The sequence below is a fragment of the Micromonospora chokoriensis genome, from assembly GCF_000718555.1.
GTDB classification, from domain to species: Bacteria; Actinomycetota; Actinomycetes; order Mycobacteriales; family Micromonosporaceae; genus Micromonospora; species Micromonospora chokoriensis_B.
Genome location: NZ_JOAN01000017.1, coordinates 1 through 112,755 on the forward strand (window position 1 = coordinate 1; position 112,755 = coordinate 112,755).

Here is a 112,755-nt window from a genome sequence, read left to right on the forward strand (position 1 = left end):
GCTCCCGCCCCCGCCCCTGCCCCCGCCCGGTCGATCTTGGAGTTGTGGTGGGCGTTTCGCTGCAATTCGCGGCGAATGCGGGGCACCACAAGTCCATGATCGACCGGGGCTAGGGGTTTAGGTCGCGGGGGTTAGGAGGGTGTTGACCTCGGAGCGGGTCGGTGGGTCGGCGCCGCGGCGGCCGCAGGTCAACGCGGCAACCGTGGCGGCCTCTCGGAGCACCGCAGCCCACTGCTGCGGGGTCACCGCGGCGAGCCGATCGGCCGGCCGGTCGCCGAGCGCGTCGAGGTCGGCCAGCGCAGCCAGCAGACCACCGGTGAACGAGTCGCCGGCGCCGACGGTGTCGACCACTGTGGTGCGTACCGCCGGCTCCTCGTGCAGCGTGCCGTCGGGCGCGAGCAGCCAGGCGCCCTCACCGCCCCGGGTTACCACCGCGCAGGACACGCCGGCAGCGCGCCACTCGGTCATCACGTCGGCCAGCGAACGGTCCGGGTAGAGCCAAGCCAGGTCCTCGTCGCTGGCCTTGACCAGGTGCGCGAGGCGTACCTGCCGGCGTACCCGCTGCTGCTCGGCCGCCCGGTCGGTGACGATGCTCGGCCGCAGGTTGAGGTCGATGGAGACGGTGAGCCCGTCCCGGTGGTGTTCCCGGGCGAGCAGTCCCTCCAGCACCTCCGCGCCGGGTGCCAGCGCGAGCGCGAGGGACCCGCTGTGCAGCGCGATGGCCGGTGAGCCAGCCAGCTCGGGCAGCTCCTGCGGCGTCCACTGCCAGTCCGCCGCGCCGGCCAGCCGGAACTCGTAGCTGGCCTGTCCGGCGGCGTTCAGCGTGGCCACCGCCACCGAGGTGGGCTCCTCGGCGTGGACGGCCCAGCCCAGGTCCACCCGGTTGGCGCTGAAGTGCTCGACGAGTTGCCGACCGTACTCGTCGCTGGCGAGCCGGGCCAGCAGCCGTGCCGGTTGGTCGAGCCGGGCCAGGGTGACCGCGACGTTCGCCGGGGAGCCGCCCGGCACGGCCCGCTCCCCCTCGGCGGTGACGACCAGGTCGATGAGCGCTTCACCCGCGACGACGATCACGCCGCCACCTCCCCCGGTGCGAGCGGGCCGGGGCCACCGAGCCCGACGGCCGAGCGGGACAGCAGCACCGCCTGGTACGCGTGGTACACATCCGGCCGGCCGTGCCAGACCGTGTCGGCGGGCAGGTTCTGCGCGTCCAACTCGTGCCGCCAGCCGGTGTAATCGATGAGGTTGTGCCGGGCGTACGCCCAGAAGACCCGGTACCAGTCCAGGTAGACCGCGTCGCCGGTGCGGCGGTGCAGGGTGACCGCCGCTCCGATGGCCTCGGCGAGGACCCAGTGCATCCGGGTACGCACGACCGGCCGGTCATCCCAGTCGATGGTGTAGATGAAGCCGTCCGCGCCGTCGACGGCCCAGCCGCGACGAATGGAGGCGGCGAACAGAGCACGGGCGTCGTCGAGCAGCCAGCGGGGCGGCTGCGGCAGCACCGCCTCCAACTCCAGCAGCAGCCGGGCCCACTCCAGCCAGTGCCCGATGGTGGAGCCGTACGGCCGGAACGGGTCGGCGGGCTGGTCCCGGTTGTAGTCGGGCAGCGGCGTCCAGTCGGCCGTGAAGTGCTCGGGCAGCCGCCAGTCGTGCCGGGCGGCTTCGCCGTGCACCAGGTGCTCGGCGATGCGCAGCGCCCGGTCGGCCCAGCTCGCGTCGCCGGTGGCGGCGGCAGCGGCGAGGAACGCCTCGACCATGTGCATGCTGCTGTTGGCGCCACGGTAGTCCTCGGTGACCGTCCAGTCCCGGTTCCACGATTCGCGGACCGCGCCGGCGTCGTCGTCCCAGAACCGGTCCCGCACGACGGTCAGCACGTCGGCGAGCAACTGGTCCGCCCCGGGCCGCCCGGCGCGTGCGGCGCTGGAGGCGGCGAGCAGGACGAACGCGTGGTCGTAGCCGGCCTTGCGATCGTTGACGGGCACTCCCTGCTGGTCCACCGCGCTGAACCAGCCGCCGTACTTGTCGTCGCGCAGCAGTGTGCTGAGCGCGGCGATCCCGTGGTCGACCAGGGCGGCGGCGTCCGGGTCGCCATTGCGATGGGCGAGGGCTGCCACGTGGGTCATCCGGCAGGTGATCCAGGCATAGACCGGCTCGCCGCGATCCGGGGTGCGGTCATCGGTGAGCCACCAGAAGCCGCCCTCGGGCCGCACCGCGCGACGGGCGGTGTCGAGCAGCGTCCGGGTCTGGTCGGCGAGGAAGCCGTCCAGGTCGGGCAGGTCGGGCGACCCGGCCGTGGCAGGGGTCGTATCGGCGTTGAATCGGGGCACGTCGGTCATCTCAGCTGGTCACCGTCGGGTAGGAAAGGGACATACGGCCAGGATCGGCGGACGGGCCGGGTCCGCGCCGGGAAATCGTCAACGGGACACCCGCGCACCGGCTGGCCTACCGGGTGCGGCAAGGAGAGGATCATCTGTGCAATTTCTCCCCTTCTGTCCGTTGACATCGTTGTCACTAGTCAACCCTGTCCGGCAGCCGGGCGGCTGTCAATTCCGGTTGCGTCACACCGTACGGCCTCGGGAACGCACCGATCAGTAGTAGTCGTCGATCGGCTGACGTGCCTCGTCGAAGAGCGCCGGGCCCTCGTAGCGGACCGGAGGCAGCGGCGGGGTCGCCGGCTTGACCTCCTCGAACTGCTCGGTGGACAGGGCGTACACCACCCGTCCGAGGCCGGACCGCTCGATCGCGGTCGCGCACATCGCGCAGGGCTGGCAGCTGGTGAACATGGTGGTGCCGGCGGCCACCTCGGGGGCGAGTTGCCGAGCCGCCCAGCGGGCGAGCTTCAACTCCGGATGGGCGCTGATATCCGAGTCGGAGACCACTGTGTTGTGGTCCTCGATCAGCACGACGCCGTCCGCACCGACCAGCAACGAGCCGAACGGCCGTTCGCCGGACGCCCCGGCCCGGCTGGCAAGCGCCACGGCGCGGCGGAGAAACTCTTCGTCGTCGGGGGTCATCGGTCCTCCTGGGATTTGCGGTACGCGGCCACGGCCGCGAGCGTCCGCCAGGCGCGTTCAGGCTGGCGGATCTCGGTCAGGTCCCCGTTGAACGGATCCAGCACCACCGTCTCCGCGCCGAGCGCACGGAGCTGGTCGAGGTCGGCGCTGATCTGATCGATGGTGCCGACGCCGGCGAGTCGGTCCGGGGCGGTGACCGGTTCGCGAGTCTCCTGAAGTGCGATCCGCGGCATCAGCGCAGGCACCGGGCGACCGAGTTCGTCGGCGATGGCCTTCAGCCGCCCGACCGCGTCCGTAAGGTCGCCGGGAGTGAGACGCAGCGGGTGCCAGGCGTCACCGAGCAGCACCGCGCGACGCATGCCGGCATCGCTGTTGCCGCCGACCCAGAGTGGGATCGCCGCGGTGTCGTAGTCGTCGGTGTTCTGCCAGGCCTCGCGCATGACCCGCAGGTAGTCGTCGGTCAGCGCGCCACGCTGCCGGAACGGCACACCGAGCGCCTCGAACTCCTGCCGAGCCCAGCCGACACCCACGCCCAGGACGAGCCGACCGCCGCTGAGCCGGTTGAGGTTCGCTGCCATCCGGGCGGTGAGCAGCGGATGCCGGTACGGAACGATGAGCACCGTCGTGCCCAGCCGAACCCGGGTGGTCACCCCGGCCAGCCAGGACAGCGTGGTGAACGGCTCGTAGAACGGCGCCGGATACTGCTCGGCCACGTCCGGGGTCACCGCGATGTGGTCGGAGACCATCAGCAGGTCGAAGCCGAGACCCTCGACCGCCTGCGCCCACCGCCGCAGCACGTCGGGGTCAGTCCCCGGAGCAAAGTTCGGTACGTTCACGCCAATCTGCACGGGTCCTACGCTAGCCACTGTGGACCCTCTGCGGGAACGTCGTTACCCACGGCCCAGGATGGCCACATGGATCTGCCCGAGGGACTTGACTGGGTACGCGGCTCACCGGCCGGTCGGGACTGGCTGGCCGCGCTCCCGACGTGGCTGGCCGAGTGCACCGAACGGTGGTCGCTGCGACTCGGGCCGCCCTTCCAATACGCGTACGCCTCACTGGCACTCCCCGCCGACCTGCCTGACGGCACGGCGGCGGTGCTGAAGCTTCAGTACCCCGACGAGGACAGCCGCCACGAGGCAGACGCGTTGGCCCACTGGGACGGCGACGGGGCGATCCGTCTGCTCGCCCATGATCCCGAGCGACGCGCCCTGTTGGTGGAACGCTGCCAACCCGGCACTCCCCTGCACGACCTTCCGCTGGACCGTGCGCTGGAGACGGTGATCGGGTTGCTGCCCCGGCTCTGGCGACCGGCCGGCATGCCGTTCACCCCGTTGGCCGAGGAGGCCGCTGGCTGGATCGACCGGATGCCCCGAGCCTGGGAACGGGCCAACCGGCCGTACGAGCGGCGGCTGCTCGATGCGGCACTCGACCTGCTCCGCGACCTGACGGCGAGCCAGGGTGAGCAGGTGCTGGTCAACCAGGACCTGCACGCCGGCAATGTACTCGCCGCCGGGCGGGGGCCGTGGCTGGCGATCGATCCGAAGCCGCTGACCGGCGAGCGGGAGTTCTCGGTCGTGCCGATGGTGCGCGGCCGCGAGTTGGGCCACTCGCCGGCAGCCGTCCGGTACCGGCTTGGCCGGCTCAGCACCGAGCTGGGGCTGGACCGGGAGCGGGTCCGGGGCTGGACGATCGGGCACACGCTGGCTTGGAGCGTCGCAGACGACATCGTCTTCCCGCATCAGGTCGAGGTGGTCCGCTGGTTGCTCGACGAGGGCTGACCGCGCTCTGCGCCGCCGCTGCCCTGGCAGGTACGGCACCAGTAGAGGTTGCGACCGGCCAGCGCACCGCGGCTGATCTCGGTGCCGCAGACGTGGCAGGGCGCTCCGGGGCGGCGGTAGACGTACACCTCGCCACCGTGCCGGTCCACCCGGGCCGGCCGGCCCATCGTCTCCGGCAGGTGCGCGTCGCGGACCGTGTCGATCCGGCCGTGCTCCACCGCGAGCCGCATCAACCCGACCAGGTCGGCCCAGAGCGCGTCCCAGCCGGCGCGGGTCAGCCCTCGGCCCGGCATCGTCGGCGGCAGCCCCGCCCGGAACAGCGCCTCGGTCACGAAGATCAATCCGGTGCCGGCCACCACCGACTGGTCCAGCAACAGCGCGGCGAGGGGCGTGGAGCTGCGGGAAATCCTGGCGTACGCCCGCTCCGGGTCGGCGTCGGCGCGCAACGGGTCCGGCCCGAGGCGGCCCCGCAGCGCGGCCACCTCGGGTGGGGTGAGCAGCTCACAGGCCGTGGGCCCGCGCAGGTCGAGCCAGTGTCGATCGCTCGCCAGCCGCAGCCGCAGCTGACCGACCGGCTCCGGCGGCTCCCCCGGCCCGTCGGCGAACTTGCCATACAACCCAAGGTGTACGTGCAACGTCAGCTCACCGGCGTAGTGGTGCAGCAGGTGCTTGCCGTACGCCTCGGTGCTCTCCAGGACGGTCCCGGAGAGCCGGGTAGCGCCCTCGGTGAAGCGGCCCTGCGGGCTGGTGGCGTGCAGCTTGTCCCCGGCGAACAGCTCGGCGTGCCGGGCCGCCAGGCGGTGGATCGTATGTCCCTCTGGCACGGGTGCCAAGGATAGCCAGCCCCGCTCGCCGAGGGCCGTACCCAGGCTTGGTGTCAGGAAACGCCCAAGTGGGTACTCGAGAGGCGACACCGCGTGGGTGCCACCCTTTCCGTCGGCCACCACGCATTTATCAGGAGGTGTGTAGTGGTCAGGATTCCTTCGCTGTCCCGCCGGTCCGAGCCGGCACCGACGCGGGACGAGAACCTCGACGGCCGCGTGGACGGCCGCGACACCCAGGTCACCGAGACCGGCCCGACCGACGACAGCGTCACCGAGCGGGACGCCAACCAGACGACGTACGGCAGCGCCGGCGCGACCGGCCGCCAGACCAGCGAGGCCGAACGGCGGGCCAATGAGCGGGCGGCGGTGGCCCGAGCCGCCACCGCGCGAGGGGTCGAAGCCGAGCCTCGCACCAGCACCACTCGCCCGGTCGCACCCGAGCCCCTGAACGGCACGACCCGCCCGGTCGCACCCGAACCCGTCAGCGGCACGACCAGGCCGGTCGCACCGGAGCCCCGCACCGGCACTGCCCGCCCGGTGGCGACCGAGTCTCGGCCCGCCGTCGCCCCGACCACGGCGCGCACCGCCGAGCGCGACGCCGCCCTCGACAGCCCCACCCGGCGACCCGACACGACGGACCCGGTAACGACGGACCGGGTCTCCACCGACCGCCCGGTCGACCCGACCCCGGGCGTGAGCACGCCCGAGCCGCCGGTGACGCGTGGCCCGAAGCCGCGGGCCAGCCTGCTCGCCACTCTCGGCCTGATCGTCTCGGTCGCCGGTGCGTTCTTCGTACTGACCGGGACGCTCGCCGGGTACGGCATCGGGGTCGGCGCGTTCGGCGCGGTGCTCTCGGTGCTCGGCCTGATGGCCACCCGCCGTCGGCACGTCGCCGGCAAGACCGACGCGCTCTTCGGCGTGCTGATCGGGCTGGCCGCGGTGGTGATCGGGGTGCTGGCGATGACCGGCCAGTTCGACTGGCCGACCACCGACGGCGACTGGGTGCAGCGCTTCCGCGAGTGGCTCGACTCACAGTTTGTCGATCGTTTCTAGCGGGCACTGTTCCGCTCGCCGGTGATGCACCGGCGAACAGCCGGCGGTTCGCCGGCAGCCCGACCTCATCCGGTGGTTCACCGGCCGGGCGACACCCTTTCAGGGGCGGCGGTTCGCCGCCCCTGAAGTGTTTCCAGGGCCTGATCGCCTCAGCTTGACCTGATCGACTCGACTTCCCGGAAGTCGGGCTGTCCCGGTCGCCCCGACACCGCGCTTTCCTGGAGCCCGAGTCGATCACCTCCGCGTACCCCGGAGCACGGCCCGCGCACCCCGGAGCACAGCCCGCGCACCCCGACCACGCCCGCGCCCACGGGAGCACAGGCGGTGCACCCGATCACGGCGCGTGCACTCCGACCACGACCCGTACACCGGCGCGGCACGCGCCGGCGCAACGAATCGCTTCCGGTACCCGCCCAGACGCAATGAATATTCGGTCTGCGCAACTCTCAGCGGTGGATCCTGCTGCTGACGCCGCATAACGTTGAGCAACGGCGCCAGCCCGTGGGCCACGGTGGCCGGGCGCGCCCGACCCCTGGGAGCAGGACAATGACGATGGACGCCACGAGCCAGCGCCTGTTGATGTGCCGGCCGACGTACTTCGCCGTCGATTACGCGATCAACCCGTGGATGGACCCGAGCGCGCCGGTCGACGCCGCGCTGGCCGTCCGGCAGTGGGAGCAGCTGCGCCAGACGTACCTTGACCTGGGCCACACCGTCGAGGAGATCACTCCGGTGCCCGGCCTGCCCGACATGGTCTTCGCCGCCAACGGCGGCACCGTGATCGACGGCAAGGCGATGGCCGTCCAGTTCCGTGACCCGCAGCGCGCCGACGAGGCGCCCGCGTATCGGGCCTGGTTCGAGGACGCCGGCTTCGAGATGTACGACCCGAAGCACGTCAACGAGGGAGAGGGCGACGTCCTGCTGGCCGGGGACCACCTGCTGGCCGGCACCGGCTTTCGCACGGCGCACGCCGCGCACGCCCAGTTGCAGGAGGTCTTCGGCTACCCGGTGGTCACCATGCAGCTGGTCGACCCGCGCTTCTACCACCTGGACACCGCGTTGACCGTGCTCGACGAGCGGACCGTGGCGTACCTGCCCGAGGCGTTCTCCCCCGGCAGCCAGTCCGTGCTGCGTCGGCTCTTCCCGGACGCGGTGCACGCCAGCATGGCCGACGCCGAGGTGCTGGGGCTGAACGCGGTCAGCGACGGGCGGCACGTGGTGTTGCCCGCGCAGGCCACCGACCTGGCCGCCAAGCTGCGCGACCGGGGCTACGAGACCATCGGTGTCGACCTGTCCGAGCTGCGTAAGGCCGGCGGCGGACCGAAGTGCTGCACGCTGCGACTCCGTCAGGGAAAGGCAAGCAAGTGATCGTGGATGACATCCTGCGTACGCCGGGAGCGGTCCGGGACGCCGAGCGCTGGACAGCGCACAACTACCACCCGCTGCCGGTGGTGATCTCGTCCGCCGAGGGCGCCTGGCTCACCGACGTGGACGGCCGCCGCTACCTGGACTGCCTGGCCGGCTACTCGGCGCTGAACTTCGGTCACCGGCACCCGCAGCTGATCGCCGCCGCGCACGCCCAACTGGATCGATTGACGCTGACCAGCCGGGCGTTCATCCACGACCAGTTCGCCGACTTCTGCCGGGAGCTGGCCGAGCTGTGCGGCAAGGACCTGGTGCTGCCGATGAACACCGGCGCCGAGGCGGTGGAGACCGGGATCAAGGTGGCCCGCAAGTGGGGCTACCAGGTCAAGGGCGTGCCCGCCGGTCAGGCCAACATCGTGGTCGCCGAGGGCAACTTCCACGGGCGGACCACCACCATCGTGAGCTTCTCCACCGACGAGGACGCCCGCGCCGACTTCGGGCCGTACACCCCGGGGTTCACGGTCGTGCCGTACGGCGACCTGGCGGCCCTGACGGCCGCGATCGACGAGAACACCGTGGCCGTGCTGCTGGAGCCGATCCAGGGTGAGCAGGGCGTGGTGGTGCCGCCGGAGGGTTACCTGCCGGGCGTACGACAGGTCTGCACCGAGCGCAACGTGCTGTTCATCGCCGATGAGATCCAGTCGGGTCTGGGGCGTACCGGCGAGACCTTCGCCTGTGACCACGAGGGCGTCGTGCCGGACATGTACCTGCTCGGCAAGGCGCTCGGCGGCGGCATCGTGCCGGTCTCCGCGGTGGCCGCGAACAGCGACGTGCTCGGCGTGCTCAAGCCGGGCCAGCACGGCTCCACCTTCGGCGGCAACCCGCTCGCCTGCGCGGTAGCCATCGAGGTGGTCCGGCTGCTGGCCACCGGCGAGTTCCAGCGTCGCTCTGCCGAGCTGGGTGAGCGACTGCGGGCCGGCCTGGAAGGACTGCTCGGCAAGGGTCTCGTGGGCGTACGCGTGCGTGGCCTGTGGGCCGGTCTGGACATCGACCCGGCGCTGATGAGCGGGCGGGAGGCGTGCGAGCGGCTCGCCGCTCGCGGCGTGCTCGCCAAGGACACCCACGGCTCCACCATCCGGCTCGCACCGCCGCTGGTGATCACCGAAGAGGAGATCGACCTGGCGGTGACCCAGCTGGCCGAGGTGCTGGCCGGCTGACCTGAACGTGGTGAAAGCGGGCGTCGGGATCCCGACGCCCGCTTTCGCGTCAGGGGCGGGGTATGCGCATGGCCATCGTCGGGGCCTCGGCCATCACCGAGGTGGGGGTGAACGGGGCACCGGCGGGCAGCTCCTCGGCCCTGCCGATCTGCACCCCCGGGTACAGCTCCACCATGTCGTTCTCGCCCAGCACCCGCGACTGCTGTGGCGCCAGCGGGATCCGGTCCGATTCGGCCATCGAGCCGCCCGGGCGGATGCCGGAGCCGTTGGTGCTCATGTCGGTCACGATGACCTCGCCAACCCGCAGCTCGAAGTGGACGTGGCCACGGCTGATCCAGCGCCGGGCCTCGTCGTTGAGCCACTGCCCAAGCATGATCCCGCCGTGCTGCTCCGGAGCCCGGCCCACCACCACCGGCTGCTCCTCGCTGAGCACGAACCGCCGCCGGACCAGGCCACCGACGCGCACTGCGAGCACCTCGGTACGCGGACGCGGGCCGCCGTCACCGAGCCGTGCGCCGTGTCGGGGGCAGGTCGGCACACCGTTGCGCAGCGCGGGAGGCGGCTGCCCAGCGGGGCTGCGTTCGACCACCCGGGCCAGGTCGGCGAAGGCACCGCCCCCACCACCGCTGCCGAACAGCGCACAGCCCGACTCCGGGCAGCGCCACTGGCGGGCCAGCAACTTGGCGCCGGTCGACGAGGGCTTGCCGGCCACCGGTGAATGGCCACCACCGACGTGCGCGATGAACACCGGCCCACCGGCGCCGGGCACCGGCGCGACCACCCGACCGGGCTGCTCCACCAGCCACGGGAACCGACCACGCAACCCGTCGAAGCGAACCCGGCTGAGCACCGGCAGGCCGAGCAGGTCAGCGACCTCCAACATCCGGTCACCCGGGTTGTCGAGCACCTCGACGAGCCCGTCGTCGGCCCAGCGCCGGACGACCATCCGCTCGTTGGAGGTGAGGTCGGCGTCGGAGAGCAACGCCCGGTGTACCACCGCGTAGACCTGGACGCTGTCCTCCTCCAACTCGCGGGAGAGCGCGTCGATGACCATGCCGAGGCGCAGCAGGCTGGCCGGCCGGCCACCGTCGATGTCCTGGTAGCGGATCACCTCGGCCAGGTCGATCACGGCCCGGGCCAGCAACGGGTCGGTGCAGACCCGGCCCTCGATGGCGTCCAGAACCTTGCTGATTTCGAATCTCATGCCGCACTCCGGACGATGTCGTCAATTCGCCGGGCCAGCTCGATGTCCCGGTGGGTGACCCCACCGGCCGAGTGCGTGACACAGCGGAAGGTCAGGGTCCGCCATCGGATGTCGATGTCGGGATGGTGGTCGAGCTCCTCGGCCACCGCCGCCACCCGGTCCACCACCGCGATGGCGGCCGGGAAACTGCTGAGCTGGGCGGTACGACCGATGCCGCTCGGGTCACCCGACCAGTCGGTCAACCCGCTCAGCCCTTCTCGCACCGCCTCTGCGGTGAGCAGGTCTGCCATGTGACCAGACCCTACCGGTGGCGCGCCCGACGAGCCGGACACGCCACCAGGAGACGGCACAGCGGGGCGGGCTGCCCGCGCCAAGATCTTTGAAGGGGCGGATCACCCTTGCGCGGGTCTCAGTTCACTAATCGGTCTGCCTGATCTTTGAGTCGATCCGCATATTCGTCCCAGTCCGGGCCGAACGAGAGGAGGTCGACTGAGGCTTCTCGTAACAGCTCTGGATCGTCCGGACGCTGGAGACAGGCAAGGCGGTATGCCAGATTGCGAGCCCATGGACTTAACGCCATCCAGTCATCCGCCAGGACCTCTCGAAGCATTGCGGTGATTTCATCGGCGGATGCGAACGTCACCTGCTCAATGAACTCGCGCGTCGCCACAGGAATCAGTCGAGTATCAACATCGTCGGTAGCCCGGATCAGATCTCGAGCCGCGCCGATGAGATCGAGCGCCACGCCGCCTCCCCTGCTTCTGTTCCGCCGGATCTTCGTTCCACAAAGACGCGGCGGGGGCCCTGCTCGGCGCAGTAGGCCCGGACGATCGGCTGGGCCCGGCGCAGGTTGGCGCGGGGCATGTTCGGGAACAGGTGGTGCTCGATCTGGTAGTTGAGACCGCCCAGCGTGGTGTCCACCAGCCGGCTGCCCCGCACGTTGCGCGAGGTCAGCACCTGCTTACGCAGGAAGTCCAGCTCGTCCTCGGCGGTCGGCATCGGCATGCCCTTGTGGTTCGGCGCGAACGCGCAGCCCATGTAGAGGCCCCACAGCGCCTGGTGCACGACGGCGAAGAGCAGCGCCTTGACCGGGGACATGACCGCCAACAGCAGCGCCACGTAACCGACGGTGTGCGCGACGAGCAGCACCGCCTCGACCGCCCGGTGCCGCATCGGAACGGTGAACTTGCCGTCCTCTCGACCGACGATCGCCCGGATGCTCGCCACGTGCAGGCTCAGGCCCTCCAGCAGCAGCATCGGGAAGAAGAAGTACGCCTGCCGCTGAGCCATCCAACGGCCGAACCCCCGGGTCTCCAACGCCTGCTCGGGCGTCCATACCAGGGCCCCAGCGCCGACGTCCGGGTCCTCGTCCTCGTGGTTCGGGTTGGCGTGGTGCCGGTTGTGCTTGTCGACCCACCAGCCGTAGCTGATCCCCACCGCCACGTTGCCGGCGAATATCCCCACCAACTCGCTGGCGCCACGCCGACGGAACATCTGGCGGTGCCCGGCGTCGTGACCGAGGAACGCGACCTGGGTGGTGGCCACCGCCATCAACGCCGCGAGCGGAAGCTGCCACCAGGAGTCGCCGAGCAGGAACACGGCCACCCAGCCGGCCACGAAGGCGCCGAGGGTGAGCACGATGCGGGTGACATACCAGCCGGGGCGCCGCTCCAGCAGGCCAGCCTGGCTGATCCGTCGGGACAACTGTGCGTAGTCACTGCCTCGCCGTCGTACCGGCGGTTCTGCCACCGCTCCGAGCGCCATCGATGCTCCCGTTTCGCTTACGTCCGTACCAGGATGGTTCGGGCTTATTGTCAGTCTGCCGGTCGCGGTAGCGGTGAGTAACCCAGACAACCCCCGAATAGGGGGTAGGGCGGGCCCTACCCCTAGTGGTTCGGCTCAGCCCAGCCGGCCCACCGCAGCGCGCAGTCGAGCCAGGTCCCGTCGCCGCCGCTCGTAGCTGGCGGCGAGCCCGACCAGCGCCAGCCCGCCGACTCCCAGGTAGATCCACCGGGGCAGCAGATCCCACCCTCGGGCCAGCTCGTGCAGCGCCAACAGCGTCAGCGCCCCGCCGCCGAGCAGCACCGGCGCCTGCCAGCGGCGGGACGCGCCGACCAGCACCACGCCCAGCGCCGCCGCACCGAGGAGCAGCCGTCGCCACGGCTGCGGGTCCGCCCCGGCCAGCACCGACACGAGGCTGGGCAGCAGCGCCGCGACCAACCCCGGGCCGAGCGCCGGCCAGCTGGTCAGACCGGGCCGGGTGCGCAGCGCCAGCAGACCCGCGCCGAGGGCGAGCGCCGCAGCCGGCAGGGTGTACGCCTCCAGCACGGTCACCCCACCGGCGGCCAGCAGCACCCAGGCCCCGAGCAGTTCGCTGCCGGCGGCGATGCCGGCGAACGCCCAACGTCGACCGGCCGGCTCGCCCCGGCGCAGCAGTCGCAGCCCGACGGCGACACCCCAGAGCACGCAGACGGTGGCGAGGTGCCGGGCCACCTCGACGGCGAGCACCGCCGCCACCAGCACGACGACCTGCGCGGCGGCGTCCAGCACCCGCCTCAGCCGGGCCCGCGCCGGGGTGAGCGCGGCGGCGGCCAGCACCACCGCGGCCACCGCCAGCAGTGGGTACGCGGCAGCCCGCACCGGCAGCCCGCCGGCGAGCGGGGCGGTCACCGCCAACGCGGACGCCGCACCCACGGCGGCGAGAGCACCGGTGACCCGGACCTCGAACCTGCGCCCCCCGACGGCGACGGCGACCGCCACCACCAGCAGCACGCCCTCGGCCGCGAGCGTCCCGGCGCGGGTGGCCAGCAGACCCGCCACACCGGAGGCCACCAGCACCACACCCACCGGTACGGCGATCGGTGCGAGCGCCGGGCGGGCCGTGGCCATCGCGGCGAACAGCAGCGCCGCTGAGCCGACGAGCAGGACGGCGGCGGGCAGCACCGGCCAGGGCACGCCGATCGCGACGAGCAGCACCGGCAGCGCCGCTGCGGCGAACGGCAACGCGGGCAGCACCGGTTGGCCGACTCGCCGACCGGCGAAGGCGGCGGCCACCGCCAGCACGACCAGCGCGAACCCGACCGGGAGCACCGTCGGGTCGGCGACGACCGTGGGCACCCCCGACCACACCCGATCCCCGCCGCCATAGGGCGACACCAGCGCGGTCAGCACCGTCGGCAGGGCCGCCAGCGTTGCGACCGCCGCTAGCGTTGCGACCGCCGCTAGCAACACCACCGACCGGGCCGGTTCGTGCTCGTCGGCCGTCGGCCGGTCCCCGAGGCCGACGAGCGCGACGCCCAGCGCCGCCAGCGCGACGTACAGCGCGAGCGGCTCGTCGCCAACCCCGAACAGCGGCGCGAGAGCGGGCCCGGTCACCGCCACGACGGCGCCGGTCAGCGCGTACCCGACCAGCTCCACCCGGTGGCGACGCGCCGCGAGCACCGCGACCAGCGGCAGCCCGGCGACGGCCAGCGCGAGCCGGGCCTGCCACCAGGGCGGCGCACCCCCGGCGAACAGCGCCGCCGCCGCGATCCCGGGCAGCGCGAGCTGCGCGACCAGCAGACCCGCGCCGGCCACCTCCCGGTACGCCCCGGCCCCCCGTCGTACCGCCAGCGCCAGCCCGGCCACGGCGATGACGCCGAGCGCCACCAGGACGCCGGTCGGATCGGCCAGGGCGACCAGCAACCCGTGCCCGAGCAGGGCGGCACCGCCGAGCGCGCGGGTGAGCAGGACGGCCGGTGGGCTGGTCGGGCGGGCCAGCACGGCCAGTAGCAGCGCGACCCCGCCGACCAGGTCGATGGCGACCACCTGGGGCCAGGAGACCGTCCAGCCGGCGGGCACGGCGAACAGCACCGCCACCGCGCCGGCCGTGGCGAGCACCACCCGCGCGCGCCGAGGCAGCAGGAGCATCGCCGCGCCGAGCGTCAGCGCCACGGCGGGTGCCAACTGCCAGCCCCAGTGCAGGTCCGGGCCCACCTCGGCCCCGCCCCACGGCGGCAGCGACCGGCCGATGGCGGCGACCGCCAGCCCGATGGTGATCAGCACGGTGACCTGCGCGGTGCCCGCCGCGACGAACAGCGCACCGGCGCGGGGGCCAGTCCGCCAACCGACGGCGCCGACCGCCGTCGACCCGACCGCCCCGGCCTCCCCGGGCAGGAGCCGCACGGCAGCGGCCAGCCCGAGGGCCACCGTCGCCGCCGCGAGCAGCAGCAGTGACGGCCGCAGCTCGGCCACCGGGCGCAGCAGGGCGGCAGCGAGCACCGGCACCAGCAGCGCGCCCGCCGCCGCCCGCAACGCCCGCCCCCCGACGAGCCAGGCCGCACCGAGCCCGGTCAGCGCGACAAGCAACAGCGGCACCCCGGCCAGCAGCGGCGAGCCCCCCGCCCGCCCACTGACCAGCGGCACCACCGCGCATCCCGCAGCGCCCACAAGCGCCGCGACATGGCCGATGCCGGCCGACACCCGGCCGACGAGCTGCGCCACCCCGTCCCGGCCGCGCAGCGTGGCCAACACGGCCAGGTTCAGCAACGCCACCCCGAGCAGGACCACCGCCCAGCCGGCCGCCCCCGGCCGGGCCTCGGCGGCGAGCAGCGGCAACACCGGCTGGGCGGCCAGCAGGGCGGCGAACCAGGGCCCCGTCAACCGACTGGACCGGCCGTACGCCACGGCGACCGCCGCGCTGGCCCCCCCGACCAGCGCGGCGTACCGGCTGCCCGGCATGCCGGCCACGCCGACCAGGTCCACCGACCAGGCCGCGACGCCGTCCAGCACCACCAGCAGCAACCCCACCGCAGCGAACGTCTCCGCCGTGCCGCGCAGCCCTCGACGGACCGCCACCAGCGGTACGCCCAGCGCCAGCGCGGTGAACGCCGCCAGGATCAACGCCCGACCACCGACCCCCACCGCCGCCCACGCCACCGCGGTGAACACCACCGCCGCAGTGCCCAGCAGGAGTCCACCGAGGACGAAGAGCAGACCCTGGACCGTCCGGGTCGACGCCTCCGCCGCACCCGGCCTCGGACCCGCCGCGACCCCGGTGCCTGGGCCGATGGACGGCACCGGCCCGACCGGAGACGCCGAGCGCGCCACGGCCGAAGCAGCCAACCCGGCACGGACGACCGACGCCAACTCGGCCCGCCGCCGCGACACGGCCGACAGGCGTCCGGCCAGCTCGGTGTACGCGTGACGGGCCCGCTCCACCTGCGGCTCAAGCTCGGCGACCTCCCGGCCCAGCCGAACCACCTCAGCGGCGATCGGGTCGGGCGCGCGTAGGCAGCCGGTGCAACCGGTGCTCAGGTCTGCCGGTGCACCGCAGGCGGGGCAGGGGTAGCGGGTGTCATCCACCCGGTCATCATCGACAGCCGACCGGGGCCCGACCCAGAGTGCGCGTACTCAGGCTCGGGTGTGCTCGAACACCCAGGTGGCGTAGTCGGGGTTGCCGCTCTCCACCCTGGACACCAGGATCTCCGGCACCTCGTACGGGTGGCTGACCCGGATCTGGTCCACCAACGCGGTGAGCCGATCCGGTGCGGTCTTGAACTGCACCGACCATTCGGTGCTCGTCTCCACTCCGGACCGCCACCAGTAGGTGCTGTCCACCTGACCACCCACCTGGGCGCAGGCGGCGAGCCTGCCTGCGACGGCCGCAGCCGCCAGCACATCGGCGACCGAACGCGCATCCACCACCGTCGTCACCACGCAGATCTCGTCCACGACCGCACCCTACGCGGCAATGTCCCGATTACTAGCGATCCACGCATCTATCTGCGCCCACCAGTCGAAGAGCCAGTCGATGCGCTGCTGCCGTCCGGTCGGCACGTCCTCCGGCGACACCGACCAGAACCGCATCACGATCCGCTTGTCCATCGGCAGCTCCCGCCACACGTCGGCGACGGTGAGCATCCGGTCCAGCCCGGTGTGGGCGACGAAGATGACCCCGGCGTCCGGGGCGGCATCCAGCGCGGCGAGCATCCCGCCGGGCTGCGGGGCGAGCACGTGGCGCATCCGCTCGGCGCGCAGGGCCATCCGTTCCAGGCCGAGGGAACGCAGCCGGGCGATGGCGCGCAGCCGTCGGTTGGGGGTGAAGTTGCCCCCCTCCGGGAAGATCACGAACGCGTCGTTGTCGTCCAGGCCGTTGGCCAGGTGCCCGACCTGGCGCACCGTCTCCTCGCCGCGCTCCGGGGTCGGCGCGATGAACCGGTTGGGCAGCCGGTTGAGCAGCACGTCGATCGCCGGATCCCACTGGAGGCTGTCCTTGAGGACGATCCGGGGCTCCCGGTGGAACCAGTTGACCAACCCGTGGATCAGGATGAACGAGTCGCCCGGCCCGGCGTGCCGGCAGAGCACCAGCTCGGGCCGGCCGGGCAGGGCGGTGTCCGGGTCGGTGCCGACCACGTCGATGCTCAACCGCAGTGTCCAGCGTGCCTGCCAGAACAGCACCCGCAGGAACCAGCCGGCCAGCATGTAGTGCGCGCGCTGAAACGCCGGAGACCGGGCTCGCCAGCCGAAGCCGGAGGCGACCCAGAGCACGAAGAGCGCGAGCAGCGCGGCCGCGTCCCAGACCAGGTAGAAGCAGCCGATCCAGAGCAGCCGCAGCGGGCGTAACCGACCCGGGACCAGCGGGGACGCGGCTGCGGCGAGCAGCGCCCAGACCGGCAACGTGGTGACCACGAGGAAGGCCAGCAGCACGACGGTGGGGGCGATCAACAGCCGGCGCAGCCACCGGGGAGGCAGCGGCATCACTGCTCCAGGTGGGTGGCGAGGTAGCGCCGGGAGGCGGTGTACGCCCGGCTGATCCGCCGTCCCACCGCCGCCATGTCCCGGTACGCCCACGGCGTGTCGTCCCGTGGGTCGAGCCCGCCGGTCGGCAGGACGTGCACCTCCACCCCCTCGGGCAGGGCCGCCATCTCCCGGAAGAAGCGGTGCCGGCGGGAGATCTCAAACGCGACCTGCGCGATCTCCCATGGCCGGCGAGGCGGGGTCAACTCCCGTTCGATCCGACCCACCTGGAGGACGTAGATCCGACGGGCGCCGACGGCCACCGCCTCGCCGATCGGGATGGAGTTGACGATCCCACCGTCCACGTAGTGCGCGCCGTTGATCTCCATTGGCGGCAGCAGACCCGGCACCGACGCCGACGCCATGACCGCCGGCACCACCGGTCCGCTGTCGAACCAGTGCTCGGCGGCCCGCTCGATGTGGGCGGCGCAGCAACGGAACGGCACCCGCAGATCGGCGAAGGTGGTCTCCACCCCCAGCTCGTTCTCCAGCAGGCGGCGCAGCGGCCGGGGTGAGTGCAGGTGGGTGCGGGCCGCGAAGCGGCGTAGCTGCCGGGCGACCGAGTCGCCGTACACCTCGCTCGCCTCCGGCGAGGCCCAGAGCCGGACCAGCCGGTCGGTCACCGCCTCCGACGGGTCGGCGGCGACCAGCGCGCCGTTCACCGCGCCGATCGAGGTGCCGAGCACCATGTCGGGTTGGATGCCGGCGCGGAACAGCGCGCGCAACATGCCGACCTCGACCGCGCCGAGCACTCCCCCGCCGCCGAGCACGAACGCCACCGGTCCCGCCGCCATGTCCTCATCCTGGCACGGGCCCGCCGCCGGTCGGCAGGACGCGGTCGACCGGCGGTCAGCGCACGGCAGGCACCGCCCGCCGCTGGCCGGTGGCGGCGACGTTGACAGGCAGGACACATTCGCGCAACCTGATACCGCTCCCACCCCTGAGGCAGGTGCGATCCGTGAAGGCAGCGCTGCATCCGGGCCGATTGTTGGCCCGCAGATACCGACTTCTGGACCAGATCGGTGCCGGTGGCATGTCGGTCATCTGGCGGGCCCGCGACGAGGTGCTGGACCGGGTCGTCGCGCTCAAGGTGCTCGCCCCGTCGCTGGCCGCCGACGCGCGATTCCGGGGCATGGTGCGCGAGGAGGCACGGGCCGCCGCCCAGTTGGTGCACCCGCACCTGACTTCTGTGCACGACTACGGCGAGACGGTCGACCCGGACGGCTCGATCACCTCGTTCGTGGTGATGGAGTTGCTCAACGGCGAGGAGCTGAAGCTGCGGCTCACCGAGGGTCCGTTGCCGTGGCCCGAGGCGGTCCAGGTAGGCGCGCAGGTCGCGGAGGCGCTGGCCGCCGCGCACCGGCTCGGCATCGTGCACCGGGACATCACCCCGGCCAACGTGATGATGACCGGCACCGGCGTCAAGGTGCTCGACTTCGGCATCGCGACCCGGATCGGCGCGCCCGACGAGGACGAGGACGGCGACACCTTTGGCACCCCGGCGTACGTGGCCCCGGAACGCCTCGACGGTGCGCCGGCCCAGCCATCCACCGACGTGTACTCGCTCGGCGTACTGCTGCACGAGGCGCTCACCGGCCGGGTCCCGTACCCGGCGGACACCTGGGAGCAGCTCAGCGCCGCGCTGGCCAGTGGGCCGCCGCCGACGCTTGCCGACCTACCCGACCTGCCCCCGACGGTGGCCCAGATCTGCCTGCGCAGCCTGGCCCGGAACCCAGCCGACCGGCCGACCGCCCGGCAGGTCGCCACGGCGCTGCGCGACCACTCGCTGCCGGCCAATCCCCCGACCGCGACCATCCGGGTGCCCACCCAGCCACTGCCACCGCAGTCACCCGCCATCGCAACGGCGAGCGTCCCGACGGCGGCCCCGGCGACGGCGGACGGCAGGACGACAGGCGACGCGTTGGCGGCCGGGTCGCTCTGGTCCCGGCGGCGGCTGGCGTTGCTGCTGGTGCTGGTGCTGGCCGTCGGGGTGACGCTGGCCGGGGTGGCCCTGCTGCCCGAACAACAGCCGACACGCCGGGCGCAGCCCTCGGTTGCTCCGGTGACGACCCCGCCGACCGACCCGCCGACCCCCACGCCGACCGACCCGCCGGCCCCCACCTCGGCCGCGCCGACCGCGGCACCGTCGAGGAAGCCGACCACCGCCGTGCCCGGATCGAACGCGGGCACGCTGAGCGAGGCCGCAAACCGGGTCGACGGGCTGATCGGCGCCGGGCTGAGCGCCGGGGAGATCCGTGACGACGTGGCCCTCGACCTGCGCAACGAGCTGCGCAACCTGACCGTGGCGGTCAGCTCCGGCCGCGAAGAGCTGGCGCCACCGGTGGCCCGGCTGCGCAACAAGGTCACCGTCCGCCTCGGTGAGGGCGGCATCAGTCCGGCGTACGCGTCACGGCTCGACGCCGCCATCGCCGAGCTGAACGCGGCCGGGGTCTGAGCCGGCGGCACCCGGACGGGCGGGGTGGGTCAGCGCACCGGCACCCGGGCCGAGGCACGGACGTCGTGCCGGCCGAGAGCGAAGCGCCGATAGACCTCCGCATAGCCGTACGCCATCCGCTCGACCGAGAAGTTCTGGGCGACGTGCGCCACGCAGTCCGCCGGGTCGAGCCGCTCCGCCGCGAACAACGCGGCGGGTATCTCCTCCGGCCGCTCGACGACGAGCCCGGTCAGCCCCGGCCGAACCAACTCCGGCACCGCACCCCGGTTGAGCGCGACCACGGGTGTCCCGGTCGCCATCGCCTCCAGCATCACCATGCCGAAGGGCTCGTCCCACTGGATCGGCATGATCAGGCAACGGGCGTCGACGAGCATCCGCAGCGTCGCCGCGCGGTCCGCGTTGAGGACGACTGTCACATCCTCGTCGATCAGCGGCGCGACCACCTGCTCGTAGTAGCGGCGCTCGGCCGGCTCGTTGCACTTGCCGGCCAGCAGCAGAGGCAAGCCGGCCGCCCGGCACGCCCGGATGGCGGTGTCCGGGCCCTTGTCCGGGCTGAACCGTGCCAGCCACAACACCGGGCCTGCACCAGGCGCGTTCTTGCGCGGGAGGCCACGGATGTCCAGCGCGTTGTGCACAGTGCCGGCCCAGGGCAGGGTCGGGTTCAGTCGACGCTGGGCGTGCGAGATCGCCACCAGGGCGACTCCCGAGTCGATGTCGCTCAGCACATCGCCGTACTCCCCGACGGGGTTTCCATGCACGGTCGCGACCGTCGGCACGGCCCGGCGGCCGGCGACCAGCGGGCCGATCGTGGTGTGGTCGTGGATCACGTCGAAGTCGGCCGCCGTGATCAGCCGATTCACCCGGGCCAGGTGAGCCAGCTCGGGCAGTGACTCACCGAGCCGCTCGTACTGGACCTCGGCGACGGTGGAGACGAAACCGTCGGCCGCCGTGCCGTGGTCACCGCCGGCCCCGAACAGGGTCACCGCGTGCCCCTGGTCGGTGAGCGCGTCCACCAGGGCGGCGACGACCTGCTCAAGGCCGCCGTAGCCGGGTGGCGGTACGGACAACCAGGGCGGAACCACCATCGCGATGCGCAGCGACCGCTCACCCGGGCGGCCCGCAGGCGAGTGGTTCACGGCCACGAGTCCTCCCCGTTGATCCCCGGTGCGGCGGCACCGCCGGTCGAGACGGTCGGCGGCGGTTTCCCAGTGACGTCCCGGGTAAACCGGACAACGCGGACGATCACCCGCCCACCAGGAGTTGGTCGTGCACCACCCGCACCCCCGGCGCGGACCAGGCCACCCGCTCGACCTGGTCGCGTTCCCACCAGGAACGGACCACCCCGGCGAGGACCAGTGTGTCGCCGTCCACCTCGACACTCACCCGCTCGCCGCCGAGGGTGCGCAGCAGCGCCCGCTGGACGTCCCGACGCAGCCGCTCGGCGACCGGTGGCGCCACGGGTCGTACCTCAATCAGGTTGGTGATCCCCCGTACGCCGTCGAGTCGGCGCACCTCGCCCTCGGCGGCCCGCCGTTGCCACCCGAACTCGACCTCACCCCGAAGCATCAGCCAGCCGTTGGCCACTGTCACGTCCAGCCGTTCGGCGGGCACGAAGCTGTCCCACTCCAAGGCGCGGGTGGCGGCGATGGCGATCTCGGCGTCGGTACGCCCCGGAGTGCCGGGCAGCCGCACCTCGATCTCGTCGGCCACCGCCCGTACGCCGCGAACCCGCTGTGCGCACCGCGTCGCGGCCCAGCCACGAGCGGCACCGTCCACGAAGCCGGTCAGGGTGACCACGCCCTGGTCGACGGCCACCCCGATCTCGTTCGGTTGCACCTGGGCGTCCCAGGCCAACTCCGCCAGGACGTCGCGTTGGATCCGCTGGTCGTCGCGGACACCCACCACCTCGGTCATGGCACCTCACCCCCGGTCATAGGCCGCCGAGACTCGTCCACCGAACCTGCCGGGCAGACGGGTGACGGCGGTTCACCCGATTCGGGTGAACCGCCGTCCGGGCGGAAAAGAAGCGGCGGGTGACGGAGCCGACCCCCTCGGCCCCGCCACCCGCCGCCAGAGGGAGGAAGCAGGTTCAGTTGGTGATCAGGACGTCTCGGCGAGCGTCACGGTCGCCGTCTTCTCGACCCCGTTGCGCTTGAACTGCACCTCGACCCGGTCGCCGACCTTGCCGGCCTGCACCGCGCCGACCAGGTCGTCCGAGTCGTTCACCGGCTTGTCGCCGAACCGGGTGACGACGTCGCCGCGCTGCAGACCGGCCTTCTCCGCCGGGCTGCCCGCGACGATCGACGCGACGAACGCACCGCCGCCCTCGGCCTGGTTGACGCCGACGCCGAGCGACGGGTGGCTGACCTTCTCGCCGCGCTGGAGCTTGCCCGCGACGTCCTTGGCCTTGTTGCTGGGGATGGCGAACCCGACGCCGATGTTGCCGGTGCTCTGCCCGGAGGTCGCGATGGCGGTGTTGACGCCGATCACCTCGCCCCGGGTGTTGACCAGCGCGCCACCGGAGTTGCCGGGGTTGATCGGCGCGTCCGTCTGGAGCAGGCCGGAGATCGAGCTGACCGGCTGGCTCTGCTGGGTCGGGTCCTGCTGCTGGCCCTCGCCGCCGGCCCGGATGGTGCGGTCCCGAGCGCTGAGGATGCCCGAGGTAACCGAACCCTGCAGGCCGAGCGGGCTGCCCAGGGCGAGCACCTGGTCACCGACCTGCATGGCGTCGCTGTCGCCGAACTTGGCCGCCTTGAGGTTGCTGACCCCGGTGGCCTGCACAACGGCCAGGTCGGTCTTCGGGTCGGTGCCGATGACCTTCCCGTTGGCCTTCTTGCCATCGGCGAAGATCACCTGCACGGCACCGCCGGTGGCGGACGCGACCACGTGGTTGTTGGTCAGCACGTACCCGTCGGCGCTGAGCACCACGCCGGAGCCCTCGCCGCTGTCGGTGGTGATCGAGACGACGCTGTCCTGCACGGACGCGGCGATCTTCGGCAGGTCCGCGCCGTTGATCACCGGGGCCGCAGTGTAGGTGCGGGTGATACCGCCGCCGTCGCCATCGAGGGCGAGCGCGAGCGCCCCACCGGCCACGCCGGAGCCGAGCATCAGGGCGAACACCGCGACGCCCGCGCCGGCGAACTTGGCAATCCGACCCGGCCGGGGTCCGCTGCCGGGCGGCGCGACCTGCGGGCCCCACGGCGGGACCGGCTGGCCCGGGTGCTGCCCGGGGTGCTGGGCGTGCTGGCCCGGGTGCTGCTGGTGCTGGCCGGGGTGCTGGGCGTGCTGACCTGGGTGCTGCTGGTGCTGGCCGTACGCCATGCCCGGCTGGCCCCCGCCGGCCCAGCCGGACTGCTGGCCCGCGTACCAGGGGGCACCGGGGTAGTGACCGGCGGCCGGCTGTGGGTAGCCGGGCTGGCCGGGCGCCGGGTAGCCGGAGACCGGGTACGGCGGCGCGGAGGGAGTGGCCTGGGTGGCCTCAGTGGCCTGGGTGGCCTCAGTGGCCTGGGTGGCGGCCGGGGGCTCGTAGCCGGTCGGCGGCTCGTACCCGGTCGGCTGGACCGATACGGGAGTGGTCGGGGAGTCGGACTGCACGCGCTCGTCGCGCGGCAGCTCGGCGGTGGGGTGCGACGGCTCGGCGTCGGTGGGGGCCGGCCGGCGCTGCGGGTCGGACTCGAACTCGGTCATGGCACTACCTTCTCCCCCCGCACTGCAACGAAGCTGGAACCGGCCTGGAAGTTGGCTGAAAGTCACTCGCCCGCGTCGACCTGTGGCAGCAGCGGCAGCCGGACCCGGAAGGTGGCCCCACCACCGGGCGTCTCGGCCACCTCGACCGAGCCGTGGTGGGCGGCGACAAGCGCCGCCACGATGGCCAGGCCGAGGCCGGTGCTGGTGTTGCCGGAGGCCCGTCGGGTACGTGCCGCGTCGGCTCGGTAGAACCGCTCGAAGACCCGTTCCGCCTGCTGAGGTGTGAGGCCCGGGCCGGTGTCGGCCACCTCCACGACGGCGAAGCCACCCGGTTCGGCACGCAACCGGACCCGGATCTCGGCCTCCGGTGGGGTGTGGGTCAGGGCGTTGGTGACCAGGTTGCCAATCACCTGACGCAGCCGCGCGTCGTCGGCGGAGACGACGAGCGGGCCCGATTCGGGCTCGATCTCCAGCTCGATCCGCCGCTCCGGTGCCATCGCGCGGGCGGCGTGCACGGCGTCGGAGGCGAGCACCGGCAGCTCCACCGGAGTCAGCGAGAGCGGCCGTTCCATGTCCAGCCGGGCGAGCAGCAGCAGGTCCTCCACCAGCAGGCCCATCCGGGCCGCCTCGTCCTCGATCCGGCGCAGCAGGCCGGCGGTCTGCTCCGGCGCACTGGCGGCACCCTGCCGGTACAGCTCGGCGAAACCACGGATGGTGGTCAGCGGCGTACGCAGCTCGTGCGAGGCATCGGCGACGAACTGCCGCATCCGCTCCTCCGAGCGGATGGCCCGCGCCTCGGACGCCTGAGCGGCGGCGGCGGCATCCCGGGCGGCGCTCTCCGCCCAACGCGCCGAGGTCTCCGAGGCGGCTCGGGCGGTGAACGCCGCCTCGATCTGGGTGAGCATCGCGTTCAGCGCACGCGACAGCCGGCCCAGCTCCGAGGTGGGGTACTCCTGGCCCTCTTCCGGGTCGGGAACACGCCTGGTCAGGTCACCGCCGGCGATGGCGGCGGCGGTGCGTTCGATCTCGACGAGCGGCTTGAGGCTGGTCCGGACGATCCCCGCGCCAACCGAGGCCAGCATGATCAGCACCGACCCACCGACCAGCAGGTCGATCCAGGCCAACCGCTTCACCGCGAGGTCGACGTCGGTCAGGTGCTCGCCGATCGCCGCCATCTGGCCGTCGGGCCGCTCTATGTAGAACATCCGCCAGCGCACCGAACTGTCCCGGGCGCGAATGGTGCGGGGCTTGCCATCCTGGGCCTTCTCCTGGGCTTCGAACCCAGCCGCGTCGCTCGGCCACGGCGGCAGATCGGCCGTCCGGAAGCGGGACGTGTCGTACGCGAAGTCCCTCACCTTGCCGGTGGTCGGGCTGGTCAGCACGACCACGTAGTCGCTGGGCAGCGAGACGCCGTTCGACGACGGCATGATGGACTGGATCCGGTCGGCCGACTCGCGCAGCTCAAGGTCGATCTGGTCGACCAGATAGTTGTGCAGGAAGTACGCGGTCGAGACGCTGATCACCACCAGCGCGACGGAGACCAGCGCGAGCACCGAGGCGACCAGCTTCACCCGCAGTGGAACGCTGCGGACCCGTCCCTTCGCCTGCTGGACCGGGTTCACGCCGCCGGCTTGCGCAGCACGTACCCGACGCCGCGGAGGGTGTGGATCAGCCGGGGTTGGGTGGTGTCGACCTTGCGCCGCAGATACGAGATGTAGGACTCGACGATGTTGTCGTCACCCCTGAAGTCGTAGTTCCAGACGTGGTCGAGGATCTGCGCCTTGGACAGCACCCGGTTGGCGTTGAGCATCAGGTAACGCAGCAGCTTGAACTCGGTCGGCGAGAGCTGCACCCGCTGGCCGGCCCGGTGCACCTCGTGGGTCTCCTCGTCCAACTCCAGGTCGGCGAAGGTGAGCCGGGACGGGGCCTGCTCGCCGGTCGTGGTGCGGCGCAGCACGGCGCGGATCCGGGCGGTCAGCTCCTCCAGGCTGAACGGCTTCGTGACGTAGTCGTCGCCGCCCAGGGTCAGCCCACGGATCTTGTCGTCGGTGGCGTCCCGGGCGGTCAGGAACACCACCGGGGTACGCGTGCCGCCCTCGCGGAGCATCCGGATGACCTCGAAGCCGTCCAGGTCGGGGAGCATCACGTCGAGCACCACCAGGTCGGGCCGGTGGTCCTTGGCGGCGTTGAGCGCCGCGCTCCCACTTGTCGCGGTGGCCACGTCGAAGCCCGCGAACCGCAGGCTCGCGGAGAGCAGTTCGAGGATGTTGGGGTCGTCCTCGACGACGAGAAGTCGCGCCTCGGTCTGGGTAGCGGGCATGGCCCCATCATCGGCGATGTCACTGCGCCCGCGCTGGACGGTTCCTGCAAAAAGGCTGTGAGTCGCCGTCGGTCAGCGCAGCAGGCGGCGCAGCCCGTCGAGCGCGCCGTCGAGCAGCCGGATCGCGGTGCGCAGCTGGACGTCGCTGAACTGTCGGGCGCGCAGCAGCCGACCCACCTCGGCGGTGAACGCGGCCAGCCGCTTGTCGAGGTCGTCGAGCAGCTCGGCCTGCGGCCCGGCGGTGGACGCCGTCCGGAGCGGCGGGGCGGGCGTCTCCCACCGGGCCCGCCGGGTCTGTCGGGTGGCCTCGCTCAGCTCCCGCTTGAGGTCGCGCACTGAGCCGCGCACCTCACTGCGGATGTCGCCGGCCAGGCTGGACAGGTCCGCCACCGAGGCCGCGATGTCCGTCTCCAGGGCGGTCAACTCACCGGCCCGCTGACGCAGCTCGGCACGGCCGGCGTCGGTGATCTCGTACGTCTTGCGGCCACCCGCTGCGGTGTGGCTGACCAGACCCTCGACCTCCAGCCGTTGCAGGCGGGGGTAGATGGTGCCGGCGCTGGGCGCGTAGAGCCCGAGGAACCGGTCTTCCAGCAGGCGGATCAGCTCGTAGCCGTGCTTCGGGCCGTCGTCGAGGAGCTTGAGCAGGTAGAGCCGGAGCCGCCCGTGGCTGAACACGGCGGTCACGGCTGCTCCTCCCCGTCGTGGTCGACCGCTCGGGCGAGCAGGGCGATGCTCCCCGAGGTCGCGGAAGCCCAGAGCTTACCTTCGCCGGCACCGAGCACCCCCTCGCCGCTGGGCAGTGGGAACGTCGAGGTGCGCAGCTGTGGAAAGCCGCTGGTGATCCGGCCGGAGGCGGTGTTCAGCCGGACGGCGAGGTCGCTGTCCTCGCGGACCCGGACGGTGATGCTGCCCGAGATGGTGGTCAACCGGATCTCGCTGCGCCGAGGATTGTCCAGATCGCAGGTGATAGCGCCCGAGACGGTCTGCGCCCGCACCCGGTCGGCGGCGCTGTCAGCGAGGATCACCTCCCCGGAGACCGTCTCCAGGCTGAGATCGCCGCGGACGCCGAGCGCCTCCACCGGGCCGGAGGTGATCTGCGCGGAGGTGTTGCCGCGCAGGCCCATCAGGGTGATCTGGCCGGCGACCACGTGGACGGCCGTCTGCTGGCGCAGGCCGGAGACGACCACCGACCCCGCGGTCAGGCTCAGCTCGGCGAGGACGTCGGCGGGCACGGCGACCGAGACGTCCACCCGCGGATAGCGGTGGATCATCCGGAACCACCGCAGGACGTCCGACCAGCCCCGGCCACGCTCCTGACGGATGCTGAGCCGACCGTCGGTGTGGTCGATCAGGACCGGCCGACGGCCGACCTGGGTCACGTCGACCCGGGTCGGCCCGTCGGTGGCGACCACGTTGAGCCGTCCACTGATCAGGCGCACGTCCAGCCGGACGACCGGCCCGTCCACGGTGAGCCGCTGCGGGCTCTCGACCGTCCATCCGGCCATGGCGTTCCCCTCTCGATGACGCGCAGACACGCGTCGAACACGAGGAGACTGTAACGCGATACATCGCGACACCACAAGACAGGTCGTGACCGGTCGCCGGCTCGGCGTTCGGCGTAGCTCCCCTCAGGCCGCCAGGTCCAGCTCCCGGCCGCTGCCCGGCGTCCGGACCGGAACAGTCGGGGTCGCCGTGGGGACCGCGCGCAGCCGGGCCCGCGTCCCGGCACCCGCCGTCGGCAATAGGTGTACGGCCGACTCGGCGGCCCGAGCCAGCAACCGCCGATCTGCGTCCCGGGCCGGGTGCAGCGCGGCGGCGATCGTCACCGAGACCACCAACTCCCGCGCCGCGACCACCCGTGCCACCGAGCGCAGCAGGGTGTCCGCACCGAGGAAGGCCGCTGCCGTGGTGGTCGACCGGGTGGCCTCACAGCGGTAGGTGAGCCGCAGCGGCACCACCGGGCTACCCGTGTCGATGGCCGCCTGGAACGTCGCCGGCCGGAAACCGCCGCCGGGGCGGCAGTCGGCGGCGCCGTCACCGGCACACCACGTCGTACCCTCCGGAAAGACCGCCACCGACCGCCCGGCGCGCAGCGTGTCGGCGACCCGGTCGACGGTGGTCCGCAGCGCCAGCGGTCGGGTGCGGTCCACGAAGACCGTGCCCGCCGCCGCGGCCAGCAGACCGACCACCGGCCAGGAGCGGATCTCCCGCTTCGCGACCATCCGGGTGGGCGCGACCGCCAGCACCGCGAGGATATCCAGCCAGGAGACGTGGTTGGCGACCAGCAGCGCCCGCCGCCGGGGCAGTCGACCCCGGATCACGAGGCGGACGCCGAAGGCGCGCGCGGTGGCCCGCGCCCAGCCGCTGACCATCGCCTGCCGTTCCCGGGTCGGGAGCACGGGCAGCAGCACCACCACTGCGATCCCGGCCAGCAGCATGCCGAGCGCGGCGACCAACCGGAGCACCCGGCGGGCCACCGGCACCGTCGGCACCTCACCGGCCGCCGGCAGGCAGTCGTCGTCGCAGCCCGAGGAGGGCCGCCACAGGTCGTGCGGCACGGCGGTCACCGCTGCACCTCCTCGCCCAGGAAGTGCCGCAGGTAACGCGGGTTCATCCGGTTCAGGTCGAAGAGCACGTAGAAGTCCGCGCACCCGAAGTCGGGGTCGTACGACGGCTCGCCGCAGATCCACGCGCCGAGCCGGAGGTAGCCCCGCAGCAGCGGCGGCACCGCGACCCGCTCGGCCGGGTCGGCGACCGGGGCGGCAGCGGCAGCCGGGTCGCTGAACCAGGGCCGCAACGGGCGGACCCGCAGCGGTGGCGGCGACAGGTGCCGGGCCTGGGCCTGGGCCCACACCTCGGCGACCGTCCGCCCACCGTCGGCCACCGGCACCGACGCGCAGCCGCCGAGCCAGCGAGAGCCACGCAGGTGCAGGTAGCGGGTGATGCCCGCCCACATCAGGTTGATCACCGCGCCGGTGCGGTGGTCCGGGTGCACACAGGACCGGCCCGCCTCGACCAGGTCATCGCGGAGCGGGTCGAGCGCGGTGAGGTCGAACTCGTCCTCGGCGTACCGCCGATCGATGCGCCCCGGAGGCAACAGCCGGTACGTGCCGACCACGTCGCCGGTGCTGTCCTCGCGGACGATCAGGTGGTCGCAGTACGCGTCGAAGGGGTCCACGTCCAGCCCGGCCTCGCCGGGGAGGAGGGTGGCGCCGAGCTCGTTGGCGAACACCTCGTGACGCAGGCGTTGCGCGGCCGCGACCTGGGTGAGGTCGTCGGCGATCAGCAGGGTGTATCCGCTGGTCGTCAAGGGGGCGCCAGCGACATGCAGAACGGCCATGGGATCTGTGTAGGTGCCCGGGTTGCCATCCACGGGGACCACTGGTGTCGTTCGGATGAACGCCGGCAGGCGAGACCGCTAGCGACGCCCGGCGCCTACCGTGCGACGCTGCCCGAGCAGCCGGCGACGACGCCGCCACGCACCCTCGGAGGTCGACGATGCGCATCGAAACCCGCTACAACGGGCCAGCCGGCTCCGGCAACGGCGGCTGGAGCGCGGGGATCTTCGCCGCCGCGGCGGGTGGCAGCGGGCCGGTCGAGGTGACGCTGCGCCGGCCACCACCATTGGCGACCGAGCTGACCCTGGTCGACGGCGAGGTCCGGGATCCGGCCGGCGAGTTGGTGGCCGAGGTGCGCCCGGCCGGATTGCTCGATGCCGTCGTACCCCCGGTCGACCTGGAGACGGCGGTGGCCGCCGCGACCCGCTACCCCGGCCTGGTCGAGCATCCGTTCCCCAACTGTTACGTCTGCGGCCCGCAGCGGGCCGACGGGCTGCGGATCTTCCCCGGCCGGCTGCCGGATGGGCGGACCGCCGCGCCGTTTCACGCGCCCGAGCAGGTCAGCGAGGCCACGGTCTGGGCGGCGCTGGACTGTCCCGGCGGGTGGGCGGTGCTCGCGCCGGGCCGCCCGTACCTGCTGGGTCGGATCGCCGCCGTGGTCACGGCGCTGCCGGGGCCGGGCGACGAGTGCGTGGTGACCGGCGCACTGATCGGCGTCGACGGCCGCAAGGCGCTCGTGCACACCAGCCTGTACGGCCCGGACGGCGCGCTGCTCGGCGCGGCCCGGGCGACCTGGATCGCCCGCTGAGCCCGGCTGTCGTCCACAAGGATGAGTCGTCTCCACCCTGCGACGGATCGAGATGTACGGACCGCGCCTGATTGACCTTGTTGCCACCGCCCGTCACGCTGTGCCACGGCGTACCTCGACGCCACACACGGGAGGAGAACGATGACTGACGGGCAGCGAAGCCCCACCAGCGACGGTCAGATCGTGGTGTCCGGTCTGACGAAGCAGTACAAGAACGTCCGGGCGGTGAACGACCTGTCCTTCACCGTGGCGCCGGGGCGGGTGACCGGCTTCCTCGGCCCGAACGGCGCCGGCAAGACCACCACGCTGCGCATGCTGCTGAACCTGGTCACGCCGACCTCCGGCACGGCCACCATCAGCGGTCACCGGTACGCCGACCTCAGCGACCCGCTGCGGCACGTCGGCGCGGTGCTGGAAGCCTCCAGCGCCCACAAGGGCCGCACCGGCATCAACCACCTCCGGGTCATCTGCGCGGCAGCCGGGCTGCCCAAGCAGCGGGCCGACGAGGTGCTGGCCCTGGTCGGGCTGTCCCCGGCGGCGAAGCGCAAGTTCAAGGGCTACTCGCTGGGCATGAAGCAGCGGCTCGGAATCGCCGCCGCGATGCTCGGCGACCCCCGCGTGCTGATCCTCGACGAGCCGGCCAACGGGCTCGACCCGGAGGGCATCCGGTGGATGCGCGGGTTCCTCAAGAACCTCGCCCACGAGGGCCGCACGGTGCTGGTCTCCAGCCACCTGCTGTCGGAGATGCAGCTGCTCGCCGACGACGTGGTGATCATCGCGGCCGGGCAGTTGGTCCGGCAGGGGCCGGTCGAGCAGGTGCTCGGATCGATGGCGCAGAGCGCCCGGGTCCGGGTCCGCACCCCGCAGGCCGAGGCGCTGACCGCCGCCCTGAAGGCACAGTCGGCGACCATCGAGACCGACGAGCAGGGCGTACTGCTGGTCGCCGGGGTGGACGCCCCGACGATCGGCCGCGCCGCCCTCGCCGCCGGGGTGGAGCTGCACGAACTGACCACCGAACGGCCCGATCTGGAACGGGTCTTCCTGGAGCTGACGGCCGGAAAGGCGGGCATCCGATGAACCTGGTCCGATCCGAGCTACTCAAGATCCGTACCACCAACACCTGGTGGATCTTCGCGCTGATCAGCCTGCCGCTGTGGGCGCTCACCCTGCTCATCAACTGGTTGCAGGCCGACGCTCTGACCAGCAACAACCTGGGTGACCTGTCGGCCGAAGAGGCCGCCCAGGTCGCGGCGGTAGCCAGCGTGGACGCGCTCTCGTCGAACCTCTTCACCACCGGGCAGTTCTTCGGCCTGCTGATCGTGATGCTGCTCGGCATCATCGTGGTGACAAGTGAGTTCTTCCACCAGACGGTCACCACCACCTTCCTCACCAACCCGCACCGCACCGCGGTGATGAGCGCCAAGCTGGTCGCGGCCGGCGTGCTAGCGCTGCTGTTCTGGCTGGTGACGACCGCGCTCAACCTGGTCGCCGGGTCGGCGGTCCTGAACGCGGTCGGGCTGGACTCGCAACTCGGCAACGACGCCGCCTGGCGGGCGATCGGGCTGAACCTGCTCGCGTACCTGCTCTGGGCGGTGTTCGGCGTCGGCATCGGCGTGCTGATCCGCAGCCAGATCGGCGCCACCGTGACCGGCATCCTGCTCTACCTGGGCGGCTCGATCGGCGCCATCTTCGTGATCGCCATCCTGGCCGAGCGCTGGGGCGACTGGATCAACAACCTGCAACTGCTGGTGCCGTCGCTCGCCTCGTCGTTGATGGTCGCCGGGGCGGACATCCCCGGCAACCCGCCCCGCTGGGCCGGCGCCGCCGTGCTCATCGGGTACGCCGTGGTGACCGGCGTGGTCGGCACCCTGCTGATGCGCCGACGCGACATCTCCTGACGGCCCCGGGGGGTGGCGGCGACGTGGCCGCCACCCCCCGGGAGCCCGTAGCAGCCGTCAACAGAACACGCAGGGGTTGCTGAACTTCTGGCATCTTCTGTGAATCCGGCCACCAGACCGAGGCGGAAATGCCTGCGGGATCCGTACGGCGTAGCCTGGGAGCGTCCTGTCCGTAGTCCTCTAACCGGGCGCGACGGACACCGCGTGACACATAAACCCGCGTGAAAGAGGCGATTACCGGCCGTGTCGACCCAGCAGACTTCGCAGGAGAACCCACTGGCGGGTTTCGGCCCGAATGAGTGGATCGTCGAGGAGATGTACCAGCGCTACCTCGCCGACCCATCGAGCGTCGATTCGGCCTGGCACGACTTCTTCGCCGACTACCGACCAGCGCCCGGTGCGGGCACCCCGCAGGGGGCCAAGTCGGCGGACAAGCCGGCCGCCGCCCCGGAGCCGGACGGCCAGCCCGAGGCGGCCGCCACGGTCGCCCAGCCGAGTGCCCCGGCCAAGCCGGCGACCGCTGCGCCCGCCGCGCAGTCGGCACCGGCCAAGCCCGCCGCCGCTCCGGCCGCGCCGAAGGCCACGCCGGAGAAGGCCGCCCCGGCCAAGCCGGCGGCCAAGGCCGCCGCGCCGAGCGTCGACGGCCCGCAGACCACCCCGTTGCGCGGCGTCGCGGCGAAGATCGTCCAGAACATGGACGCCTCGCTGAGCGTGCCCACCGCGACAAGCGTGCGCGCGGTCCCGGCCAAGCTGCTGGTCGACAACCGCATCGTGATCAACAACCACCTCGCCCGCGGGCGGGGCGGCAAGGTCAGCTTCACCCACCTGGTCGGCTACGCGCTGGTGCGCGCGCTGGTCCAGCACCCCGAGATGAACAACTCCTTCGCCGAGGCCAACGGCAAGCCGGCGATGGTCCGCCCGCCGCACGTCAACCTCGGCATCGCGATCGACCTGGCCAAGCCGGACGGCAGCCGCAACCTGGTGGTCCCCTCCATCAAGGGCTGCGAGCAGATGGACTTCCGGCAGTTCTGGCAGGCATACGAGGACGTGGTCCGACGGGCGCGGCGCAATGAGCTGACCATGGAGGACTACTCCGGCACCACGATCTCGCTGACCAACCCGGGCGGCATCGGCACCGTGCACTCGATGCCGCGGCTCATGCAGGGGCAGAGCGCGATCATTGGCGTCGGCGCGATGGAGTACCCGGCCCCCTACCAGGGCATGTCCGAGGCCACCCTGGCCGAGCTGGCCGTCAGCAAGATCATCACGCTGACCAGCACGTACGACCACCGGATCATCCAGGGTGCGCAGTCCGGCGAGTTCCTCAAGGTGATGCACGAGCTGATCCTGGGTGAGCACGGCTTCTACGACCAGATCTTCACCGCGCTGCGCATCCCGTACGAGCCGGTGCGCTGGATGCGCGACGTGGCGGTCAACTCCGAGGGTCAGATCAACAAGACCGCCCGGGTGCACGAGCTGATCCACGCGTACCGGGTGCGCGGTCACCTGATGGCCGACACCGACCCGCTGGAATTCAAGATCCGCAAGCACCCCGACCTGGACGTCCTCCAGCACGGGCTGACCCTGTGGGACCTGGACCGCGAGTTCCCGGTCAACGGCTTCGCCGGCCGGCAGCGGATGAAGCTGCGCGAGATCCTCGGCGTGCTGCGCGACTCGTACTGCCGCCGGGTCGGCATCGAGTACATGCACATCCAGGACCCGGAGGAGCGGCGCTGGGTCCAGGAACGGATCGAGCGCAAGTACGAGAAGCCGTCCGCCGACGAGCAGAAGCACGTGCTCAACCGGCTCAACGCCGCCGAGGCGTTCGAGACCTTCCTGCAGACGAAGTACGTCGGCCAGAAGCGCTTCTCGCTGGAGGGCGGCGAGTCGCTGATCCCGCTGCTCGGTGAGGTGCTGGAGTCGTCCGCCGAGAACGGGCTGGACGAGGTCGTCATCGGCATGGCCCACCGGGGTCGGCTCAACGTGCTGGCCAACATCGTCGGCAAGCCGTACGAGAAGATCTTCTCGGAGTTCGAGGGCCACCTGGACCCGCGCTCCACGCAGGGCTCCGGCGACGTGAAATACCACCTGGGCCAGAACGGCAAGTTCACCACTCCCGACGGTGAGCACGCGGTCAAGGTGTCGGTGGTGGCCAACCCGTCGCACCTGGAGGCCGTCGACCCGGTACTGGAGGGCATCGTCCGGGCCAAGCAGGACCGGATCGACCTCAAGCTGGAGGGTTACACCGTGCTGCCGCTGGCAGTGCACGGTGACGCCGCGTTCGCCGGGCAGGGTGTGGTCGCCGAAACCCTCAACCTGTCGCAGCTGCGCGGTTACCGCACCGGCGGCACCGTGCACGTGGTGGTCAACAACCAGGTCGGCTTCACCACCGCCCCGGAATACAGCCGGTCCAGCCTCTACAGCACCGACGTGGCCCGGATGATCCAGGCGCCGATCTTCCACGTGAACGGCGACGACCCGGAGGCCGTGGTCCGGGTGGCCCGGCTGGCCTTCGAATACCGGCAGACGTTCAACAAGGACGTCGTGATCGACATGGTCTGCTACCGCCGGCGCGGGCACAACGAGGGTGACGACCCGTCGATGTCCAACCCTCAGATGTACAAGATCATTGACTCGAAGCGCTCGGTCCGCAAGCTCTACACCGAGGAGCTGATCGGTCGCGGCGACATCACCGTGGAGGACGCGGAGGAGCTTCTCCGCGACTACCAGGCGCAGCTGGAGAAGGTCTTCAAGGCCACCCGCGACGCCGCCTCCGCGCCGCGCCAGCTCAACCGGCCGCGCCGCGAGGAGGAGCCGGAGCCGCAGGTCGACACCGCCACCGACGCGTCAGTGGTCAAGGCCATCGGCGAGGCGCACATCAACCTGCCGGACGGCTTCACCCCGCACAAGCGGATCCAGCAACTGCTGGACAAGCGGGCCAAGATGTCCGTCGAGGGCAACATCGACTGGGGCTTCGGCGAGATCATCGCGCTCGGGGCGCTGCTGCACGACGGGGTCACCGTCCGGCTCGCCGGGCAAGACTCGCGTCGTGGCACGTTCGTCCAGCGGCACGCCTCGGTGGTCGACTCCCGCACCGGCGAGGACTACCTGCCGCTGAAGTCACTCACCGGCGACGGCGAGCGCTCCCGGTTCTTCGTGCACGACTCGCTGCTCAGCGAGTACGCGGCGATGGGCTTCGAGTACGGCTACTCGGTGGAGAACATCAACGCCCTCGTCGCCTGGGAGGCCCAGTTCGGCGACTTCGTCAACGGCGCCCAGTCGGTGATCGACGAGTTCATCTCGTCCGGTGAGGTGAAGTGGGGCCAGCGCTCCGCCGTCACCCTGCTGCTGCCGCACGGCCACGAGGGTCAGGGCCCGGACCACACCTCCGGTCGGCCGGAGCGGTTCCTGCAGATGTGCGCCGAGGACAACATGCGGGTGTCCATCCCGACCACCCCGGCGAACTACTTCCACCTGCTGCGTCGCCAGGCCCTGTCGCCCAAGCGCAAGCCGCTTGTGGTGTTCACGCCGAAGTCGCTGCTGCGGCACAAGCTCTGCGTCTCCCCGGTGGAGGACTTCACCACCGGCACCTTCCAGCCGGTGCTGCGCGACACGGCCGCCCCGGCACCGGAGTCGGTGAAGCGGGTGCTGCTCTGCTCCGGCAAGGTCTACTACGACCTGTTCCAGGCCCGGCAGGAGCGCGGCGTCACCGACACCGCGATCCTCCGGATCGAGCAGCTGTACCCGCTGCCGGTGGAGGAGATCCGGGCCGCCCTGGCGCAGTTCCCGAACGCGGACGACTTCGCCTGGGTGCAGGAGGAGCCGGCCAACCAGGGTGCCTGGTCGTTCGTCGCGCTCAACCTGCTGGAGCACCTCACGGACGTTCGGCTGCGGCGGATCTCCCGCCCGGCGGCGGCCGCCCCGGCGGTCGGCTCGGCCAAGACCCACGAGGTCGAGCAGAACGCGCTGATCGAGGCGGCTCTCCCCCGCCCGTGACCTGACCTGAGCACGGAAGCCGGGGCAGGGCCGTTGCACACGGTCCTGCCCCGCTCCGTCGGTCCATCCGCCATCTCATCCGCCCGGCCCGCGCCGGGACGAGCACAAGGACGTACCCCATGTACTTCACCGACCGTGGCATCGAGGAGCTGGTCGAGCGCCGGGGCGAAGAGCAGGTGACCCTGGAGTGGCTCGGCGAGCGCCTGCGCGACTTCGTCGACCTCAACCCCGACTTCGAAACCCCCATCGAACGCCTAGCCACCTACCTAGCCCGCCTCGACGACCCCGACGACGAAGACGCCTGACCCCGCCCTCCGTTCCGCCCGTTCCGCCCCTGGTGATCAAGAGGTTTCGGTCACGATTGGGGCCGGACTTGACGCAAACTTCTTGATCACCGGCAGCAGGGGGGTGGGGTTGTGGCTCGCAGCGTTTATCTGACCAGCGTGGGGTCCGGTGGGGGGAAGTCGACCGTCGCGCTTGGGTTGGCGGAGTTGCTTTCTCGCCAGGTTGGGCGGATTGGGGTTTTTCGGCCGCTGGTCGCCGATGGCGGCGCGGATCCGATTCTCGCCCTGTTGAGCGAGCGTTACCGGGTCGAGGTGCCGCTCGCTGAGCTGGCCGGGGCTAGCTATTGCGAGGCTGCGGCGCTGGTCGCCGACGGCCGGCGGGAGGAGCTGATCTCCGCCATCGTCGAGCGCTACCGGGCGGTGGAGCGGCAGTGCCCGGCGGTGGTCGTGGTGGGCAGCGACTTCGACGACCCGGGCGACCCGGCCCGCCCCCGGGAGCTGGCCTTCAACGCCCGGCTGGCCACCGAGTTCGGCAGCGTGGTGGTGCCGGTGGTGGACGGCTTCGGGCAGGAGCCGGCGGCGGTCGCGTCCGCTGTGCGCGGGGCGTACCACGATCTGGCCGACCTCGGCGCGACAGTGCTCGCGGTGATCGCCAACCGGGTGCCCGGGCCGATGACGCTGCCCGACCTGCCGGTCCCCGCGTACGCCATCCCGGAGGTGCCGAGCGTCTCGGCGCCGACGGTGGCCGAGGTGGCCGCGGCGCTCGGCGCCACCCTGCTGGCCGGGGACGACGCCGCGCTCGGTCGCGACGTGCTGGATTTCGTGGTTGGCGCGGCGCATGTGCCGACCCTGCTGGGCCACCTCACCGAGGGCGCCCTGGTGATCACTCCTGGGGATCGGGCCGACCTGCTCGTCGCCGCGAGCGCCGCGCACGTGGCCGGACAGGTGTCGGTGGCCGGGCTGGTGCTCACCCTCGGCGAGCAGCCCGACCCCCGGGTCATGCGGCTGGTGGAGGGGCTGAACACCGGGCTGGCGGTGCTCTCCGTGCGCAGCGACAGCTACGACACGGTGGCCGCGTCCAGTCGCATCGAGGGCCGGCCCAGCACGGCCAATCCCCGCAAGGTCGAGGCCGCGCTCGGCGCGTTCGAGCGCTGTGTGGACACCGACGACCTGGCCCGCCGACTGCGGGTCAGTCGGTCGACGCGGGTCACCCCGCTGATGTTCGAGAACGAGCTGATCGACCGGGCCCGCTCGAAGCCCCGGCACCTGGTGCTGCCGGAGGGCGCCGACGAGCGGATCCTGCGTGCGGCGGAGATCCTGCTGCGCCGTGGAGTGGCCGAGCTGACGCTGCTCGGTCGGCCCGACGACATCGCGCGGCGCACCCGTGAGCTGGGCATCGATCTCGGCGACGCGAACCTGGTCGACCCGGGCACCAGCGGGTGGCGCGACGACTTCGCCGCCGAGTACGCCCGGCTGCGCGCCCACCGCGGCGTCACCGCCGAGTTGGCGTACGACATCGTGGCGCAGCCCAACTACTTCGGCACGCTCATGGTGGCCAGCGGCCGCGCCGACGGCATGGTCTCCGGCGCGACGCACACCACCGCCGCGACCATCCGGCCGGCGTTCGAGATCATCCGTACCCTGCCGGACGTCTCGGTGGCCTCCAGCGTCTTCTTCATGCTGCTCGCCGACCGGGTGCTGGTCTACGGCGACTGCGCGGTCAACCGCGACCCGGACGCCGCCCAGCTCGCCGACATCGCGATCTCGTCGGCCGACACCGCCGCCCGGTTCGGCATCGAACCCCGGGTGGCCATGCTGTCGTACTCCACCGGCAGCTCGGGCGCCGGCGCGGACGTGGAGAAGGTCGCGGCAGCCACCGCGCTGGTCCGGGAGCGCCGCCCCGACCTGCTGGTCGAGGGGCCGATCCAGTACGACGCGGCGATCGACCCGGCGGTGGCGGCGACGAAGCTGCCGGGCAGCCCGGTCGCCGGCCACGCCACGGTCTTCATCTTCCCGGACCTGAACACCGGCAACAACACGTACAAGGCGGTGCAGCGCTCCGCCGGGGCGGTCGCCGTCGGCCCGGTCATGCAGGGTCTGCGCCGACCGGTGAACGACCTGTCCCGAGGCGCGCTGGTGCCGGACATCGTCAACACGGTGGCGATCACCGCCATCCAGGCGGCCACCGAGGAGGCATCGTGAGTCGCGTGCTGGTGCTCAACTGCGGGTCGTCGTCGGTGAAGTGGCGCCGCTACGACGGTGACCGTGCCCTCGACCACGGCGTCGTCGAGCGGATCGGTGAGCCCGGTGGCGGCCCGGCGGACCACACCGCCGCGGTCCGGCAGATCCTGGACGGGCTGGACCTGACCGGGTTGACGGCGGTCGGGCACCGGGTGGTGCACGGCGGCCGGACGTTCAGCGCGCCGGTGTTTGTCGACGACGCGGTGCTGGCCGCGATCAAGGACCTGGTGCCGCTCGCCCCGCTGCACAACCCGGCCAACCTGGCCGGCATCGAGGTGGCCCGCGCGGCGCTGCCGGGCATCCCGCAGGTGGCCGTCTTCGACACCGCGTTCCACCACACCCTGCCGGAGGCCGCCGCGACGTACGCGATCGACCGGGACACCGCCGAGCGGTACGACATCCGCCGGTACGGCTTCCACGGCACCTCGCACGCGTACGTGTCCCGCCGCACCGCTGAGCTGCTGGGCCGCCCGTACGAGCAGCTCAACACGATCACCCTGCACCTGGGCAACGGGGCCAGCGCCTGCGCGGTGGCGAACGGTCGCAGCGTCGCCACCTCGATGGGCATGTCCCCGTTGGAGGGGCTGGTGATGGGCACCCGAAGCGGCGACGTGGACCCGACCGTCATCTTCCACCTGCGCCGGGAGGGCGGGCTGTCGGTGGACGACATCGACGACCTACTCAACCACCGCAGTGGTCTGCTCGGGCTGACCGGCGCCAACGACATGCGCGAGGTGCTCCAGCGCCGCGCGGCCGGTGACCGGGCCGCAGAGCTGGCCTTCGACGTGTACTGCCGGCGCATCACCGGCTACGTCGGGGCGTACTACGCGCTGCTCGGTCGGGTCGACGCGATCGCCTTCACCGCCGGGGTCGGCGAGCACGCCGCGCCGGTGCGGGCTGCCGCGCTGGCCGGCCTGGGCCGGCTCGGCATCACCGTGGACGATGCCCGCAACGACGGCGGCGACGGCGATCGGGTGATCTCGCCCGATGGTGCCGAGGTGAGCGTCTGCGTCATCCGCACCGACGAGGAGCGGGAGATCGCCCGGCAGACCCGGGACGTGGTCGAGAGCGTTCGAGGAACGGGCCGGTAGAGCCCTGGCTCAGAGCGCCAGCCAGGCGACAACGGCGATCAGGAGCACGACGACCACCGCCCCACCGATGATCAACGGCAGTCGGGACGGTGTCTCCACCGGCGCGACCCTCTCTGGAGCATGAATGAAGGCGCGGAACGCCTCGGTGTTGCCACTGGGGTCGGTGTAGTTCTCAGACATGCCGGAGACCCTAGCGAAGCCGGTTGCGCGGCACCTGCCCCGGCCCATGTCTTCCCAGGTTGGACCCGGCCGGCGGAGGTGACCCGACCGGGTGGCGGCCGCACCCGAGCCGGACGGCGGGGCCGCTACGCCCACCCGGGCACCTACCGTAGAACGATGGGGGCAGGCCGGCTGCTGGCCGTACTGATGACAGCGTTGCTGGCCGGCTGTGCGCCGGCCACGGCCGTGGCCGGCGAGGCCGCGGGGTCGGTGTCGGCACGTCGGGCGCCTGAGGGGTCGTACGCCGTCGGCGTGCGTACGTTCACCCTCGATCCGCACTCGGCCCGCCCCCTGCCAGTGACGATCTGGCACCCGGCGTCGGCCGATCAGGTGGCGGCCGGGCGGTTCCCGGTGGTGATCTACAGCCACGGGCTGGGCAGCCGGCCCGAGCTGCACGCCGGGCTGACCACCCGCTGGGCGGCGGCCGGGTTCGTGGTGGCGGCACCCGCTTACCCGCACACCCGACAGGGTGCCGCGCACTTCACCCGGGCCGACGTACGCCACCAGCCGGCCGACGCATGGCGGCTGATCCGGCACCTGAGCGCCCTCGACCGGACCCGCGCCGATCCCCTCGCCGGGCACCTCGACCTGACCTCGATCGCCGCCGCCGGGCACTCGGCGGGCGGCTTCACCACCTCCGGCATGTTCAGCGAGGGCCACCCCGCCCGGTTACGCGCCGGGATCGTGATCGCTGGCGGCGGGCTGCCGGGCAGCTTCGCCGGGCCGGCCGCGCCGGTGCTCTTCGTGCACGGCACCGCCGACCCGGTGGTGCCGGTGACGGTCGGCCGGGCCGCGTACGCGCGTACCCCCGGGCCGGCCGCGTTCCTCAGCCTGCTGGGCCAGGACCACGGCGCGTACCTGACGCCGGGCCACCCGGGTTTCGCCCCGGTCCTCGCCACCACCACCGACTTCCTGCGCTGGACCCTCTACGGCGACCAGGCCGCCGGGGCCCGCCTCCCCACCGACGCCCACTCCCCCGCCCTGACCCGTTACGAGTCCCGCCCGGCCCACTGACCCGGCCGCGCGTCGGTACGGTGGCCCGGTGGACGAGATCACGCGCCGGCAGTTGGCGAGCATCGCCGAGGTGGTCGCGGTGGCCGGGGCGGGCGGCATGCCGGTGTGGCTGCGCGGCGGCTGGGCGATGGACTTCCAGCTCGGCGCGGTGACCCGCCCGCACGTCGACGTCGACTGGTACTGCTGGCGCGACGACGCGGGCCGGCTCGCCGACCTGCTGCTGGCCCGGGGCTGGCGTCCCGACCCACGGATGCCGGTGGAGTTGCAGCTCGACCTGTTCGTCGGAGACGTGGAGGTCAGCCTCGCGTACCTCGGTCGGGACGCTGCCGGCCAACCGACCGTGGGCTCCGGATCGTGGGCCGGCACCCCGCTGCCGGCCGGAATGCTGGACGCCCCGCCCGGCCGGATCGGCCCGCTCACCGTGCCGACGATCTCGGTGGCGGCCCAGATCGAGTTCAAGCAGATGTACCCGGTCTGGATGCCGGAGCGTCCCCGCCGCCCGAAGGACGCCGACGACCTGGCCCGACTGCGCGAGGTCGGCCCGGCCGGGCAGCGCTGAGTGAGCGGGCGGGCACACCGCGTCGAAGTCCACCGGGCAGGTCTGCCGGGCAAGGCACAATCGGATTCATGCCGCGTCGAGTCACCCCCGCACTGGTCGCCAGCGCCGTGCTCATGGCCGGTCTGGTCGGCTGCTCAGCGGACGCCCGGAAGACCGAGGGCCAGCAGTCGCCCGTCGAACCACCCCCCGCTGCCACGCCGACACCGCAGGTCCCAGCCGGGAAGGCCCCGCAGCGCGCCTTCGCGGTCGGCGTACGCCAGCTGAAGTTGGACCGGGACGGCCGTGCGCTGCCGACGACGCTCTGGTACCCGGCGGCCGGGCAGTCCGGCGGCGCGGCCAAGCGGTCGGCGGCGGCCGCGGCGGGCCGGTTCCCGGTGGTGATGTTCAGTCACGGCCTGGGCGGGCGGCCGGACGACTATGCCACGCTGCTGACCCGGTGGGCGGCGGCGGGTTTCGTGGTGGCCGCGCCGACGTTCCCGCGCACCTCCCGGGGTAGCGACAACAACGTCCTCGACGTGCTCAACCAGCCGGCCGACGTGTCGTACGCGTTGGATCAGGTGTTGGCGTTGGACGGCAAGGCCGGTGACTCGCTGCGCGGTCGGTTGGACAGCGAGCGGGTGGCCGCGGCCGGGCACTCGGCGGGCGGGGTGACCACCATCGGCCTCTTCACCGCCTCTCGGGACGAGCGGCTGGACGCGGGCGTGGTGTTCGCGGGCACGGCGCTCGGCGTGGGCACCGCGTTCGCCGGGGCGGCAGCGCCGCAGTTGTTCGTGCACGGTGAGCTGGACAAGGTGGTCGAGTACGCGGCGGGCAAGGCGGCGTACGACAAGGTGCCCTGGCCCAAGGCGATGCTGAGCCTGCCGAAGGGCGACCACGGGCGGGCGCTGCTCAGCGATGGCGCGACGCTGCGGGTCGTCTCGGACACGTCGGTCGAGTTTCTCCGCTGGTCGCTCTACGGCGACGCCGACGCCAAGAAGCGCATCTCCACCGACGCGACGCGCGGCGACATCGCCACCTTCGACGACCACCTCTGAGCCACCCGCGCCGGCCCGCCGCGCGGCGCGCGTCAGGCCTCGTGGTCGATGACGATCTTGCCGAAGGCATCGCCGGAGTGCAGGCGGGCGAAGGCGTCCTCGACCCGACTGAACGGGATGACGCTGTCCACCACCGGGCGCACCTCGTTGTCGGCACAGAACGCCAACAGCTCGTACAGCTCACCGGGCGTGCCCATCGAGGTGCCCAGGATCTCCAACTGCATCGCGAAGACCCGGCGCAGGTTGACCGTCGGCTCGTGCCCGGCGGTCGCGCCGGAGACCACGATCCGGGCCATCGGCGCGGCCGACTTCAGCGAGTGGTCGAAGGTGGCCGCACCGACCGTCTCGATCACCACGTCGACGCGTTCCGGCAGCCGGGCACCGGGTTCCAGCGCGGTGGCGCCGAGGGCCGAGATGCGGTCGCGCTTGCCGGCGTCGCGGCTGGTCGCGTACACCCGCTTGCCCATCGCCACGGCGAGCGCGACGGCCGCGGTGGCCACGCCGCCGCCCGCGCCTTGCACCAGCACGCTGTCGGCGTCCGCGACGCGGCCCTTGGTGGTCAGCATCCGCCACGCCGTCAGCCAGGCCGTGGGCAGGCACGCCGCGTCGGTCGCCGCCATGCCGTCGGGCAGCGGGATCAGGTTCGATCGGGGTACGGCCACCCGCTCGGCGAGCGTTCCGGGGAAGTACTCGGAGAGGATGGAGACCCCGCGCGGGTCACCCGGGGTGACGACCACCGGGTACACGACCACCGGGCGCCCCTCCGGGTCCAGCCCGACCGCGTCGCAGCCGAGGATCATCGGCAGTTGGGCCTCGGTGAGACCCACCCCGCGCAGAGACCAGAGGTCGTGGTGGTTGAGCGAGGTGGCCCGCAACTGCACGGTCACCCAGTCGTCGGCCGGAGGGGTTGGCTCGGGCCGCTCGCCGACGGTGAGCGCGGCGAGCGGATCGGCGTCGTCGAAGTGGGAGGCAAAGGCAGCACGCATGATCGGCACGGTAACAAGCTGAGCGCTCGTTAAGAAGGCTCCTCCGTCTACCGGCGGGCGACGCCGTCGCGGCGGGCGGCTTCGGCGACCGCCTCGGCCACGGCCGGCGCGACGCGCGGGTCGAGCGGTGACGGAACGATCGCGTCGGCGGTCAGCGACTCGGCCACCACACCGGCGATGGCGTCCGCGGCGGCGACCTTCATCGCCTCGGTGATCCGGGTGGCGCCGGCATCCAGCGCACCACGGAACACCCCGGGGAAGGCCAGCACGTTGTTGATCTGGTTGGGGTAGTCGCTACGCCCGGTGGCGACCACCGCGACGTGCCGGGCGGCCACCTCGGGGTGCACCTCGGGGGTCGGGTTCGCCAACGCGAACACGATCCCGCCGGGCGCCATCCGAGCCACCGCCGCCTCGGGGATCTGCCCGCCGGAGACACCGATCAGCACGTCCGCGTCGCGCAGCGCCTCGGTGATGTCGCCGTGGCGGCCGTCGGCGTTGGTGCTCGCCGCCAGCTCGGCCTTGGTGCCGGTCAGCTCGGTGCGGTGTCGGCCGATGATCCCCTTGGAGTCACAGACCACCACCTGGTCCGGGTTGACGCCCCCGGCGATCAGCATCTTCGTCACGGCGACGCCGGCCGCGCCCGCGCCGCTCACCGCCACCCGCAGGTCACCGAGCTTGCGATCGAGCAGCGCCGCGGCGTTGCGCAGCGCGGCGAGCACCACGATGGCGGTGCCGTGCTGGTCGTCGTGGAAGACCGGAATGTCCAGCGCCTCGTCGAGTCGGCGCTCGATCTCGAAGCAGCGCGGCGCGCTGATGTCCTCCAGGTTGATCCCACCGAACGAGGGGGCCAGCGCCCGCACCACCGCGACGATCTCGTCCACGTCCTGGGTGTCCAGGCACACCGGCACCGCGTCCACCCCGGCGAACTGCTTGAACAGCACCGCCTTGCCCTCCATCACCGGCAGGGCGGCGCGGGGGCCGATGTTGCCCAGCCCGAGCACCGCCGAGCCGTCGGTGACCACCGCGACCGTGTGCGACACCCAGGTGTAGTCATCTACCAGGGCGGGGTCGGCGGCGATCGCCTCACACACCCGGGCCACCCCCGGGGTGTACGCCAGGGAGAGGTCCTCCCGGCTGGTGAGCGGCACGGTCGAGGTGACGGCCATCTTGCCGCCCCGGTGCAGCGCGAAGACGGGATCAGCGGGGTCCACGGTGGACGAAGACATGGTGGTGACTCCAGGATCTGTCGAGCAGATGTGGGCGGCCGGGCCTCGCCGCGAGTGGGCGGCGAGCGGTGGCGCGCGGTGCGGGGGTCACCCGGGCACGTTCCGAGCATAGTGTCGACACCACCCCTCGGATGTGAGCAGGGTCATAACCGGCGACGAGGCACCCGTCCGGGGCGTGGCCAGTAGCGGGCCACCACCCGTGCGCGCACATCGGCCACCCCGTACGCCCGGGAGTCATCGGTGATCAGGTCGTTGTCTCCCCGCAGCCACCAGCCGCCGTCCTGCGGCCGGACCGCACGCTTCACCACCAGCAGATCGGGCCGGGTCCGGAAGACCGCGACCACCACGTCGCCGGCCCGGATCGGACGGCCACCGGGGCGGACCAGCACCGCGTCGCCGTGCCGCAACGTCGGCGCCATGGATGGGCCGGTCACCAGGACGGCGGTCAGTGGCCCGCGCAACCGGGGGGCCTCAGCAGGGTGATCGGCGGCCACTGGTTTCACCTCCACCCGGTTCGGGGAGCACTCCCAGGAGTAATGTCGCCTTTGATCATCGCAAACTTCCCATGGAGGATCCCGATGCGACTTCCGCGCATCCTTGCGCCCCGCGTCACCGCGAGCGCTCACTGCGACCTGCCGTGCGGTGTCTACGACCCGGCTCAGGCCCGGATCGAGGCCGAATCGGTCAAAATGATCTGCGAGAAGTACCAGTCGAACACCGACCCGGAGTTCCGCACCCGCGCCGTCATCATCAAGGAGCAGCGCGCCGAGCTGGTCAAGCACCACCTCTGGGTGCTCTGGACCGACTACTTCAAGCCGCCGCACTTCGAGAAGTACCCGAACCTGCACAGCCTGTTCAACGAGGCCACCAAGCTCGCCGGCGCCGGTGGCGTCAAGGGCAGCCTCGACCCGGCCACCGCCGACAAGCTGCTCGCGAAGATCGATGAGATCTCGAAGATCTTCTGGGAGACCAAGAAGGCGTGACCTCCCCGGTCATTCCAACGATTCGGCCGGCACGTCCCGAGGACGTGCCGGCCGTCGTCGCCATGGTGCACGAGCTGGCCGAGTACGAACGGGCCCCGGAGCAGTGCCACCTCACCACCGAGCAGTTGACCTCAGCTCTCTTCACGACTGCTCCGGCGCTCTTCGGTCACGTCGCGGTGGACGAGCACGACGAGCCGGTCGGCTTCGCGCTGTGGTTCCTCAACTTCTCCACCTGGGCCGGTGTGCACGGCATCTATTTGGAGGACCTCTACGTCCGGCCGGCCGCCCGGGGCACCGGCGCCGGCCGACTGCTGCTCGCCACGCTGGCCGACATCTGCGTACGACGCGGCTACCAGCGGCTGGAGTGGTGGATGATCGACTGGAACCCGGCCGCCGGCTTCTACGCCTCGATCGGCGCGGAGCAGATGAGCGAGTGGGTTCCCTACCGGCTCAGCGGCGACGCGCTCGGCGAGCTGGCCGAGCACGCCACCGCCGGCACGCGTACGGACGACTGACCGGGTAGAGTCCCCGACCGGGGGGATGAGCGTGACTCAACTGACTGGCCAGCCAGCGACCGACGATGACGTGGTGCACCTCACGGTGCCTGCCGACGGCGGTTACCTCGGCGTGCTTCGCACCGCCACCGCCGGTCTCGCGGCCCGGTTGCAGTTCGCGCTCGACGAGATCGAGGATCTGCGGATCGCTGTCGACGAGGCGTGCGCCATGCTGCTCGCCATCGCCACCCGCGACGCCGAGTTGGAGTGCCGCTTCGCGGTCACCGAGGACGCGTTGACCGTCGAGGTGACCGTGCCGACCGTGCGCGGTGCCACCCTGCCCGCCGAGTCGTCCTTCGCCTGGAAGGTGCTGACCGCGCTGACCACCTCGGCGTCCGCCACGTCTGCCGACGGTCGGGCCACGATCGCGCTGCTCACCCGCCGCTCCGGCGGCTACTGACCGGCCCGGCGCACGCCGGCGGTCACTCGAAGCCGAGTGCGCGGGTAGTCGGCGGGCTGACCAGCAGCCAAGCCACGCCCAGGCCGAGCGCCATCAACGGCACGCCCAGCCACGCCATCCCAGCCTGGATCATGAACCACCCGATCGGCAGCAGCATCAGCTGAAGCACGATCGCGGGTGCGCGTGCACCCGCCTGACGGCGCAGCAGCGCACGGCCCAGCGCCCAGAGCGCGACCGCCGCCCCGATGGCGAACACGGTCACCAGCGCCGCCGCCAGCAGATCGGTGCGGGTGGCAGTGAGGTCGGCCCAGACCAGCCAGACGGCGATCAGCCCGACGGCGGCCGCCTCTGCCCACAGCAGCCGGACCGCCCAGCGGAGCGTGACGGGAAACGGCGCCGAGTCGATGGTCACGCGCGCCACGATACCCGGGCTGCCGAGAGGTACAGTGCCGCCCATGCGGGCCGTCCTGGTGGTCAATCCGAAGGCCACCACCACCAGCGAACGCAGCCGGGACGTGCTCGTCCGGGCGCTGCGCAGCGAAGTTGACCTCAGCGTGCGCTACACCCGTCGGCGCGGGCACGCCGTGGCGCTGGCCCGGGAGGCAGCCGCGGAAGGCGTCGACCTGGTCGTCACCCTGGGTGGCGACGGCACGGTGAACGAGGTGGTGAACGGCCTGATGACGGCCGAGCCGCCGACCCGCGCCGACGACGCCCCGCTGGCGCAGCGACTGCCCGCCCTGGCGACCGTGCCCGGTGGCTCGACAAACGTGTTCGCCCGCGCGGTGGGTCTGCCTCGGGAGTGGCCGGAGGCGACCAGCATGATCCTGGAAGGGCTGCGGCTGGGCCGGAGCCGGACGGTGGGGCTGGGCCGCGCCGACGACCGCTACTTCACCTTCTGCGCCGGGTTCGGCCTGGACGCCGCGGTGATCCACCGGGTGGAGCAGGCCCGGCGGAAGGGCCGGGTGTCCACGCCGTCGCTCTATCTGCGTTCGATCATGAACCAGTACTTCCTCGCCTCGGACCGGCGGCACCCGGCGATCGTCCTGGAGCGTCCGGGTGAGCCGGCGGAGGCCGAGCTGGCCACCGTCATCATCCAGAACACGGCGCCCTGGACGTACCTGGGCGACCGGGAGGTCAACCCGAACCCGGCGGCGTCGTTCGACCTGGGGCTGGATGTGCTGGCGTTGCGTCAGCTCCGGGTGGCTAGCACAACACGGACAGTGACGCAGTTCCTGTCCCGGCAAGCGAATCCGCGCGGCCGACAGGTGTTACGACTGCATGACACAGCGGAGTTCACGCTGCTCTCCAGCCGTCCGCAGGCGTTCCAGCTGGACGGGGACTATCTCGGCGAGCGGGAGAAAGTCAGATTCACCTCCGTTCCCGCCGCACTGAGAGTAATCTGCTAGGTCTCGGGTACTGCCCTAGGTCGACACGGTGGCCACAGCCGATCGACTTGGTCACCGCCACACCGAGGGGCAGGTGCCGGAAATGTCAGCAATGTCACGCGGACTGTACTATATTGATCCTCGACTGTGGCACGGCGGGTAACCAGGAAAACACTGGAACCCGGACAAATGGGTTGTGGGCTTGCTCACCGCCCGGAGTTTTTCCGAGCGTCACCCTTGACATCACGACTGATCGTGAAAGTATTCACAAGCGAACTTGAGTTACCGGGACATTGCCTGGATATGCTCGTCAGGTTGAGCTGTTCCAGCAGGTCCCCGGCGCTGGCCGCCTGCTCACGCACTGCCGAATAGACGAACGCTAACGGTCACCTCGGCACTGCGGATGCATATAGGAAAAGCACGACAAGCAATTGTTGCCACCCATCCAGAATGAGGAGTGTTGCCGCCATGGACTGGCGTCACCATGCTGTCTGCCGCGACGAGGACCCGGAGCTGTTCTTCCCGATTGGGACGTCCGGACCGGCTCTCCTGCAAGTCGAGCAGGCCAAGGCCGTCTGCAGGCGCTGCTCCGTGACCGACCAGTGCCTGCAGTGGGCACTCGAGTCTGGTCAGGACGCCGGCGTCTGGGGCGGAATGAGCGAAGAGGAGCGGCGCGCTGTCAAGCGGCGCGGCGGTCTCCGGGTGCTGCGCGCTCACTCCGCCTGATCACCAACGACACAGCTGTACGCCCCGGCGGGTTCGCCCGCCGGGGCGTTCCGCTGTCCGGCGCCGGATCAGATCAGCCCGCAGTCGCCACCGAATGCCCGTCGGGCCGGTCGTCGACCCGGCGCAGCACCAACTCGACCAACTCCGGCGCGTCGGTCAACGGCGCGGCGACCGCCACCGCGCCGGCCGCCCGAGCCGCCTCGGCCACCGCGTCATGGAACAACCCCGGTGCCAGGAAGTACGCGGACACCGCGACCCGACGCGCGCCGGATGCCCGGAGGCGGGACACCGCCACACCGGCCGCCGGTGGAGCCGCCGAGGCGTACGCCACCCGACAGGGCACCCCGAGCTGCCCGCCGAGCGCGTCGGCGACCCGGCCAACCGAGCGGCGTGCCCGCGCGTCCCGGGTGCCCGCCGCAGCCAGCACCACCGCGTCGAAGCGGCCCGGTTGCGTCTCACCCAGCCGACGGCGCAGCCCGGCCAGCAGCCCAGGATCAGGTGTGTCGTCCGTCGGGCCGAGCACATCGGTCACCCGTACCGTCAGCGGCGGCCCGTCCTGCGTCGCTGCGGCGACCGCCGCCGGAATGTCCACCCGATGGTGGTACGCGGCGGTCAGCAGCAGCGGCACCAGCACCGCCCGCCGGTGACCGGCCACGGCCAGGTCGCGCAGCACCTTGGTCGGCCCCGGCTCGGTGTGGTCCAGCCAACTCGCCCACACCGGTGTGCCCGGTCGAGCCGCCGACACCGCCCGGGCCAGTGCCCGGGTGGCCTCGGCCGCTCGTGGATCACGGCTGCCGTGCGCGACAAGCACCACCGGGGCCGCCCCGCCGGCCGCGTCGGGGCCGGTCAGGGTGGTCGCCGGGGAGGTCAGACGTGCAGCCCGCACTCGGTCTTCTCGAACATGGCCCACCGGCCGGCCCGCGCGTCCTCACCGGCCTTCGTGCGGCGGGTGCACGGCCAGCAGCCGATCGAACCGTAGCCCTGCTTGAACAGCTCGTTGACCGGCACGTTGAAGCGGGCGATGTAGGCGTCCACATCCTGCTGCGACCACGCCGCGATCGGGTTGACCTTGACCTTGCCGCGGCGCGCGTCGAAGGTCACCACCGGCGTGTTGGCCCGGCTCGGCGACTCGTCCCGCCGCAGACCGGCAGCCCAGGCGTCGTACCCGGTCAGCGCCCGCTCCAGCGGCTCCACCTTGCGTAGCTGGCAGCAGTCGTCCGGCGACTTGTTGAACAGCCGAGGACCGTACTGGCCGTCCTGCTGGCCGACGGTGAGTCGGGGCCGGATCGACCGGACGTTCACCGGCAGCGTCCGGGCGACCTCGTCGCGCACCCGTAGCGTCTCGGGGAAGTGCAGGCCGGTGTCGAGGAAGACCACGTCCACCCCCGGGGCCACCCGGGACACCAGGTGTGCCAGCACGGCGTCGGCCATCGAGCTGGTGACGCAGAACCGGTCGCCGAAGGTCTGCGCCGCCCACCGGGCGATCTCCAGCGCCGGGGCGCCCTCCAGATCCCGAGCGGCCTGCTCGGCCAGCGCCCGCAGCTCGTCCGGGCCGCGCCGGGCCGGGTCGGCCGCCGTCGGGCCGGCCGGGCCCACCAGGCGCAGGCTCGCGGCTGAGAGGAGACTCATGACGTCACCGTCCGACTGAGCAGCCCGGTGAACTTCACCGAGAAGACCCGGGTGCAGGCATGGCACTCCCAGGCGCCGTGCCCCGCCTCGTGCGGCCGCAGGTCTTCCTCGCCGCAGTACGGGCAGTACAGAGGTGCCGCTCGGTTCTCGCTGCTCACCGCAGTGCCTCCTCGTCGACTCTGATCACCCAGTTGGCGAACGTCTCGCCCTCGCTCCGACCGGCCAGGTAACGACGGGCCAGCCGTTCCACGTACTCCGGAAGCTCTTCGGCGGTGGTCTTCAGGCCGCGTAGCTTGCGGCCGAAACCGGCGGTCTGCCCCTGGGCCATGCCCAGCCCGCCGCCCAGGTGCACCTGGAAGCCCTCGACCTGCCGGCCGTCCGGGCCGACCACCAGTTGACCCTTGAGGCCGATGTCGGCCACCTGGGTACGCGCGCAGGCGTTCGGGCAGCCGTTGATGTGGATCGAGATGTCCGCATCGAAGTCGCGCAGTCGCTGCTCCAGCCGGGCCACCAACTCCTCGCCACGCGCCTTGGTCTCGACGATGGCGAGCTTGCAGTACTCGATGCCGGTGCACGCCATCGTGCCGCGCCGCCAGGCCGACGGCCGGGCCTCCAGGCCGATCCCGCGCAGCGCGTCGACAAGCGACTCCGTCCGCTCCGACGGCACGTCGAGCACCAGCAGCTTCTGGTACGGGGTGAGCCGCACCCGGTCGCTGCCGTGCGCCTCGACCACGTCGGCCAACTGGCTGAGCTGCGCGCCGGAGACCCGCCCGACCACCGGGGCGGCGCCCACGTAGTGCCGCCCGTCGGCCTGCTCGTGCACGCCCACGTGGTCGACCGGCTTCGACGGCAGGGTCGGCGCCGGGCCGTCGAGCAGCGTACGACCGAGGTAGTCCTTCTCCAGGACCTCGCGGAAGCGCTCCACGCCCCAGTCGGCCACCAGGAACTTCAACCGGGCCCGGTTGCGCAGTCGGCGGTAGCCGTAGTCGCGGAAGATCCCGACCACGCCGGCCCACACGTCCGGCACCTCGGTCAGCGGCACCCAGACGCCGAGCCGCTTGGCGAGCATCGGGTTGGTAGAGAGACCCCCACCGACCCAGACGTCGAAGCCGGGCCCGTGCTCGGGGTGGTCGACGCCGAGGAAGGCGATGTCGTTCGACTCGTACGGGGTGTCCACCAGCCAGGAGATCGACGTCTTGAACTTGCGGGGCAGGTTGGAGAACTGCTTGTCCCCGACGTAGCGGGAGACGATCTCGTCGACCGCCGGGGTCGGGTCGAGCAGCTCGTCGCGGGCCACCCCGGCGACCGGGCTGCCCAGCACGATCCGTGGGCAGTCGCCACACGCCTCGGTGGTCTGCAGGCCGACCGCCTCCAGCCGGCGCCAGATCTCCGGCATGTCCTCGACCCGGATCCAGTGGTACTGGATGTTCTGCCGGTCGGTGATGTCGGCGGTGTCCCGGGCGAACTCCCGGGAGATGTCCGCGATCACCCGCAGCTGGGCCAGGCTGAGCTGACCGCCGTCGATGCGGACCCGGAGCATGAAGAACTCGTCCTCCAGCTCGTGCGGCTCCAGCACGGCGGTGCGCCCGCCGTCGATGCCCGCCTTGCGCTGGGTGTAGAGGCCCCACCAGCGGAACCGGCCACGCAGGTCCTGCGGGTCGATCGAGGCGAAGCCGCGGTGCGCGTAGATGTTCTCGATCCGGGCCCGGACGTTGAGCGGGTCGTCGTCCTTCTTGATCCGCTCGTTGGGGTTGAGCGGCTCGCGGTGGCCGAGCGCCCACTGCCCCTCACCCCGCGGTCGGCGCGGCGTTCGGGCCGGGCGAGCCGTCGGGTCCTCGGAACGGGCCGGGATGCTGCTGACCGCCATCGCGGCGTCCTCCGTTGTCTGCTGTGCCTCTGGGTACGCGGGCGCGGCGGCCGGCCCGGCGAAGCGGGCGGGACAACGGTGTCTGAGACAGCCGGCGCGGAGCGCGCCCGAGACAGAATGGTCGGGCGTCGTCAGTTGGCCGGACAGATCGCGCTGCGCACGCGGCCGTAATCAACGTGGCGACGTGCCACGAAGCGGCGGACGACTGCGGCGGTCATGAGGCCCATGCTGCCACACCCCATGGGGACCGGCCAATGTCCGCGTGCCAGATCCCACATCACGGGCCAGGGAGCGTGGCAGGCTCGCACTGTGGGGCAATTGTCCGAGAGGTCGGCCGGGGCGGCGTGGGAGCGCCTGCGCCGCCTGCCGGTCTGGCTCCCCCCGGCGCTGTTGACCCTGGCGGTGACAGTGACCGGGCTGGGCTCAGCCCAGCTCTGGCGCGACGAGCTGGCGACGTGGAGCGCGGCCACCCGGTCGCCCGGCGACCTGGCCCGACTGGCCGGCACCATCGACGCCGCGACCGGCCCGTACTACCTGCTGATGCACGTCTGGACCAGCGTCTTCGGCGACTCCACTATCGCCCTGCGCGTACCGGCGGTGTTGGCGATGACAGTGGCCGCCGGGCTGCTCGCCGTGCTCGGCGCGCGGCTCGTCGACCGGCGCGGCGGCCTCTTCGCCGGGCTGTTGTTCGCGGTGCTCCCCGGCACCTCCCGCTACGGGCAGGAGGCTCGCCCGTACGCGCTGGCCACCATGCTCGCCGTGCTCGCCACGCTGCTGCTGGTGATCGCGCTACGTCGACCGAGTTGGGCCCGGTGGGCCGGTTACGCGGTCGCCGTCGCCGCGCTCGGGCTCATCCACCTGATCGCGCTCACTCTGCTCGCCGCGCACGCGCTTGTCGTCCTCATCGCCTGGTGGCGCGGCCCGGCCGAGGCCGGCGTCGCCAGCCGGGACCAGCACGGCGCTGCGCGGGACCGGCGGGTGTGGCGGTGGTTGGTGGCCGTGGTGCCGGTCGCGTTGTTGGCCGGCCCGCTGCTGGTCAAGGCCCGGACCCAGCAGTCCCGGCAGTTGAACTGGGTCCACCTGGCCCGGCTGGACGACCTCACCGCACTGCCCGGCGGCGTCACCCAGAGCAGCGTGGTGGGTGGCCTGCTGGTCGGGGTCGCCGCGCTGGGTGCGGCCCGACTCGGACGGCGTTCGGTGCTGCCGGTGAGCGCGGTGCTGCTGCCCGTCCTGCTGCTCTTCGCCGCCGGCACGGTCGTGCCGCTCTGGGTGCCCCGGTACCTGGTCTTCGTGGTGCCCTTCGCGTGCCTGCTGGCGGGCACCGCGCTGGCCGCCGTGGCCGCGCCGGCCGCGCTCGTCGTGGTGGTCCTGGCCGGGCTGCTCGGCCTACCCGACCAGGCCGCGCTGCGACGGACCCACGAGTGGCCGCGCAGCGCGCCGGTGGACTACGCGGGGGCGGCCCGGGTGATCGGCGACGGTCAGCGGCCGGGGGACGCGGTGGTCTACTCGCCCCGGCACAGCTGGCTCTTCCTCGACCTCGGCATCGAGTACCACCTCGACGACCCGCCCCGCGACGTGCTGGTCACCGAGGACGAGGTCCGCCGGGGCGACCTGTGGGCCGCCGAGTGCCCCCAACCGGCGCAATGCCTGGCCGGCACGACACGGGTGTGGCTGGTCGTCTCCGGCCGGCACGCCGAGCCGCTGGCCGCCGTGCCCGGCGCCAAGGGCGAGGCGCTCCGCGCGGACTTCACCGTCGCCCAGGTCTGGCAGCGCCCCGGCTTGACCGTCGCCCTGCTGACCAGCCGGCCGGACCGCTGACCCACTCACCCAACCCGCCCACCACGATGAGCATGATGACGGTAGGTCATCGTGATGACTCACCGTCATCACACTCGTTCCGATGTCCGTTCCCCGGGCGGATCGGGGCGGCGGTCAGGGTTGTGAGCGGCCGTCGTTGGCGTTGCGCGCCAGCGGGACGACAAGCACGGCCTCGGTGCCGCCGTTGGCACCGGCCCGCAGCTCGATGGTGCCGCGCAGCTCCCCGGTGACCAGGGCTCGGACGATCTGGAGACCGAGCCGGCTGCCGCGTTCGGCGTCGAAGTCCGGTGGCAGGCCGCGGCCGTTGTCGGTCACCGAGACGTGCAGCATCTTGCGGAACCGGTGCGCCGAGACCACCACCTCGGGGCGCAGCGACGGGTCGACCTCGGGGGCGGCGACCGGCACCATGCCCGAGGCGGCGGGGGTGGGGGGCTCGTCGGCCTCGTCGGCCGGCGGGAAGCCGTGCTCGACGGCGTTGAGCAGCAACTCGTTGAGGACCATCACCAGCGAGGTGGCGATCTCCGCTGGCAACACACCGAAGCTGCCCCGCCGCCGCATGCCGACGCTCACCTCGGTTGCCGCGACCTCGGTCGCCGCGCTGGCCACCCGGTCGACGATGCCGTCGAACTCGACCGCCTCGTCGCTGGACATGGAGAGCGTCTCGTGCACCAGGGCGATCGAGGCGACCCGGCGAACCGACTCCTCCAGGGCGACCCGCGCCTCCGGCATCGACACCCGGCGGGCCTGCAACCTCAGCAGCGCGGCAACGGTCTGGAGGTTGTTCTTCACCCGGTGGTGGATCTCCCGGATCGTGGCGTCCTTGGTGATCAGGGCTCGGTCCCGGCGACGGACCTCGGTGATGTCCCGGACCAGCACCAGCGCGCCGATCGGCACGCCGGCCGGCATCAGCGGCAGCGCCCGGGTGAGCATCGTGGCACCGCGGGCGTCGATCTCCCGGCGGGGCGGCGCCTCACCGCGCAGCGCGGCCAGGATGCCGTTCGATGCCTCGGTGCCGTCCAGCGGGTCACCGGCCAGCCGGCGGTGCAGCGCGGCCAGGTCCTCCCCCACCAGGTGGGAGGCGTAACCCAACCGGCGGTACGCGGACTGCGCGTTCGGGCTGGCGTAGGTGACCTTGCCGCCGGCATCGAGCCGGACCAGGCCGTCGCCGACCCGGGGCGCCGAGGTGGTCTCGCCCGGATGCCGGGGCGGCGGGAAGGTGCCGTCCGCGATCATCTGCGCCAGGTCGTCGGCAGTGGTCAGGTAGTTGAGCTCCAGCTGGCTGGGCGTACGCGCGGTGGAGAGGTTGGTGTCCCGCCCCACCACGGCGATCACCTCACCGGCCTCCCCTTCGGCGGTACGCAGCCGGACCGGGATCGCCTCGTGCCGGGCCGGCACGTCGCCGTACCAGACCGGGTCGCCCTCGCGCCAGATCCGGCCCTGGGAGTACGCCACCTGAAGGTGTGCCACCTCCGGCCCGCCGACGATCCGACCCACCTGGTCGTCCTGGTAGGCGGTCGGTGCGGTGGTCGGGCGGACCTGGGCGACGCAGAGGAACGTGCCGTCGGCGTCGACCGGCACCCAGAGCAGCAGGTCAGCGAAGGAAAGATCGGAGAGCAACTGCCAGTCGCCGGCGATCCGGTGCAGGTGGTCGATGTCGGCCGGACGGAGATGGGTGTGCTCCTCGGCGAGGTCGCGCAGCGTGGACACGGTGACCAGGGTGCCACGCCGCGCCTCACATCGTCGCGGTGACCTTCTTCAACCCGCGCGGCGCGTCCGGATCCTCACCTCGGGTGAGCGCCAGGGCCAGCGCCAACCGCTGCATCGGCAGGATGTCCAGCAGCGGGGCGTACCGCTCGTCGACCTCGGGAACGGCCAGCCGGGTGGCGCCCGGCACATCGGCGGAGCCGACCACCACGACGTCGGCGCGGCGTTCGCCGAGGCGGGGCAGCACCTCGCCCATCGACCGGCCGCCGGGGCCGGAGCCAACCACGGCGAGCACCGGCACCTCCGGGTCGGTCATCGCGAGCGGGCCGTGCAGCAGGTCGGCGCCGGAGAAGGCGAGCGCTGGCAGGTAGGAGGTCTCCATCAGCTTCAGCGCGGCCTCCCGGGCCGTCGGGTAGGCGTACCCCCGGCCGGTGGTGACGAGCTGACGGGCGAACCGGTAGCGCGGGGCGAGCTGAGCCGGGGTGTCGTCGGCCAGGGTGCGGTCGGCCAGCTCGGGCAGCGCGTCGAGCGCCTCCCGTTCGGCCGCCGGGAGCACGCCGTCACCGGCCCGGATCCCCTCCACAAGCATCAGCAGGGCGAGCAGCTCGGCGGTGTACGTCTTGGTGGCGGCCACCGCCCGCTCGTGCCCGGCGGCGATGTCGACGCTCAGCTCGGCCACGTCGACAAGCGGCGAATCGGGGGCGTTGGTCACCGCGAGGGTCAGCGCCCCGGAGGCTCGGGCGGCACGCAGCACCTCGGCGAGGTCGGGCGAGCCGCCGCTCTGGCTGACCCCGACGACAAGCGCGTCGGAGAGGTCGGGTCGGGCCCCGTACAGGGTGACGACGCTGGGCGAGGCGAGCCCGGCGGGCAGGCCGAGGCGGATCTCGGTCAGGTAGGCCCCGTAGAGCGCCGCGTGATCCGAGGTGCCCCGTGCGGTGAAGACCACGTGCCGCGGCCGACGTTCGGCGATGACCGCCGCCACTCGGGCGATCTCCGCAGCGTTGGCAGCGGAGAGCAGGCGCGCGTAGCCGGCCGGCTGCTCCTTGATGTCGGCGGCCATTCCAGCCCCTGCACGAGTCACGGTCACTCCCCTCTTGCGCGGTTGCCGCGCGATTCTTGCTCAGTCTTGCACTTTTGAGCGCGCTCAAGCAACCGAACGAGCAAGAGTGCGCAGATGATCACCGAATGATCTCAATATCAACTAAGCTTTCCCCGACGTACCCGGTCTACCCGCGCGACGAGAGGACGACGTGCCCGAGGGAACGGACGACCCCGCGCTCTCCGTGACGGAGGAGCTGGCGCTGGCCCGGCTGGCACTCGACGAGGGCGACCTGCACCACGCCGCCGGCCACCTGGCCGGCGCGTTGGCCCGGGCGCCCACCCTCCCGGAGGTGCACGAGACGCTGGCCCGGCTCGCCGCGACGAACGGCGGCGGCCTCGACCTCTTCCCGATCAACCACCACACCTTCGTCGGTGCGGTCGTCGCCCGTGCCCACCTCCTCGCCACCGCCGGCCGCCCCGCCGAAGGGCTGGAGCTGCTGGCCGCGGCGACCGCCTACGCACCCGGCACGGAGTGGGCCGGCGTGCCCTGGGTCACCGCTCCCGAGCTGGCCGAACGGCTGGACCCGGAGCACGTCGCCCGGGTCCTCATGCAGGTCTGCGCCGCACTGCCCGACCCGGTGCCCCGGGTCGGCCGGGCCCCGCTGACGCCGTACCTCACGCTCGCCCGCAACGCGGCCACCGTCCACCCCGAACACGGCCTGCTGCTCGGCGCGGCGTCCGCGCTGGCCCGGCGGCTCGGTGAGGTCGAGCTGGCGGTCCGCTGGGCCACCCGAGGAGTACGCGCACAACCGTCCAAGATGGGCGAGGTGTGGCTCGGGTACGCGTACCGCAGCTCGGGCCGGACCCGCGACGGCCTCGCGGCCCTCGGTCGGGCCGTCGAGCTGGACCCCGACGACCTGGCGATCTACGCGGACATCGCCGGAACCCTGGCGGAGATCGGCCGGCTGGACGAGGCGCTGGAGTGGACCGAGCGGGCACTGGCGCGCGATCCGTCGTTCGACTGCGCGGTGCACACCGCCCACCGCCTGCGGCACCTGCGCGACGGTGACCTCGCCCACCTGGTCGCGCTCGCCGATTTCGTGCGGGACCACCCGGACGACAGCCACGAGCACGGCGACCTGGCCCAGTGCTGCCGAGGTCGGCCCTGGCTCGGCCAACTCACGCCGGCCGGCGGGCCACTTGTCGACGCAATGCGTCAGGCGGTGGCCGACGACGACAACGGCCTCGGCAGCGCCGTACGGCTACCCGCCGCCGCTCCGCCGAGCGCGGTCGGGACGGCGATCTCCACCGCCCCGGGGCTGCGGATCGAGGTCGTGGGCACACCGGAGCCCGACCCGCGCGAGCCCCGACGGGCGACCGCTGCGCGGTTGTGGCACTACGCGGACGCCGTCCCCCAGCCCGCGCTCCCCGCGCCCTCGGCGACGGCGGTCGAGCGGATCGCGCAGATCGCCCACCCGGCGTGGGCGCACCCACCGGCGGCGTACGACGCGGCGGTGGGTCTGGCCGGCCTCGACCTGGACGATCTGCTCGGCCTGCTGGTGCACCCGCCGGCGGCGCCGGCCAACGCGGTGGGTCGCCTGCTGGCCGCCCACGACCCGTCGGTCTGGGTCCGTGGGGTGCAGGTGTGGGCCTGCCTGGGGCTGCTGCACCACCGCACCGACGAGCCGTGGGAGGGTTCCACCCGACGCCGGGTGCTGCTCGATCTGATCTGGGGCGTCGAGGACTGGGTCACCGAGGCGGCGCTGTTCGCCCTGGTCACCGCCGCCTGGGTCGACCCCTCGGTGCGCTCGGACGTGGCGCGGGTGGTGGCGGAGCGGCTGGCCGACGCGGTTGCCGTGGCACGAACCCGGCCGGTGCCGATCGCTGCTTCGCTGGCTCACCTGGCACTCGCCGCCCCGCAGTTGGACCCGGCGACCGCGGCCCTGGCCACCGAGTTGCTGGGCACACGCCCCACCCGACTCCCCCGCCCCCGCAACCCGCTGCGCCGTCTCTGGCAGCGCCTGAACAGGGGTGCGCCGCGCCGACCGTGACGGTCGACGCGGCGCGTTCGGGGTTGGTCAGGCGACCGGGGCCTTGCCGAGGGCGACCTCGGCGTCCTCCTCCGGGGTGGCCTGCGGGGGTGCCTCGTTCGCGGTGCGCAGCGGGATCTCCTTGATGAACCAGGCGAGCACCGGGATCGCGATGGTGAACAGCACGGCCCAGAGGAAGACGTGCGAGATCGAGTCGGCGAGACCGCCGAGCACCGCCTCGCGGACCGCGGGGGGCAGCGCCTTGAGTTTCGCCAGGTCCATCTCGCCGCCGGACTTGCCGCCGAAGGCGTCACCGGCGGCGGAGCTGGCCAACCGGTTGGCGAAGATCGCACCGAAGAGCGAGATGCCGAACGAGCCGCCGATCGACCGGAAGAAGGTCGCCGCGCCACTGGCCGCGCCGAGGTCCTTCTGCTCCACGCTGTTCTGCGCGATCAGCATCGACGTCTGCATGAGGAAGCCCATACCGACGCCGAGCACGATCATGTAGAGCGAGGACATCAGCTTGCTGGTGTCGGTGTCGAGCATGGACAGCAGCGCCATGCCCCCGGTCATCACCACGCCACCGATGATCGGGTACGCCCGGTACCGGCCGTTGCGGGTGATCGCCCGGCCGATGACCAGCGAGACGACAAGCATGCCGAACATCAGCGGCAGCAGCAGCAGACCGCTGTTGGTGGCCGACGCACCCTGCACGGTCTGCTGGTAGAGCGGCAGGAAGTTCATCGCGCCGAACATCGCGAAGCCGAGCAGGAAGCCGATCACGGAGATCAGCGCGAAGTTACGGTTGGCGAAGAGCGCCAACGGGAGGATCGGCTCCTGGACGCGGCGCTCCACCAGCCCGAACGCCACCAACGCGACGATGCCCAACACGGCCAGGCCGAAGATCGGCAGTGACACCCAGTCGTACTCGTTGCCGCCCCAGGTGGTGATGAGCACGATCGCGGTGATGCCGACCGAGAGCAGCCCGGCGCCGAGCCAGTCGATCCGGTGCTCGGTCCGGTACTTCGGCAGGTGCATCGTGGTGATCAGCACGAGCAGCGCGACGCCACCCAGCGGCAGGTTCACGTAGAACGCCCACCGCCAGGAGAGGTGGTCGGTGATGAAGCCGCCGGCCAGCGGGCCGGCCACCATGGCGATGGCCATGATGCCGGCGATCATGCCCTGGTAGCGCCCGCGCTCGCGGGGCGGGACCAGGTCACCGATGATCGCCATCACACCGACCATGAGGCCGCCGGCGCCGAGGCCCTGCACGGCACGGAAGGCGATGAGCTGGACCATTCCGTCCTGCGGGCCACCGAGCATGTCGGAGCCGGCCATGCCACAGAGGGCGGAGCCGACCAGGAAGACGACGACCGAGGTCAGGAAGACCGACTTGCGGCCGTAGAGGTCACCGAGCTTGCCCCAGATCGGGGTCGAGACGGTGGTGCCCAGGACGTACGCGGTGACCACCCAGGTGAAGTGGTTGAGGCCGCCAAACTCGCCCACGATCCGCGGTAACGCGGTGCTGACGATCATGTTGTCGAGCATCGCGAGCATCATCGCGATCATCAGCCCGAACAGCACGACCCTGATGTTGTTGGGTCTCGCGCCGGTCTGCGTTGCCTGAGTCATGGGTAAGCTCCCCCCGAGGATTGCCGCACTTACTTGCCGCCCGGCTAGTCACCTTACTAGCCGCACGGTAAGTTGGGTACCAAGCAACGGTCAAGCCAATTGGGGGGCGCGCGTGAGGGAGAGCACAGGCGGGACACGGGAGCGGATCAAGGCCGTCGCGCTCGAGCTCTTCACCGAGCAGGGGTACGAGAAGACCTCGCTCCGGGAGATCGCCGAGCGGCTCAACGTCACCAAGGCCGCGCTCTACTACCACTTCAAGAGCAAGGACGACATCGTCGCCAGCTTCGTCGAGGACCGGCTGGAACAGATGGACGCGCTGACCGCGTGGGCCGAGTCGCAGCCCGCGACCCTGGCCACCCGGCGCGAGCTCATCTCCCGCTACGCCGACACGATGTTCGGCGGCGAGATGCCGTCGGTGATGCGCTTCTTCGAACAGAACCAGACCGTGCTGAAGAGCCTCGCCTCCGGCCAGCAGATGCGCGGCCGGATGATGAATCTCGCCGAGGCGCTGTGCCGTGGTGACGACTCCCCCGTCGCCCAACTGCGCGCCACGCTCTCCCTGTTCGCGGTGCACGGCAGCTGGTTCGCGCTCCGAGCCCCGCACATGACCGACGACGACCGCCGCAAGATCGCCCTAGAGGTGGCCGACGAGTTGCTGGCCGTCATCGGCACGGACCCGGACCAAGGCGCGGCTACTGCCGAGATGCGCTGATCGGGTGGCGGCTCAGCCGCGCGTCAACTCCAGCCGCAGGCCGAGCAGGTCCACGCCCGGCACCGGCGTCCAGTCCTTCTCCGGCGAGCGGACGAACCCACGCCGCGCGTAGAGCCGGTGCGCCGGATCGGCCATCCCGGCCCGGACGCAGATCACCACCGCCGTGCAACCCAACTCGGTCGCCCGGTCGACACACGCCTCGACCAGCGCGGCACCGACACCCCGCCCCTGCGCGCCGGGGTCGACCGCGAGCATCCGGAACTCCGCCTCGCCCGGCCCGGACAGCTCGGCGAACGGGGTGCCCGGCAGCACGAACGTGACCGAACCGAGCACCGCCTCGGTCACCTCGTCGACCGCGACCAGCACCTCGCCGCTGGCGGCTCGGGTCGACACGTCGGCCAGCACCTCGCCGTAACCGTGCTCGCCCTTGAGCTGGCCATCCGCCTCGTACGCGGCCACGGTCAGCCGGGCCACCGCGGGGAAGTCGGCCGACTCGGCCGAACGGACCCGCAACCCGGTCAAGCGATCACCGCGATCAGGTCACCGTCCTGCACGACATCGCCCTCGTGGACGGCGAGCTGCTGGAGCACACCATCGGACTCGGCGATGACCGGGATCTCCATCTTCATCGACTCGAGGATCACCAGGGTGTCGCCCTCGGCCACCGTGTCACCAGCCGTCGCGACGACCTTCCAGACGTTGGCCACCATCTCGGCGCGGATCTCCTCGGCCATGTCCAGGCCCTCCCTCTTCGCGATGTGCCTGCCGATGTATCCAATCATGCGTCGACCGGCGGTGGGCGCGCAGCGGCACGGCGGGGATAGCAGGCCCGCCCTGGGGAAGGTGGCGGGTGTCGACCGCACTACCATCAGCGGGTCGGACCCGACGCCGGACCGCCGGTGGGTGCATCGGCGCCGAGGTCGTGCGCAGGACGGATCCGACCCATCACGAGGAGGTCAGCTATGGCGAAGAAGTCCCGTAAGAAGAAGGCCCGTAAGAAGAGCGCCGCCAACCACGGCAAGCGTCCCAACTCCTGAACGGATCGACGGGCCGGCGGCCCGTCGCCGATCAGCCCGACCCGGCCGAGGCCGGGCACACCGGTGGCCCGGGTCGACATCGACCCGGGCCACCGGTCTTGCTAGCGGTGCCGACGCTCAGTCGGCCAGCTCACGGGAGTCGCTGGTCTCGAAGACCACCAACTCGGTGAGCTTGACGCGCAGCCGCTCGCGCAGCTGGTCCGGCGCGGTCTCGTTGCCGCAGCAGCGAGCCACCAGCGCTCGTACCTCCTGCTCGAGGCCGTACTCGCGCAGGCAGGGCCCGCACTCGTCCAGGTGGTGCCGGATCAGCGAGCGGCGCTCGTCGGCGCACTCCAGATCCAGGTAGAGATACACCTCCGCGAGCACTTCGCGGCAGTCCGTCTCGTGCGGCTCCCCACAGCTCACGTCACACCTCCCGGCTGGCAGCGGCGGCGGTCGAGCCCTTCGAGGTGCGGGCCGCACTGAAGCCCCGCTCACCCGCGTAGCGCTCAAGCAGCTTGCGCAGATTACGACGGCCGCGGTGCAAACGCGACATCACGGTGCCGATCGGCGTGCCCATGATGTCCGCGACCTCCTTGTAGGAGAAGCCCTCGACATCGGTGAGGTAGACAGCCAGGCGGAACTCCTCCGGCAACTGCTGGAGGGCTTCCTTGACGTCGCTGTCCGGCAGCCGGTCCAGTGCCTCCGTCTCGGCGGAGCGCAACCCGCTGGAGGTGTGCGACTCGGCCTCGGCGAGCTGCCAGTCGGTGATCTCCTCGGTGGGCGCCTGGATCGGCTGGCGCTGCCGCTTGCGGTAGGAGTTGATGTAGGTGTTGGTCAGGATCCGGTAGAGCCAGGCCTTCAGGTTCGTGCCCTGCTCGAACTGGTGGAAGGCCGCGTAGGCCTTCAGGTAGGTCTCCTGGACCAGGTCCTCGGCATCCGCCGGGTTACGCGTCATCCGCAGCCCAGCAGCGTAGAGCTGATCGACGAATGGCATCGCGTCCCGCTCGAATCGGGCCCTGCGCTCGTCCGTCTTCTCGGTGGTCAACCGCACATCCCCTCGCGTCGGATGCTTTCCCGCCGAGGATACGCGCACGGACCTGCCCGTAGATTCACTTCCGGCTGGTGTGCCCGTGCTCACCGCACCCAACCCGCCCGAACCCGCCGTCACGGGCCACTCCGGGCCATCCAGTAGCCGCTTCAGCTGCCGGGCGTCACGTTCGTCCTGTTCCAGGCTTTGTGTCTCGGTTGGCACCGGTCACCCCCCTCGCAGAAAAGTCGTCCGGGGGTAGTAACGCGAGATGACCACTGGGGCATTCCGGCCGGCCCTCCCGTTCCTGGTCCCGGCCCCGACGGCGGCCGGCGCTGGGACCAGGAAGGGCCTGGGAGGACTGGCGTCACCGGACCGAATCGGGCCGGCGGCACCATCGGATGCAACGACCCGCGCCCAGCACCGGAAACGGTCGACCGGGCGAGCCGGCCGCGACGGATCAGTCGGCCGCCCAGCCCTGGGCGGAGAGCCAGTCCCGCACGGCGGCCGCTGTCCCGGCCGGATCCCGGCGTAGATCGTGCGTCTCACCCGGACGGCTCACCACCTGCACGGCCGGCCCCGGCTCCGGCGTCCCGAACGGGTCCCGGTCGCCGTTGACGACAAGTGTCGGCAGGCCAGTGGCCAGTTCGGCGGCCCGCGAGCGTTCCGGACGCCCGGGCGGGTGCAGCGGGAAGGCCAACGCGAGCACGCCGACCGCACCCACCGCACGGGCCGTCCGGCAGGCCACCCGGGCGCCACTGGAACGCCCGCCGACCACCACCGCCGGCACGTCGGCGTGCCGGTCACGCAGCACGGCGAGCACCGCTGCCCAGGCTTCGTCGAGGTGACCTGCCGGTGCCGGCGCGCGTCGACCGGCGACCCGGTAGGGCTGGGTCACCCGGACCACCACCAGGCCGGCCGCGACCGACGCGTCCCGGACCGCGAGCAGGTCGGGCGCGTCGACGCTGCCGCCCGCACCGTGCCCGAGGACGAGCAGGGCGACGGCCGGGCCAACCGGCAGGTCAGTGTCGATCCGCGCCGGACCGCGCGGGGTGTCGATCTCGTTGCAGGACGGCACCGACCCATTCTGCGCCGCCGGACCGGGCACGGGTGCGAACCGGGCCGCCGATCAGCTCAGCGGGACCAGGGCGAGCAGGCGATCTCGCACCGGCGGGCCGGCGTCGTCGATGGCGTCCGGGTCGGGCTCGACCTCGCCCCGCCAGGCGACCAGCATCGCCCGTCGTTCGCGCGGTGTGGTGCCGCCCCACACGCCATGGCAGTCACCGACGTCGAGAGCCCAGGCCAGGCAGGACCCCTGCACGTCACAACTGCGGCACAGCGCGACGGCGGCGTCCGCCGGCTCGTTCGGTGCTGGAAAGAATGTCTCCGGATCGACGCTCTGGCAGGTGCCTCTGGTGCGCCACGCGTCGTCCTGTCGCCGGTCCCGCACCGCCTTGAGCAGTCGCGGATCTCGCTGCGCCGCAGCCACCTCGTGCGGACGCGGCATACGTGCCCGTGTCATCCACCCACCTCCCCCGTGGGACCGGCAAAATCGGTGGACGTCGTCCGCCCCGTGCGAATCGACAGCCACTACCGGCGCTGTGTTCTATCGCACTTCACGACACGGGGACAAGGGTCTGCCGGGAACATGACTGAACAGCTAGGCGACGAATCGCGCGGAACCCTGGCAAATCGGTGCCCGACGATGCGCCGGGCTCAGAACAGGGTCAACTTCTGCGTTGTCGGCGTCGACGCCACCCGCGCGGTCAAATGCGGCCCGTCGTTGCGCACGTCGCCCACCGCCGCACCCACCGGGCGGATTTCCAACCCCGCCAACTGCTCCGCCGACGCCGGGGTGAGCAGCCGCCCCGGCTCGTCGGTCGACGCCAGCCACGACGACCACCGCTCGGGTGGCAGCAGCACCGGCATCCGGTCGTGCACCTCGGCCAGTTCGCCGAGCGCCGCGGTGGTCAGCACGCTGAAGGTGAGCCGGGCGTCGGCACCGGACTCCCAGAGCGACCAGATGCCGGCCAGCGCGAGCACCGAGCCGTCCCGGGGAGTCATGAAGTACGCCTGTCGCCCGCCGTCGGGCCGACGGACCCACTCGTACCAGCCGTCGGCCGGGACCAGGCAGCGGCGACGGGAGAAGGACCCGGCGTACGCCCGGCTGGTGGCCACCGTCTCCGCCCGCGCGTTGATCATGCGGGCGGCCCCGGAGGCGGACCGGGACCAGTGCGGCAGCAGCCCCCAGCGACCGACACAGAGGCTGCGGTGCCCCTCCGGGCTGACCCGGACCAGCGGCACCGGGTCGGTCGGCGCGACGTTGTGATCAGCGCGGACCGAGCCGTCGGAGTCGTCGGACGACTCGAACAGCGCGCTCAGCTCGCCGGAGCTCCGGGTCGTCGCGTACCTGCCGCACATGGGGCACACGCTAACGCGTCGGAGGCCCGGTCGGCTGTCCCGCCAACCGGGAGTACGAACGCCGGGCACCACCGCCCACCGGCTGACACGGCAGAATGTAACCGTGGGGAACCTGACCGCGACCCGGCCGCCACAGCCGTGGACCGCACCGACCGCATCCGACCCGGTGGCGGCGACGCTGCGCCTACCCGGTTCCAAATCGATGACCGCCCGCGCCCTGGTGCTCAGCGCGCTGGCCGCCGGCCCGTCGACACTGGCCGGGCCGTTACGCGCCCGCGACACCGAGTTGATGGCCGCCGGCCTGCGGGCGATGGGTGCGCACGTCTCGATCAGCGACGACGAGCGCTGGCTGGTCCGACCGCACCCACTTGTCGGCCCCGCGCACGTCGACGTGGGCCTGGCCGGCACCGTGATGCGGTTCGCGCCGCCGGTGGCGGGCCTGGCCGACGGGCAGGTCACCTTCGACGGTGACCCGCACGCCCGCACCCGGCCGCTCGGCCCGCTGATCGGCGCGCTGCGCTCGCTGGGCGTCCGGATCGACGTCACCGGCACCGGCAGCCTGCCGCTGACCGTGCTCGGCACCGGGCGGGTCACCGGCGGCGAGGTGGTGATCGACGCGTCCGCCTCCAGTCAGCTCGTCTCCGGGTTGCTGCTGGCCGCCCCACGCTTCGACCGGGGTGTCGTGGTGCGCCACGTCGGCCCGCCGGTGCCCTCCGCGCCGCACCTCCGGATGACGGTGCAGATGCTGCGCGCCGCTGGCGCGGCCGTCGACGACACCACCCCCGACGTGTGGACCGTCGAGCCAGGCCCGCTCACCGGCCGCGGCTGGGAGATCGAGCCGGACCTCTCCGGCGCGGTGCCGTTCTTCGCCGCCGCCCTGGTCACCGGCGGCGAGGTGACCCTGCAAGGCTGGCCGCACAGCAGCGCGCAGCCGGTCGAGCAACTCCGCTCGCTGCTGCAACAGATGGGCGGCGAGGTCACCCTCTCCACCAACGGGCTGACCGTCCGGGGCACCGGCGTGGTGCACGGTCTGACCGCCGACCTCTCCGACGTCAGTGAGTTGACCCCAGCGCTGACCGCACTGGCCATGCTGGCCGACTCACCGTCGGTCTTCACCGGCATCGGGCACATCCGTGGCCACGAGACCGACCGGCTTACCGCGCTGACGCGCGAGTTCACCGCGCTCGGGGCGGACGTCACCGAAGCACCGGACGGGCTGGAGATCCGGCCCCGACCGCTGCGCGGCGGGGTCTTCCGCACCTACCACGACCACCGGATGGCACACGCCGCAGCGGTGACGGGGCTCGCCGTGCCCGGCATCGAGGTGGACGACGTGGGGTGTACCTCCAAGACCATGCCCGAGTTCCCGGCACTATGGTCAGCGATGGTGACCGGCAAGAGCTGACGCGAGAAGAGGACAGGTCCTGGCGACCAAACGGCGGGAGTACGACGAGGACGACGTTCGGGTCCGACCCGGAAAGTCGTCGCGCCCGCGTACGCGCACCCGCCCGCAGCACGCCGACGCGGTCGACGGGTTCGTCATCGCCGTCGACCGGGGGCGCTACCAGTGCGTGCTGTCCGGGGCCGAGCGCGGCGTGGTCGGTGCCGAGCTGCCCACGGTCACCGCCATGCGGGCCCGCGAGCTGGGCCGCAAGTCGGTGGTGGTCGGCGACCGGGTCAGCCTGGTCGGTGACACGTCCGGCGCGGAGGGCGCCCTCGCCCGCATCGTCCGGATCGCCGAGCGCCGCTCGGTGCTGCGACGCACCGCCGACGACGACGAGACCACCGCCGAGGGTCGGCTGGAACGGGTGGTGGTGGCCAACGCAGACCAGTTGGTGATCGTCAGCGCGTTGTCCGACCCGCCGCCGCGCACCGGGTTCATCGACCGCTGCCTGGTGGCCGCGTACGACGCGGACGTCGAGCCACTGCTCTGCCTCACCAAGGCCGACCTGGCGGGGCCGGAGGAGGTGCTGGGCTACTACACCGAGCTGGAGCTGCCGTACGTGCTCAACCGCCCCGACTCCGACCTGGACGCGCTCCGTGCGCTGCTCAGCGGCAAGGTGTCAGTGCTGGTCGGGCACTCCGGGGTGGGCAAGTCGACGCTTGTCAACCGCCTCGTTCCGGACGCGCTGCGCGCGGTCGGCGTGGTCAGCGCGATCGGCCGGGGCCGGCACACGTCCACCAGCGCGGTGGCGCTGCGGCTGCCACCGGTGCCCGGGGTCGACACCGACCCGGGCTGGATCATCGACACCCCCGGGATCCGCAGCTTCGGGTTGGCGCACGTCTCGGCCGACAGCCTGCTGCACGGCTTCCCGGACCTGGTCGAGGGCACGGTCGACTGCCCGCCGAACTGCCCGCACACGACCGACGAGGCCGACTGCGGGCTGGACGCCTGGGTGGCCGCCGGCAAGGCCGACCCGCGCCGGCTGGCGTCGTACCGCCGGTTGCTCGCCTCCCGTGCCGGCGAGGGTGACTCGCGCGGCGACAGCGACCAGCGCGGGCCTGGCGAGGGTGACCGGCGCGGGCCCGACGAGTGAGCCGACGTGCGTGGGCTAGGTTGCCGGCATGACCGGGTACGCCGACGACCTCGCTCTCGCCCACCTGCTCGCCGACCGGGCCGACGCCATCGCCACGGCCCGGTTCCGCGCGCTCGACCTGCGCGTCGAGGCGAAGCCCGACCTGACGCCGGTCTCCGACGCGGACACCGCCGTCGAGCGGGAGATCCGCGCCGTGCTGGCCGAGCACCGACCGGCCGACGGGCTGCTCGGCGAGGAGTACGGCGCGACGCCGTCCACCGACCCGAACGGCCGCCGGTGGATCATCGACCCGATCGACGGCACCAAGAACTTCGTCCGTGGCGTGCCGATCTGGGCCACCCTGATCGCGCTCTACGACGGCGACCGGCCAGCGGTCGGCGTGGTGTCCGCACCGGCGCTCGGCCGGCGTTGGTGGGCCAGCGCGGGCGCGGGCGCGTACGCCGGGCCGGGCCCTGCGGCCGGCGAGCGGATCGGCGTGTCCGCGGTGCGTGGGATCGCGGATGCCAGCTTCTGCTACTCGTCGCTGAACGGGTGGGAGAGCGCCGGGCGGCTCGACGCGGTGCTCGACCTGATGCGGGGCAGCTGGCGCACCCGGGCGTACGGGGACTTCTACGGCTACATGCTGTTGGCCGAGGGGGCACTCGACGTGATGGCTGAGCCGGAGCTGTCCCTGTGGGACGTGGCGGCGCTGGTGCCGATCATCACGGAGGCGGGTGGCACGGTCACGGATCTGTCCGGTCGACCGGCGCCCTCCGGGTCCCCGGGCACCGACAGCAGCGTGGTGGCCACCAACGGTGTGCTGCACGCCGACATCCTCGCCCGGCTGGATCGACCAGCCGAGCGCTGACCCCCGGCAACCTCTATCCTCGCCAAGTGGTCTCCTCTGGTTGGTGCTTCCTCGCGGCGATGATCGTCGCGTATGGCTTCGCCAACCTTCTCCAGTCGGTGGCGGCGGCCCGCACCACGGTCCACCACACCTTCGACCCGGGTCTGCTGCTGCGCCTCGCCGGGCACCGGACGTACCTGGTCGGCCTCGGCTGCCAGATCGGCGGCTTCGTGCTCGCGTTCCTGGCCCGGCGGGACCTGCCGCTGTTCCTCGTGCAGGCCAGCGTGGCAGCCGGGCTCGGGGTGACCGCCATCCTCGGCGTCCTGGTGTTGAAGTGGCGGCTACCGGCGGCCGAGGTGGTGCTGCTGGGCCTGCTCTTCGGGGGGATCACCGCGCTGGTGCTCTCCGCCCGGCCGGCACCGTCGAAGCAGCTCGGCACCGCCGGCTCGATCGCCCTGCTGGTGGCGCTCGGCGTCATCGCGGTGCTCGGTTTCTTCGCCGTTCGGCTGCACGGGGCACCAGGTTCGGTGGCCCTCGGCTCACTTGCCGGGCTGGCGTTCAGCTCGGCCGCGGTCGCCGCTCGGCCGCTGGCGTCCGCACCGTCCGCCGAGGCGTTCCTCGCCGACCCGCTGTTCTACCTGCTGATCGCCCACTCGGTCGTCGGTCAGCTGCTGCTCGGGCTGGCCATGCAGCGCGGCTCGACCACCGCCGCGGTCGCCGCGATGGACGCCGCCGGTGCGGTGCCGGCCGCGATCGTCGGCCTGCTGCTGCTCAACGACAAGATCTGGCCGGGGCGGGAGTGGCTGGCCGCAGCCGGCTTCCTGGTCACCCTGGCCGCAGTGATCGGCCTGACCCGCTACGCCGAGCCGCAGCAGCAACGCTCGGTGGCACGCCGTCGAGACCGCGCCATGGTCGGCGCCGGCCGGCCCGGCTGACGAACCGCGCCGCCCGACACCTCCCTCAGGCCTCGACCGGCTTGCGGCGGCTCACCACCCGCTCGTAGAGGCGCTCCAACGCGCCAGCGGTGCGCTCCCACGTGTAGCTGCTGCGCACCCGGTCCACCGCAGCGTGCCCGTACGCGAACCGGCCGGCGTTGTCGCCGAGCAGCCGACGCAGCGAGACTCCGAGTGCCCGCACGTCACCGGGGGGCACCAGGCGGCCGGTGACCTCGTCGACGACGGCGTCCGCCAGGCCGCCCATCGCGTAGCCGATCACCGGCACTCCGCAGGCCATCGCCTCCAGCGAGACCCGCCCGGCCGAGGAGTAGTGCGGCGTGCAGGCGACCACGTCCGCCGACCGGTACCAGGTGGCCATCTGGTCGTGCGGCACCGCACCGACGAGCCGTACCTGGTCGATGACGCCGACCTGCTCGGCAAGCTCACGCAGCCGTCGCGCCTCGGCGTGGTTGACCAGTTGGTCGGCCGGCGGCCCACCGGCGATCACCAGCTCGGCGTCACCGACCAGCCGCATCGCCCGGATCAGGTCCTCCTGGCCGTGCCCTGCGGCGAGCGAGCCCACCGACAGGATGCGGGGCCGCTGTTCGCGTGGCGCGGCCTCGCCGTCGGGATGGAACTGCTCGATGTCGACCCCGGCCGGCACCAACGCGACCGAGCTGCGTTGCAGACCCATCCGGGTCAGCTCGTCGACCTCGTCGTTGGACTGGGCCACGGCGATGTCGACCGCCCGGGTCAGCGCGCGCTCCAGCGTGATCCGCTGCCCCGGCCCGTCGTAGTGGCCGCCCAGATGACGCAGCTGCTCGACCCCGAGCGAGTGGAACGTCTGCACCACCGGAATGTCGGTCTCCCGAACGGCGTGCGCGGCGGCCAGGCCACCGACCCAGTAGTGCCCGTGCACCACCTCGGGCCGCCAGGCACCCGACCACTCGTCAGCCAACCAGCGGCCGACCTCCGTGACGTACGGGATCAGCTCGGCGGTCGGTAGTGGGGTGGGCGGGCCGGCGGGCACCTGATGCACCTGGTAGCCGTCGACCTCCATCGTCGCCGGCAGCGCCGGGTCGTCCCGGCGGTCGTAGAGCCGCACGTCGTGGCCTCGACCGGCCAGCTCGGCGGCGACCCGCGCGATGTGCTGTCGGGTGCCGACCGGTGGGCCGTCGGCGTGGCGATAGGAACTGGCGTGCGCGCAGACGAGGCCGACGCGCATGGGTCACCTCCCTGCGATCTTTCCTCGGCGGTGGTCCTCCCGGTCAGAGCGTCCCATTAACCCCGCGACGCTGAGCCGAAACCTGGCAGATCAGGAAGAGTCCCCGCGAGTGCCACCGAAACTTGCGGCACAGCAAGCACAGGGGGCACACCAACCAGCGGTTCGACGATGATCGACATCCGCGCGCTGGTATGACCAGGCCCGGGCGGGGGTACCGCTGAGGAATGCCGCTGACCCGCAGTCTCGACGATTCGACCGTGGTGATCACCGGCGCGTCCAGCGGGATCGGCACGGCCACCGCGTACGCGTTGGCCCGCCGGGGTGCCGCCGTCGTGCTGGCCGCCCGCAGCGAGCCCGCCCTGCGACAGGTCGCCCAGCGCTGCCGAGAGTTGGGCGGACGGGCGCTTGTCGTACCCACCGATGTGACAGATCTGGAGTCGGTGCGGCGGCTCGCCGATCAGGCGGCGGTCGAGTTCGGCCGGATCGACGCCTGGGTCAACAACGCCGCGGTGAGCGCGGTGGGTCTGTTCGACGAGATCCCGGTCGCCGAGTTCCGCCGGGTGCTGGAGGTCAACCTGCTCGGGGCGGTGCACGGCATCAAGGCGGCCCTGCCCTACCTGGGCGCCGCCGGCGGCGGTGTACTGATCAACAACGCCTCGGTGCTGGCCGAGGTGGCCATGCCGTACCAGTCGGCGTACAACGCCACCAAGCACGGCATCCGCGGGCTGGCCGACACGGTCCGCCAGGAGCTGCGCGTCACCGGCCGTGGTCAGATCTCCGTCTGCACCGTGCTGCCGGCCACGATCGACACCCCGTTCTTCCGGCACGCGGGCAACTACAGCGGCCGGGAGTTGGTGCCGCCGCCCCCGATCTACCCGCCGGAGGTGGTCGCCGAGACCATCGTCCGGCTGCTGCGCCGGCCCCGCCGCGAGGCGTACGCCGGTGGCGCGGCCCGGCTGCTGGGCCTGCAGTGGCGGCTGGCGCCCGCGCTGGTGGAGCGCACGCTCGGCTGGTACGCCCACCGCACCCAGTTCGGGCCGGGCGCCCGGCTGGACAGCAGCGGCAACGTGTTCCACCCCGACGCCCAGGCCCGCCGGGACGGGGGCTGGCACGGTCGCCGGCGACAGTTGGTGCGGATGACCGCCGCGTTCGGTCTGGCCGCCGCCGGAACCGCTGTCGGCACCCTGGCTGCCATCAACCGCCGTTCCCGGTCGGACCGCTGATGGCCGACATCAAGCGCCCGAATGCGCTGACCGCCACCGACGCGCACAATGGGTCGATCATGTCGAGCTGCCTGGTGGAAATCGACGATTCGACGGCGGTGGTCCGGCTGACCGGCGTGCTCGACGCCACCGCGGCCGAATCGGTCCGCGGCGCGCTGCTCGCCCGCCTCTGCGACCGGCCCGGCCCGGTGGTCGCCGACGTGACCGGTCTGCGGGTCGCCGGCTCGGCCGGGCGGGATGTCTTCGCCGAGGTTCGTCGGGAGGTCGCCGACTGGCCCGCCGCGGATCTGCTGCTGTGTGACCCCACGGTCGACGGGCCCGCCCACCCGAACGCCGCATTCGCTGGCGTGCCGGCCTGGCCGACGCTCGACGGCGCGCTGGCCGCGGTCGCGGCGGCACCGCTGGCGGCGGTGCTCACCGTCGAACTGGCCCCGGCGGTGGGAGCCGCCCGGCAGGCGCGCGAGCTGGTCACCACCGGTTGCGAGCGCTGGGGCATGGCCACGCTCGCCGACCCGGCCTGCATCGCCGTCACCGAGATGGTCAACAACGTGGTGGCGCACGCCCGGACCCCGATGACGGTGCGGCTGGCTCCCCAGGAGAACACCCTGCACCTGTCGGTTCGCGACCACTCCCCGCGTCAGCCGACGTTCGCCGGGATATCCCCGCCGACCCAGGCCGGCGGCCGGGGCCTGCTGCTGATCGACACGGTGACCCGTCGTTGGGGCAGCAGCGCCGTGCCGGACGGCAAGGTCGTCTGGTGCGTGCTGCACCCGGACGACGAGGCCGCCTGACGGCGCTTTCGCCGCCGGTGCCCGGTTCCGCGCCGTACCGCCGAGCGCCGACCGGTTATGGCGGGAGGGCAGCGGGTAGTGATCAGACATGCGCGACAACGAGTACCCGACCCCCCTGTCCGACACCGAGGCGCAGGGGCTGCCCGACACCGCCGATGACGACTCGACCGCCAACGACGACGTCCTCACCGGGCGTGAGGCGGACGGCCCGGACCCGGCCCAACTGCCCGGCGACCGGACGCCGGTGGCGGTGGACCGGTTCGGGACGACCGCCGAGGAGCAACTCGACGGTGAGTCGTTGGACTACAAGCTCGACCGGGAGGTCTACGAGCGCCCGGCGGACGACCCGCTGGCCGGCACCATCGACCCGAAGATCGCCTTCGAGGCGGACAACCTGGAAGCCGCTGCGGAGGCGCAGTTGGACGCCGACGTGATGGATCCCGGGCCGACCTCGGACCCGAACTCACCCGTCTCCCTCTACGACCACGGTCAGCTCGGCACCTCGGCCGACGCCACGGTGGGCCGGCTGGTGCAACCGGACGAGGGGGCGCACACCGATCAGGAGACCGACTCGGTGGCGTACGACGCGGGGTCGGCCGGGGGCGGCGCGAGCGCCGAGGAGCTGGCCATCCACGAGACGGAGCCGCCGCGCTCGGTCTGACTCCGCTCAGTCGTCCAGGCCGCGTTCGATGGCGTACCGGGTCAGCTCGACCCGGTTGTGCAGTTGCAGCTTGCCCAGGGTGTTCTGCACGTGGTTCTGCACCGTGCGGTGCGACAGCCCGAGCCGCTGGGCGATCTGCTTGTACGACATCCCCTTCGCCACCAGCCGCAACACCTCCGTCTCCCGGTCGGTGAGCTGGGGCGTCGCCGGTTCCGCGTCGCCGGCCGGGCCGGTCCCCCGCCCCGGCCCGGCGGCCAGCCGGCGGTACTCGCCGAGAACCAGCCCAGCCAAACCGGGGGTGAAGACCGCGTCGCCGGCCGCCGTGCGGTGGACCGCGTCCAGGAACTCGGCGGGCGCTGTCGACTTGACCAGGTAACCGGTGGCACCGGCCTTGACCGCGTCCAGCACGCTCTGCTGTTCGCCGCTGGCGCTGAGCATCAGCACCCGTACGGCGGGCAGCGCCGCGCGCAGCCCCAGGATCACCTCGACGCCGGAGATGTCCGGCAGTTGCAGGTCGAGGACGACGACGTCGGGCCGGGCGGCGGCAGCCACCCGGATGGCCTGTCGCCCCTCGCCGCTGGTCGCCACCACCAGGAAACCGGCCTCGGTCAGGTCGCGGGCCACGCCCTCCCGCCACATCGGATGGTCGTCGACCACCATCACACGCGTCGGGTTCACCGCGGCGACCTCGGCACGGTCAGCTCGATCTCGGTGCCCGCCTCGGGGACGGACACGATCCGGACCGTCCCGCCCACGTCGGTCACCCGGCCCTGGATCGACTGGGTCACGCCCAGCCGGCCCTGGGCGGCCGCCTCGGCCAGCCGACCGTCCGGGATGCCCGGCCCCTCGTCGCGGATCGACACGGTCACCGTCGCCCCCTCGTCCTCGATCAGCACCCAGGCCCGCCCGCCGGCGTGCCGTCCCACGTTGTCCAGGGCCGCGCCGGTCGCGGCGGCCAACTCGCCGGCCACCCGCCGGGGCAGCGGCACCGGGGTGGCCGGGGCGGAGAGCGCCACCGCCGCCGAGGCGTACCGGCCGAGCAGGGTCCGCAGGTCCACCGCCTCCGGGCCGTCGCCAAGGCTGTCGGCGGCCGGGCTGGCACCGGCGATCAGCGCCCGCAGCGCGGCCTCCTGCTCGCCGGCCAGCCGGGCCAGCTCGCCGGCCTCGCCGGGCAGGTCAGCGCCGCGCCGCTGGACCAGCGCCAGCACCTGGAGCACCGAGTCGTGAATGTCCCGGGCCAGCCGCTCCCGCTCCCGGGTGGCGGCCTCCAACTCCACCGCTTGTTGCAGCCGCTCCTCGGCGCTCGCCGCGAGCCGGGCCACGTGCCCGACCACCACTCCGGCGAGCAGCATCAGGATCACCCCGGTGAACGAGGACTGGCCGATCCGCTCCCGGGTGGCCAGGTCCGCACCGGCGACCAGCAGCGCGGCGACCGTGCCCCGCCGCCGGCCACCGGAGACGGCCCAGGCCAGCACCGGGCCGGCCATCCAGGCCACACCCAGGGTGGGTACGCCGTGGCTGAGCGCCGCCCGTCCGACCACCCACGGGGTGGACAGCACGATGGCCATCACCACCCCGAGATCGGCCAGCAGCAGCGGCCAGCGCCGCCAGGCCGACCGGGCGTAGCCGATCGCGGTCACCCCGGTCCAGGCCATCATCAGCACGATCAGGGCGCCAACGGCGTACGGGTGGGCGTACCGGTCGGCGTCGCGCACCGCGAGCGCGCAGACGTACGCCAGCGAGGCCAGCCGGAAGACGGTGAGCGCACGCCACAGCGGCACCTCGTATCCACCCGGCGGCGACGGCATGGCGGTCAGGATGCCACAACCAGCCCGCCGCGCGGCGAGCAGCGAGTGCGGTTCGGGAAACCCTGACGTACGGTGGAAATGCCGCGAATGACTCCGAGATGCGCCGCCGGGACGGGCCCATGACGAACGCAGATCCGCACGCACCGCGTACGGTTGTGCCCATCGAACCTGCCCTCCTGATCGCCGAAGCCTTCGACCAGGCCCAGGTGACCGAGATTCGACACTCGGTCACCTCCTGTGCGCATGCCTCCGGGCTCAGTGGCCAACGGCTGGACGACTTCGTGCTCGCGATCAACGAATTGATCACCAACGCGGTGCGGCACGGCGGTGGGCGTGGCTGGCTGCGGCTCTGGCAGGAGTCGGGCCTGCTGATCTACGAGGTCGCCGACCACGGGCACGGGATCAGCCCGCAGCGGCTGGGCGACCGCACTCGGCCGACCCCGGACACCGCCGGAGGCTGGGGCCTCTGGCTGGCCCGCGAGCTGACCGACGCGATGGAGGTCGTCACCGGCACCGCCGGCACCACCGTCCGCGTCACCACCGGCCTGAACGACCGCGACCACACCCCACGCTGACCCCGTCTGCGCGCCGACCGCGCGGGTGAGCGGTCAGGCGAACAGGGCGGAGACGGATTCTCCGTTGTGGATTCGGCGCATCGCCTCGGCCAGGGCGGGGGCCACCGACAAGACCTGCAACTTGGGGACCCGCTTGGCGTCCGGAATCGGCACCGTGTTGGTGCAGACGATCTCCAGGACGCCGTCCTGGTCGCTGAGCCGCTGCAACGCGTCGCCGGAGAAGAGGCCGTGTGTGCAGGCGAGCCGGATCGACCGGACCTTCAGACCGCGTAGATGCTCCATCAGCTCGACCACCGTGCTGCCCTTGGCGATCTCGTCGTCCAGCACGATGACGTCCCGGTCGGCCACGTCGCCGATCACCGCGCTGATCTTGACCAGGTCGTCGCTGAACCGCTGCTTCGCCCCCGCCGCGACCGGCGTGCCGAGCAACCGGGCGAAGGCCGCGGCCTCCTTGGCGTTGCCCAGGTCAGGTGAGACGACAACGGTGTTGCTGAGGTCGTAGCGCCGGAAGTGGGTGGCCAACTCCCGCAGCGCGTGCAGGTGATCCACCGGGACGCTGAAGAAACCGTGCACCTGCGGCGAGTGCAGGGTCATCGCGAGCACCCGGTCCGCCCCGGCCGAGGTGAGCAGGTCAGCGACGAGCCGGGCGCCGATCGAGATCCGCGGCGCGTCCTTCTTGTCCGAACGGGCGTACGCGTAGTGCGGCAGCACCACGGTGATCCGGCCGGCGGAGGCACCCCGGGCGGCGTCGATCATCAGCAGCAGCTCGACCAGGTTCTCCTGCACCGGCGGCACCAGCGGCTGGATCAGGAAGACGTCCCGCTCTCGGCAGTTGGCCTGCAACTGGACTTCCAGGCAGTCGTTCGCGAACCGGGAGACCCGCACCGGATGCAGCGGCACCCCCAGGTGAGCGCAGATCTCGGCAGCCAGGTCGGGATGGGCGGTTCCACTGAAAACTGCGATGTCGCGCACGTTCGCACATCGTAGGCGAAGTGGATGGCCGTCGACGGCGGCGGGCCGGAACCCCACCCTGACGTGACGTCTGTCGCACCACGCCGCCCATCCGGGTACGGTGCTGCGGTGACCCCCCAGTACGTCGCCGCCATCGACCAGGGCACCACCTCCTCGCGGTGCATCGTCTTCGACCGGGCCGGGGAGATCGTCGCCGTGGCCCAGCGCGAGCACCGGCAGATCTTCCCTCGACCGGGTTGGGTGGAGCACGACGCCGAGGAGATCTGGGACAACGTCCAGCAGGTGGTCGCCGACGCGCTGCGGGCCGCGGGCACCGACGCGTCCGGGCTCGCCGCCGTCGGCATCACCAACCAGCGGGAGACCACCGTCGTCTGGGACCGGGCCACCGGCCGCCCGGTGGCGAACGCCATCGTCTGGCAGGACACCCGCACCGGGCCGCTGCTGCGCGAGCTGGCTTCGGCGTACGGCGAGGAGCCGTTGCGGGCCCGCACGGGCCTGCCGCTGGCCACCTACTTCGCCGGGCCGAAGCTGCGCTGGCTGCTCGACGAGGTCGACGGCCTGCGCGAGCGCGCCGAGCGCGGCGAGGTGCTCTTCGGCACCATGGACAGCTGGCTGATCTGGAAACTGACCGGCGAGCACGTCACCGACGTGACAAACGCCAGCCGCACCATGCTGATGGACCTCACGACCCTCGACTGGGCGCCGGAGCTGCTGGACGCGATGGGTGTGCCGGCGGCGATGCTGCCGGAGATCCGCTGCTCCGCCGAGGTCTACGGGACGGCCACCGGGGTGCTCGCCGGGGTGCCGGTGGCCAGTGCGCTCGGCGACCAGCAGGCCGCCCTGTTCGGGCAGACCTGCTTCCAGCCGGGCGAGGCGAAGTGCACCTACGGCACCGGCAGCTTCCTGCTGCTCAACACCGGCGCCAGCCCGGTCCCGTCGACGCACGGCCTGCTCACCACGGTCGCCTACCGAATCAAGGACCAACCACCGGCGTACGCCCTCGAAGGCGCGATCGCCGTCACCGGCGCACTGGTGCAGTGGCTGCGCGACAACCTCGGCTTGATCTCCACGGCCGCCGAGGTGGAGGAGTTGGCCCGCACCGTGGACGACAACGGCGGCTGTTACGTGGTGCCGGCGTTCTCGGGGCTGTTCGCCCCGCACTGGCGCAGCGACGCTCGCGGTGTGATCGCCGGCCTGACCGGCTACATCACCAAGGGGCACCTGGCACGTGCGGTGCTGGAGGCGTCGGCGTGGCAGACCCGCGAGGTGGTCGACGCGATGAACGCGGACTCGGATGTGGCGCTGCGCCGACTCCGGGTGGACGGCGGCATGACCGCCAACGGCCTGCTCATGCAGTTCCTCGCGGATGTGCTCGACGTGCCGGTGGTCCGTTCCCGGATCACCGAGACCACCTGCCTGGGCGCCGCCTACGCCGCCGGCCTGGCGGTGGGGTTCTGGCCCGACCTGGCCACCCTGCGCGCACAGTGGCGCTCCGATGCGCAGTGGGAATCCACCATGGCTGCCGAGCTGCGCGAGAGGGAGCTGCGTCAGTGGCGCAAGGCCGTGCAGCGCACGCTCGACTGGGAGGAGTGAGTCATGCCGCAGGTGGTCCTGACGATCCTGGCGGGCCTTGGCCTGGCCGGAATCGCGTACGCCCTCGTCCGGTTCCGGCGCGACCTCGGTCTGCTGCATCGGGGCGTACGGACGCCGGGTGAGGTGGTGGAGCTGCGTCCGGTCACCCGGGGTAACGGTCCCCGCACCTACTACCCCGTGGTGCGGTACCGACTGGCCGACGGTGCCGAGGTGACGGCGACCCCGGGGCGCTTCCGCCAGACCCCGCTCTCGGCCGCGCCCGGGCCGGTCACCGTGGTGTACGAACCCGAGCGGCCGAACCGGATCCTCGTCGAGTCGCCGAGCATCGTGGGAAGGTCCTCGGTGCTGGTCCCGTTCGTCTCGCTGCTCACCGTCAGCCTGACCGTGCTGGTGGTCGGCGTCGGGATCTACGTGAGCCGGAGCTGATCCGCGCTCCACAGTGGTCCCGGCTCCCGGTGGCGGGCCGCGGTGGGTACCGTCGGCCGGTCAGACCGACGACAGCGGGAGGGGCACGATGAGCGGGCCGATCGGCGGCACACCAACTCCGGACGTGATGGCGCAGTTGGCCGCGCGGATGCGGGAGCAGTTGGGCCGCGGCGAGGAACTGCGCGGCCGGTTGACCGGGTTGACCGGTCACGCGGAGAGCGAGAACGGGTTGGTCCGAGTCACCTGCACCGCCGACGACCCGGCCCGGGAACTCCACATCGACCCACGGGCCCTGCGCCTGCCCGCCGCTGAGTTGTCGGAGATCGTCGCGGGGCTCCTGCGTGCGGCGCGGGCCGACCTGGCACGGGCTACCGCCGAGGTGATGCGTGAGTTGGGTGGTCCGGCTGGCCCCGCGGCGGTGCTCCACGACCCGGCGGCGGCGCAGGCGAAGCTGGCGCAGCTAAACGACATGGTCAGCGGGCCGCTCCGGGAGAGCACGGAGATGCTGGAACGGCTGCGGCGCCAGCTGGGGGTCTGACGGGCGCCGGAGCGGGTCAGCGGCCGCGCCGCACCCGCTGCACACCCGCCCGCAGGAAGACGACGGCGAGCCCCACCATGGCGGCCAGCAGGGCCGAGCCCACCAGCAACGGGGCGATGAGCCAGGCCATCAGGCTGATGGTGGCCTGGTCGTCGTTGGCCCAGCCGTCGACCCGGTCCCCGGCGTGCGGGACGCCGCCGCCCACCGGGCCGCTGACCACCCTTCCGTCGGACATGTTCCAGGTGCCCCGGCACCGCTGGGTCCCCTTGGGACCCCCGTTGTCACAGGACTCGACCTGGATGCTCACCCGCTCGGCGCCGATCACATTGCGGCCGAGGCCGACGGGCAGCACCAGGACGACCAGGAGCAGCAGGATCGGCACCAGGACCCGTTGCCAGCGCGGCCGGCGGGCCATCCGGGACGCGTAGCTGTCGGGGGGCGTCGACGCGGAACGTCCGGCTGACATGGGTCGCAGGCTACCAGCGACGGGCACCCCCGCCCATCCATGATCCTGTTAGGCTGTCCGCGCTCCGGCACCATGAACATCGATCGCGTACACGGGGAGAATCGATGATCGAGGTTGACCCGCCGGCGATCCGTGCGCTCGGCGACACGATCGAACGCGAGGTCGGGCCGGCCCTCGACGCCTGCGCCGAGCTGCTGACTGCCGCCCGCGCCATCGAACACAGCAACTTCACCTCGGTGGTGCCGCAGCTCGCGGTCGCCTACGTCGGCGCGATCGAGTTCGTCGAGGAGCAACTGCGCACCAAGCGCGAGCATCTCACCGAGGTCCGGTCCCGGTTGGTTCGCACGGCGGACAACTGGGAGGCCGCGGAGACCGCCAGCACCATCGTCCCCCGCTGACGACGCCGGAGACCGCCATGGCAAACCCTACCTACCCCGCGGCCGCAGCGAAGATCGCAATGGCGGAGATCAGCGTGGCCGCCTCGGTCATCCCCGCCGCCTGGCCGATCGCCCAGATCGTCTACTTCAACCAGTGCGACCCCGAGACGATCATGCGCAAGGGCGGCGACTGGTTGGCCATGTACGACCAGCTCGGCGCCGCCCACGGCAACCTCGACGACGCCATCGCGACCCTGAGCCCAGCCCAGTGGAGCGGCAAGGACCGCGACGCGTTCGGGGCGCACATCAACGCCTACGGCGTCCAGGTCATCGGCACCCAGGTGCTAGCGGCCACCGTGGGCGTCACCATGCTCTGCGTTGGCGGGGTCCTGCTCGCCCTCGTCGTGGCGTACACGGTGGTATCCACGATCCTGTTCGCCTTCGCCACCTTCATCGTGGCGGCCTCGGCGACCGTCGTCGGAGCGCCCGCAGCGGCGTCGCTCGAGGCCTCGGCAGCCTCGTTCGCCGCGTCGGCGCTCAGCTTCCTGAAGGCGATCGAGAAGATGGCCGAGGCGGTCGCCACCGGCGGTGCGGCGGCCATCGCCGGCGCCGCCACGTTCGACGTCAGCACCCACCTGGGCACGGGCGACACCGACGTGCTCAAGGACCTGGTCCAGGCCACCGTCGACGGGCTCGACAACGTGGCCGTCGGGTTCCTGTCCAAGTGGGAGCGCGACTTCGTCGGCTACGGCATCCACAGCGGCGCCCGGCACGCGGTCGGCTCGCCGACCGGACCCGGCTACCTGGTCTACGGAGGCGGCACCCAGGTCGCGCCAGCCGGCACGGACGGCGACGGGGACACCGTCTATGGCACCTCGGGCGTGGTCGACAACCTGTGGTCGCGGTTGTTCGGGAACGACGCCTGGAACCACTGAGGGCCCCAGGCCGGCGCGGTCACTCCCAGCGGTTGCCGGTGAGCTTCTCGTAGACGTCGACGTAGCGAGCCCGGGTCGCCTCGACCACCTCGGCCGGCATGTCCGGGGCCGGGCCCTGCTTGTCCCAGCCGCTGCCGGTGGCCCAGTCCCGCACGTACTGCTTGTCGTAGGAGAACTGCACCCGGCCCGGCTGGTACGACTCGGCCGGCCAGAACCGCGACGAGTCGGAGGTGAGCAGCTCGTCGGCGAGAACCAGCGTGCCGTCTGGTGCCCAGCCCAGCTCGAGCTTGGTGTCGGCGACCAGGATGCCCCGGTCCGCGGCCAGCTCGGCGCCGCGCCGGTAGACGTCGAGGGTGATCTGCCGCAGTCGCTCGGCGGTCGCCGCCCCCACCTTGTCCACCACGTCGTCGTAGGTGATCGGCTCGTCGTGCTCGCCCATCGGGGCCTTGCTCGACGGCGTGAAGATCGGCTCGGGCAGGATCGACGCCTCGCCGAGCCCTCGGGGCAGCGCAATGCCGGAGACCGCCCCGGTCTGCTCGTACTCCCGCAGGCCGCCGCCGGTCAGGTAACCGCGAGCGACGCACTCGACCGGGATCATGTCCAGCCGCTGGCAGCGGATGGCCCGCCCGGCGAACTCGGCCGGCACGTCGGTGGCCGAGATGACGTGGTTCGGCACCAGGTCGGCGAGCTGCTCGAACCACCACAGCGAGAGCGCGGTGAGCAGGCGGCCCTTGTCCGGGATCGGCGTCGGCAGCGCCACGTCGTAGATCGAGATCCGGTCTGAGGCGACCAGGATCAGGTCGTCGCCATCGGCGTAGACGTCCCGGACCTTGCCCGAGTGCAGAAGTTCCACGCGCCCTAGTACACCACGTGACGTCGGACGGCCCGATTCGACCACCCACGCCGTGGGGTGACCGGACGGACGTTGACACCTTCGTGCGCTGCCTGCGTGAATGGTCCGACCGTCGCCCCTGTAGGTCCAGGAGACCCCCGTGCCCGTTGTTCGACCCCCGCTCGACCGCCTCGGCGCCGACCCGGGCCGACGCCGACTGCTCACCGCGCTGCTCGGCGCACCTCTGCTCGCGTCCGGCGGGCTGACGGGGTGCAGCGACGGTGCTGCCACCTCGACCCAGGACGGGCCGGTGGAGCTGTCAGTCTTCTGGTGGGGCGACACCAATCGGGCCGCGCTCACCGAGAAGGCGCTGCGGCTCTACTCGGATCGCAACCCCCGGGTCACCTTCCGGGTCACCTGGCAGGGCGCCGACGGCTACTACGACCGGCTGGCCACCCAGGCGGCTGGCGGCAACGTGCCAGACCTGATCCAGATCGACGACGCCATGCTGACCGAGTACACCCGCCGTCAGGTCATCCTCGACCTCACCGACCGCGTCGCCGACCACCACCTGGATCTTCGGGGCCTGCCCGAGGGTCTGATCCGCTACGGCACGGTGGAGGGCCGGACGATGGCGGTGGCCGCCGGCCAGACCCACGCCGGCGTGGTCTTCAACCGGGACCTGCTGCGGGAGCTGCAGATGCCGGAGCCACGCGCCGGGATGACCTGGCCCGACTACATCTCCTGGGCCGGGCAGGTCACCGAGGCCAGCGACCGCCGGGTGGCCGGCACCATGGACGGGTCCGGCGACTATCGGGCGCTCTGGCTCTGGCTGCGGTCGCAGGGCGGTGAGTTCTACCGGGGCCATGAGCTCGGTTTCGGCGCGGACGAGCTGATCGCGTGGTTCGAGCTGTGGCAGCGGGCCCGCAAGGGACGGGCCACACCGAGCGCGGCCCTGGTCGAGCCGGCAGACAACGGTGATCCGGCCCGGCAACTGGTGGTGACCGGGTCGACCGCCGCGTCCTTCGCCTGGTCGCACCAGCTGCCGGAGCTGCAACGACTCACCGATTCCGAGTTGGGCATCGTCGGCTTCCCCGGCCCGCCGGGGGCTCAGTGGGCGCGGGCGTCGATGTACTGGGCGGCGTTCCGGGGCACCCGTCACCCAGACGCAGTCACCGACGTGATCAACTTCTTGACCACCAATGGTGAGGTCGGCACCGTTCTCGGCCACGAGCGTGGGCTGAACGCTAGTTCCGCCGTCCGCCGCTACACCGAGGGCAGCATCACCGACCCGGCCCAGCGGCGTGCCGCCGCGTTCGGCGCCAGCATCGCCGACCTACTCGGGCCGGCGCCAGCGCCGCCGCCCCAGGGGCACGCGAAGGTACGCACCCTGCTGGTCACCGCCGCCGAGCGCATCCGCGTCAAGCGGGACGGCACCCGCGAGGCCACCGCGCGATTCCTGTCCCAGGCCATCGCGGCCCTCGCGCTCTGAGCACCGGCGGCCGGCCCGGGGCCGGCCGCTGGTGCTGTGTCGCCGCCTTCGGCCTGGTCAGCGCGGCGGGCCGTTCCGACGATTACGCATGAGGCGCAGCACCAGGAACACGACGATCGCGATCACCACCAGGCAGCAGAGCAGCGGGAGAACGCCGAAGCCGCTGCGACCTCGCCGCTTGGCGGCCTCCACCACAAGCTCGCCGGTACCCGTGGACGCCCAGGCCGCGACAGGCACGAAGACCGCCAGTACGACCGCACCGAAGACCGCGCTCAGGCGGCCCCACCACTTACCGAATGAAGACATGTGCCCATCCTCGCCGAAGGGCGCAACCTCGGCACGTCGGTCCACGCCGAATCACGGGACCGAGATCGTCCGGAAGTGCTCCGTCCAGCGCGCAATGCGTTCGCAACATCCCCGCAAACAAGATGATCTTTACATGAACTTCCTGAGGTGGTCGGATTCACTTCATGGTCAACTCTGTAGACAGCGCGTGGATCTCTCGCACCCGAAGATCTGCGGCGGCAGCGGTCGGCGTCACCCTCGTCGCCGCTCTCCTCACCCCCGCGGCAGCTCACGGGGCTCCACCGCCCCCGCCGCCTCCGAAGACACCCGCCGGGACCGGTGACGCGGACCGCACGCCCGTCACGGTCACGCTGATCACCGGCGACAAGGTGACGGTGACCCCGGGCGGCCGGGGCGCCACCCCCACGGTGGACGTCACGCGCGCGCCGGGCGCCACCGGCTCGGTGCGGATCTCCACCCAGGGCGGGGACACCTATGTGTACCCGGACGAGGCGATGCCCTACCTCGCCACCGGCCGACTCGACAAGCAGTTGTTCGACGTCACCCAGCTCATCGCGCAGGGCTACGACGACGCGCGAACGCCGGAACTCCCCCTGATCGTCACCCGTACGGCGGGTTCGGCGAAGCTCAGGACCGGCGCGGCGCTACCCGGCGCGCAGACCACGCTGGAGCTCTCGTCCGTCGATGGTGAGGCGCTCCGCACCCGCCGGTCACAGGCCACCGACTTCTGGTCGGCCCTCACCGACGGTGGACAGTCGTCAACCGGCCGCAGCGCGGCCACCCCGGCACCATCCTTCGCGGCCGGCATCGACAAGGTGTGGCTCGACGCCAAGGCGAAGGCCACCCTCGCCGACACCACCGCGCAGATCGGCGCCCCCGCAGCCTGGGCTTCGGGCGGCACCGGCAAGGGCGTCCGGGTCGCCGTTCTGGACGGAGGGGTGGACACCGAACACCCCGACTTCGCAAACCAGATCGTGGCGTCGCGGAGCTTCATCCCCGGCCAGGACGTCGTCGACCACAACGGGCACGGCACCCACACCGCCTCCACCGTCGCCGGGACAGGCGCCGCCTCCGGCGGCAAGGAGCGGGGCGTCGCCCCCGAGGCCGATCTGGTGATCGGCAAGGTCCTCGACAAGGACGGCAACGGGTCGATCTCGGGAATCGTCGCGGGCATGGAGTGGGCGGCCCGGACCGAACGCGCCAAGGTGATCAACATGAGCCTGGGTGTCAGCGCGTGGCACACCCAGAACGACCCGCTGAGCCAGGCCGTGAACAAGCTGACCGCTGAGACGGGCGCGCTCTTCGTCGTCGCCTCCGGCAACAACGGAAACGACCCGTCCACCCTTGGCGCACCGGGCACCGCGGACGCCGCGCTCACCGTCGGCGCGGTGGACGCCGACGATCACCTGGCCATCTTCTCCAGCGGCGGGCCGCGGCTGAACGACGAGGGCCTCAAGCCCGACCTGACCGCTCCTGGCGTCAACGTGTTGGCGGCCCGCTCCCAGTACGACCCCTTTGCCGAGGGTTACTACGTCGAGAACAGTGGCACCTCGATGGCGGCGCCGCACGTCGCTGGCGCGGCCGCCCTGCTGGTGCAGAAGCACCCGACCTGGACCCCGCAGCAGATCAAAGACGCGCTGATGAGCACCAGCGTCCGTACCCCCGACTACAACGCCTACCAGGCCGGCACCGGTCGGCTGGATGTAGCCGCCGCGTACCACCAGGATCAGGTCATCGCGACTGGGTCGGTCGACGCCGGGCTCGTCAAGTGGGCGTCGGGCACGACTCCCCAGCCGATCAAGCGGAAGATCACCTACACCAACACCACCGCCAAGCCGATCACCCTGGAGCTCTCGGTCGACCGCGGCGCCTACCCCGCACAGACGTTCACAGCGGGCGCCAACCGCGTCACCGTGCCCGCGCGCGGAACCTCGACGGTCGACGTCGTGGTGGACCCGAAGGGCCTTACCCAGGGCCAGCACTCCGCACAGGTCAAGGCACGCTCAGCGGCCGGTGAGGTGCACACCGCCGTCGGGGTCTCCGTCGAGCCCAAGAAGTACGGACTCTCCCTCCGTCTGAAGGACCGTGCCGGCCGACCCGCGAACGGCGAGGTCGAGATCCTCAGCGCCGATGGTGGCTTCCAGTACATGTGGACTCTGAACGGCGAGCTCAACGCCCGGCTGGTTCCCGGCACGTACAGCCTGGTCACCACGGTGGACGTGGAGGGGCGCAACGGTCCGCGCTCGCTCGGCATGGCGATGCTGAGCGCTCCCGAGGTGGAGTTGACGGCCGACCGGGTCGTCACCCTCGACGCGTCGAAGGCCCGCGAGGTGAAGGTGGCTACCGCCCAGCCAACCACGATCGCCAACAGCAGGATCGACGTCCACCGCTCCTTCACCTCGACCGAGCCGTCGCCCAGCGACTCGACCGCCCTGCTCAGCAGGACCTTCCCCAGCGCCGCCTACGACAGCCTCTGGGCGCTGCCCACCGAGAAGGTGAAGAAGGGCAGCTTCATCTTCGCTACCCGGATCCGGGCCAAGCAGACCCCGCTGGAGATCAGCTACGACGGCCGCCGCCTCAGTGAACCACTGCCCCAGCCGGGAACCTCGGCCCTGCCGGACGGCACCACGCGGCTGGACGCCGTCTTCGCCGGCGACGGCGCGAAGGGTGACTACGCCAAGCTGTCCGCACGGGGCAAGGCCGTGGTCGTCCGCAGCAACGACTCGGTGGCCCCCACGGATCAGGCTGCCGCGGCACACGCCGCCGGTGCGGCGATGCTCCTCGTGGTCAGTGCGGAGAACGGCCGCGAGAACGACTGGTACGGCAACCCTGACGTGGTGACGACCGGCCCGATCCCGGTCGCCAGCCTCCTCTCGGACGAGGGCGAGCGGCTGATTCAGAAGATCGCCGCTGCCGGTCGCAAGTCGGTACGGCTGGACGTGGAGGCCCACCCCGCGCCGCGGTACCTCTACGACCTCCTCGACCAGCACCGGGGCCGGGTGCCCAGCGACCCCTCCGCCAAGACCGACCCCCGCGACCTCGCCCGAATCGACCTGACCTTCTCCCCGCCTGCGGGGCACAAGGCAGAGGAGAAGCGGCTGGACTTCCCGCCGTACGCCTACGCGGCCGCACCCGCATTCCCGGCCGAGTTGGTCTCCCCGGGGCCACGGACCGACTGGGTAACCGCCAACAGCGACATCAAGTGGCAGCAGCGGGCCGACATCGAACTCTTGGTGGCCTCGTACACCGAGGTGATGACCTACCAGCCGGGCAGCGTCCAGAGGGATCGCTGGTTCGGGCCCGTGATGCGCCCCCGCATGCTCAAGAACGACAGCCTGGTCCGGGGTGACGTCTGGATGAGCGCCAACATCGGGGGGTACAGCGATGGGGGTGCCGCGCACGGCGGCGCGACCTCGCGGCCGGCGCAGAGCGTCCTCTACCAGGGCAACAAGGAGATCGGCCGGAACGGTGGATTCTTCCCCTGGCTAGATGCGAGCGGTCTGGCAGCGGAGACGCTGCCGTACCGACTGGTCGTCGACACGTCGGGCGTTCCGGAGCTCGGCCCGTACTCGACCGCCACGCGCACCGAGTGGAACTTCACCTCCAAGGCTGCTACTGAGATTCAGACCCTTCCGCTGGTCCAGCTGGACTACGAGACGGAGGTGGACCTCGCCGGTCAGGCGAAGCGCCACAGCGAGTTCTCCATCATGCCCATGGTGGCGGGCAGCGCCGCCGCTCGGGACGCGGTGTCCTCAGTCAAGCTGGAGGTCTCCTACGACGACGGAGCGACCTGGCAGCGGCAGGACGTGAAGGAGAAGAAGGGCGTCTGGCAGGCGTCTCTGAACGCGCCGCACCGGGCGGACTTCGCGTCCATCCGGGTCACCGCCACGCAGCGCAACGGCGGCGGCGTCACCCAGACCATCACCCGGGCCTTCGGCCTCAAGTAGCACAAGCGAGGGGGCCGGTGCCCACGCGGCACCGGCCCCCTCGTGCTCCATTGACCGGGACGGCAGCAAAAAGTCCGGCCCCCACATCGTGGGGGCCGGACTTTTTGTAACTTCAGTTGTAGCGGGGACAGGATTTGAACCTGCGACCTCTGGGTTATGAGCCCAGCGAGCTACCGAGCTGCTCCACCCCGCGTCGCCTGGTAAAGACTAACTCACCCGTTCTGGGCGATGATCACCGGGGTCAGCAACCGCTACGGGCGCCCGCACCCGGCATTGCCAGTGGGTCGAAGAATGCCGAAAGCCCGCCCCCGGAAATCCGGAGACGGGCTTTCTCTCGTAGCGGGGACAGGATTTGAACCTGCGACCTCTGGGTTATGAGCCCAGCGAGCTACCGAGCTGCTCCACCCCGCGTCGACTGGTTAACCGTAGCGTACCGACGCGGGTGACCGCAAAGCGACTCCGATACCGCTGTCGCCAACACCTCTGACCTGGGCCGTTGTCAGTCGAGCCAGTTTTCGATCGCCGCCACCGCCCGGCGACTGTCGGCGTCGACCTGAACGCGATCGGCTGCCGTGTGCTCCCAACCCTGCTCCCAGAGCACCGTCACCACGTCGCCGATCCGGACCGCCCGGACCAGCCGGACCTCGTCCGTGCCCGGTTCACCCATCCCGTCCGGGACCGGGGCTCGCATCTCGAACAGCACCGACTCGTCCCCGTACTCCCCCGAGGCCAGCAGCCGCTGCCGCCACGTCCTGCTGTCGTCGGGCAGCTTCTGGTCGGGACAGTCGCGTACGGCCGTGCGCAGCTCCCGCAACGCGTCGTCGGCTCGGCCCGCCCGGTAGATGGTGATGGTGTGCCGGTAGCTACCGTCCGGCACGTTGCCCTTCGGCGTCTCCGGCAACTTGTAGGCCAGATACCGGCCCCGGCGCTGAACCATTGCCGAGTCGCTGGCAAGACGCGTTCCGCAGAGCGTCGGCAGCGCCGGGCCCGCCCCCTGTGACTCCATCCCGGTCCGGTTCGAGGCGGCCAGCACGAAGAAGGCGCGGTCCGGGATCGAGGTGGGCGGTTGGGGTGCTGCCGGCGTACCGCTCGGGGTGGAACGCGACGGTGTCGCCGCCGGGGGTGTCGATGCCGGGGGTGTCGACGCCGGGGTCGGCGTGGGCGACGGCCGGGCAGTCGCCCCGGTCGGCGCCGGGTCGGGCGAGTCGGCGGGCGGCGGCAGCGGTGCGGAGCCGTCCGCCGGGTACGCCAGCCGGCCACCGACGGCCACCCCGCCCACGAGCAGCGCCACCGCGAGCGTCGAGCCGACGACCCGGGCTCGGGCCCGCCGGTCGGCGAACCGGCGAAGCGACTCGGGCTGCGTCAGCTCATGGCCGTCCGCGACAGTACTGAGCGACCGGTACAGGTCGGAGAGTTCAGCTGACATCGTTCGCCTCCAATTCCGCGGTGTAGAGGTCGGGCAGCAGCGCAGCCAGCCGGGACCGGCCTCGGGACAGCCAGGACTTCACGGTGCCGACCGGGACGTCGGTCTCCCGGGCGATCTCCTCGACCGACATGTCGAAGAGGTAGTGCAGGGCCAGCGCCTGCCGGTGGGCGGCGGGCAACTGCCGGAGCGCGCCGACCAGGAGCACCCCGTCCTCGCTCGGCGCAGGTGCGACCGCCGGTGGTCCGGAACGGCTCAGCACCGTCCGCCAACGGTGCAGACGCCGCCAGCGGTCGGTCGCCAGCCGGGCCACCACGAGCCGCAGCCACGCCTCCGGCGCGGGATGCGACGACAGCCGCCCCCACTGCCGCCAAGCCCGGGTGTACGCCTCCTGCACCAGGTCCTGCGCCTCCCCGTGGTCGCCAGCGACCGCGTAGCCGTACCGCACCATCCGCCGCGCGGTGCTGCGGTAGAAGTCATCGAAGCTCTGCGCGTCCCGCACGGCTGACCCCCCTCGTTCCCACCCCGTCGCAATGAGGACGGTGGAGCAGCGCCGGAGGTTGCGGAGGTAGGCGGTGCTGTCGGTGACGTGACAGATACGCACAGATCAGGACACGGCAAAGCCCCCGCCGTTCGGACCTGGTGTGGTCCGACGACGGGGGCTCGGCGAGGAACTGCCGTGCGGTGGCGGGTCAGCCGCCGGGGCTCGGGCTGACACTCGGCGCACCGGCGGCCTGCTGCGCCTGCTGGAACGCGGTGAGCGCCTCGTCCAACGCCTTCAGCGCGCGGCCGTACCGCTCGAAGTCGCCGGACGTCTGCGCGGCCCGGACCTCGGTGATCGCGGTCTGTACCCGGTCCGCGGCGGCCGCCAGGTCACCGGTCGGCGGTGGGGTGCCAGCGCTCGGGGTCGGCGTCGGCGTCGCCGTCCCCGAAGGCGTGGGCGTGGGCGTCGGCGTCGGCGTCGTCGGGTTGCCCCCGGTGGTCGGCGGCGGCGACGTGCCCTGCCCGGCCTTCTGGCCCTGCTCGACGAGCTGCTTGATGCCGTCGTTGATGTTGTCGGCGAGCGCCACGAAGGAGCCACCGTCACCGTAGGAGAGCAACACCTTCTGCAACAGCGGGTACGCGTCCTGCTGGTTGCTCTTCACGTAGACCGGCTCGACGTAGAGCATCCCGTCGGCGAAGGGCAGCGAGAGCAGGTTGCCGTACTGCACCTGCGCCTGGTTGCTGGAGAGCAGGTTGAGCTGCTGGCGGATGTTGGCGTTGTTGGTCATCTGCTGGTGCACCTGCACCGGGCCGGAGATCCGGGTCTGATCCGGCAACTCCAGCACCTCCAGCCGGGGCTTGCCGTCAACGTACGACCCGGAGATCAGCGCGGCGAGGTTCTGCCGGCCGTTCGGGGTGACCGCCGAGGTGAGCTGGAACCGGGGGCTTTCCTGCCCCGGGAACTGGGTGAACAAGTAGTACGGAGGCTGCTTCTGGCCGCTGTCCGGAGCGTCCGGCACGTTTGGCACCTGCCAGAAGTCCTGAGCGGAGTAGAAGTCGCCCGGGTTGGTCACGTGGAACTTGGTGAGCAGGTTGCGCTGTACCTTGAACATGTCCGCCGGGTAGCGCAGGTGCTCGGTCAGCTCGACCGGGATCTCCGCCTTCGGCAGCACCAGGTCACCACCGAACGCCTTGTTCCACGCCTTGAGCACCGGGTCGGTGTCGTCGTACTCGTACAGCTTCACGGTGCCGTCGTACGCGTCGACGGTGGCCTTCACCGAGTTGCGCATGTAGTTGACGTTCTCCCGGGCCAGCTGGAACGTGCCCCGGTTGGTCAACTCGTCGGTGGTCTCGGTCTGCAGGTTGACCCGCTCGGCGTACGGGTAGCTGGCCGCCGTGGTGTAACCGTCGACGATCCACTGCACCCGACCGTCGACCACCGCCGGGTACGGGTCGCCGTCCAGGGTGAGGAACGGCGCGACCTTCTCCACCCGGTCGCGCGGGTTACGCACGTAGAGCAGCTTGGAGTCCTTGTTGACCGCCTCGGAGAGCAGGAAGTTCGACTCCTGCTCCTTGATGGCGTACAGCAGCCGCCGGGTGAAGGAGCCGATCTCCACGCCGCCCTCACCGGTGTAGGTGTAGGACTCGCCGCCACCCTCACCGACCGGCCGGTCGAACTCGGCCTTCTTGTTCGGGTCGGCCTGACCGACGATGGCGTAGTCGTCGGCGGCCATCCGCTCGCCGTAGTAGATGCGCGGCTGCTTGGCCGGGATCTGCTCGGTCTGCGAGGAGCACGCCTCCTGGGTCTTCTCGCCGAGGAAGCCCGAGACGAAGAACGGCTGCCCGCCACAGACCACCTGGTTGGCCGGGGCGGCCACCAGCCCGTACCCGTGGGTGTAGACGGTGTGCCGGTTGATCCAGGTGTTCTGCTGATCGGTCAGCTCGCCGTAGTTGATCTCCCGGACGCCGACCACGTAGTCGGAGACCTTGCCGTTCACCCCGTAGCGGTCGATGTCCAGCTTGGGGCCGAAGTCGTAGAAGCCACGCACCTGCTGAAGCTGGGTGTACGTCTCGCTTACCAACTGCGGGTCGAGCAGCCGCACGTTCGACACCACCGACGTGTCGGTGGCCAGGTTCCCCGGTGGGGTGAGGTTGTTCGCCGCGTACGGGGTCGTCTCGGTGGCCCCCAACCCGAACGCCGCTCGCGTCGCGTCGATGCTGCGCTGGATGTACGGCGCTTCCTTGTCCTTGGCGCTCGGCTTTACCTCGAAGGTCTGCACCGCCCAGGGGTAGATGCCGCCGATGGCCACCGCGGACACGCCGAGCAGCGCCAGCGAGATCCCCGGCCAGACCAGGTTCCGCATCCAGGCGTTGGAGAACACGATGATCGCGATCGCCACCACGATCGAGATGTACGCCAGGATCTCCTTCGCCGGAAGCAACGCGTTGACGTCGGCGTAGCCGGCGCCGTACAGCTTGGCGCCCTCGTTGTACTCCAGCAGCATGGCCCGCCGGTCCAGCACGTACGCGATCGCCTTCAACAGGACGAAGACAGCGACCAGGCTGCTCAGGTGCGCACGGGCCGCGTTGCTCATCCGGTCCCCGACGCCCTGGAGGCGGACCCCGCCGAAGAGGTAGTGCACCGCCAACGCGCCGATCACGGCCAGCACCACAGCGGTGAAGGCGACCCCGAGCAGGTAACGCCAGAACGGCAGCTGGAAGACGTAGAAGCCGATGTCCACCCCGAACTCCGGGTCCTTGATCCCGAAGTCACCGCCGTTGCGGAAGAGCAGCCACTGGTTCCACCGGTTCTGGGCGGAGAGGCCGGCGAAGAGCCCGACCACCGCGGCGGTCAACGAGATCCAGGTGCCGAGACGCGGGCTGAGCACCATCCGGTAGCGCTCCAGCGTCGCCTGCTCCACCGAGTGTGGACGCAGCCGCGGGCGCAACCGGTAGGCCAGCCACAGGTTGCCGCCGACGATCAGCGCCATGCCGAGACCGATGGCAAGGAAGAGCACCAGCCGGGTGAGCAGGACACCGGTGAAGACCTCGGTGTAGCGGACCTCGTCGAACCAGAGCCAGTCGGTCCACGCCTGGACACCCCACCCGAGCAGGGTGAAGAGCACGAACACCCCGACCAGGACAGCGATGGTGACGCGCCCGCGCCGGCTCATCCTCGGAAGGGGGCTGCTGCTACGCATGACCACTGTTGGCTCCGCACGCTCGATATGATCGGCTCCGACCAGGCACCCAGAGTACGGGGTATTCCTGAGCGTGTCGGGGCACGGTCACACCGGTCAGCAACGCGTCGGCTGACCACCCGCGCGCAGCGTCTCCAGAGCAGTCATCGCCTCGTCCAACGAGCCCACCCGCAGCAACGGCAGATCGGGCTGCGGATTACGGACCGCCTCGGCGCAGTTGTCCGCCGGCACCAGGAAGACCTTGGCCCCGGCGCGCTTGGCGCCGACCAACTTCTGGGCGATCCCGCCGATCGGGCCAACGGCGCCCTCGTCGTCGATGGTGCCCGTGCCGGCGATGATCCGGCCGCCGGTGAGGTCGGCCGGGGTCAACTTGTCCACGATCCCCAGGGCGAACATCAGACCGGCGCTCGGCCCGCCGATGTCACCCAGGTCGATGCCGAGCGTGAACGGGTGCGGCTGCTGCTGGTCGATCTCGACACCGATGCGCGGTCGGCCGTCCTGCTCGCGACTGGTCACCGTCGCGGTGGCCGGCGCGCCGTCCCGGGTGTAGCCGATGGTCAACGCCGTGCCCGCCGGCTTCGCCCGGATCAGCTCGGTGACCCTGGCGGCCACCGGCACCGGCTGGCCGTCGACCGAGGTGATCAGATCGCCGGCCTTCAGTGCCCCGGCCGCCGGACCGTCCCCGGCCACTGTCTTGATCACCACCTGCACCGGAAAGCCCAGCTCCCGCAGCGCGGCGGTCTCCGCGCTGGTCTGCGACGCCTTGAAGTCCTCGGCGTTGCGCTGCTCGACCTGCTCCGTCGACTCACCCGGCGGGTAGACCAGCTCGCGCGGCACCACCGCCTCGTCGTCGGAGAACCAGCCCGCGATCGCCCCACGCAACCGCACCGTGGGCTGCACCCCCACCGTGGTCAACCGCAACTGCCCGGCCGAGGTCGAGGTCTCCCGTCCGGAGACCTGGATGACCTCCTTGCCGTCCTCCGTACCGAGGGTGTTGACCGTCGGGCCCGGGCCCAGCACCACGTACGGGATCGGCACCCGGAGCACCCCGATGCTCAGCAGGGCGGTGAACAGGGCACCGAGCAGGACCGTCAGGCCGCGACGTCTCATGCCGCAGAGCGTACCGACCGGGCCCGGGCCACTCGCCGGATGCGCCACGCGACTTCGCCCTCAGCGCAACGCCAGCAGCGGCGACCTGGGGCGCGGCCCGCGTACCGTAGATGTCGTGCCTGATATTCCGTTCGGTTTCGCGCTCCCGGGTGGGCAGCCACCAGACCCCAACGATCCCGCGCAGATGCAGCAGTTCATGTCGCAGTTGCAGCACCTGCTCTCCGCGCCGGGCAGCGGGCCGGTCAACTGGGACCTGGCCCGGCAGGTAGCAGCCAGCCAGCTCGCGGCCGCCGGTGACCCGGCGGTGTCGATGTACGAGCGCCACGCGGTCGAGGAGGCGCTGCGCCTGGCCGATCTGTGGCTGGAACCCGCCTCGGCGTGGCCCACCGGCATCCAGTCCCCCGTCGCGTGGAACCGCAACGAGTGGATCTTCAAGACGTTGGACGTGTGGCGCAAGCTGTGCGACCCGGTCGCCAGCCGGATGGTCGGCGCGATGGGCGACCTGGTGCCACCGGAGGCGCGCGCCCAGCTCGGGCCGATGCAGTCGATGGTGGCGTCCCTCGGTGGCGCGCTCTTCGGCGGTCAGCTGGGCCAGGCCCTCGGCTCTCTCGCCGCCGAGGTGCTCTCCGCCGGCGACATCGGGCTCCCGCTCGGCCCGGCCGGCACGGCCGCGCTGATCCCCGCCAACATCCGGGCGTACGGCGAGGGCCTGGAGCTGCCCGAGGATGAGGTACGCCTCTACGTGGCGCTGCGCGAGGCCGCCCACCAGCGGCTGTTCCAGCACGTCCCGTGGCTGCGCGGGCACGTGCTCAGCGCGGTCGAGATGTACGCCTCAGGCATCCGGGTCAACCGGGACGCGATCGAGGAGGCGATGGGCCGGGTCGACCCGACCGACCCGGAGTCGATGCAGGCGATCGCCCTGGAGGGCATCTTCACCCCGGAGGACACCCCGGCGCAGAAGGCCTCGCTGGCCCGCCTGGAGACCGCACTCGCCCTGGTCGAGGGCTGGGTGTGCCACGTCGTGGACAACGCCGCCAGCGACCGGCTGCCCAACGTCGTCCGGCTGGGCGAGGCGTTCCGCCGCCGCCGGGCCGCCGGTGGCCCCGCCGAGCAGACCTTCGCCGCGCTTGTCGGTCTGGAACTGCGTCCCCGCCGGCTGCGCGAGGCCGCGGCGCTCTGGGCCGCGCTGACTCAGCACCGTGGCATCGAGGGCCGCGACGCCGTCTGGGGCCACCCGGACCTGCTTCCGTCGGACGACGACTTCGCCGACCCGGTCGCCTTCGCGATGAACGACATGGACCTCAGCGAGCTGGACAGCTTCGACTTCTCTGCCCCCGGTGGGGTGGAGGAGAAGGCCCCCGGCCAGCCCGACGAGACCGACGGTGAGGGCGACGCCAAGTCCTGACGTCTGAGCCTGGGCGGCCTGCGCCCCCGGGTTGTCCGCATGATCGACGGCGGGCGACCCGGGCGGGCGTGCGGCAGGGCTGGCGGTTCAGGCGGGTCGGCCCGAGCCCGAGAGCAGGGCGCGGGTCGCTTCCCAGCCCTCGAAGGCCGGGTCCAGCGTGGCCAGGTCAGCCGGGCCGCGCAGTCGCCGCCAGCCGGCGGTGACCGCCACGTCACCCGGTTGCGGGGCGTTGGCGCGCGCCTGCGCCGGCGTCGCCGTGTCCAGCTCCAGCGTCGGTAGCCAGCCCGGCGCGGGCAGTCGCACCGCGACCCCGAGCAGACCTGGGCCACCACCCTCGACCGGCGCCACCGCGACCGGTCGGGTGGTGAGTGGACGCAGCAGCTTGCCGACGGTCAGCGCGGGCAGGTCAGGCACGTCACCGACCAGCACCGCCGCCTGGTCGTAGCCCTCCAAGGCGGCGAACACGGCGTTCGGCGTCGGCTCGGCCACCTCGTACACCGCTGTGCCGGGCCAGACCAGCGCGTCGGCCAGCGCCCGGTCGGCCGGGGTCACCGCGACCGCGACCTCCACCTCGTTGAGCGTGGCGAGCAGGTCGATGACATCTTCTGCGAGAGCCGCTCGCCACTGCGCCAGGTCCACGCCGGGCGGCGACCAGTGAACCGGCCCGAGCAACGCCACCACTACCCGTCGTGCCATCCCCCGACCCTAGCGCCCCACCCTGTACGGCCCGCCCCACCCCGACCCGGCCCTCACCCAGCCCCACCCGGCTCGGCTCGGCTCGGCCCGACCCAGCCCTACCCGGCCCGGCTCGGCGCGACCCGGCCCGACCCGGCGCGGCTCGGCTCGGCTCGGCCCGACCCAGCCCTACCCGGCGCGGCTCGGCGCGACCCGGCCCTACCCGGCGCGGCTCGGCTCGGCTCGGCTCGACCCGCCGCGACGCGACGCGACGCGACGGCATGATCGACTCGGCTTCCTTGAATTCGCGGTGTCCCCTAGGCCCGGATAGCGCGGTTTTCAGGAAGGCGAGTGGATCTAGGCCGATCACGCGCCTCAGCCGGCCGCCAACACTCGGCGCGGCGCTCGAAGAGGGCGGCGCGGCACCAGAAGAACCCCCACCGCACTGCGCTCGACGGCTCGGGAGGGGGTGTGGGTCAGGTGGGGAGCGGTGCGCAGGAGGCCGCGGCGACCCCTTCGAGGTAGCCGCGGGCGCGTTCCGCCTTGGGGTAGCGACCGACCAGCGCCCAGAACCTGGCGTTGTGGCTCGGCACGATGAGGTGCGTCAACTCGTGCAGCAACACGTAGTCGATCACCCATTCGGGCATCTCTTGAACGCGGTGCGAGATCCGGATGCTGCGGTCAGCCGGCGTGCAGGAGCCCCACCGGCCGTTCTGGTTGGTGACCCACCGGACGCTGGCCGGGACCGCCTTGGTGGCGTACCCGGCGAGGTAGAGCTCGATGAGCCGGTTGGCGCGGGCCAGCAGCTCGGCGTCGGAGCGGGCGAGGCGCCCCTCCCGGGCAGCGAGGCGGGCGAGCATCCGGTCGACCCACTCGCTCTCCTCGGCGCGGGAGAACTGGTCGGGGATGAGGACGACGACTCGCTCACCGTCGCGGTACGCGGACACCGTGCGTCGTCGGCGCTGGCTGCGCCGCACCTCGACGACCGGCTTGCGCGTCCCCGCCATCACTGGCCCGCGCAGCCTCGACTACGTGTCACGAAGGAAAGCTAATGCGTACTGACCAGGGGTCCGCAAGAGTCAACCGCGCGACACGCGCCCAGAAAATGGTGATTGGTCGCTAGGCGTCCCGAAAATTTCTTGACCGCATCGCCATCGCGCCATCTCGTCACCCTTCGTGAAGGCCGATGGCGCCGGCACGCGGCACGTCCCCACCGTAGGTGATCACCGTCCCGAATGCCCCCGCGGGGGCACTCGCACGGGTGGCTGTCAGGGTTTGGTCGGCGTGTCCCCGCCAAACTGACTTATCCGACCTATTTCGCCATGCACACTCTCGACGTCGACTTGCTCACAGTGTCGATGCACAGCTGACATGGAACTGCCCAGACCTGGGTAGGGTCCGCGAACCAGCGGTCACGAAGGTGGCCGTGGAGTGAGACCCAGCGCCGGCGCCCCGTGTGGCCCGCCGCCGGGCACCCCGTCGGGACGGCATTGACCGGCGGACGAGACGAGGAGGGCACCGTGGCCGACCAGGCCCAGACGACCTACAACGGTTACTGCGTCAAGTGCAAGGAGAAGCGGGACTTCGAGGGGCACGTCGAGGTCTCGAAGACCGGAATGAACATGGCCAAGGGCAAGTGTCCGGTATGCGGCACAACAGTGAACCGCATCCTGGGCAAGGCCAAGGTCTGACCCATACGGGTGGACGGGGGCGGGGTGGCCGGTGGCTGCCCCGCCCCCGTTCCCGTTCCCGTTCGGGGAAGGTCGGCGCCACCGCCGCCGGTGGCCTGTCTGTCGGGTGACTGACACCCAGGGCGGCTGGCTGTGGAAAACCCGTCGAATCCTGTGGATAGCGCTGGACAGCGGCCCGGCCGCCTGTGGACAACGATCGACCGAACGCGAAGACGTGGTCACGATTCGTGACTATGAGCCGCACCGTAATGCCCCGCCCCACACTGCTACCCGGCCTCAGTCGGCTCTGGCGGGACCGGCACACCCTCCAACTCGGCGTCGGCCCCGGGCCGGCCGTCCTGCTGGAACTGGCCAACCCTCGCGCCGCCCACCTGCTCGACCTGCTCGACGGCACCCGCAGCGAGCGCGCTGTGCTGGCCGGGGCGGCAACCGCCCGACTCAGCGCCGACGACGCGCGTACCCTGCTCGACACCCTGCGGGCGGCCGGCCTGTTGGTGCCCGCGCACAGCCTGCTCCCCCGCGACCTGGCCGGCCCGGTCCGCGCCCGGCTCGTGGCGGAGGCCGGCGCGCTGGCCCTCGCCGCCGCTCGACTGCCCGGCACCCCCGCACAGGTCCTGCGTCGGCGGCGAGCAGCCCGAGTCCTGCTCACCGGCACCGGGGCGCTCGGCGGGCCGCTGGCGGTGGCGTTGGCCCAGTCCGGCATCGGGCAGGTGATCCCCCAGCTCACCGGCCCGGTACGCCCCGTCGATCTGGTCGGCACGGGCATCCCCGCCACCGACCTGGGCCGCCCGCTGGCAGCGGCGGTGCGGGCCGCGGTCGACCGTGTCGCACCGGGCACCGGCACCCACCCGCACCGCTCCGGGCGGTTGGACCTGGTGATCCAGCTGGGCACGGATCGGCCACCCGCGCTACTCGCCGCCGGTTTCGCCCAGCGCCGGCAGCCACATCTGCTGGTCACGCTGCGCGAGGGCGTACCGGTGGTCGGGCCGCTGGTCCGCCCACCCGCCGGGCCGTGCCTGCACTGCGTCGAGCTGCACCGGGCCGATCGCGATCCGGACTGGCCCCGGCTCGCCGCCCAACTCGCCGCCGCCCACCCGGTGGCCGCCGGTGCGACCGGCACACTGCTCGCCGCCTGCGGGTACGCGCTGGCCGAGGCGCTGACCCAGCTCGACGGGGGCCAGCCGGAGACGCTGGGTGGGGCCATGGAGATCGCCGGTGCCGGCCGTTTCCGTCGTCGGGGCTGGCCGCCACACCCGGCGTGTGGCTGTTCGCGAGGCCGAGTGTCCGCACCAGCCCGGCCGCAGAGCAGCAGCGGGGCCCTTCGGTCGGTAACAATGACCGGGTGACCGACATCCCGCGCCGCGCCGTGTCCCGCACCGCCAAGCTCGCCGCCCTGCCGCTCGGCTTCGCCGGCCGGACCGTTCTCGGGATGGGAAAGCGCGTCACCGGGCTCGCCTCCGACGTGATCTCCGCGGAGATTCAGCAACGCACCGCCGAGCAGCTGTTCAGCGTGCTGGGCCAGCTCAAGGGCGGGGCGATGAAGTTCGGCCAGGCGCTGTCGGTCTTCGAGGCGGCGTTGCCGGAGGAGATCGCCGCGCCCTACCGGCAGGCGCTCACGAAGCTTCAGGAGGCGGCGCCGCCGCTGCCGGTCGCCAGCGTGCACAAGGTGCTGGCCGAGCAGCTCGGCCCCGACTGGCGGGACCTGTTCGTCGAGTTCAACGACGTCCCGGCGGCCGCCGCGAGCATCGGCCAGGTGCACCGGGCACGATGGCGCGAACCGGGGATCGACGAGTCGGGCGCGCCAAACAGCCGCGACGTGGCCGTCAAGATCCAGTATCCGGGGGCCGGCGACGCGCTGCTCGCCGACCTCAAGCAGCTCTCCCGACTGGGCGGGATGTTCCGGGCCATCCAACCCGGCCTGGACGTCAAACCACTCCTGGTCGAGTTGCGCGAACGGATCACCGAGGAATTGGACTACGAGTTGGAGGCCGAGTCGCAGCGCGCCTTCGCGACCGCGTACGCCGACGACCCGGAGATCTACATCCCGGAGGTGATCAACGCCTCGCCCCGGGTGCTGGTCACCGAGTGGGTGACGGGCACCCCGCTGGCCGACATCATCCGCGAGGGCACCGAAGAGGATCGGGACGAGGCGGGCCGGTTGATGGCCACCCTGCACCTCTCCGCGCCGCAGCGGGCTGGGTTGCTGCACGCCGACCCGCACCCGGGAAACTTCCGGCTGCTGCCCGACGGCCGGCTCGGGGTGATCGACTTCGGTGCGGTGGCGCGGATGCCCGAGGGCACACCGGAGCCGATCGGTCGCATCGCGGCGATGGCTCTGCGCGGCGATGCCGACGAGGTCGTGGCGGGGCTGCGGTCGGAGGGTTTCATCGGCTCGGCCGAGGAGATCGACGCCGAGGGGGTGCTCGACTTCATCCGACCCATGCTGGAGCCCATCGCGGCGGACGGCTTCCGATTCACCCGGGCCTGGCTGCGGGGCGAGGCGGGCCGACTGGCCAGCCCCCGCTCTCCCACCTACCAGCTGAGCAGGCAGCTCAACCTGCCACCGTCCTACCTGCTGATCCACCGGGTGACGCTCGGGTCGATCGGGGTGCTCTGCCAGTTGGAGGCGAAGGCCCCGTACCGGAGCATCCTGGAGCGCTGGCTGCCCGGCTTCGCCCCGGTCGCCTGAGGGGCGTCAAGAGACGACATGGGGAAGGGCGGGTGCCGGTCGGCACCCGCCCTTCTGCGTGGGTGGTACTAGAGAACGCCCAGGTCGCGGGCCGCCTGGTTGCGGCCGGTCAGAGCGACGGTACGGGCGGATCGGGTTGCCTCAGTGCTCGTGGTGGTACGACCGGCCTGAGGCCGACGCATTCGAGCCCGGGACAACGCTTGGTGGAGTAGTTGCAGTTCGAAAGCTCCGGACGGGACGTTCAACATCGTCTTCTCACTCACTGCCGGTGTGACACCGGCGTAGTTGGTACGGGTCGGGAACATGTCAGGCTGCCAGCCGGACCGCGCCGCGCACCTCGGACAGCCCACTGGCCGCCAAGCGCGCCTCGGCCTCGACCCGAAGCTCGGCGTCACGGGCGACGTCTTCCTTACGCGGACGGCCACGGGGCCGCTTACGCGGGACGACCGCGCCACGCTCGAAGATCTCGCCGCCCCAGACGCCCCACGGCTCCGCTCGCTCAACGGCTCCGGCCAGGCATTCGACGCGCAGCGGGCAGTCCCCGCAGAGCGACTTGGCCAGCTCGAGCTCGGTGGGCGAGTCGGAGAACCACAGGTCGGGGTCGAACTTCCGGCAGGGCAGGTTCGCCTCCATCTCGACGCTCATGTCGAGGGGGGCTAACGCCAGACTCATCTCCCGGTCACCTCTCTCTCACTTCGATCTCGTGGATCGCATTCCGACGTACTTACGGCGGGCAAAAAACTGAGGCCGCGGATCCCGGTAAGCGGGTTCCGCGGCCTCGAGGTGAGCCGGTGTCTGATGGTCAGACCGGTCTACCTCGAGGTGGAACGCCGCGGACATCCATGCGCTTCTTGGCGACCCGGATGCCATTGCCCGTGAGGCCACTGGTCCCCTCGACTCCGGTTGGCGCGACGGTCAGGATCAGCTCGGCCTGAACCTGGTGCACCTGCGGAACCGACGGTCGTGCAGCCGCGAGGGCCACCCGGACAGCCGACAGCGGAGCGTGGACAGACGGCATCGCCGCCAGACGCTCATAGGTGAAGATCTTCACGGTGCCACCTCCCTCACGTTCCTCGAATCGACTGGACCAACCCCCGTGAGCAGCCGGAATGGCGCCGCTCGCGTGGTGTGTTCTGAGGCTATTCCTCGCCCCGGGGCGAGGGCAAACGAATTTACGACTGGATTTCGAAACTTTTCTCCGGGCAGACATCGTCCACCCCGGCACCAGCCACGAGGGCCAGCACCGAATCCCCGTAGAGGCCCAACTTGCGGGGGCCGATACCGGCGATCGCGATCAACTCCTCCGACCGGCCCGGTCGCCGCTCGGCCAGCGCGATCAGCGTCGCGTCGGTGAAGACCACGTACGCCGGGACCTTCTGCGCACCGGCCACCCGCTGCCGCCACTCGCGCAGCCGTTCGTGCAGCTCATCGTCGATGTCGGACGGGCAGGTGGGGCAGCGGCCGAGCTTGCGGTCCGGGCCGGCGAGCAGGGTGGCGCCGCAGATCCGGCAGGAGACGATCTGCGTTCGCCGCCGCTCGGGACTGCGGGCCGGGCCGGTGCCGCCGGTCGCCCGTTCGGTGCCGCCGGAGCGGTCCAGCTGGGGCAGGAACCGCGACGGCCGCCGGGCCCGTCCGCCCGACGAGCGCGCGGTGGCGTACGACAGCCAGAGCCACTCCCGGGCCCGGGTGATCCCGACGTAGAGCAGCCGGCGCTCCTCCTCGACCTGCTCGACGGTCTTGGCGTACGTGGTGGGCAGGGTGCCCTCGGCCAGGCCGACCAGGAAGACCGCGTCCCATTCCAGCCCCTTGGCCGAGTGCAGCGAGGCGAGGGTCACCCCGTCCACCGTCGGCACGTGCTGCTGGGCGGCCCGGCGCGCCAACTCCTCGGTGAAGTCGGTGAGGGTGACCGGGCGTTCCACCGAGGCGGCCTCGCCGATCGGCACCACCTCGGGGGTGGCCGCGTACTCCTCGGAGAGCTGGACCAGCGCGGACAGCGCCTCCCACCGCTCGCGGGCGGCACCACCGGCCGGCGGCGCGTCCGGGGCCCAGCCGACAGCGGTGAGCGCCTCGACGACGGCGGCCGGCAGCGGCGTCTCCCCGGGGATGGACCGGGTGGCGGCACGCAGCGCGACCATCGCCTGGCGCACCTCGGTCCGCTCGAAGAACCGTTCAGCGCCCTGCACGACGTACGGCACCTCGGCCTCGGTGAGCGCCTTCTCGTACGCCTCGGACTGCGCGTTGACCCGGAACAGCACGGCGATCTCCTTCGCCGGCGTGCCCGCGTCGATTAGCGACCGGCAGCGCGCGGCCACGGCGTTCGCCTCGGCCGGCTCATCGGTGAAGATCCGCAGGTCCGGCTCGGGGCCGGGCGGGCGCTGCCCGCTCAGCTCCAGCCGCAACCGCGCCTCGGTGCCCCGGGCCTGGGAGATCACCGCGTTGGCCAGCCCGACCACCTGCGGGGTGGAGCGGTAGTCACGGACCAGCCGGACCACCGTGGCGTTCCGGTGCCGGCGGGGGAAGTCGACCAGGTACGCCGAGGTCGCGCCGGTGAATGAGTAGATCGTCTGGCTGGCGTCGCCGACCACGGTCAGGTCGTTGCGGCCGGCCAACCAGGCGTCGAGCAACCGCTGCTGGAGCGGGTTGACGTCCTGGTACTCGTCGACCACGAAGTGCCGGTACTGGCTGCGGATCTGCTCGCCGACGTCCGAGTGCTCCTCGATGCCCCACACCGCGGCACGCAGCATGTCCTCGAAGTCGATCACGCCGTTCGAGCGTTTGAGCTGCTCGTACGCGGTGAACACCTCGGCCACCTTCGCCGGCTCGTGCGGCGTGTCGCGCAGTGCCCGTGCCGCGGACACCACGTAGTCCGCCGGCTCGACCAGCGACGATTTGGCCCACTCGATCTCGCCGGCCAGGTCGCGCGCGGCGGCCCGGTCGGTACGCAGGCCGACCCGTGCGGCGGCGAGGGTCACCAGTCGTACCTTGCTGTCCAGCAGCTCGGGCATGGCACGGCCGGCCAGCAGCCGAGGCGCGAAGTACCGCACCTGGCGCAGCGCGGCGGCGTGGAACGTCCGCGCCTGCACGCCGCCCACCCCGAGGACGGTGAGCCGACTCCGCATCTCGGCGGCGGCGCGGGCGGTGAAGGTGACCGCGAGCACGTGCCGGGGGGAGATCTCCCCGGAGAGCGCCCGATGGGCGATTCGGGAGGTGATCGCCCGGGTCTTGCCGGTGCCGGCGCCAGCCAGGATGCAGACCGGGCCGGCGGGTGCGGTCACGGCGGAGCGTTGCTCGGGGTCCAGCCCGGCGAGCACCTGTTCCGACGCTGAGTGAACCGCCACAACCAGGAATCATCTCAGCTCCCCCTAACGTTGCAGCGAACAGCCTCGGCTTGATCCGCAAGCCGCGGCCGGAGGAGTTGGAGGATCCGACCATGCTGACGATGTATTCCACCCCCTGGTGCGGCTACTGCCACCGGCTGAAGTCGCAGCTCGACCGGGAGGGCATCGGGTACGAGGTGGTCGACATCGAGCAGGACCCGAAGGCCGCGGAGTTCGTGATGGGCGTCAACGGCGGCAACCAGACGGTGCCGACGCTGCGCTTCGCCGACGGCAGCGCACTGACGAACCCCTCGATCACCCAGGTCAAGCAGCACCTGGCGACCCTCGACGCCTGATCTGCCGGTTCAGTCTCGACGAGCGGCCGTCCCACCCGGGGCGGCCGCTCGCCGTGTCCGGGGACGGTCACCGTCGCGCCGGTCGGCGTCCTCGACCGGTCGCCGGGGCGCCGGGAGCGTCGGACGGGTGGGCGGCGTCGGCGGGCGGGCCGCCGACGGCGCGCTCAGGTGCCGACCCCGCCACAGGTAGCTGCCGGCGGCCAGGGTGGCCACTCCGACCAGCGCGAACAGCACCCGGTAGTGCAGGAACCCGACCAGCAGGGCACCCGTCCCGATGGAGAACGCCTGCGGCGCGCTGACCACCGCCTGGGTGGCCGCGGCGACCCGGCCGACCAGCGGGGGCGGAGTCCGGCGCTGGATCAGCGTGTGCAACCCCACCGTGGTCAGCGAGAGCGAGACGCCGGCCAGCAACACCGCCACGAAACCGAGCCACAGATCGGGGTACGCGAACGCGAGCGCGGCCGGAGAGAAGAAGGCGACCCCGGCGGCCAGCGTGCCGACCTCGCCGAGCCGGCCGACCAGCATCGGTGAGCAGATCCCGCCGAGCAGCCCTCCCACGCCCTGCACGGTGACCAGCACGCCCACGAACGCGGCATCCCGGTTCAGCCCCTGGTCGACGTAGGCGAAGATGAGCGACTCGCTGAAGCCCATCACCAGTGATCCCAGCCCGTAGCCGACCAGGGCCCGCCGCAGGGCCGGCTCGCCGGCCAGGTGCCGCAGACCGGCGCCCAGCTCGGCCGGCCACCGCAGCCGCGCGGCCGGCGGCGCCTGTTGCGGGGTGGGCAGCGCGGTTACCACCGCCGCAGCGGTCAGAAATCCGACCATGCCGATTCCGGCCAGCGCCCACCCACCGAGCGCCGCGTACAGCGCCGCGCCCACCAGCGGGCCGATCAGTCGCCTCCCTTGGCGTACGGTCTGGAGCATGCCGTTGGCCTCGGCGAGCAGCTCGACCGGCACCAACTCGCGGATGAGCCCACTGAGCGCCGCGCCGAGCGTGATGGACGACAGCCCGTACAGCGCGGCCACCAGATAGACGACCCAGACGTCGCCCGCGTCGCGGACGGTGAACAACGGGGCGAGCAGGGCTGCGGTCACCACGTTCGCGGCCACGAAGAATGGCCGGCGCGGGTAGCGGTCGACGACCCAGCCGACCAGCGGTGCCAGCGTCATCGGCGCGATGACCGCGAAGATCGTGGCACCGGCCAACCCGTTCGAGCCGGTCAGATCCTTGACCCAGATGGCGAGTGCGAGCAGCAGGATCGACTCGGCGGTCATGCTGGCCAGCAGGCCACCGAAGAGCAGGCGGAAGTCGGGTCGGCGCAGGATCGTGCGCATGGGGTCCCTCCGGCGGGATGGCGCGCCCAGGTGGGCGAGGACGACGGACCGCGACCGCGGGTCCGTCGTCATCCGGCATTCCCGTGGTCCGATTTTCGCAAGACACGCCCCCGCCGGAACCTCCGACACCGGTCGCGCCGTCCATACTGACCGTGGGGGGCGAATTTCATACAGTTACCGTCGCGTCTGCGGCGGTCGACGGGAAAGAGGACACTGTGCCTCCTGCCGCACCCAGCCCGATCCTGCGTCGTCGCCGGTTGGGCATCGAGCTGCGCCGCCTGCGTGAGGCCGCGGGCCTCACCGGCGACCAGGTCATCGAGCGCATCGGTTGGGCCTCCGCGTCCAAACTGTCCCGCCTGGAGAACGGCCGCAGCCGACCGGACCCGCAGGACGTCGGCGACCTGCTCGACCTCTACGGCGCCGACCAGGCGCTGCACGACGAGCTGCTCGGCATCACCAACGAGGCCGGCGACATGCGCGGCTGGTTGAAGAACTTCCCGGTGATGACGCAGCAGCAGCGCAGCTGGGCCGAGCTGGAGGCCGGCTGCGCGGAGATCTCCGAGTACAACCCGGTGCTGGTGCCGGGCCTGCTGCAGACCCCCGGGTACGCCCAGCTCCGGATCGTGTCGGCCGGTCAGGTGAGCGAGGGCGCGGGCGAGTCCGAGCCGGGCGACGAGCCGGGGACCGAGGTGCAGGCGCGACTGGCCCGCCAGTCGTTGCTGACTCGGGAGCCACACGCGCCCAGCTACACCGCGGTGCTGGAGGAGGCGGCCCTCGGCCGCCGGGCCGGGCCACCCGAGGTGCTGCACGAGCAACTGCTCCAACTCTGCGAGCTGGCCCTGCTGCCCAATGTGAACCTGCACGTGCTACTCCGGGACACCCAGATCGGCAATTGGTACCTTCCGCCGACCGCGTTCTCGGTCTATCGGTTCGCCGATCCCCTCGATCCGGAGACATTGGCCATCGAAGGTGGCTTCACCGACGTCATGTCGACCGAGTCAATCACGCTAAATCGCTATAAAGTGGTGTTCGAGTGGCTATGCACGGCGGCACTTGATACTTCGGACACCCTCTCTTGGCTGATCGAGGCAACGGGACGGCTGACCGAGGCGGCGCCCCCATCCACAGTGGCGTTCGGGCCGGCAACGGCGCCGACCCAGCGCCGCCGGGACTCGGGGCGGCTGACGGACCGGTGATCCACGGGGGACCTTCCGTCGGGACGTGCGGCACCACTCGTCCCATCGGATCGCGTCACATCAGGAGCAGAACCATGAACGACATCCGCAACACGCCGTCCGTCTCCGCCCACTCGTTGGCGGACGCCCCGTGGCGTACCAGCACTCGCAGCCAGACCTCCAACTGCGTGGAGGTCGCCCCGCTCGCCACCGGCCCGTCGGCGGTCGCCCTGCGCGACAGCAAGGACCGGGGCGGCCCGGTGCTGCTGTTCAACCGCGCAGGGTGGCTCGGTTTCATCTCCGGAGCAAAGAAGGGCCAGTTCGATCTGAACTGATTCGGTGACTGGCACGGGGCCGTCGGCACACTGCCGGCGGCCCCGTCGCGTTGCGCCCGGGGTAACACCACCGCAATTGCCACCCGCGACCCTGCTGAACAGCGATCCGCCGATCGGACGAGGCTCGAAAACAATAGGCGCGTTTCAGTTGCTGGGACGAACACGGGGCGTAACATGGCCCACGAGTACGTGGAACTTCCACACTGGCTCATCCGTCGCGGTTCATCCGGAGACCCTCATGCGGTTCCTGATCGTTCGCACCGACATCCGCGCCGTCGCTGACGGGGACATCGCCGCCGCCTGGGCGGACGGCCACCGACTGCGCGACGAGACGACCACGCCCGAGCCACGACGGCAGACCGTGCACGCCGAGGACCGGGACGCCGCGTTACTGCTGGCCCGCGCCCTGGCCACGGTCGGCGCGGTCCGCGCCGGCAAACAACGGGTCAAGGTCGTGCCGCTGATCGAGCCGCGGCCCGCCTTCCGACACAGACCGGGCCGCACCGGCACCTGATTCCACAGGTCGTCCGTCGTGGTCGGACCGGCTCCCCCGCCGCGTTTCTCGCACCCACCGACCACGACGGCCCGTGTTCCCGGCCCGTGACCGTCGCGGCAACGGCGGCCACGGGTCGGGACCGTGCTTACCGGTCGCCGTTCACCCAGCCGTCCAGCCAACGGTGGATGAGAAACAGCGCAATCGACGACGGTGGCGGCAGGATCAGCCGGGCCCCATCGCCCACGTCCACCGTCTGCCCGGCCAACGCCGCCCCGATCTCCCGGCGGGAGAACCACCGGGCGTACGCGATCTCGGCCGGGTCGACCCGCACCGGCTCGGTCGGGTTCGCGGTGGCCAGGAAGCCCAGCATCAGTGAGCCGGGGAACGGCCACGCCTGGCTGCCCACGTACCCGATGCGCTCGACCCCGATGCCCACCTCCTCGCGGACCTCGCGCAGCACGGCCGCCTCCGCCGACTCGCCCGGCTCCACATAGCCGGCCAGGCAGGAGTAGCGCCGACCACCCGGGGTGCCCGGCCAGCCGGCGTTGTTGCCGAGCAGGCAGCGGCCGTCCGGGCCGTCCACGCCGTCATGGACGAGCACGATCATCGCCGGGTCGGTACGCGGCCAGATCCGCCCACCGTTGCGGTCCACCCGGGACCAACCGGCCTCATCCATCGCGGTCGGCGCGCCGGTGCTCGTCGAGTAACCGTGTCGGGTGTGCCAGTTGACAAGCGCCAGCGCAGTGGTGAAGATGCCGGCCTCCCGGTCGGCGAGCAGGTGGCCCACCTCGCGGAGGTTGACCGCCCGGCTCCCCGGGATCGCCGGCAGCGGCGCGTCGACCGCGAAGACCGGCACCCCGTCCGGCTCGACACCCAGGAACATCGCCGTCGACTCGGACCCGGCGGGCACATCGGCTGCCCCGAACAGCACCAACGCCGGAGGCGACGAATCGGTGCGGGCCAGTGTCCGACCGTCGTCGGTCGAATCGAGCAGCAGCACTCGGGCTCGCAACCACGCCTCGGTCAACCACTGCGAGTCACCCCGTCGGTGCGCGGCCCGATCCAGCGTGGACCGCGCCAACGGCGGCGCCGCCTCCCCGCTCACACCAGCGCTCCGCTACGCTCCGCGCCGCCGTGAGACGGCCCGCTGCTGAACCCCATGGCTCGCTCGCTCCGCTCGCTCACACCAGCGCTCCGCTACGCTCCGCGCCGCCGTGAGACGGCCCGCTGCTGAACCCCATGGCTCGCTCGCTCACGCTCTTGGCTCGGTGTGGACCGTGGTCAGCGCGGCCAGCCCCGGGGTGACCCGCTCCGCGTCGCCGAGCACCACGATCGCCGCCCGAGCCGGGGCCAGGTACCGGGCCGCCGCCTGGGCGACCTCGTCGATGCTCGCCTTCGCCAACCTCGCCGCGTACTCGGCGAGGAAGTCCAGGCGCAGACCGTTGCCCGCGTACGCGCTGGTCAACGCCGCCAACCCGGCCTGGGTGGACATGCCGAGCTGGAGGGTGCCCAGGGCGTACTGGCGGGCCTGCTCCAGCTCCTCGGGCTTCGGCGGCAGCGACGCCAACCGACCCAGCTCGTACGTCGTCTCCAACAGTGCCGGCCCAGTGACCTCGGTGGCCACGTCGGCGGCGGCGACCAGCACCGACCCGGCGACGGAGTGCTCGATCCCCGAGTGCGGGCCGTACGTGTAGCCCTTGTCCTCACGGATGTTCTCCACCCACCGGGAGGAGAAGTAGCCGCCGAAGATCAGGTTGGCCAGTTGCAGCGGGGCGTGGTCGGGGTCGGTGCGCGACACCGCCGGCAGCGCGATCCGCAGCGACGACTGCACCGAGCCGGGCCGGTCGACAAGCAGCAGCGGCCCCGGCTCCAGCGGCGGGGTCGCCGGCAACTCGGCCAGCCGCCCGGCCCCCAACCAGCCGCTGAGCGCCCGCTCGGCCGCGTCCAGTGCCTTCTCCGGCTGCACGTCGCCGACCAGCACCAACTGCGCGCCGGTCGGATGGACCCGCTCCGCGTGCAGGGTGCGCAGCGCCGCCGGTCGGACGGCGCGGATCTGGCCGGGCTCCGGCGTCTGCGTCGCGTACGGGTGTCGGCCGTAGATCCGCTTGAGCAGCGCCTCCCGGGCCAGGTGCGCTGGCTGGCTCTGCGCCACCTGGATCCGGTCGACCAGCCGGTCCCGTTCGGTGGCCACCTCGTCGCTCGGGTAGCTCGCGCCGGTCAACACCTCGGCCAGCAGCTCCAGCATCCGGTCCAGGCCGGTGACCAGGCCCGCGCCGGAGAGCATCAGCCGGTCCGGGTCGACGCCCGCGGAGAGCCCACCGCCCACCTTCTGCAACTCGGCGGCGATCTGCACGCTTGTCATCGACTCGGTGCCGGAGAGCATGGTCTGCGAGAGCATCGCGCCGCGGGCCAGGTGCACCCGCCCGAACGGCATCCAGAGCCGCAGCTCGACCAGGGGCACGGCAGGCCGGCGTACGGCGATCACGGTGAGACCGTTGCGCAAGGTGCGCTCGGCCTGCTTGGGCACCTTGAGCTTGCGGTTCGGACCGAGCGGCGGCAGCGTACGCGGGCCCGCAGGAGCGGTGGTGACACTCATCGGGAGCCTCCGGGAATGACCTCGATCGCGGCCCGACGCTCCGGGCGCAGGGTGGACGCGGCAGCCCGGACCTGCTCCTCGGTGACCTCGCCAACCAGCCGGGGCAAGTCGTTGAGCAGACCCGGTTCGCCGCGTTGCTGCTCCAGCACGGCCATCCGCAACGCCCGACCGAGCACCGCGTCGGTGTCGCGCAGCAGGTGGGTCGCCATCCGGGCCTGGGTGCGGGCCAGCTCACCGTCGGTCAACCCGTCGGTGGCCAGCCGGTCCAGCTCCTCGTCGATGGTGCGCAGCACCTTGTCCACATCGCCCCCGGGCGGCAGGTGCGCCTGCAACAGCAGCGCGGTGGGATCGCGTACGTCGAACGGGTCGCCCATGAAACCGAGGTATCCGCCGAGGCTGGTCACCGTGCGGTCCCGCTGCACCAGGCGCTCGACCAGCCGCGACGCGTCGCCGTCGGTGAGCACCTCGGCCAGCACCACGTACGGCAGGTAGCCGGCGAAATCGGTGACCGGGTCGGGCACGCGCCAGGCGCCGGCCACCGCCGGCAGCGGTGCCAGGGCATCGGTGTACGAGGTGCGCCGCTCGGCGCTCAGGTCGGGCTCGGTGAAGTCGGGCCGTTTCGGCGCCGGACGGGCCGGCACGTCGCCGAAGTGCCGGGTGACCAGTTCGGTCGCTTCGGCCACGTCGATGTCGCCGCTGACGGCCAGCACGGCGTTGCCGCTGGCGTAGTAGCGGCGGAAGAAGTCCGCGGCGTCGGCGACGGTCGCCGACTCCAGGTCGTCGAAGGAGCCGTAGCCGTCGTGGGCGTTCGGGAAGGTGTCGAACATGACCGGTGGCAGGGTCAGCCAGGGGAAGCCGCCGTACGGCCGGTTGAGGACGTTGACCCGGATCTCCTCCTTGACCACGTCGACCTGGTTACGCAGGTTCTCCTCGGTCAGCCGGGGGCCGCGCATCCGGTCCGCCTCCAGGAACAGCGCGCGTTCCAGCGCGTTGCTCGGCAGCGTCTCGAAGTAGTCGGTGTAGTCCAGGTGGGTGGAACCGTTGAAGGTGCCACCCGCGCCCTGCACATGCCGGAAGTGGGCCAGCTTCTCCAAGTTTTCCGAGCCCTGGAACATCAGGTGCTCGAAGAGGTGGGCGAAGCCGGTACGCCCCTCCGGCTCCGAGCGGATGCCGACGTCGTAGACCACCGCCACCCCGATCACCGGGGCACTGCGATCGGGGGTGAGCACCACCCGCAGGCCGTTGTCGAGGGTGAACCGCTCGACCGGATACTTCGTCGCTGGAATTCTGGATCTCCGCGCCGCCACGGAGTCGACCCTAGCGCGTCGACACCTCCGCCACCCGCGACCTTCCCGGAGCCGCCGCCACCGGGGCTGTCACCAGGGGCAGCACCTCGGCCCCGACCCGTTCGGCCTCCTCCCGGTGCGGCCAGCCGGAGAGGATGAACTCGTCGACGCCGAGCGCCGCGTACTCGTCGATTCGGGCCGCGACCTCGGCGTAGCTGCCGACCAGCGCGGTGCCGGCGCCCTCGCGGACCAGGCCGACGCCGGCCCAGAGGTTCGGTGCGACGGTGAGCCCGTCGGTGCGGCCGGCGTTCAGCGCGGCCATCCGGGCCTGACCCACCGAGTCCATCCGGCGGAACCGGGCCTGGGCGGCGGCGATCCGTTCCGGGCTCATCCCGGCCAGCAGCCGGTCGGCCTCCGCCCACGCCTCGGCACCTGTCGGCCGGGCGATGACGTGCAGCCGGAGGCCGGTGCGCAGGGTGCGGCCCTGCTCGGCGGCGAGCGCCCGGACCCGGGCGACCCGGGCCCCGATCGACGCTGGCGGCTCACCCCACATCAGGTACACGTCGGCCTGCCGGGCGGCCACCGTCTCGGCAGCCGGGGACGCGCCGCCGAAGTAGACCGGCGGCGGCTCGGCGAGCGGGCTGGCGAGGCCGCCGCCGTCGACCCGGTAGTGCTCACCGGCGTAGTCGAACGGCCCGCCGGCCCAGGCGCGACGAAGCACCTCGACGAACTCTCCGGTACGCGCGTAGCGGTCGTCGTGCCCGAGGAAGTCGCCGTACGCGCGCTGCTCGGCCGGGTCGCCCCCGGTCACGATGTTGAGTGACAGCCGGCCACCCGAGATGGCCTGGAAGGCCTCGGCCTGCTGGGCGATCAGGGTGGGCAGCGCGAAGCCGGCCCGGACGGCGACCAGCATGCCGAGCCGCTCGGTGTGCTGGGCGACCGCCGCGCAGACGATCCACGGGTCGGGGCAGCCGGCGCCCACCGGCGTGAGAACGGCGGTGAATCCGTTCGTCTCGGCGGCCCGGCCAACCTCGGCCAGGTAGGCCACGGTCGCGGCCCGGTCGTGCCTCGCGGCCCCCGCGGTGACGGTGGCGGCACCGACCTGGTCGCCATCGCCGGAGGTGGGCAGGAACCAGTGGAAGGTCATCGCGAAGTCGCCTCTCTGCCGGTCACCGAATGCCGATTACCCTAGCAAGCTGGTAGGAAATACCGACATGGATGAGACGCGCCATCCCGCCATGTGGATGGGTCTTGACGCTGACCGCAGCCTGGCCCACTCTTCCTACCAACTAAGTAGGAATACTGCGGATTGGATGGACGATGAGACGGCTCCCCTTGCGCCGGTTGGTCACCCTGGCCACTCTCGCCGCCCTCGGCGCGGC

General features: G+C 71.9%; 110 protein-coding genes and 2 tRNA genes (1 of these 112 only partly in view). 48 read left to right on the forward strand and 64 right to left on the reverse strand.

Annotation, left to right across the window (positions count from 1 at the left end):
* Positions 1 to 117 precede the first annotated feature (117 nt).
* The 4 genes from IF46_RS0122490 to IF46_RS0122505 all read right to left on the reverse strand — a co-directional run bounded on the left by IF46_RS0122490 (position 118) and on the right by IF46_RS0122505 (position 3,859).
* A complete protein-coding gene (locus tag IF46_RS0122490; protein WP_030490345.1) occupies positions 118 to 1,071 on the reverse strand; it encodes a carbohydrate kinase family protein in 954 nt (317 codons plus the stop codon).
* Entirely contained in the window at positions 1,068 to 2,333 is a 1,266-nt protein-coding gene (locus IF46_RS0122495) for an AGE family epimerase/isomerase (protein WP_030490346.1), read from the reverse strand. Before IF46_RS0122495 ends, IF46_RS0122490 begins: the two co-directional genes overlap by 4 nt.
* A 252-nt stretch (positions 2,334 to 2,585) precedes the next feature.
* Positions 2,586 to 3,011: a nucleoside deaminase gene (locus IF46_RS0122500; protein WP_030490347.1), complete on the reverse strand. Its 426-nt coding sequence runs from the start codon at positions 3,009 to 3,011 to the stop codon at positions 2,586 to 2,588.
* Positions 3,008 to 3,859 (reverse strand): LLM class flavin-dependent oxidoreductase, encoded by an 852-nt coding sequence (locus tag IF46_RS0122505; protein ID WP_030490348.1) that lies wholly within the window; start codon positions 3,857 to 3,859, stop codon positions 3,008 to 3,010. The genes IF46_RS0122500 and IF46_RS0122505 overlap by 4 nt, the downstream gene beginning before the upstream one ends.
* A gap of 66 nt (positions 3,860 to 3,925) precedes the next feature.
* On the opposite strand from IF46_RS0122505, the gene IF46_RS0122510 reads away from it, so the two are divergent.
* The gene (locus IF46_RS0122510; protein ID WP_030490349.1) at positions 3,926 to 4,792 is read left to right on the forward strand and encodes an aminoglycoside phosphotransferase family protein; all 867 of its coding nucleotides are present in this window, start codon (positions 3,926 to 3,928) and stop codon (positions 4,790 to 4,792) included.
* Here IF46_RS0122510 and IF46_RS0122515 read toward each other — a convergent pair.
* Complete coding sequence (locus IF46_RS0122515) at positions 4,753 to 5,616, reverse strand: Fpg/Nei family DNA glycosylase (protein WP_030490350.1); 864 nt, start codon at positions 5,614 to 5,616, stop codon at positions 4,753 to 4,755. The two genes, IF46_RS0122510 and IF46_RS0122515, sit on opposite strands and share 40 nt — an antisense overlap.
* A 144-nt stretch (positions 5,617 to 5,760) precedes the next feature.
* On the opposite strand from IF46_RS0122515, the gene IF46_RS0122520 reads away from it, so the two are divergent.
* The 3 genes from IF46_RS0122520 (at position 5,761) to rocD (ending at position 9,251) form a co-directional block, all read left to right on the forward strand.
* On the forward strand, positions 5,761 to 6,669 hold the full coding sequence (locus IF46_RS0122520) for a sulfite exporter TauE/SafE family protein (RefSeq protein WP_232234123.1): 909 nt from the start codon (positions 5,761 to 5,763) through the stop codon (positions 6,667 to 6,669).
* A gap of 552 nt (positions 6,670 to 7,221) precedes the next feature.
* Positions 7,222 to 8,037: a dimethylargininase gene (ddaH, locus tag IF46_RS0122525; RefSeq protein WP_030490352.1), complete on the forward strand. Its 816-nt coding sequence runs from the start codon at positions 7,222 to 7,224 to the stop codon at positions 8,035 to 8,037.
* Positions 8,037 to 9,251: an ornithine--oxo-acid transaminase gene (gene rocD / locus IF46_RS0122530; RefSeq protein ID WP_030490353.1), complete on the forward strand. Its 1,215-nt coding sequence runs from the start codon at positions 8,037 to 8,039 to the stop codon at positions 9,249 to 9,251. Before ddaH ends, rocD begins: the two co-directional genes overlap by 1 nt.
* 49 nt (positions 9,252 to 9,300) lie before the next feature.
* Here rocD and IF46_RS0122535 read toward each other — a convergent pair whose 3' ends face one another.
* The 8 genes from IF46_RS0122535 to IF46_RS0122565 form a co-directional block, all read right to left on the reverse strand.
* Complete coding sequence (locus IF46_RS0122535) at positions 9,301 to 10,455, reverse strand: FHA domain-containing protein (RefSeq protein WP_030490354.1); 1,155 nt, start codon at positions 10,453 to 10,455, stop codon at positions 9,301 to 9,303.
* Positions 10,452 to 10,745: a 4a-hydroxytetrahydrobiopterin dehydratase gene (locus IF46_RS34860; protein WP_030490355.1), complete on the reverse strand. Its 294-nt coding sequence runs from the start codon at positions 10,743 to 10,745 to the stop codon at positions 10,452 to 10,454. The genes IF46_RS0122535 and IF46_RS34860 overlap by 4 nt, the downstream gene beginning before the upstream one ends.
* Positions 10,746 to 10,864: 119 nt before the next feature.
* Complete coding sequence (locus IF46_RS33930) at positions 10,865 to 11,200, reverse strand: hypothetical protein (RefSeq protein WP_198041507.1); 336 nt, start codon at positions 11,198 to 11,200, stop codon at positions 10,865 to 10,867.
* Positions 11,164 to 12,219, reverse strand: a complete 1,056-nt coding sequence (locus IF46_RS0122545) for a fatty acid desaturase family protein (protein ID WP_084598002.1) — start codon at positions 12,217 to 12,219, stop codon at positions 11,164 to 11,166. Before IF46_RS0122545 ends, IF46_RS33930 begins: the two co-directional genes overlap by 37 nt.
* Before the next feature lie 135 nt (positions 12,220 to 12,354).
* The gene (locus tag IF46_RS0122550) at positions 12,355 to 15,798 is read right to left on the reverse strand and encodes an SCO7613 C-terminal domain-containing membrane protein (protein ID WP_030490357.1); all 3,444 of its coding nucleotides are present in this window, start codon (positions 15,796 to 15,798) and stop codon (positions 12,355 to 12,357) included.
* Positions 15,799 to 15,846: 48 nt separating this feature from the next.
* Entirely contained in the window at positions 15,847 to 16,167 is a 321-nt protein-coding gene (gene cutA, locus IF46_RS0122555) for a divalent-cation tolerance protein CutA (RefSeq protein ID WP_030490358.1), read from the reverse strand.
* Between the two features lie 9 nt (positions 16,168 to 16,176).
* Positions 16,177 to 17,193 carry a 1-acyl-sn-glycerol-3-phosphate acyltransferase gene (locus IF46_RS0122560; RefSeq protein WP_030490359.1) on the reverse strand — a complete coding sequence of 339 codons (1,017 nt, stop codon included), beginning with the start codon at positions 17,191 to 17,193 and terminating at the stop codon, positions 16,177 to 16,179.
* The gene (locus IF46_RS0122565) at positions 17,193 to 18,026 is read right to left on the reverse strand and encodes a patatin-like phospholipase family protein (RefSeq protein WP_030490360.1); all 834 of its coding nucleotides are present in this window, start codon (positions 18,024 to 18,026) and stop codon (positions 17,193 to 17,195) included. Before IF46_RS0122565 ends, IF46_RS0122560 begins: the two co-directional genes overlap by 1 nt.
* A gap of 164 nt (positions 18,027 to 18,190) precedes the next feature.
* Between IF46_RS0122565 and IF46_RS0122570 the strand changes: the two genes are divergently transcribed.
* A complete protein-coding gene (locus IF46_RS0122570; RefSeq protein ID WP_051724087.1) occupies positions 18,191 to 19,687 on the forward strand; it encodes a serine/threonine-protein kinase in 1,497 nt (498 codons plus the stop codon).
* Between the two features lie 29 nt (positions 19,688 to 19,716).
* Here IF46_RS0122570 and IF46_RS0122575 read toward each other — a convergent pair whose 3' ends face one another.
* From IF46_RS0122575 to IF46_RS0122615, 9 genes are all read right to left on the reverse strand, one after another.
* Positions 19,717 to 20,829: a glycosyltransferase family 4 protein gene (locus IF46_RS0122575; protein ID WP_030490362.1), complete on the reverse strand. Its 1,113-nt coding sequence runs from the start codon at positions 20,827 to 20,829 to the stop codon at positions 19,717 to 19,719.
* 100 nt (positions 20,830 to 20,929) lie between these two features.
* Positions 20,930 to 21,601 (reverse strand): BON domain-containing protein, encoded by a 672-nt coding sequence (locus IF46_RS0122580; RefSeq protein ID WP_030490363.1) that lies wholly within the window; start codon positions 21,599 to 21,601, stop codon positions 20,930 to 20,932.
* A 186-nt stretch (positions 21,602 to 21,787) separates the two neighbouring features.
* Positions 21,788 to 23,374 carry a S1C family serine protease gene (locus IF46_RS0122585; RefSeq protein WP_030490364.1) on the reverse strand — a complete coding sequence of 529 codons (1,587 nt, stop codon included), beginning with the start codon at positions 23,372 to 23,374 and terminating at the stop codon, positions 21,788 to 21,790.
* Between the two features lie 62 nt (positions 23,375 to 23,436).
* The gene (locus IF46_RS0122590) at positions 23,437 to 24,996 is read right to left on the reverse strand and encodes a sensor histidine kinase (RefSeq protein ID WP_030490365.1); all 1,560 of its coding nucleotides are present in this window, start codon (positions 24,994 to 24,996) and stop codon (positions 23,437 to 23,439) included.
* On the reverse strand, positions 24,993 to 25,694 hold the full coding sequence (locus IF46_RS0122595) for a response regulator transcription factor (protein ID WP_030336721.1): 702 nt from the start codon (positions 25,692 to 25,694) through the stop codon (positions 24,993 to 24,995). Before IF46_RS0122595 ends, IF46_RS0122590 begins: the two co-directional genes overlap by 4 nt.
* A 72-nt stretch (positions 25,695 to 25,766) precedes the next feature.
* Complete coding sequence (locus IF46_RS0122600) at positions 25,767 to 26,378, reverse strand: PadR family transcriptional regulator (protein ID WP_030490366.1); 612 nt, start codon at positions 26,376 to 26,378, stop codon at positions 25,767 to 25,769.
* Positions 26,375 to 27,199: a DUF4097 family beta strand repeat-containing protein gene (locus IF46_RS0122605; protein WP_030490367.1), complete on the reverse strand. Its 825-nt coding sequence runs from the start codon at positions 27,197 to 27,199 to the stop codon at positions 26,375 to 26,377. The genes IF46_RS0122600 and IF46_RS0122605 overlap by 4 nt, the downstream gene beginning before the upstream one ends.
* A 123-nt stretch (positions 27,200 to 27,322) precedes the next feature.
* Positions 27,323 to 28,261 carry a lysophospholipid acyltransferase family protein gene (locus IF46_RS0122610; protein WP_030490368.1) on the reverse strand — a complete coding sequence of 313 codons (939 nt, stop codon included), beginning with the start codon at positions 28,259 to 28,261 and terminating at the stop codon, positions 27,323 to 27,325.
* On the reverse strand, positions 28,258 to 29,034 hold the full coding sequence (locus tag IF46_RS0122615; RefSeq protein WP_030490369.1) for a GNAT family N-acetyltransferase: 777 nt from the start codon (positions 29,032 to 29,034) through the stop codon (positions 28,258 to 28,260). The genes IF46_RS0122610 and IF46_RS0122615 overlap by 4 nt, the downstream gene beginning before the upstream one ends.
* Positions 29,035 to 29,192: 158 nt before the next feature.
* Between IF46_RS0122615 and IF46_RS0122620 the strand changes: the two genes are divergently transcribed.
* The 7 genes from IF46_RS0122620 (at position 29,193) to IF46_RS0122650 (ending at position 39,350) form a co-directional block, all read left to right on the forward strand.
* Positions 29,193 to 29,840 carry a hypothetical protein gene (locus IF46_RS0122620; RefSeq protein ID WP_030490370.1) on the forward strand — a complete coding sequence of 216 codons (648 nt, stop codon included), beginning with the start codon at positions 29,193 to 29,195 and terminating at the stop codon, positions 29,838 to 29,840.
* A 141-nt stretch (positions 29,841 to 29,981) separates the two neighbouring features.
* Positions 29,982 to 30,917 carry an ABC transporter ATP-binding protein gene (locus IF46_RS0122625; RefSeq protein ID WP_030490371.1) on the forward strand — a complete coding sequence of 312 codons (936 nt, stop codon included), beginning with the start codon at positions 29,982 to 29,984 and terminating at the stop codon, positions 30,915 to 30,917.
* Entirely contained in the window at positions 30,914 to 31,738 is an 825-nt protein-coding gene (locus IF46_RS0122630) for an ABC transporter permease (RefSeq protein ID WP_030490372.1), read from the forward strand. Before IF46_RS0122625 ends, IF46_RS0122630 begins: the two co-directional genes overlap by 4 nt.
* Positions 31,739 to 31,981: 243 nt before the next feature.
* Entirely contained in the window at positions 31,982 to 35,734 is a 3,753-nt protein-coding gene (locus IF46_RS0122635; protein WP_030490373.1) for a multifunctional oxoglutarate decarboxylase/oxoglutarate dehydrogenase thiamine pyrophosphate-binding subunit/dihydrolipoyllysine-residue succinyltransferase subunit, read from the forward strand.
* A gap of 119 nt (positions 35,735 to 35,853) precedes the next feature.
* Positions 35,854 to 36,039, forward strand: coding sequence for a DUF6104 family protein (locus tag IF46_RS0122640; protein WP_030490374.1), 186 nt, complete (start codon positions 35,854 to 35,856; stop codon positions 36,037 to 36,039).
* A 111-nt stretch (positions 36,040 to 36,150) separates the two neighbouring features.
* Positions 36,151 to 38,220 carry a phosphate acetyltransferase gene (gene pta / locus IF46_RS0122645; RefSeq protein ID WP_030490375.1) on the forward strand — a complete coding sequence of 690 codons (2,070 nt, stop codon included), beginning with the start codon at positions 36,151 to 36,153 and terminating at the stop codon, positions 38,218 to 38,220.
* Positions 38,217 to 39,350 carry an acetate/propionate family kinase gene (locus IF46_RS0122650; RefSeq protein ID WP_030490376.1) on the forward strand — a complete coding sequence of 378 codons (1,134 nt, stop codon included), beginning with the start codon at positions 38,217 to 38,219 and terminating at the stop codon, positions 39,348 to 39,350. The genes pta and IF46_RS0122650 overlap by 4 nt, the downstream gene beginning before the upstream one ends.
* Positions 39,351 to 39,359: 9 nt before the next feature.
* On the opposite strand, the gene IF46_RS34865 is transcribed toward IF46_RS0122650, so the two are convergent.
* A complete protein-coding gene (locus IF46_RS34865; protein ID WP_198041508.1) occupies positions 39,360 to 39,530 on the reverse strand; it encodes a hypothetical protein in 171 nt (56 codons plus the stop codon).
* Between the two features lie 156 nt (positions 39,531 to 39,686).
* Between IF46_RS34865 and IF46_RS32740 the strand changes: the two genes are divergently transcribed.
* The 3 genes from IF46_RS32740 to IF46_RS0122670 all read left to right on the forward strand — a co-directional run bounded on the left by IF46_RS32740 (position 39,687) and on the right by IF46_RS0122670 (position 42,176).
* A complete protein-coding gene (locus IF46_RS32740; protein WP_036392978.1) occupies positions 39,687 to 40,583 on the forward strand; it encodes an alpha/beta hydrolase family protein in 897 nt (298 codons plus the stop codon).
* Positions 40,584 to 40,611: 28 nt separating this feature from the next.
* Positions 40,612 to 41,142, forward strand: a complete 531-nt coding sequence (locus tag IF46_RS0122665; protein ID WP_030490378.1) for a nucleotidyltransferase domain-containing protein — start codon at positions 40,612 to 40,614, stop codon at positions 41,140 to 41,142.
* A gap of 68 nt (positions 41,143 to 41,210) precedes the next feature.
* A complete protein-coding gene (locus IF46_RS0122670) occupies positions 41,211 to 42,176 on the forward strand; it encodes an alpha/beta hydrolase family protein (RefSeq protein ID WP_030490379.1) in 966 nt (321 codons plus the stop codon).
* 32 nt (positions 42,177 to 42,208) lie between these two features.
* Here the strand turns inward: IF46_RS0122670 and IF46_RS0122675 are convergent, their stop codons facing one another.
* From IF46_RS0122675 to IF46_RS0122685, 3 genes are all read right to left on the reverse strand, one after another.
* Positions 42,209 to 43,171, reverse strand: coding sequence for a zinc-binding dehydrogenase (locus tag IF46_RS0122675; protein WP_030490380.1), 963 nt, complete (start codon positions 43,169 to 43,171; stop codon positions 42,209 to 42,211).
* Positions 43,172 to 43,209: 38 nt separating this feature from the next.
* The gene (locus IF46_RS0122680) at positions 43,210 to 44,388 is read right to left on the reverse strand and encodes an NAD(P)-dependent malic enzyme (protein WP_030490381.1); all 1,179 of its coding nucleotides are present in this window, start codon (positions 44,386 to 44,388) and stop codon (positions 43,210 to 43,212) included.
* 143 nt (positions 44,389 to 44,531) lie between these two features.
* Positions 44,532 to 44,882, reverse strand: a complete 351-nt coding sequence (locus tag IF46_RS0122685; RefSeq protein WP_030490382.1) for a S24/S26 family peptidase — start codon at positions 44,880 to 44,882, stop codon at positions 44,532 to 44,534.
* Positions 44,883 to 44,966: 84 nt separating this feature from the next.
* Here IF46_RS0122685 and sodN point away from each other — a divergent pair, with 84 nt between their 5' ends.
* Genes sodN through IF46_RS0122700 form a run of 3 tightly spaced genes read left to right on the forward strand, consistent with a single transcriptional unit; the run spans position 44,967 to position 46,325 of the window.
* The gene (gene sodN, locus IF46_RS0122690; RefSeq protein ID WP_030490383.1) at positions 44,967 to 45,371 is read left to right on the forward strand and encodes a superoxide dismutase, Ni; all 405 of its coding nucleotides are present in this window, start codon (positions 44,967 to 44,969) and stop codon (positions 45,369 to 45,371) included.
* The gene (locus IF46_RS0122695; protein WP_030490384.1) at positions 45,368 to 45,886 is read left to right on the forward strand and encodes a GNAT family N-acetyltransferase; all 519 of its coding nucleotides are present in this window, start codon (positions 45,368 to 45,370) and stop codon (positions 45,884 to 45,886) included. The genes sodN and IF46_RS0122695 overlap by 4 nt, the downstream gene beginning before the upstream one ends.
* 31 nt (positions 45,887 to 45,917) lie before the next feature.
* Positions 45,918 to 46,325 carry an ATP-binding protein gene (locus tag IF46_RS0122700; RefSeq protein ID WP_030336681.1) on the forward strand — a complete coding sequence of 136 codons (408 nt, stop codon included), beginning with the start codon at positions 45,918 to 45,920 and terminating at the stop codon, positions 46,323 to 46,325.
* Between the two features lie 22 nt (positions 46,326 to 46,347).
* On the opposite strand, the gene IF46_RS0122705 is transcribed toward IF46_RS0122700, so the two are convergent.
* Complete coding sequence (locus IF46_RS0122705; protein WP_030490385.1) at positions 46,348 to 46,737, reverse strand: hypothetical protein; 390 nt, start codon at positions 46,735 to 46,737, stop codon at positions 46,348 to 46,350.
* A 43-nt stretch (positions 46,738 to 46,780) separates the two neighbouring features.
* On the opposite strand from IF46_RS0122705, the gene IF46_RS0122710 reads away from it, so the two are divergent.
* Together IF46_RS0122710 and IF46_RS0122715 are read left to right on the forward strand one after the other, a co-directional pair.
* Positions 46,781 to 47,731, forward strand: coding sequence for a diacylglycerol/lipid kinase family protein (locus IF46_RS0122710; RefSeq protein WP_030490386.1), 951 nt, complete (start codon positions 46,781 to 46,783; stop codon positions 47,729 to 47,731).
* 447 nt (positions 47,732 to 48,178) lie between these two features.
* Positions 48,179 to 48,436, forward strand: a complete 258-nt coding sequence (locus IF46_RS0122715) for a WhiB family transcriptional regulator (RefSeq protein WP_007072794.1) — start codon at positions 48,179 to 48,181, stop codon at positions 48,434 to 48,436.
* 73 nt (positions 48,437 to 48,509) lie between these two features.
* On the opposite strand, the gene IF46_RS0122720 is transcribed toward IF46_RS0122715, so the two are convergent.
* From IF46_RS0122720 to IF46_RS0122735, 4 genes are read right to left on the reverse strand one after another with little or no spacing between them, the layout of a single operon-like run.
* Positions 48,510 to 49,322 carry a sirohydrochlorin chelatase gene (locus IF46_RS0122720; protein ID WP_420063585.1) on the reverse strand — a complete coding sequence of 271 codons (813 nt, stop codon included), beginning with the start codon at positions 49,320 to 49,322 and terminating at the stop codon, positions 48,510 to 48,512.
* Positions 49,304 to 50,065: a phosphoadenylyl-sulfate reductase gene (locus IF46_RS0122725; RefSeq protein ID WP_030490388.1), complete on the reverse strand. Its 762-nt coding sequence runs from the start codon at positions 50,063 to 50,065 to the stop codon at positions 49,304 to 49,306. The genes IF46_RS0122720 and IF46_RS0122725 overlap by 19 nt, the downstream gene beginning before the upstream one ends.
* The gene (locus tag IF46_RS34870; RefSeq protein WP_124776219.1) at positions 50,062 to 50,223 is read right to left on the reverse strand and encodes an IS1 family transposase; all 162 of its coding nucleotides are present in this window, start codon (positions 50,221 to 50,223) and stop codon (positions 50,062 to 50,064) included. The genes IF46_RS0122725 and IF46_RS34870 overlap by 4 nt, the downstream gene beginning before the upstream one ends.
* A complete protein-coding gene (locus IF46_RS0122735) occupies positions 50,220 to 51,932 on the reverse strand; it encodes a nitrite/sulfite reductase (protein ID WP_030490389.1) in 1,713 nt (570 codons plus the stop codon). Before IF46_RS0122735 ends, IF46_RS34870 begins: the two co-directional genes overlap by 4 nt.
* Before the next feature lie 309 nt (positions 51,933 to 52,241).
* On the opposite strand from IF46_RS0122735, the gene IF46_RS0122740 reads away from it, so the two are divergent.
* The gene (locus IF46_RS0122740) at positions 52,242 to 53,750 is read left to right on the forward strand and encodes a glycosyltransferase family 39 protein (protein ID WP_084598003.1); all 1,509 of its coding nucleotides are present in this window, start codon (positions 52,242 to 52,244) and stop codon (positions 53,748 to 53,750) included.
* A 114-nt stretch (positions 53,751 to 53,864) separates the two neighbouring features.
* On the opposite strand, the gene IF46_RS0122745 is transcribed toward IF46_RS0122740, so the two are convergent.
* Both IF46_RS0122745 and IF46_RS0122750 read right to left on the reverse strand, forming a co-directional pair.
* Entirely contained in the window at positions 53,865 to 55,457 is a 1,593-nt protein-coding gene (locus IF46_RS0122745; protein ID WP_030490391.1) for a PAS domain-containing sensor histidine kinase, read from the reverse strand.
* 25 nt (positions 55,458 to 55,482) lie between these two features.
* The gene (locus tag IF46_RS0122750; RefSeq protein ID WP_030490392.1) at positions 55,483 to 56,514 is read right to left on the reverse strand and encodes an SIS domain-containing protein; all 1,032 of its coding nucleotides are present in this window, start codon (positions 56,512 to 56,514) and stop codon (positions 55,483 to 55,485) included.
* A 190-nt stretch (positions 56,515 to 56,704) separates the two neighbouring features.
* Here IF46_RS0122750 and IF46_RS0122755 point away from each other — a divergent pair, with 190 nt between their 5' ends.
* Entirely contained in the window at positions 56,705 to 58,546 is a 1,842-nt protein-coding gene (locus tag IF46_RS0122755; protein WP_051724088.1) for a tetratricopeptide repeat protein, read from the forward strand.
* Positions 58,547 to 58,573: 27 nt separating this feature from the next.
* Here the strand turns inward: IF46_RS0122755 and IF46_RS0122760 are convergent, their stop codons facing one another.
* Positions 58,574 to 60,157, reverse strand: coding sequence for an MDR family MFS transporter (locus IF46_RS0122760; RefSeq protein ID WP_030490394.1), 1,584 nt, complete (start codon positions 60,155 to 60,157; stop codon positions 58,574 to 58,576).
* A 112-nt stretch (positions 60,158 to 60,269) separates the two neighbouring features.
* Here IF46_RS0122760 and IF46_RS0122765 point away from each other — a divergent pair, with 112 nt between their 5' ends.
* Positions 60,270 to 60,869: a TetR/AcrR family transcriptional regulator gene (locus tag IF46_RS0122765; RefSeq protein ID WP_030490395.1), complete on the forward strand. Its 600-nt coding sequence runs from the start codon at positions 60,270 to 60,272 to the stop codon at positions 60,867 to 60,869.
* A 12-nt stretch (positions 60,870 to 60,881) separates the two neighbouring features.
* Here IF46_RS0122765 and IF46_RS0122770 read toward each other — a convergent pair whose 3' ends face one another.
* Both IF46_RS0122770 and IF46_RS0122775 read right to left on the reverse strand, forming a co-directional pair.
* Positions 60,882 to 61,391, reverse strand: a complete 510-nt coding sequence (locus tag IF46_RS0122770) for a GNAT family N-acetyltransferase (RefSeq protein WP_030490396.1) — start codon at positions 61,389 to 61,391, stop codon at positions 60,882 to 60,884.
* Positions 61,388 to 61,609, reverse strand: a complete 222-nt coding sequence (locus tag IF46_RS0122775; RefSeq protein WP_030490397.1) for a biotin/lipoyl-binding carrier protein — start codon at positions 61,607 to 61,609, stop codon at positions 61,388 to 61,390. The genes IF46_RS0122770 and IF46_RS0122775 overlap by 4 nt, the downstream gene beginning before the upstream one ends.
* Positions 61,610 to 61,831: 222 nt before the next feature.
* Here IF46_RS0122775 and IF46_RS35775 point away from each other — a divergent pair, with 222 nt between their 5' ends.
* Positions 61,832 to 61,906 carry a 50S ribosomal protein bL37 gene (locus tag IF46_RS35775; protein ID WP_369814844.1) on the forward strand — a complete coding sequence of 25 codons (75 nt, stop codon included), beginning with the start codon at positions 61,832 to 61,834 and terminating at the stop codon, positions 61,904 to 61,906.
* Positions 61,907 to 62,023: 117 nt separating this feature from the next.
* Here IF46_RS35775 and rsrA read toward each other — a convergent pair whose 3' ends face one another.
* The 5 genes from rsrA to IF46_RS0122805 form a co-directional block, all read right to left on the reverse strand.
* Positions 62,024 to 62,311 (reverse strand): mycothiol system anti-sigma-R factor, encoded by a 288-nt coding sequence (rsrA, locus tag IF46_RS0122785; RefSeq protein ID WP_030490399.1) that lies wholly within the window; start codon positions 62,309 to 62,311, stop codon positions 62,024 to 62,026.
* A 1-nt stretch (position 62,312) separates the two neighbouring features.
* Positions 62,313 to 63,140, reverse strand: coding sequence for a sigma-70 family RNA polymerase sigma factor (locus IF46_RS0122790; RefSeq protein WP_030490400.1), 828 nt, complete (start codon positions 63,138 to 63,140; stop codon positions 62,313 to 62,315).
* 235 nt (positions 63,141 to 63,375) lie between these two features.
* The gene (locus IF46_RS0122795) at positions 63,376 to 63,993 is read right to left on the reverse strand and encodes an alpha/beta family hydrolase (RefSeq protein WP_030490401.1); all 618 of its coding nucleotides are present in this window, start codon (positions 63,991 to 63,993) and stop codon (positions 63,376 to 63,378) included.
* A 51-nt stretch (positions 63,994 to 64,044) separates the two neighbouring features.
* Positions 64,045 to 64,437, reverse strand: a complete 393-nt coding sequence (locus IF46_RS0122800; RefSeq protein WP_030490402.1) for a WhiB family transcriptional regulator — start codon at positions 64,435 to 64,437, stop codon at positions 64,045 to 64,047.
* Positions 64,438 to 64,631: 194 nt separating this feature from the next.
* The gene (locus IF46_RS0122805) at positions 64,632 to 65,336 is read right to left on the reverse strand and encodes an SOS response-associated peptidase (protein WP_030490403.1); all 705 of its coding nucleotides are present in this window, start codon (positions 65,334 to 65,336) and stop codon (positions 64,632 to 64,634) included.
* A gap of 103 nt (positions 65,337 to 65,439) precedes the next feature.
* Between IF46_RS0122805 and aroA the strand changes: the two genes are divergently transcribed.
* The 4 genes from aroA to IF46_RS32745 all read left to right on the forward strand — a co-directional run bounded on the left by aroA (position 65,440) and on the right by IF46_RS32745 (position 69,634).
* Positions 65,440 to 66,741, forward strand: coding sequence for a 3-phosphoshikimate 1-carboxyvinyltransferase (gene aroA, locus IF46_RS0122810; RefSeq protein WP_030490404.1), 1,302 nt, complete (start codon positions 65,440 to 65,442; stop codon positions 66,739 to 66,741).
* A gap of 223 nt (positions 66,742 to 66,964) precedes the next feature.
* Complete coding sequence (gene rsgA / locus IF46_RS0122815) at positions 66,965 to 67,873, forward strand: ribosome small subunit-dependent GTPase A (RefSeq protein ID WP_420063586.1); 909 nt, start codon at positions 66,965 to 66,967, stop codon at positions 67,871 to 67,873.
* Positions 67,874 to 67,901: 28 nt separating this feature from the next.
* Positions 67,902 to 68,720 (forward strand): histidinol-phosphatase, encoded by an 819-nt coding sequence (hisN, locus tag IF46_RS0122820; protein WP_030490406.1) that lies wholly within the window; start codon positions 67,902 to 67,904, stop codon positions 68,718 to 68,720.
* 59 nt (positions 68,721 to 68,779) lie between these two features.
* A complete protein-coding gene (locus IF46_RS32745; protein ID WP_232234131.1) occupies positions 68,780 to 69,634 on the forward strand; it encodes a hypothetical protein in 855 nt (284 codons plus the stop codon).
* A 25-nt stretch (positions 69,635 to 69,659) separates the two neighbouring features.
* On the opposite strand, the gene IF46_RS0122830 is transcribed toward IF46_RS32745, so the two are convergent.
* A complete protein-coding gene (locus tag IF46_RS0122830) occupies positions 69,660 to 70,859 on the reverse strand; it encodes a glycosyltransferase (protein WP_030490407.1) in 1,200 nt (399 codons plus the stop codon).
* A gap of 224 nt (positions 70,860 to 71,083) precedes the next feature.
* On the opposite strand from IF46_RS0122830, the gene IF46_RS0122835 reads away from it, so the two are divergent.
* From IF46_RS0122835 to IF46_RS0122845, 3 genes are all read left to right on the forward strand, one after another.
* Positions 71,084 to 72,082 carry an SDR family oxidoreductase gene (locus IF46_RS0122835; RefSeq protein WP_030490408.1) on the forward strand — a complete coding sequence of 333 codons (999 nt, stop codon included), beginning with the start codon at positions 71,084 to 71,086 and terminating at the stop codon, positions 72,080 to 72,082.
* On the forward strand, positions 72,082 to 72,873 hold the full coding sequence (locus tag IF46_RS0122840; RefSeq protein WP_030490409.1) for an ATP-binding protein: 792 nt from the start codon (positions 72,082 to 72,084) through the stop codon (positions 72,871 to 72,873). Before IF46_RS0122835 ends, IF46_RS0122840 begins: the two co-directional genes overlap by 1 nt.
* A gap of 88 nt (positions 72,874 to 72,961) precedes the next feature.
* Positions 72,962 to 73,534, forward strand: a complete 573-nt coding sequence (locus IF46_RS0122845; RefSeq protein WP_030490410.1) for a DUF5709 domain-containing protein — start codon at positions 72,962 to 72,964, stop codon at positions 73,532 to 73,534.
* Between the two features lie 6 nt (positions 73,535 to 73,540).
* Here the strand turns inward: IF46_RS0122845 and IF46_RS0122850 are convergent, their stop codons facing one another.
* Together IF46_RS0122850 and macS are read right to left on the reverse strand one after the other, a co-directional pair.
* The gene (locus IF46_RS0122850; protein WP_030490411.1) at positions 73,541 to 74,194 is read right to left on the reverse strand and encodes a response regulator; all 654 of its coding nucleotides are present in this window, start codon (positions 74,192 to 74,194) and stop codon (positions 73,541 to 73,543) included.
* Between the two features lie 14 nt (positions 74,195 to 74,208).
* Positions 74,209 to 75,342: a MacS family sensor histidine kinase gene (gene macS, locus IF46_RS0122855; protein ID WP_030490412.1), complete on the reverse strand. Its 1,134-nt coding sequence runs from the start codon at positions 75,340 to 75,342 to the stop codon at positions 74,209 to 74,211.
* A 119-nt stretch (positions 75,343 to 75,461) separates the two neighbouring features.
* Between macS and IF46_RS0122860 the strand changes: the two genes are divergently transcribed.
* Positions 75,462 to 75,917, forward strand: a complete 456-nt coding sequence (locus IF46_RS0122860) for an ATP-binding protein (protein WP_030490413.1) — start codon at positions 75,462 to 75,464, stop codon at positions 75,915 to 75,917.
* A gap of 33 nt (positions 75,918 to 75,950) precedes the next feature.
* Here the strand turns inward: IF46_RS0122860 and IF46_RS0122865 are convergent, their stop codons facing one another.
* Positions 75,951 to 76,889 (reverse strand): ribose-phosphate diphosphokinase, encoded by a 939-nt coding sequence (locus IF46_RS0122865; protein WP_030490414.1) that lies wholly within the window; start codon positions 76,887 to 76,889, stop codon positions 75,951 to 75,953.
* 108 nt (positions 76,890 to 76,997) lie between these two features.
* On the opposite strand from IF46_RS0122865, the gene glpK reads away from it, so the two are divergent.
* The 3 genes from glpK to IF46_RS33375 all read left to right on the forward strand — a co-directional run bounded on the left by glpK (position 76,998) and on the right by IF46_RS33375 (position 79,446).
* Positions 76,998 to 78,482 (forward strand): glycerol kinase GlpK, encoded by a 1,485-nt coding sequence (gene glpK / locus IF46_RS0122870; RefSeq protein WP_030490415.1) that lies wholly within the window; start codon positions 76,998 to 77,000, stop codon positions 78,480 to 78,482.
* 3 nt (positions 78,483 to 78,485) lie between these two features.
* Positions 78,486 to 78,908 carry a DUF3592 domain-containing protein gene (locus IF46_RS0122875; RefSeq protein WP_030490416.1) on the forward strand — a complete coding sequence of 141 codons (423 nt, stop codon included), beginning with the start codon at positions 78,486 to 78,488 and terminating at the stop codon, positions 78,906 to 78,908.
* Positions 78,909 to 78,996: 88 nt separating this feature from the next.
* On the forward strand, positions 78,997 to 79,446 hold the full coding sequence (locus tag IF46_RS33375) for a YbaB/EbfC family nucleoid-associated protein (protein ID WP_084598005.1): 450 nt from the start codon (positions 78,997 to 78,999) through the stop codon (positions 79,444 to 79,446).
* 16 nt (positions 79,447 to 79,462) lie between these two features.
* Here the strand turns inward: IF46_RS33375 and IF46_RS0122885 are convergent, their stop codons facing one another.
* Positions 79,463 to 79,912, reverse strand: a complete 450-nt coding sequence (locus IF46_RS0122885; protein WP_157563360.1) for a hypothetical protein — start codon at positions 79,910 to 79,912, stop codon at positions 79,463 to 79,465.
* Between the two features lie 104 nt (positions 79,913 to 80,016).
* Here IF46_RS0122885 and IF46_RS0122890 point away from each other — a divergent pair, with 104 nt between their 5' ends.
* Both IF46_RS0122890 and IF46_RS0122895 read left to right on the forward strand, forming a co-directional pair.
* On the forward strand, positions 80,017 to 80,310 hold the full coding sequence (locus tag IF46_RS0122890; protein WP_030490419.1) for a hypothetical protein: 294 nt from the start codon (positions 80,017 to 80,019) through the stop codon (positions 80,308 to 80,310).
* 17 nt (positions 80,311 to 80,327) lie between these two features.
* Positions 80,328 to 81,224 carry a hypothetical protein gene (locus IF46_RS0122895; RefSeq protein WP_157563363.1) on the forward strand — a complete coding sequence of 299 codons (897 nt, stop codon included), beginning with the start codon at positions 80,328 to 80,330 and terminating at the stop codon, positions 81,222 to 81,224.
* 19 nt (positions 81,225 to 81,243) lie between these two features.
* Here the strand turns inward: IF46_RS0122895 and IF46_RS0122900 are convergent, their stop codons facing one another.
* The gene (locus tag IF46_RS0122900) at positions 81,244 to 82,077 is read right to left on the reverse strand and encodes a phosphoribosylaminoimidazolesuccinocarboxamide synthase (RefSeq protein ID WP_030490421.1); all 834 of its coding nucleotides are present in this window, start codon (positions 82,075 to 82,077) and stop codon (positions 81,244 to 81,246) included.
* Positions 82,078 to 82,216: 139 nt separating this feature from the next.
* Between IF46_RS0122900 and IF46_RS0122905 the strand changes: the two genes are divergently transcribed.
* Positions 82,217 to 83,548: an ABC transporter substrate-binding protein gene (locus IF46_RS0122905; RefSeq protein ID WP_030490422.1), complete on the forward strand. Its 1,332-nt coding sequence runs from the start codon at positions 82,217 to 82,219 to the stop codon at positions 83,546 to 83,548.
* A gap of 57 nt (positions 83,549 to 83,605) precedes the next feature.
* Here IF46_RS0122905 and IF46_RS0122910 read toward each other — a convergent pair whose 3' ends face one another.
* A complete protein-coding gene (locus tag IF46_RS0122910) occupies positions 83,606 to 83,854 on the reverse strand; it encodes a hypothetical protein (protein WP_030490423.1) in 249 nt (82 codons plus the stop codon).
* A gap of 164 nt (positions 83,855 to 84,018) precedes the next feature.
* On the opposite strand from IF46_RS0122910, the gene IF46_RS0122915 reads away from it, so the two are divergent.
* Positions 84,019 to 87,801, forward strand: coding sequence for a S8 family serine peptidase (locus tag IF46_RS0122915; RefSeq protein WP_084598006.1), 3,783 nt, complete (start codon positions 84,019 to 84,021; stop codon positions 87,799 to 87,801).
* 119 nt (positions 87,802 to 87,920) lie between these two features.
* Here the strand turns inward: IF46_RS0122915 and IF46_RS0122920 are convergent.
* The 6 genes from IF46_RS0122920 to IF46_RS0122945 form a co-directional block, all read right to left on the reverse strand.
* Positions 87,921 to 87,994, reverse strand: a tRNA-Met gene (locus IF46_RS0122920).
* A gap of 144 nt (positions 87,995 to 88,138) precedes the next feature.
* Positions 88,139 to 88,212: transfer RNA gene (locus IF46_RS0122925), tRNA-Met, on the reverse strand.
* Positions 88,213 to 88,300: 88 nt separating this feature from the next.
* Positions 88,301 to 89,227 (reverse strand): hypothetical protein, encoded by a 927-nt coding sequence (locus IF46_RS0122930; protein WP_030490425.1) that lies wholly within the window; start codon positions 89,225 to 89,227, stop codon positions 88,301 to 88,303.
* Entirely contained in the window at positions 89,217 to 89,726 is a 510-nt protein-coding gene (locus IF46_RS0122935; protein WP_030490426.1) for a SigE family RNA polymerase sigma factor, read from the reverse strand. Before IF46_RS0122935 ends, IF46_RS0122930 begins: the two co-directional genes overlap by 11 nt.
* A 190-nt stretch (positions 89,727 to 89,916) precedes the next feature.
* Positions 89,917 to 92,907, reverse strand: a complete 2,991-nt coding sequence (locus IF46_RS0122940; protein WP_084598013.1) for a UPF0182 family protein — start codon at positions 92,905 to 92,907, stop codon at positions 89,917 to 89,919.
* 96 nt (positions 92,908 to 93,003) lie between these two features.
* A complete protein-coding gene (locus IF46_RS0122945; RefSeq protein ID WP_030490428.1) occupies positions 93,004 to 94,017 on the reverse strand; it encodes a PDZ domain-containing protein in 1,014 nt (337 codons plus the stop codon).
* 184 nt (positions 94,018 to 94,201) lie between these two features.
* Between IF46_RS0122945 and IF46_RS0122950 the strand changes: the two genes are divergently transcribed.
* On the forward strand, positions 94,202 to 95,422 hold the full coding sequence (locus IF46_RS0122950) for a zinc-dependent metalloprotease (RefSeq protein WP_051724091.1): 1,221 nt from the start codon (positions 94,202 to 94,204) through the stop codon (positions 95,420 to 95,422).
* 87 nt (positions 95,423 to 95,509) lie between these two features.
* Here IF46_RS0122950 and IF46_RS0122955 read toward each other — a convergent pair whose 3' ends face one another.
* Entirely contained in the window at positions 95,510 to 96,118 is a 609-nt protein-coding gene (locus IF46_RS0122955; RefSeq protein WP_030490430.1) for a hypothetical protein, read from the reverse strand.
* Positions 96,119 to 96,573: 455 nt separating this feature from the next.
* Positions 96,574 to 97,104, reverse strand: coding sequence for a M48 family metallopeptidase (locus IF46_RS0122960; RefSeq protein ID WP_030490431.1), 531 nt, complete (start codon positions 97,102 to 97,104; stop codon positions 96,574 to 96,576).
* A 513-nt stretch (positions 97,105 to 97,617) separates the two neighbouring features.
* Between IF46_RS0122960 and IF46_RS32750 the strand changes: the two genes are divergently transcribed.
* From IF46_RS32750 to IF46_RS0122975, 3 genes are all read left to right on the forward strand, one after another.
* Positions 97,618 to 97,788, forward strand: a complete 171-nt coding sequence (locus tag IF46_RS32750) for a DUF5679 domain-containing protein (protein WP_167457767.1) — start codon at positions 97,618 to 97,620, stop codon at positions 97,786 to 97,788.
* 233 nt (positions 97,789 to 98,021) lie between these two features.
* On the forward strand, positions 98,022 to 99,134 hold the full coding sequence (locus tag IF46_RS0122970) for a TOMM precursor leader peptide-binding protein (protein ID WP_030490432.1): 1,113 nt from the start codon (positions 98,022 to 98,024) through the stop codon (positions 99,132 to 99,134).
* Complete coding sequence (locus IF46_RS0122975; RefSeq protein WP_030490433.1) at positions 99,131 to 100,477, forward strand: ABC1 kinase family protein; 1,347 nt, start codon at positions 99,131 to 99,133, stop codon at positions 100,475 to 100,477. The genes IF46_RS0122970 and IF46_RS0122975 overlap by 4 nt, the downstream gene beginning before the upstream one ends.
* A gap of 306 nt (positions 100,478 to 100,783) precedes the next feature.
* Here IF46_RS0122975 and IF46_RS0122980 read toward each other — a convergent pair whose 3' ends face one another.
* The 3 genes from IF46_RS0122980 to IF46_RS0122990 form a co-directional block, all read right to left on the reverse strand.
* A complete protein-coding gene (locus IF46_RS0122980) occupies positions 100,784 to 101,149 on the reverse strand; it encodes a WhiB family transcriptional regulator (protein WP_030490434.1) in 366 nt (121 codons plus the stop codon).
* A gap of 130 nt (positions 101,150 to 101,279) precedes the next feature.
* Entirely contained in the window at positions 101,280 to 101,495 is a 216-nt protein-coding gene (locus IF46_RS0122985) for a hypothetical protein (RefSeq protein ID WP_420063587.1), read from the reverse strand.
* Positions 101,496 to 101,649: 154 nt separating this feature from the next.
* Positions 101,650 to 103,815 (reverse strand): ATP-dependent DNA helicase UvrD2, encoded by a 2,166-nt coding sequence (locus IF46_RS0122990; protein ID WP_030490436.1) that lies wholly within the window; start codon positions 103,813 to 103,815, stop codon positions 101,650 to 101,652.
* Positions 103,816 to 103,907: 92 nt separating this feature from the next.
* Between IF46_RS0122990 and IF46_RS0122995 the strand changes: the two genes are divergently transcribed.
* The gene (locus IF46_RS0122995; protein WP_030490437.1) at positions 103,908 to 104,150 is read left to right on the forward strand and encodes a mycoredoxin; all 243 of its coding nucleotides are present in this window, start codon (positions 103,908 to 103,910) and stop codon (positions 104,148 to 104,150) included.
* 9 nt (positions 104,151 to 104,159) lie between these two features.
* Here the strand turns inward: IF46_RS0122995 and IF46_RS0123000 are convergent, their stop codons facing one another.
* The gene (locus tag IF46_RS0123000) at positions 104,160 to 105,485 is read right to left on the reverse strand and encodes an MFS transporter (protein WP_051724092.1); all 1,326 of its coding nucleotides are present in this window, start codon (positions 105,483 to 105,485) and stop codon (positions 104,160 to 104,162) included.
* A 215-nt stretch (positions 105,486 to 105,700) separates the two neighbouring features.
* Between IF46_RS0123000 and IF46_RS0123005 the strand changes: the two genes are divergently transcribed.
* From IF46_RS0123005 to IF46_RS0123015, 3 genes are all read left to right on the forward strand, one after another.
* Positions 105,701 to 106,681, forward strand: a complete 981-nt coding sequence (locus IF46_RS0123005) for a helix-turn-helix domain-containing protein (RefSeq protein ID WP_030490439.1) — start codon at positions 105,701 to 105,703, stop codon at positions 106,679 to 106,681.
* Positions 106,682 to 106,755: 74 nt separating this feature from the next.
* Positions 106,756 to 106,995 (forward strand): DUF397 domain-containing protein, encoded by a 240-nt coding sequence (locus IF46_RS0123010; RefSeq protein WP_030490440.1) that lies wholly within the window; start codon positions 106,756 to 106,758, stop codon positions 106,993 to 106,995.
* Positions 106,996 to 107,233: 238 nt separating this feature from the next.
* Complete coding sequence (locus tag IF46_RS0123015; protein WP_030490441.1) at positions 107,234 to 107,509, forward strand: hypothetical protein; 276 nt, start codon at positions 107,234 to 107,236, stop codon at positions 107,507 to 107,509.
* A gap of 127 nt (positions 107,510 to 107,636) precedes the next feature.
* Here the strand turns inward: IF46_RS0123015 and nudC are convergent, their stop codons facing one another.
* The 4 genes from nudC to IF46_RS0123035 all read right to left on the reverse strand — a co-directional run bounded on the left by nudC (position 107,637) and on the right by IF46_RS0123035 (position 112,520).
* On the reverse strand, positions 107,637 to 108,596 hold the full coding sequence (gene nudC, locus IF46_RS0123020) for an NAD(+) diphosphatase (RefSeq protein WP_030490442.1): 960 nt from the start codon (positions 108,594 to 108,596) through the stop codon (positions 107,637 to 107,639).
* Positions 108,597 to 108,743: 147 nt separating this feature from the next.
* Complete coding sequence (locus IF46_RS0123025; RefSeq protein WP_030490443.1) at positions 108,744 to 110,087, reverse strand: M16 family metallopeptidase; 1,344 nt, start codon at positions 110,085 to 110,087, stop codon at positions 108,744 to 108,746.
* Positions 110,084 to 111,394 (reverse strand): M16 family metallopeptidase, encoded by a 1,311-nt coding sequence (locus IF46_RS0123030; RefSeq protein WP_030490444.1) that lies wholly within the window; start codon positions 111,392 to 111,394, stop codon positions 110,084 to 110,086. The genes IF46_RS0123025 and IF46_RS0123030 overlap by 4 nt, the downstream gene beginning before the upstream one ends.
* A gap of 10 nt (positions 111,395 to 111,404) precedes the next feature.
* A complete protein-coding gene (locus tag IF46_RS0123035; RefSeq protein WP_030490445.1) occupies positions 111,405 to 112,520 on the reverse strand; it encodes an LLM class flavin-dependent oxidoreductase in 1,116 nt (371 codons plus the stop codon).
* Positions 112,521 to 112,693: 173 nt separating this feature from the next.
* Here IF46_RS0123035 and IF46_RS0123040 point away from each other — a divergent pair, with 173 nt between their 5' ends.
* Positions 112,694 to 112,755, forward strand: the 5' portion of a protein-coding gene (locus tag IF46_RS0123040) for an ABC transporter substrate-binding protein (RefSeq protein ID WP_030490446.1). It continues 1,003 nt past the right edge of the window; only the first 62 of its 1,065 coding nucleotides appear in the window; it begins with the start codon at positions 112,694 to 112,696; its stop codon lies off the right edge, out of view.

Bases quoted from the DNA above. Each gene is read 5' to 3' on its own strand.
- ddaH (WP_030490352.1), top strand. From the start codon at position 7,222: ATGGACGCCACGAGCCAGCGCCTGTTGATGTGCCGGCCGACGTACTTC.
- IF46_RS0122625 (WP_030490371.1), top strand. From the start codon at position 29,982: ATGACTGACGGGCAGCGAAGCCCCACCAGCGACGGTCAGATCGTGGTG.
- IF46_RS0122955 (WP_030490430.1), bottom strand. From the start codon at position 96,118: ATGGCACGACGGGTAGTGGTGGCGTTGCTCGGGCCGGTTCACTGGTCG.
- IF46_RS0122715 (WP_007072794.1), top strand. From the start codon at position 48,179: ATGGACTGGCGTCACCATGCTGTCTGCCGCGACGAGGACCCGGAGCTG.
- macS (WP_030490412.1), bottom strand. From the start codon at position 75,342: ATGCCGTCGCCGCCGGGTGGATACGAGGTGCCGCTGTGGCGTGCGCTC.
- IF46_RS0122830 (WP_030490407.1), bottom strand. From the start codon at position 70,859: ATGCGCGTCGGCCTCGTCTGCGCGCACGCCAGTTCCTATCGCCACGCC.
- IF46_RS0123010 (WP_030490440.1), top strand. From the start codon at position 106,756: ATGAACGACATCCGCAACACGCCGTCCGTCTCCGCCCACTCGTTGGCG.
- IF46_RS0122985 (WP_420063587.1), bottom strand. From the start codon at position 101,495: ATGCCGTCTGTCCACGCTCCGCTGTCGGCTGTCCGGGTGGCCCTCGCG.
- IF46_RS0122915 (WP_084598006.1), top strand. From the start codon at position 84,019: ATGGTCAACTCTGTAGACAGCGCGTGGATCTCTCGCACCCGAAGATCT.
- sodN (WP_030490383.1), top strand. From the start codon at position 44,967: ATGCGACTTCCGCGCATCCTTGCGCCCCGCGTCACCGCGAGCGCTCAC.
- IF46_RS0122595 (WP_030336721.1), bottom strand. From the start codon at position 25,694: ATGCCCGCTACCCAGACCGAGGCGCGACTTCTCGTCGTCGAGGACGAC.
- rsgA (WP_420063586.1), top strand. From the start codon at position 66,965: ATGCGGGCCCGCGAGCTGGGCCGCAAGTCGGTGGTGGTCGGCGACCGG.
- IF46_RS0122615 (WP_030490369.1), bottom strand. From the start codon at position 29,034: ATGGCCGTTCTGCATGTCGCTGGCGCCCCCTTGACGACCAGCGGATAC.
- IF46_RS0123015 (WP_030490441.1), top strand. From the start codon at position 107,234: ATGCGGTTCCTGATCGTTCGCACCGACATCCGCGCCGTCGCTGACGGG.
- IF46_RS0122560 (WP_030490359.1), bottom strand. From the start codon at position 17,193: ATGCCGCTGCCTCCCCGGTGGCTGCGCCGGCTGTTGATCGCCCCCACC.
- IF46_RS0122545 (WP_084598002.1), bottom strand. From the start codon at position 12,219: ATGGCGCTCGGAGCGGTGGCAGAACCGCCGGTACGACGGCGAGGCAGT.
- IF46_RS0122960 (WP_030490431.1), bottom strand. From the start codon at position 97,104: ATGGCGGGGACGCGCAAGCCGGTCGTCGAGGTGCGGCGCAGCCAGCGC.
- IF46_RS0122760 (WP_030490394.1), bottom strand. From the start codon at position 60,157: ATGACTCAGGCAACGCAGACCGGCGCGAGACCCAACAACATCAGGGTC.
- IF46_RS32745 (WP_232234131.1), top strand. From the start codon at position 68,780: ATGATCGTCGCGTATGGCTTCGCCAACCTTCTCCAGTCGGTGGCGGCG.
- IF46_RS0122630 (WP_030490372.1), top strand. From the start codon at position 30,914: ATGAACCTGGTCCGATCCGAGCTACTCAAGATCCGTACCACCAACACC.
- IF46_RS0122710 (WP_030490386.1), top strand. From the start codon at position 46,781: ATGCGGGCCGTCCTGGTGGTCAATCCGAAGGCCACCACCACCAGCGAA.
- IF46_RS0122510 (WP_030490349.1), top strand. From the start codon at position 3,926: ATGGATCTGCCCGAGGGACTTGACTGGGTACGCGGCTCACCGGCCGGT.
- IF46_RS0122930 (WP_030490425.1), bottom strand. From the start codon at position 89,227: ATGTCAGCTGAACTCTCCGACCTGTACCGGTCGCTCAGTACTGTCGCG.
- IF46_RS0122680 (WP_030490381.1), bottom strand. From the start codon at position 44,388: ATGTCTTCGTCCACCGTGGACCCCGCTGATCCCGTCTTCGCGCTGCAC.
- hisN (WP_030490406.1), top strand. From the start codon at position 67,902: ATGACCGGGTACGCCGACGACCTCGCTCTCGCCCACCTGCTCGCCGAC.
- IF46_RS0122885 (WP_157563360.1), bottom strand. From the start codon at position 79,912: ATGTCAGCCGGACGTTCCGCGTCGACGCCCCCCGACAGCTACGCGTCC.
- IF46_RS0122895 (WP_157563363.1), top strand. From the start codon at position 80,328: ATGGCAAACCCTACCTACCCCGCGGCCGCAGCGAAGATCGCAATGGCG.
- IF46_RS0122735 (WP_030490389.1), bottom strand. From the start codon at position 51,932: ATGGCGGTCAGCAGCATCCCGGCCCGTTCCGAGGACCCGACGGCTCGC.
- IF46_RS0122890 (WP_030490419.1), top strand. From the start codon at position 80,017: ATGATCGAGGTTGACCCGCCGGCGATCCGTGCGCTCGGCGACACGATC.
- IF46_RS0122500 (WP_030490347.1), bottom strand. From the start codon at position 3,011: ATGACCCCCGACGACGAAGAGTTTCTCCGCCGCGCCGTGGCGCTTGCC.
- IF46_RS0122565 (WP_030490360.1), bottom strand. From the start codon at position 18,026: ATGGCGGCGGGACCGGTGGCGTTCGTGCTCGGCGGCGGGGGAGTGCTC.
- IF46_RS0123035 (WP_030490445.1), bottom strand. From the start codon at position 112,520: ATGACCTTCCACTGGTTCCTGCCCACCTCCGGCGATGGCGACCAGGTC.
- IF46_RS33375 (WP_084598005.1), top strand. From the start codon at position 78,997: ATGAGCGGGCCGATCGGCGGCACACCAACTCCGGACGTGATGGCGCAG.
- IF46_RS0122640 (WP_030490374.1), top strand. From the start codon at position 35,854: ATGTACTTCACCGACCGTGGCATCGAGGAGCTGGTCGAGCGCCGGGGC.
- IF46_RS0123025 (WP_030490443.1), bottom strand. From the start codon at position 110,087: ATGAGTGTCACCACCGCTCCTGCGGGCCCGCGTACGCTGCCGCCGCTC.
- IF46_RS0122840 (WP_030490409.1), top strand. From the start codon at position 72,082: ATGGCCGACATCAAGCGCCCGAATGCGCTGACCGCCACCGACGCGCAC.
- IF46_RS0122950 (WP_051724091.1), top strand. From the start codon at position 94,202: ATGCAGCAGTTCATGTCGCAGTTGCAGCACCTGCTCTCCGCGCCGGGC.
- IF46_RS0122995 (WP_030490437.1), top strand. From the start codon at position 103,908: ATGCTGACGATGTATTCCACCCCCTGGTGCGGCTACTGCCACCGGCTG.
- IF46_RS0122970 (WP_030490432.1), top strand. From the start codon at position 98,022: ATGAGCCGCACCGTAATGCCCCGCCCCACACTGCTACCCGGCCTCAGT.
- IF46_RS34860 (WP_030490355.1), bottom strand. From the start codon at position 10,745: ATGGCAGACCTGCTCACCGCAGAGGCGGTGCGAGAAGGGCTGAGCGGG.
- IF46_RS0122875 (WP_030490416.1), top strand. From the start codon at position 78,486: ATGCCGCAGGTGGTCCTGACGATCCTGGCGGGCCTTGGCCTGGCCGGA.
- IF46_RS0122805 (WP_030490403.1), bottom strand. From the start codon at position 65,336: ATGTGCGGCAGGTACGCGACGACCCGGAGCTCCGGCGAGCTGAGCGCG.
- IF46_RS0122845 (WP_030490410.1), top strand. From the start codon at position 72,962: ATGCGCGACAACGAGTACCCGACCCCCCTGTCCGACACCGAGGCGCAG.
- IF46_RS32740 (WP_036392978.1), top strand. From the start codon at position 39,687: ATGGGGGCAGGCCGGCTGCTGGCCGTACTGATGACAGCGTTGCTGGCC.
- IF46_RS0122850 (WP_030490411.1), bottom strand. From the start codon at position 74,194: ATGGTGGTCGACGACCATCCGATGTGGCGGGAGGGCGTGGCCCGCGAC.
- IF46_RS0122945 (WP_030490428.1), bottom strand. From the start codon at position 94,017: ATGAGACGTCGCGGCCTGACGGTCCTGCTCGGTGCCCTGTTCACCGCC.
- IF46_RS0122495 (WP_030490346.1), bottom strand. From the start codon at position 2,333: ATGACCGACGTGCCCCGATTCAACGCCGATACGACCCCTGCCACGGCC.
- IF46_RS0122585 (WP_030490364.1), bottom strand. From the start codon at position 23,374: ATGACCGAGTTCGAGTCCGACCCGCAGCGCCGGCCGGCCCCCACCGAC.
- IF46_RS0122835 (WP_030490408.1), top strand. From the start codon at position 71,084: ATGCCGCTGACCCGCAGTCTCGACGATTCGACCGTGGTGATCACCGGC.
- IF46_RS0122800 (WP_030490402.1), bottom strand. From the start codon at position 64,437: ATGACACGGGCACGTATGCCGCGTCCGCACGAGGTGGCTGCGGCGCAG.
- IF46_RS0122910 (WP_030490423.1), bottom strand. From the start codon at position 83,854: ATGTCTTCATTCGGTAAGTGGTGGGGCCGCCTGAGCGCGGTCTTCGGT.
- IF46_RS0122535 (WP_030490354.1), bottom strand. From the start codon at position 10,455: ATGAGATTCGAAATCAGCAAGGTTCTGGACGCCATCGAGGGCCGGGTC.
- IF46_RS0123000 (WP_051724092.1), bottom strand. From the start codon at position 105,485: ATGCGCACGATCCTGCGCCGACCCGACTTCCGCCTGCTCTTCGGTGGC.
- IF46_RS0122750 (WP_030490392.1), bottom strand. From the start codon at position 56,514: ATGGCCGCCGACATCAAGGAGCAGCCGGCCGGCTACGCGCGCCTGCTC.
- IF46_RS0122605 (WP_030490367.1), bottom strand. From the start codon at position 27,199: ATGGCCGGATGGACGGTCGAGAGCCCGCAGCGGCTCACCGTGGACGGG.
- IF46_RS0122670 (WP_030490379.1), top strand. From the start codon at position 41,211: ATGCCGCGTCGAGTCACCCCCGCACTGGTCGCCAGCGCCGTGCTCATG.
- IF46_RS0122580 (WP_030490363.1), bottom strand. From the start codon at position 21,601: ATGACCGAGGTGGTGGGTGTCCGCGACGACCAGCGGATCCAACGCGAC.
- IF46_RS0122620 (WP_030490370.1), top strand. From the start codon at position 29,193: ATGCGCATCGAAACCCGCTACAACGGGCCAGCCGGCTCCGGCAACGGC.
- IF46_RS0122940 (WP_084598013.1), bottom strand. From the start codon at position 92,907: ATGCGTAGCAGCAGCCCCCTTCCGAGGATGAGCCGGCGCGGGCGCGTC.
- IF46_RS34865 (WP_198041508.1), bottom strand. From the start codon at position 39,530: ATGTCTGAGAACTACACCGACCCCAGTGGCAACACCGAGGCGTTCCGC.
- IF46_RS0122860 (WP_030490413.1), top strand. From the start codon at position 75,462: ATGACGAACGCAGATCCGCACGCACCGCGTACGGTTGTGCCCATCGAA.
- IF46_RS0122725 (WP_030490388.1), bottom strand. From the start codon at position 50,065: ATGAGTCTCCTCTCAGCCGCGAGCCTGCGCCTGGTGGGCCCGGCCGGC.
- IF46_RS0122980 (WP_030490434.1), bottom strand. From the start codon at position 101,149: ATGAGTCTGGCGTTAGCCCCCCTCGACATGAGCGTCGAGATGGAGGCG.